The organism is Gemmatimonadaceae bacterium (genome assembly GCA_020852815.1).
Taxonomy (GTDB): Bacteria; Gemmatimonadota; Gemmatimonadetes; order Gemmatimonadales; family Gemmatimonadaceae; genus SCN-70-22.
This window is the reverse complement of sequence record JADZAN010000036.1, coordinates 57,672-140,133: the sequence shown is the minus strand read 5'-3', so window position 1 is coordinate 140,133 and position 82,462 is coordinate 57,672. Positions and strand designations below refer to the sequence as shown.

The 82,462-nt window shown below is 69.0% G+C and carries 69 protein-coding genes and 1 riboswitch (1 of these 70 running past the window's edge); of the genes, 25 read left to right on the top strand and 44 right to left on the bottom strand.

Features of this window, described 5'->3' with window-relative positions; genetic code table 11:
• The coding region (locus IT359_18235; protein ID MCC6930936.1) for a hypothetical protein at window positions 1-228 on the top strand (228 nt) is incomplete at its 5' end.
• Between the two features lie 217 nt (window positions 229-445).
• Window positions 446-1,618 (top strand): radical SAM protein, encoded by a 1,173-nt coding sequence (locus tag IT359_18230; protein MCC6930935.1) that lies wholly within the window; start codon window positions 446-448, stop codon window positions 1,616-1,618.
• A gap of 170 nt (window positions 1,619-1,788) precedes the next feature.
• Here the strand turns inward: IT359_18230 and IT359_18225 are convergent, their stop codons facing one another.
• The gene (locus IT359_18225) at window positions 1,789-2,616 is read right to left on the bottom strand and encodes a sugar transferase (protein MCC6930934.1); all 828 of its coding nucleotides are present in this window, start codon (window positions 2,614-2,616) and stop codon (window positions 1,789-1,791) included.
• A gap of 47 nt (window positions 2,617-2,663) precedes the next feature.
• A complete protein-coding gene (locus tag IT359_18220) occupies window positions 2,664-3,464 on the bottom strand; it encodes a polysaccharide biosynthesis/export family protein (GenBank protein MCC6930933.1) in 801 nt (266 codons plus the stop codon).
• A gap of 593 nt (window positions 3,465-4,057) precedes the next feature.
• Between IT359_18220 and IT359_18215 the strand changes: the two genes are divergently transcribed.
• A complete protein-coding gene (locus IT359_18215) occupies window positions 4,058-5,008 on the top strand; it encodes a response regulator (protein MCC6930932.1) in 951 nt (316 codons plus the stop codon).
• Window positions 5,009-5,221: 213 nt separating this feature from the next.
• On the opposite strand, the gene IT359_18210 is transcribed toward IT359_18215, so the two are convergent.
• Window positions 5,222-7,663, bottom strand: coding sequence for a polysaccharide biosynthesis tyrosine autokinase (locus IT359_18210; protein ID MCC6930931.1), 2,442 nt, complete (start codon window positions 7,661-7,663; stop codon window positions 5,222-5,224).
• Between the two features lie 441 nt (window positions 7,664-8,104).
• Between IT359_18210 and IT359_18205 the strand changes: the two genes are divergently transcribed.
• The 4 genes from IT359_18205 to IT359_18190 all read left to right on the top strand — a co-directional run bounded on the left by IT359_18205 (window position 8,105) and on the right by IT359_18190 (window position 13,133).
• Window positions 8,105-9,631: a sigma-54-dependent Fis family transcriptional regulator gene (locus IT359_18205; protein ID MCC6930930.1), complete on the top strand. Its 1,527-nt coding sequence runs from the start codon at window positions 8,105-8,107 to the stop codon at window positions 9,629-9,631.
• A 14-nt stretch (window positions 9,632-9,645) separates the two neighbouring features.
• Window positions 9,646-10,818 carry a HAMP domain-containing histidine kinase gene (locus tag IT359_18200; protein ID MCC6930929.1) on the top strand — a complete coding sequence of 391 codons (1,173 nt, stop codon included), beginning with the start codon at window positions 9,646-9,648 and terminating at the stop codon, window positions 10,816-10,818.
• A 207-nt stretch (window positions 10,819-11,025) separates the two neighbouring features.
• Entirely contained in the window at window positions 11,026-12,237 is a 1,212-nt protein-coding gene (locus IT359_18195) for an aminotransferase class V-fold PLP-dependent enzyme (protein ID MCC6930928.1), read from the top strand.
• Between the two features lie 146 nt (window positions 12,238-12,383).
• Window positions 12,384-13,133, top strand: a complete 750-nt coding sequence (locus tag IT359_18190) for an EVE domain-containing protein (protein MCC6930927.1) — start codon at window positions 12,384-12,386, stop codon at window positions 13,131-13,133.
• 133 nt (window positions 13,134-13,266) lie between these two features.
• Here the strand turns inward: IT359_18190 and IT359_18185 are convergent, their stop codons facing one another.
• Both IT359_18185 and IT359_18180 read right to left on the bottom strand, forming a co-directional pair.
• Entirely contained in the window at window positions 13,267-14,505 is a 1,239-nt protein-coding gene (locus IT359_18185; protein ID MCC6930926.1) for a GGDEF domain-containing protein, read from the bottom strand.
• A 233-nt stretch (window positions 14,506-14,738) separates the two neighbouring features.
• The gene (locus tag IT359_18180) at window positions 14,739-15,557 is read right to left on the bottom strand and encodes a sulfite exporter TauE/SafE family protein (GenBank protein MCC6930925.1); all 819 of its coding nucleotides are present in this window, start codon (window positions 15,555-15,557) and stop codon (window positions 14,739-14,741) included.
• A 223-nt stretch (window positions 15,558-15,780) separates the two neighbouring features.
• Between IT359_18180 and IT359_18175 the strand changes: the two genes are divergently transcribed.
• On the top strand, window positions 15,781-17,133 hold the full coding sequence (locus IT359_18175) for a citrate synthase (protein ID MCC6930924.1): 1,353 nt from the start codon (window positions 15,781-15,783) through the stop codon (window positions 17,131-17,133).
• A 317-nt stretch (window positions 17,134-17,450) separates the two neighbouring features.
• Here the strand turns inward: IT359_18175 and IT359_18170 are convergent, their stop codons facing one another.
• The 4 genes from IT359_18170 to IT359_18155 form a co-directional block, all read right to left on the bottom strand.
• The gene (locus IT359_18170) at window positions 17,451-18,212 is read right to left on the bottom strand and encodes an A/G-specific adenine glycosylase (protein ID MCC6930923.1); all 762 of its coding nucleotides are present in this window, start codon (window positions 18,210-18,212) and stop codon (window positions 17,451-17,453) included.
• A 69-nt stretch (window positions 18,213-18,281) separates the two neighbouring features.
• On the bottom strand, window positions 18,282-19,430 hold the full coding sequence (moeB, locus tag IT359_18165) for a molybdopterin-synthase adenylyltransferase MoeB (protein ID MCC6930922.1): 1,149 nt from the start codon (window positions 19,428-19,430) through the stop codon (window positions 18,282-18,284).
• A 138-nt stretch (window positions 19,431-19,568) separates the two neighbouring features.
• Window positions 19,569-20,555: a homoserine dehydrogenase gene (locus IT359_18160; GenBank protein MCC6930921.1), complete on the bottom strand. Its 987-nt coding sequence runs from the start codon at window positions 20,553-20,555 to the stop codon at window positions 19,569-19,571.
• 66 nt (window positions 20,556-20,621) lie between these two features.
• Window positions 20,622-20,696, bottom strand: a riboswitch (SAM riboswitch).
• A gap of 110 nt (window positions 20,697-20,806) precedes the next feature.
• The gene (locus IT359_18155) at window positions 20,807-22,087 is read right to left on the bottom strand and encodes a VWA domain-containing protein (protein MCC6930920.1); all 1,281 of its coding nucleotides are present in this window, start codon (window positions 22,085-22,087) and stop codon (window positions 20,807-20,809) included.
• Window positions 22,088-22,211: 124 nt separating this feature from the next.
• Between IT359_18155 and IT359_18150 the strand changes: the two genes are divergently transcribed.
• Window positions 22,212-23,438: an MFS transporter gene (locus tag IT359_18150; protein MCC6930919.1), complete on the top strand. Its 1,227-nt coding sequence runs from the start codon at window positions 22,212-22,214 to the stop codon at window positions 23,436-23,438.
• Between the two features lie 19 nt (window positions 23,439-23,457).
• Here IT359_18150 and IT359_18145 read toward each other — a convergent pair whose 3' ends face one another.
• The 3 genes from IT359_18145 to IT359_18135 form a co-directional block, all read right to left on the bottom strand.
• Window positions 23,458-26,574, bottom strand: coding sequence for a PAS domain S-box protein (locus IT359_18145; protein MCC6930918.1), 3,117 nt, complete (start codon window positions 26,572-26,574; stop codon window positions 23,458-23,460).
• A 209-nt stretch (window positions 26,575-26,783) separates the two neighbouring features.
• Window positions 26,784-28,667, bottom strand: coding sequence for a CocE/NonD family hydrolase (locus IT359_18140; protein MCC6930917.1), 1,884 nt, complete (start codon window positions 28,665-28,667; stop codon window positions 26,784-26,786).
• A 249-nt stretch (window positions 28,668-28,916) separates the two neighbouring features.
• Window positions 28,917-29,843 (bottom strand): creatininase family protein, encoded by a 927-nt coding sequence (locus IT359_18135; GenBank protein MCC6930916.1) that lies wholly within the window; start codon window positions 29,841-29,843, stop codon window positions 28,917-28,919.
• Window positions 29,844-29,984: 141 nt separating this feature from the next.
• Here IT359_18135 and IT359_18130 point away from each other — a divergent pair, with 141 nt between their 5' ends.
• Complete coding sequence (locus tag IT359_18130; GenBank protein ID MCC6930915.1) at window positions 29,985-32,597, top strand: glycoside hydrolase family 3 C-terminal domain-containing protein; 2,613 nt, start codon at window positions 29,985-29,987, stop codon at window positions 32,595-32,597.
• Between the two features lie 59 nt (window positions 32,598-32,656).
• On the opposite strand, the gene IT359_18125 is transcribed toward IT359_18130, so the two are convergent.
• From IT359_18125 to IT359_18110, 4 genes are all read right to left on the bottom strand, one after another.
• Window positions 32,657-33,292, bottom strand: a complete 636-nt coding sequence (locus tag IT359_18125; protein MCC6930914.1) for a cytidylate kinase-like family protein — start codon at window positions 33,290-33,292, stop codon at window positions 32,657-32,659.
• Window positions 33,293-33,295: 3 nt separating this feature from the next.
• Window positions 33,296-33,841: a GNAT family N-acetyltransferase gene (locus IT359_18120; GenBank protein ID MCC6930913.1), complete on the bottom strand. Its 546-nt coding sequence runs from the start codon at window positions 33,839-33,841 to the stop codon at window positions 33,296-33,298.
• A gap of 7 nt (window positions 33,842-33,848) precedes the next feature.
• Window positions 33,849-35,327, bottom strand: coding sequence for a magnesium chelatase (locus IT359_18115; protein MCC6930912.1), 1,479 nt, complete (start codon window positions 35,325-35,327; stop codon window positions 33,849-33,851).
• A gap of 86 nt (window positions 35,328-35,413) precedes the next feature.
• Complete coding sequence (locus tag IT359_18110; GenBank protein MCC6930911.1) at window positions 35,414-37,507, bottom strand: molybdopterin oxidoreductase family protein; 2,094 nt, start codon at window positions 37,505-37,507, stop codon at window positions 35,414-35,416.
• 530 nt (window positions 37,508-38,037) lie between these two features.
• Here IT359_18110 and IT359_18105 point away from each other — a divergent pair.
• The gene (locus IT359_18105) at window positions 38,038-38,229 is read left to right on the top strand and encodes a hypothetical protein (GenBank protein ID MCC6930910.1); all 192 of its coding nucleotides are present in this window, start codon (window positions 38,038-38,040) and stop codon (window positions 38,227-38,229) included.
• A 90-nt stretch (window positions 38,230-38,319) separates the two neighbouring features.
• On the opposite strand, the gene IT359_18100 is transcribed toward IT359_18105, so the two are convergent.
• The 11 genes from IT359_18100 to IT359_18050 all read right to left on the bottom strand — a co-directional run bounded on the left by IT359_18100 (window position 38,320) and on the right by IT359_18050 (window position 48,476).
• Window positions 38,320-39,489, bottom strand: a complete 1,170-nt coding sequence (locus IT359_18100) for a folate-binding protein YgfZ (protein ID MCC6930909.1) — start codon at window positions 39,487-39,489, stop codon at window positions 38,320-38,322.
• Window positions 39,486-40,190 carry an HAD hydrolase-like protein gene (locus IT359_18095; GenBank protein MCC6930908.1) on the bottom strand — a complete coding sequence of 235 codons (705 nt, stop codon included), beginning with the start codon at window positions 40,188-40,190 and terminating at the stop codon, window positions 39,486-39,488. The genes IT359_18100 and IT359_18095 overlap by 4 nt, the downstream gene beginning before the upstream one ends.
• 12 nt (window positions 40,191-40,202) lie before the next feature.
• On the bottom strand, window positions 40,203-41,486 hold the full coding sequence (locus IT359_18090) for a 4Fe-4S dicluster domain-containing protein (GenBank protein ID MCC6930907.1): 1,284 nt from the start codon (window positions 41,484-41,486) through the stop codon (window positions 40,203-40,205).
• Window positions 41,483-42,682, bottom strand: a complete 1,200-nt coding sequence (locus tag IT359_18085; GenBank protein MCC6930906.1) for an FAD-binding oxidoreductase — start codon at window positions 42,680-42,682, stop codon at window positions 41,483-41,485. The genes IT359_18090 and IT359_18085 overlap by 4 nt, the downstream gene beginning before the upstream one ends.
• A complete protein-coding gene (locus IT359_18080) occupies window positions 42,679-44,097 on the bottom strand; it encodes an FAD-binding protein (GenBank protein MCC6930905.1) in 1,419 nt (472 codons plus the stop codon). Before IT359_18080 ends, IT359_18085 begins: the two co-directional genes overlap by 4 nt.
• Window positions 44,094-44,756: an LON peptidase substrate-binding domain-containing protein gene (locus IT359_18075; GenBank protein MCC6930904.1), complete on the bottom strand. Its 663-nt coding sequence runs from the start codon at window positions 44,754-44,756 to the stop codon at window positions 44,094-44,096. The genes IT359_18080 and IT359_18075 overlap by 4 nt, the downstream gene beginning before the upstream one ends.
• Window positions 44,757-44,794: 38 nt before the next feature.
• Window positions 44,795-45,217, bottom strand: a complete 423-nt coding sequence (locus IT359_18070; GenBank protein ID MCC6930903.1) for a response regulator — start codon at window positions 45,215-45,217, stop codon at window positions 44,795-44,797.
• 151 nt (window positions 45,218-45,368) lie between these two features.
• Window positions 45,369-46,271, bottom strand: a complete 903-nt coding sequence (locus tag IT359_18065) for an RNA polymerase sigma factor RpoD/SigA (protein MCC6930902.1) — start codon at window positions 46,269-46,271, stop codon at window positions 45,369-45,371.
• A gap of 274 nt (window positions 46,272-46,545) precedes the next feature.
• Entirely contained in the window at window positions 46,546-46,716 is a 171-nt protein-coding gene (locus IT359_18060; GenBank protein ID MCC6930901.1) for a hypothetical protein, read from the bottom strand.
• A gap of 63 nt (window positions 46,717-46,779) precedes the next feature.
• Complete coding sequence (gene aroB / locus IT359_18055; GenBank protein MCC6930900.1) at window positions 46,780-47,922, bottom strand: 3-dehydroquinate synthase; 1,143 nt, start codon at window positions 47,920-47,922, stop codon at window positions 46,780-46,782.
• Between the two features lie 2 nt (window positions 47,923-47,924).
• Complete coding sequence (locus IT359_18050) at window positions 47,925-48,476, bottom strand: cob(I)yrinic acid a,c-diamide adenosyltransferase (protein MCC6930899.1); 552 nt, start codon at window positions 48,474-48,476, stop codon at window positions 47,925-47,927.
• 97 nt (window positions 48,477-48,573) lie between these two features.
• Here IT359_18050 and IT359_18045 point away from each other — a divergent pair, with 97 nt between their 5' ends.
• On the top strand, window positions 48,574-49,596 hold the full coding sequence (locus tag IT359_18045; GenBank protein MCC6930898.1) for an NAD(P)/FAD-dependent oxidoreductase: 1,023 nt from the start codon (window positions 48,574-48,576) through the stop codon (window positions 49,594-49,596).
• Here the strand turns inward: IT359_18045 and IT359_18040 are convergent.
• The gene (locus IT359_18040; GenBank protein ID MCC6930897.1) at window positions 49,581-49,937 is read right to left on the bottom strand and encodes a nucleotide pyrophosphohydrolase; all 357 of its coding nucleotides are present in this window, start codon (window positions 49,935-49,937) and stop codon (window positions 49,581-49,583) included. The genes IT359_18045 and IT359_18040 overlap by 16 nt on opposite strands.
• Window positions 49,938-50,102: 165 nt before the next feature.
• Here IT359_18040 and IT359_18035 point away from each other — a divergent pair, with 165 nt between their 5' ends.
• The 7 genes from IT359_18035 to IT359_18005 are packed head-to-tail and all read left to right on the top strand — an operon-like array spanning window position 50,103 to window position 64,077.
• Window positions 50,103-51,029, top strand: a complete 927-nt coding sequence (locus IT359_18035; GenBank protein MCC6930896.1) for a response regulator — start codon at window positions 50,103-50,105, stop codon at window positions 51,027-51,029.
• Window position 51,030: 1 nt separating this feature from the next.
• On the top strand, window positions 51,031-53,274 hold the full coding sequence (locus tag IT359_18030) for a BamA/TamA family outer membrane protein (GenBank protein MCC6930895.1): 2,244 nt from the start codon (window positions 51,031-51,033) through the stop codon (window positions 53,272-53,274).
• Window position 53,275: 1 nt separating this feature from the next.
• Window positions 53,276-57,832 carry a translocation/assembly module TamB gene (locus IT359_18025; GenBank protein ID MCC6930894.1) on the top strand — a complete coding sequence of 1,519 codons (4,557 nt, stop codon included), beginning with the start codon at window positions 53,276-53,278 and terminating at the stop codon, window positions 57,830-57,832.
• The gene (locus IT359_18020; GenBank protein ID MCC6930893.1) at window positions 57,826-58,734 is read left to right on the top strand and encodes a diacylglycerol kinase family lipid kinase; all 909 of its coding nucleotides are present in this window, start codon (window positions 57,826-57,828) and stop codon (window positions 58,732-58,734) included. The genes IT359_18025 and IT359_18020 overlap by 7 nt, the downstream gene beginning before the upstream one ends.
• The gene (locus tag IT359_18015) at window positions 58,731-62,489 is read left to right on the top strand and encodes a PAS domain S-box protein (GenBank protein ID MCC6930892.1); all 3,759 of its coding nucleotides are present in this window, start codon (window positions 58,731-58,733) and stop codon (window positions 62,487-62,489) included. Before IT359_18020 ends, IT359_18015 begins: the two co-directional genes overlap by 4 nt.
• Window positions 62,455-63,834, top strand: coding sequence for a sigma-54-dependent Fis family transcriptional regulator (locus IT359_18010; protein MCC6930891.1), 1,380 nt, complete (start codon window positions 62,455-62,457; stop codon window positions 63,832-63,834). The genes IT359_18015 and IT359_18010 overlap by 35 nt, the downstream gene beginning before the upstream one ends.
• A gap of 27 nt (window positions 63,835-63,861) precedes the next feature.
• Window positions 63,862-64,077, top strand: a complete 216-nt coding sequence (locus IT359_18005; protein MCC6930890.1) for a hypothetical protein — start codon at window positions 63,862-63,864, stop codon at window positions 64,075-64,077.
• On the opposite strand, the gene IT359_18000 is transcribed toward IT359_18005, so the two are convergent.
• A complete protein-coding gene (locus IT359_18000) occupies window positions 64,074-64,508 on the bottom strand; it encodes a hypothetical protein (GenBank protein MCC6930889.1) in 435 nt (144 codons plus the stop codon). The genes IT359_18005 and IT359_18000 overlap by 4 nt on opposite strands.
• Before the next feature lie 33 nt (window positions 64,509-64,541).
• Here IT359_18000 and IT359_17995 point away from each other — a divergent pair, with 33 nt between their 5' ends.
• The 6 genes from IT359_17995 to IT359_17970 all read left to right on the top strand — a co-directional run bounded on the left by IT359_17995 (window position 64,542) and on the right by IT359_17970 (window position 70,391).
• Window positions 64,542-65,465, top strand: coding sequence for an EamA family transporter (locus IT359_17995; protein MCC6930888.1), 924 nt, complete (start codon window positions 64,542-64,544; stop codon window positions 65,463-65,465).
• Window positions 65,466-65,511: 46 nt separating this feature from the next.
• Window positions 65,512-66,207 carry a haloacid dehalogenase-like hydrolase gene (locus IT359_17990; GenBank protein MCC6930887.1) on the top strand — a complete coding sequence of 232 codons (696 nt, stop codon included), beginning with the start codon at window positions 65,512-65,514 and terminating at the stop codon, window positions 66,205-66,207.
• A gap of 18 nt (window positions 66,208-66,225) precedes the next feature.
• Window positions 66,226-66,819 carry a class IV adenylate cyclase gene (locus tag IT359_17985; protein ID MCC6930886.1) on the top strand — a complete coding sequence of 198 codons (594 nt, stop codon included), beginning with the start codon at window positions 66,226-66,228 and terminating at the stop codon, window positions 66,817-66,819.
• The gene (locus tag IT359_17980; protein MCC6930885.1) at window positions 66,812-67,570 is read left to right on the top strand and encodes a hypothetical protein; all 759 of its coding nucleotides are present in this window, start codon (window positions 66,812-66,814) and stop codon (window positions 67,568-67,570) included. Before IT359_17985 ends, IT359_17980 begins: the two co-directional genes overlap by 8 nt.
• Window positions 67,571-67,625: 55 nt before the next feature.
• Entirely contained in the window at window positions 67,626-68,012 is a 387-nt protein-coding gene (gene acpS / locus IT359_17975; protein MCC6930884.1) for a holo-ACP synthase, read from the top strand.
• A gap of 246 nt (window positions 68,013-68,258) precedes the next feature.
• Complete coding sequence (locus tag IT359_17970) at window positions 68,259-70,391, top strand: FTR1 family protein (GenBank protein ID MCC6930883.1); 2,133 nt, start codon at window positions 68,259-68,261, stop codon at window positions 70,389-70,391.
• A 12-nt stretch (window positions 70,392-70,403) separates the two neighbouring features.
• Here the strand turns inward: IT359_17970 and IT359_17965 are convergent, their stop codons facing one another.
• From IT359_17965 to pntB, 15 genes are all read right to left on the bottom strand, one after another.
• Window positions 70,404-71,249: a prolipoprotein diacylglyceryl transferase gene (locus tag IT359_17965; protein ID MCC6930882.1), complete on the bottom strand. Its 846-nt coding sequence runs from the start codon at window positions 71,247-71,249 to the stop codon at window positions 70,404-70,406.
• A gap of 38 nt (window positions 71,250-71,287) precedes the next feature.
• On the bottom strand, window positions 71,288-72,325 hold the full coding sequence (gene tsaD / locus IT359_17960) for a tRNA (adenosine(37)-N6)-threonylcarbamoyltransferase complex transferase subunit TsaD (GenBank protein ID MCC6930881.1): 1,038 nt from the start codon (window positions 72,323-72,325) through the stop codon (window positions 71,288-71,290).
• Between the two features lie 28 nt (window positions 72,326-72,353).
• A complete protein-coding gene (locus IT359_17955) occupies window positions 72,354-72,914 on the bottom strand; it encodes a TlpA family protein disulfide reductase (GenBank protein MCC6930880.1) in 561 nt (186 codons plus the stop codon).
• Window positions 72,911-73,579 (bottom strand): ribulose-phosphate 3-epimerase, encoded by a 669-nt coding sequence (locus IT359_17950; protein ID MCC6930879.1) that lies wholly within the window; start codon window positions 73,577-73,579, stop codon window positions 72,911-72,913. The genes IT359_17955 and IT359_17950 overlap by 4 nt, the downstream gene beginning before the upstream one ends.
• On the bottom strand, window positions 73,576-74,304 hold the full coding sequence (locus IT359_17945; protein MCC6930878.1) for a PASTA domain-containing protein: 729 nt from the start codon (window positions 74,302-74,304) through the stop codon (window positions 73,576-73,578). Before IT359_17945 ends, IT359_17950 begins: the two co-directional genes overlap by 4 nt.
• Before the next feature lie 13 nt (window positions 74,305-74,317).
• Window positions 74,318-75,706, bottom strand: a complete 1,389-nt coding sequence (gene rsmB / locus IT359_17940) for a 16S rRNA (cytosine(967)-C(5))-methyltransferase RsmB (GenBank protein MCC6930877.1) — start codon at window positions 75,704-75,706, stop codon at window positions 74,318-74,320.
• 36 nt (window positions 75,707-75,742) lie between these two features.
• Window positions 75,743-76,846, bottom strand: coding sequence for a GntR family transcriptional regulator (locus IT359_17935; protein MCC6930876.1), 1,104 nt, complete (start codon window positions 76,844-76,846; stop codon window positions 75,743-75,745).
• Between the two features lie 256 nt (window positions 76,847-77,102).
• Window positions 77,103-77,570, bottom strand: a complete 468-nt coding sequence (locus IT359_17930; protein ID MCC6930875.1) for a PaaI family thioesterase — start codon at window positions 77,568-77,570, stop codon at window positions 77,103-77,105.
• Entirely contained in the window at window positions 77,567-78,508 is a 942-nt protein-coding gene (locus IT359_17925) for a methionyl-tRNA formyltransferase (GenBank protein ID MCC6930874.1), read from the bottom strand. Before IT359_17925 ends, IT359_17930 begins: the two co-directional genes overlap by 4 nt.
• A gap of 7 nt (window positions 78,509-78,515) precedes the next feature.
• Window positions 78,516-79,085 (bottom strand): peptide deformylase, encoded by a 570-nt coding sequence (gene def, locus IT359_17920; protein MCC6930873.1) that lies wholly within the window; start codon window positions 79,083-79,085, stop codon window positions 78,516-78,518.
• A complete protein-coding gene (gene yajC / locus IT359_17915; GenBank protein ID MCC6930872.1) occupies window positions 79,082-79,453 on the bottom strand; it encodes a preprotein translocase subunit YajC in 372 nt (123 codons plus the stop codon). Before yajC ends, def begins: the two co-directional genes overlap by 4 nt.
• The gene (gene tgt / locus IT359_17910; GenBank protein MCC6930871.1) at window positions 79,450-80,583 is read right to left on the bottom strand and encodes a tRNA guanosine(34) transglycosylase Tgt; all 1,134 of its coding nucleotides are present in this window, start codon (window positions 80,581-80,583) and stop codon (window positions 79,450-79,452) included. The genes yajC and tgt overlap by 4 nt, the downstream gene beginning before the upstream one ends.
• 43 nt (window positions 80,584-80,626) lie before the next feature.
• Complete coding sequence (locus IT359_17905; protein MCC6930870.1) at window positions 80,627-81,034, bottom strand: hypothetical protein; 408 nt, start codon at window positions 81,032-81,034, stop codon at window positions 80,627-80,629.
• Window positions 81,035-81,110: 76 nt separating this feature from the next.
• Window positions 81,111-82,157, bottom strand: a complete 1,047-nt coding sequence (queA, locus tag IT359_17900; GenBank protein ID MCC6930869.1) for a tRNA preQ1(34) S-adenosylmethionine ribosyltransferase-isomerase QueA — start codon at window positions 82,155-82,157, stop codon at window positions 81,111-81,113.
• Between the two features lie 82 nt (window positions 82,158-82,239).
• A protein-coding gene (pntB, locus tag IT359_17895; protein MCC6930868.1) for a Re/Si-specific NAD(P)(+) transhydrogenase subunit beta crosses the window boundary here: on the bottom strand, window positions 82,240-82,462 show its 3' portion. The gene runs 1,172 nt beyond the window's last position; 223 of the gene's 1,395 nt are visible here — the last part of the coding sequence; the start codon falls outside the window, past its right edge — the gene reads right to left on this strand; it ends in the stop codon at window positions 82,240-82,242.

Sequence of the window (82,462 nt, the reverse complement as noted above, 5' to 3'; positions counted from 1 at the left end):
TTGACGCTCGGTCTGCTCACCGGCGTCGGTCTCTTTGCGGCGACGGCTATCCTCTTGCTTCGTGGCGGCCTCAACGTCGGGGCCCATCTTGGACTGCTTGGCGTCTACTTCCCCGGGTACACCGTCTCGTGGCCGGGGGCGGTCATCGGGTTTGTCTACGCGTTCGTGGTCGGCTACGTCGTTGGGCGGACCGTGGCGACCGTGTACAACCGGATGAGTCCGTCCTGACGGTCGCTGGCATCGCTCGACAACCGGCTGCCGATCGCGCACCACGTCGCTCGATGCGCGTCTCTGCACGCACTGCTGCTGTCGGAGCAGTCCGCGCGCGCCTGCGGCGCACTTTCGTGCACTTCTGTCGCTGCGAGCCCCGCGTGGTGGCAACGGAGCGCTCGGCCCGGCATGCTAGACTCGAAATCATGGCGTTGAAGACCGCGGAGGTGCGCGCGTGAATCCCGTTTCCCGCCTTGCGCGCCACGCCCGGTTGACGAGCTATTCCTACCGGGACATGCCGAGCCCGCCCTTCCTGGTGTTGTTCATCAACAGCATCTGCAACATGAAGTGCGAACACTGTTTCTACTGGACCGCCCTCAACAAGCGCGACGACCTCTCGGTCGAGGAGATCTTCGCCCTCTCGGACTCGCTGGGGCACATCGAGAACCTCAACCTCTCCGGCGGCGAGCCGTTCCTTCGCAAGGAGTTCGCCGACATCGTGCGGAAGTTCATCCGCACCAACGGCGTCAAGCAGGTCTACGTTCCGAGCAACGGCTTCTTCACCGAGCGCTGCATCGCGGCGATCCGTGAAGTGCTCAAGGAGCCGGCGCTCGACCTCTTTGCCGTGGAGCTCTCCCTGGACGGGATGCCCGAGTTCCACGACAAGTTCCGCGGCGCGAAGCACGCCTTCCGCAAGGCGATGGAGACGTACGACGCCCTGGTCGAGCTGCAGAAGGAGGATTCGCGTCTGCGCATCCACTCCATCTCGACGGCGACCGACGTCAACATGGATGAGATCCGTCAGTTGACGACGTATCTCTACGAGCGCTGCCCGGACATGGAGCACCACAACCTGGCCATCATTCGCGGCGACCGGAAGAATCCCACGCTGCGCGGACCGAGCCTCAAGCAGTACGAGGATCTCTACGAGTACATCCAGCGTCTCTGGGCGCCGCGCGAGGAAGGGCGCATGGGTTCGCTCGTGGAACCGATGCTCCAGTGGGCCAAGGTCGAGACGGTGAAGCAGGAGCGCCAGGTGGTGCCGTGCAAGGCGGGGCGCATCTCCGGCGTGGTCTACGCCAACGGTGACGTTGGCGTTTGCGAGATTCACAAGCCGATCGGCAACCTGCGCAACAAGACATTCCCCGAGATCTGGAACTCCCCCGAGGCGCGCCAGCTGCGCTCGCAGATCGAGCGCAAGGAGTGCTACTGCACGACCGAGGTCTTCATGTGGTCGAGCATCGTGTACCAGCCGGTGCCGCTGATGCAGGCGCTCGTGAAGGGGAAGGTCTGGCGCAAGCCGCTCCCGTTACACCCGTCGGAGCGGGCGAGTGTGTCGCTCGCCGATGGTCCACAGCCCGGCAGCGCATCGCCAGCGGGAGACGACGAGGCGGTGCCGAGCGCCTAAACGGCCGTAGCCGGTCCGCGATCGTTGGTGTGCGCACGCCCCCGCCCACGCGGGGGCGTCGTGCTTCCGTGCGCTCGAGGCCCGGGAAAAACGAAAGCGGCGCCGTTCCCGAGGGAAGGCGCCGCCTCGTTATGCTGGAGGGCAGCTCACGCCGGGCGGTGTTGGCCTGGTTACCAGCCGCGGAACCTCAGCAGGACCGACGGCACCGTCTTGAACATCACCGCGAGATCGAGCCACATGTCCTGCGTCCGGATGTACTCGAGGTCCCAACGGACCTTTCCGCGCACGTCGTCGAGGTTCTGGTCGTAGTGCTGGTTGATCTGCGCCAGCCCGGTAAGGCCGGGCTTCACGCGGTGGCGCATCTTGTACTCCGGGATCATCTCGCGAAGGCGCGCCACGATGCTCGGACGCTCGGGGCGCGGGCCCACGATGTTCATGTCGCCCCGCATGATGTTCCAGAGCTGAGGCAGCTCGTCCAGCCGGAACTGCCGGAGGAACTTCCCGAGCCGCGTGACGCGCGGATCGTTCTCCTGCGCCCATACCGCTCCCGAGAATCGCTCGGCGTCCACGCGCATCGTGCGGAACTTGAAGATCGTGAAGACCTGGCCGCCGAGGTCCTCGGCGCGTCGGTCGCGCAGCGCGAGCGTGTCGCGCCAGCGTCGATCGAGTCCCACGCGTGCCTGTGCGTAGATGATCGGGCCGCGGGAGGTGAGGCGGATCGCGATGGCGATGAGCACCATCACGGGCGACACGAGCAAGAGGGCCAGTCCCGCGATCGAGAAGTTCATGAGGCGATTGAGGCGCTCCGAACGCTCGTTCGGAATCACCTCGATCACATCGTCACGCCGTGCCTGCGCGGCCGCCGTCACCGAGCGCGGGCGCTCGACGGTCGTGGTGACGTCCCGACCTTCCTTCAATCGGCCGGCACGGCGAGGCGGTGGCGTGGTATGACGCACCGGGCGGTCACCGGCGGACTGCGGCTCTGACAACTCTATCATTTATCGACTCGAACCTGACATCCATCGAGGTGGTGGTTTGCGAACTGCTAGTTGTTTCGGGCGATGAGCCGAACGATCCAGAAGAGCGGCGCGACCACGGCCATTACCCGCACCAGGCCCTGCCCCCTGGAACCCGGCGCCGCGCTGACGGGCATGTAGATCTCGTCGCCATCGCGCAGCGCGAGATCCCCCACCGTACGACCCTGACGTACGGCGTCCTGAAATTCCTTCTTGTTGATAATGACCTTGCCGGAGCGCTTGACCTCTGTCTCGTCGAACTTGGCGCTGGGTCCGAATCCTCCCGACGTCATGATGACGTCGGTGATGGCCTGGTCGGTCGGGAACGTCTGGAACCCGTTCTGCGCGATACCACCGGTCAGCGTGAGGCGGACCATGCCCTGCGCGGTCACCTGGGGAGTCTTGAGGTACTTGCCCAACTCCGCTGTGAGGTGCGTCCCCAATTCGGAGTCCAGAACTCCGGCAAGCGAGATATCGGGGATGTTCGGCAGTGAAAGCCGGCGATCTCCCTTGACCGTAAAGGTGTCGGTGAGCGCCGAGTCTCCGACGACGATCAGGTAGATCCGATCGCCGGGGAGGAAGTCGCCATTCCGGAGGCGCTGGCGGATGCCGGCCGCCTCGGCGATGAGGCGTTCCCGGGTCTTGGAGTCTGGCGTGACGAGCGCCGCCTGCTCGGTGGCCTTGGCGGCCTGTTCGAGCTCCGTCCGCTTGGCCTGGCGCCGCCCCTCGCCCAGTGAGCTCTGCGCCGACACCCCCGCTGGGGCGCCGAGCGTCAGGACGGTCGCAACGATGGCCAAGGCCGCGACGAAGCCGGAGCGGCAGGTCATCACAGCACGATTCAAGGAAGTTGGGAATCTCATACGCAGAACACCAATCTGCACCCTTCGTGCTAACGAGGAATCAAAAGGCCCCGCGGGAGCTCAGTTCGGCCACCTTGTGTAGCGCCAACCCCGCAGCGCACCCGCTGGCAACGACTTGGGCGGGGGCCCCACGCGGAGCGACGGTGTTGCGCGGGGGAGCCAGTCGGCCGTCCCCGACGTTCGGGTACCAATTGAGCTGCCGCCCGATGGACGATCCAGCGACGGCGAGCGTTCCATTCTCACCAGAATACAGATTCTGGAAAGGCGCTGGCTGACAGAAGATACAGCGTCGAGACGCCGGCGTTGGGTCGGGAGCGACGCCCGACGGCCGCGAAATGCTGCGTACGTCTTCCGCGAACGTTGCGGGGCGCTCCGGAATGTGGCGCCACCGCATCAGTCGACACGCCCTCGGGGTTGGTCATTGCACGGTCTTACGTGGGTAATGCGCGGAATCGGCCCCCTGACGCTCCCGCACGACTCCTGCATCTATGCCCGATCCAGCCTACCGGGCCTGCGGGATGACCTCCTGTGCCCCGTTCAGGGCCCAATCTGCAGTCTCCTCAATGGCAAAGCCTCGCCCCGACGAATCTCCGCCGCCGCTCGTGCTCCTGGCCAACGACCAGGAGTGGTCTGCGCGCTCGCTGGAGACGGTGTTGGGAGCACAGGGTTTTGCCTCCGCGCGCGCCTACACCGGGCGGCAGGCGCTGGAGCTTGCGCGCCGCCTCTCTCCCGATGTGGTGATCGCCGACGTCGGCATGCCCGACATTTCCGGAATCGAGATCTGCCAGCGGCTCCGCGAGGACGCCGAGTTTCCGCGCTCCACGCCAATCATTGTCACGACCGCGGGTCCGGCGTCGCGGGCCCAGCGACTCGAGGCGTATCGCGCCGGGGCGTGGGAGTTCCTCAGCCAGCCCATCGACGCCGAGGCGCTGCTGCTCAAGCTCGAGCTGTTCGTGCGCGCGCGACGCGAAATCGACAAGTCGCGCGAAGCGTCGCTGATCGATGATGGGACCGGGCTCTACAATGTGCGCGGCCTCGCCCGGCGTGCGCGCGAGATTGGCGCGGATGCGAGCCGGCGCCACACGCCGTTGGCGTGTGTGGCGGTGGGGTCGGTGGTGGAGGAAAATGGCGAGGCGTCCAACGAGCTCGATGTGCGCCTTGCCGAGCATGTCTCGGAGGTGTTCAGGCGCACCGCCCGCTCGTCCGACGCCATTGGCCGCCTGGGGCGGGGCGAGTTTGCGGTCATCGCGCCATCGATGGACCAGGGTGGGGCGCTCAGGTTCGTTGACCGACTGAAACGCGAACTCGAGTCATCGCCGGCGACGGTGGACGGAGTTCCCCGGCGTCTCAAGGTGCGCGCGGGGTATTGCGCCGTTGCCGACTTCGCGCAGTCGTCGTTCGACGCGGTCGAGCTCCTCCTGCGCGCGGCGAGCGCGTTGCGTCAGGCGCGAGGCCCCGACGCCGTCGACGGTGCGCGCGCGCACGACCTGCTCGAGGTCCCCATCGTTCCGTAGCGGTTGCCGGACAGGCGGTCGCGGGCGGCGTGTCGAGTCCACGCCGCCCGCGCGCGTTTCGAGGGGTGGGCGCGTCATGCGCGGCGCCGGTGCCATCCACGGCGAAGCGCCGGCGACGCGAGCGTCACCGGCGCTTCCTGAAGTACACGTCGCGCGTTGGCGCGAGGGCCATGCGCCTGCATCTGCGCGCGCCAGGTGCAGCGCGCGCGCCTGCTATCCGCGCTTGGACCCGCCCGCGCCCAGGAGGGCGGTATTGGCGTGCTCGGGCCCCTCGATGCCGTGATACCCCTCGAGGTAGTAGTAGTACTTGAACTGCGGCATCACGCCGATGTCGTTCAGGATTGCGCCGATAATGCGGACGGGCATGCGATCGAGGACGGTGAGCTTGGCTTGGGCGAGCTTGCGATCGGTTTCGCCGGCCCGCAGGACCACGAGCATCGATCCGGTCGCGGCGCCCAGCGCGAAGGCATCGATGCCGGCGCCCAACGGGGCGCTGTCGACGATGATGGCGTCGAAGCGTGCGCGCAGCTCGTCCAGGAACTCGCGCATGCGTTCCGATGCCAGAAGCTCGGGGCCGTGCTTGCGGCGCTTGCCGCAGGGCACGACGAAGAGGTTGGCATGGTGCTGCGTGGGGCGCACCACCTGCTCGAGCGTTGCCTCGCCGGAGAGATAGTCGATGAGCCCCGGTGCCTGATCCATCTCGCCAAATACGGTGTGCAACTCTCCCCGACGGATGTCGCCGTCGACGATCACCGTCCGGAAGCCCGAGTCGGCGAGCGCCGACGACAGGTTGGCGCTCGTGAACGACTTGCCATCGCCCGGCCCCGGGGAGGAGATCGTCAGCTGCACCGGGCCGATGCCCTCGAAGGCGTGGCGCACGGACAGCGCGATGCTGCGGAACGCCTCGACGAGTTGCGTGGCCTCCTCGAGTCGGGCCGCCGGGCGGCGGGTGTTCCGGTACGTCGGGATCGCGCCAACGATATCGAGCCCCAACTCGTTGGTCGCCTGGTCCGGATAGCGGAAGCGACGATCCAGGCGGTCGAGCAGGAGCGCCAGCGCGAGACCGGCGCCGATGCTCGCCAGGACGGCCATGATGAAGATGCTCGTCGTGGTGTCGCTGGTCGGGAAGCGCGGCGCCACGGCCGTATCGAGGACGTTGAGATCTCGTGTCACCGAGCGCTCGGCGAGACGCGCGCCAACCGCACGCTGCGCCAGGTCGGCGTACATCGAGGCAGCAATGTCGACTTCGCGCTTGAGCTGCATCTCCTGGATCGTACGCGCGGGGATCTTCTTCATCTCCACCGATGCGCCATCGACTCGGCGTTGCATCTCGCTCTCGCGCGACGAGAGCTCGACCAGTGACGAGTTCACCAGCTGCGGAATCGTCTGCGTCTCGAGGCGCTCCACCGTGGACTGCGCATCCTTCACGAACGGGTGCGCTTCGGTGTACGTCAGCTGCAGCTTGCGAAGCGTGGCCTGCGCCAGCGCGAGGTCGTTGAGCGCGGTGCCCAGTTGCGGATTGTTGCCCATCAGCGCCGGGAAGCCGCGCAGCGTCTCGATCGAGACGCGCCCCCCGTTGTTCTTCGCGTCGGTGATGACACGCTGGAGCGCCTCGCGATCGCGGCGCGCCGATTCAAGCTGGGACTTGTCGGAAAAGTAGGACTGGAACACCGGGTTCATCGCGGAGCTGATTCCCGGCGTCGCGATGACGTTCTCGCTCGGCTGCGTGATCGTGTTGACCTTGAACGACTCGTACGCGGCCTGCGCCGCATTCAGCTGTGCTGCGGCGCCTCGCAGGTGCTCTTCCACCGTCTCCGAGGTGACTTCGAGATTGAGCCGCTTGAGCCGGTCGGCTTCCGCCGTGAAGTCACGCACGGTCTGGTTGACCGCCGCGGCGATGAACTTCGGATCCTCGCCCGTGAGCTGCACGCGCATGAGGTTCGAGTTGAGCGGCAGGATGACCGTCAGGTTCCTCGCCAGCCCGATGGCTGCCTCGCGGTACGACACCACGGAGAACTCGAGGCGCTTGGTGCCGGCGAGTTGCTCGGCCGTCGGCTGCCACACGAAGCCGGCCGTGCGCCCAATCGTATCGCCTACCGTCCCCGTCTCCATGACGTGCGCCTGCGAGGCGGGGTCGGCCGGGATGAACTTGAGTGTGTAGTTCGCTCCGTCGACGTCGAGCCGGTAGGCGCCGGCCTGGAGCGTGTCCGTCGGCACGAGGGTGCGCAGCACGGCGAGGTCCTTTTTCGCCGTCGGCTTCACCTGCATGCCGAGGTTGGCGGCGACCCGGTCGAGCACCTGGAAGGAGCGCACGAGCTCGATCCACGCCGCCTCCGACTGCGACGCTCCCGGTGCAGCCACGATCCCCTTGCCGTTGGGGCCCTGTTGCACCCAGACCTTGGCTTCGGTGAAGTACATCGGGTCGGTCACGCGGGTGAGGAAGAAGCCCGCGACGGTCCCGACGCTGATGATCACGAGGATCAGCCACTTGTATCGCTTGATCGCCGCGAGGGATCGCGCGATCTGGTCGCCGATTCCGCCCCCCGCACTGGGTGGCGCCGCCGGAGGTCCCCCCCACTGCGCGAGGGGCGGGGCGTAGCCATCCGGGCGTGTCGCCGCGGCATGAGCTGACGAGGGAACGAGGTTGCCGGACATGTCTGCGTGGTCAGCGTGTGGTAACGACAAGCAGTAGACGACTATACCGCAAAAAAGGGCGCAAGTGTGCTTCGCGCCGCGCGCTCGTGGGCGCGTCGGCGCCTTCTAACGCAAATCCGGGCCCAAAGCGGCTCGGACGTGACGGACGGGGCCGGCGGGCGTCATGAGACAGAATGTCTGTGGATGTGACCCAACACGCATGTTGTTTGTGATAAACATTGGGTGTTGCTCCTACGCCAGACTGTAGCTTGACCTCTGCACTTCTCAATCGTATTTAGCGCGGTGACACACTGCAGCGGTTGTGCTGCGGAGACGCTACTACAGTCTACGGCCTGCCGATGCTCCAGTTCCGTGAAGCTCGGCACGGCGGCGGCGATCGCCTCGCCTGGCCCCTGCCTCCCAGGCGATCCCCCTCGGTTCTGACCCCAACGGTTCCATTCGATGGCCACTGGCGCTGCAGTGCGCGATGGTGAACGAGGCCCGACGACGGAAGGTGAGTCGCGCGACCCGCTCTCCATCTCCCCGGAAGTTAAGGCCAACCTGAGCCTCCTGATTGTGGACGACGACCGGACCCTTCGTGAAGGGTGCGCGTCGGTCCTCCAGATGGATGGGTTCAACGTCACGACGCTCGGTCGGGGCGACGAAGCCATCGACCTGGTCAAGCGTCGCCGGTTCGACATCGTGCTGGTGGACCTCTACATGACCCCCGTCTCGGGGATGGAGATCCTCAAGGCGACGCTCGAGGCGTCGAAGGACACCATCGTGGTGGTGATGACGGGGAATCCCAGCGTCACCACCAGCATCGAGGCGCTTCGGGCCGGGGCTTGGGACTACCTCCCCAAGCCGTTCTCAGCCACCCACCTGCAGGTCCTGGTGGGACGGGCGTCGCACGCGGTCATGGTCGCACGGGAGACGCGCGACCTCCGGGTCCAGCTCTCGAAGCAGAGCGGGAACTCGGACAAGCTCACCCTGCTCGGCGTCTCGCCGGCCTTCCGGAAGGCGGTGGAGCTGGCCCGCAAGGTTGCCAGCACCGATGCGTCGGTGATGATCATGGGGGAGAGCGGGACGGGAAAGGAGGTCATCTCCCAGTTCATCCACGCGCACTCGCGGCGCGCCTCGCGCCAGCTGGTGCCCATCAACTGCGCCGCCCTTCCCGAGGGGCTGCTGGAGTCCGAACTGTTCGGGCACCGGAAAGGGGCCTTCACGGGCGCCGACCGCGACAAGCCCGGGCTGCTGGAGATCGCCAACGGCGGGACGCTATTCCTGGACGAGCTGACGGAGATGTCGCTCCCGCTGCAGGCCAAGCTGCTCCGCGTGATCCAGGACGGCGTGGTGCGCCGCGTGGGAAGCGAGAAGGAGGATGCGGTCGTCGACGTCCGCTTTCTCTCGGCGACCAATCGTGTCCCGCAGGAGTGTGTGGCCAAGGGAACGCTGCGCGAGGACCTGCTCTATCGGCTGCGGGTGGTCCCCATCCAGATCCCGCCGCTGCGCAAGCGCCCGGAGGACATCCCGCTGCTCGCCAACCACTTCCTGACGCACTACTGGGAGCGGCACCGCGGGGCGGGAGAGGCGCAGCCGCGCCTCTCCGAGTCGGCGATCGAGTTCCTGCGCTCGCGCCCGTGGCGCGGGAACGTCCGCGAGCTGCAAAACGTGATCGAGCAGCTGGCGGTGCTCACCGAACCCGGGCACCTGGTGCTGCCCGACGATGTCCCGATCTACGACGACGTAGGGAGCGAGCCCTCGCAGGGTGGCTTCCCGCCGAACGTGATGAACGAGCCCTTCCACGTGGCGAAGGACAAGCTCATCGCGCACTTCGAGAAGGAGTACCTGGGGCAGCTCATCGCCCGCGCCGGTTCCAACATGAGCAAGGCGGCGCGCCTGGCCAACATCGACCGGACGACGCTCTACCGATTGATGGAGAAGCACGGCTTCCGTCGCGATGACATTGGCGCCCCGCTCGACGAGTGAATGGGCTCCGCACCATGGCACGGCGCGCGGTGACGACCCCAGCGGGGAACCGCGGTAAGGGGCGCGGCAGGGGCGCCAAGCCACCGTCCGCGGAGGCACCGTCCGTCGCCGCGTCGGATGCGGAGGCCAGCGGGATTCCCGGCGCCACATGGCGCGCGCTGACCTCCGCGGCGGCTAACGTTGCGGCGACGTGGGAACCGGCCGAGCATGCGGCGGCGTCGACAGTGGATGTCCGCGCCGCGCTGGCCGTCATCCTGGAGGCGGTACGACAGCACGTCGCTCATGGTAGCGGCTCGATGGGTCGACTCCCGGCATACGTGCCGGTGCGTCGCCTGCTCGAGCTGCTGCGGCGCTCCTTCCTGGAGCAGGCCGAATCGCCCGACGTGCGCGCCGAGTCGCTGGAGGTCGTGCAGGTGTTGCGTGCGCTCGAACGCGTGCAGGAAGCGCTCGACATCGATGCGTCGCATCGCTTCCTGGCGCGCCTCACGGGCAACGACGCGCAACAGCTTGTTGTCGAGATGGCGCACGACATGCGCTCGCCACTTGGCTCGATCCTGATCCTGGCCGAGCGCCTGCGGGCGGGGGCCGGTGGCGAGTTGGCGCCAATCCAGCAGCGGCAGCTGGGGTTGATCTACAGCGCCGCGTTCGGCCTGAGTGCTCTGGCGGGCGACGTGATCGAACTGGCGCGCGGCGGCACGACGCTGATGGACCAGCAGCCCATCGCCTTCTCCGTGTCGGACGTGTTGCAGTCGATCCTCGACATCCTGCGCCCGATGGCGGAGGAGAAGCGGCTCGCCGTGCGTTGCACGGGCCCCACGGCGGATGTGCGCATCGGACATCCTGCGGCGCTCAACCGCGTCCTGCTCAACCTGGCCACCAACGCGATCAAGTTCACCAACACCGGGGCGGTGGAGGTGTCGTGCAGTGAACTGGATCGCACGCGCGTGGAGTTCTCGGTGCGCGACACCGGCCGTGGCATTCCGCAGCATGTCATGACCAACCTGTTCGAGGCGTTTCGCCAGCGGCAGGTACCGGGTGACTACGCCTTCTCGAGCGCCGGGTTGGGGCTGTCGATCTGTCAGAAGCTGGTGGGGGCGATGGGTGGCGCGCTGGGGGTGGAGACGGAGTTGGAGAAGGGGACGCGCTTTCACTTCACCCTCGAGCTGCCGCAGCCGTCGCGCATGTAGGGTCGCGCCCGCCGGGCGCGCGGTGGCCGTCCACGGGATGGTCGGTGGTGTCTGGACGGACGTGGGTGTGGCGCGCAGCTTTGGGCGTTCCGTTGTCCCTTCCATACCTGTCGAGAGGGCCGCATGACCGACCGTCGGGCTTTCATGTCGTCGATGATGCGCGCCGGGATCGCGCTGCCAACGCTTAGGGGATCGGCGTTCGCGACGATGTTCCGCGCCGAGGACCTGGTGCGAGGCAAGACGGCCGTGGCCGCGGCCGAGGACGAGGCCTACTGGTCGCAGATCCAGATGGCGTTCGACGACGACCGGACCCTGGTCAACCTGAACAACGGTGGGGTGAGCCCGGCGCCGACGCATGTCATGGACATGATGATCCGGGACCTCAAGTTCTCGAACCAGATCCCGGTCGATCACATGTGGCAGGTGCTGGAGCCGCGTGTGGAGACGGTGCGGCGCGACCTGGCCCGCATGTTCGAGTGCGATCCCGAGGAGATGGCGATCGTCCGCAACGCCTCGGAGGCGAACGAGACGATGATCTTCGGGCTCGACCTCAAGCGGGGCGACGAGGTGATTGTCTCCAACCAGAACTACGGGCGGATGATCACGTCGTGGCAGCAGCGTGAACGGCGCGAGGGGATCGTCCTCAAGCAGGTGTCGTTCAAGGTGCCGCCTCCGTCGGATGACTACATCGTCGACCAGTTCCGCGCCGCGATCACGCCGCGCACCAAGGTCATCGAGGTCACGCACATCACGAACCTCACGGGGCAGATCCTCCCGGTGCGCAAGATCGTGCAGATGGCGCGCGAGAAGGGGATCGAGGTGTTCGTGGATGGGGCGCATGCCTTTGCGCACTTCCCGTTCACGCGCGACGACCTCGACGCCGACTACTACGGCACCTCGCTGCACAAGTGGTTGCACGCCCCGATCGGGACGGGTTTCCTGTACGTCAGGCGCAACCGAATCAGGTCGCTGTGGCCGTTGATGGGTGCGGCGGCGTCGCAGGATGACAACATCCGGAAGTATGAGGAAATCGGGACGCACCCGGCGGCGAACCACAATGCGATCGCGCTGGCGGTCGCGTTCAATCGCGGGATCGGGATGGAACGGAAGGCGGCGCGCCTGCGGTACCTGCGCGATCGCTGGGCCAAGCGGCTGCTGGCGGAAAGCTCGCGCTTCAACGTCCTGACGCCGCTCGACGACCGGCAGTCGTGCGCGATCGCCCTGGCCAACATCGAAGGGATCGACACGCCCAAGCTGCAGCAGTGGTTGTGGCACAAGCACAAGGTGATGACGGTGGCGATCGTGCATCCCGAGTTCCACGGACTGCGCGTGACGCCCAGTATCTACAGCACGCTCGATGAGGTCGACCTGTTCGCGGAGTTGATGATCAAGGCCACGCGCCAGGGGATCGCGGTGTGAGCGGTGCGGGGTGAGCGGTGCGGTGACGTGAACGTGTGGTGTTCCGCGCCCTTCGGCGGCCTGCGGGGAATTGCAGCCGGCGGAGGGCGCTTGCCTCGCCGGGGCACTCGTTCCTCGGCGCCCATGTCGTGAGAGGATGCAGGACGATGTCGGCACGCAAGCGCTCGAAGACGACACAGGGTTCCGCGCGGTCGGCGGTGTCCGGAAAGGCGAGCGCGAAACGAGGCGCAAGCGGGAGCGCGAAGTTGGCAAGGAAGCCGGCCGCGAAACTGGCCGCGAAACTGGCCGCGAAACTGGCCGCGAAGCGCGCCGAGAAGCCCGCCGCCAAATCGGCCGTCAAGCCAGCCGCGAAGCGCACGGGGAGTGCGGCGCCGGTGCCGGCACCGCTGGCACCGCGCTTTCACCGGTTCGCGCTTCCGCGAAGCGACGATGGCGTTCGCTACTGGCTGTTCAAGACCGAACCCGAGGTGTTCTCGTTCGATGACCTGATGCGTGCCCCGGCGCGCACCACGGGCTGGGACGGGGTGCGCAACTTCCAGGTGCGCAACTTCATGCGCGACCACATGCGCGTGGGGGACCTGGTCTTCATCTACCACTCCAATGCCGAACCTCCCGCCGTGTCGGGGATCGCGCAGGTGGTGAGGATGGCCTATCCCGACCAGACCGCGTTCGAGCCAGACGACGCGCATTTCGATCCCAAGAGCGATCGCTCGGCGCCGACGTGGCTCATGGTCGACGTGCAGGGAGTGCGCGCGGTGGGGCCGGTCACGCTCCCCGCCATGCGAGCGACGCCAGCGCTGGCCACGATGGAGCTGTTGCAGCCGGGAAGCCGCCTGTCGGTTACTCCCCTCACCGTGGAGGAGTGGGCGGGCGTGTTGCGCCTGGCGGGCGAGTAGTCGCGCGAACGGCGGGCTGCGGCGATCCGGCGCGCTCCGCGCTCATCTCTCGCCGCCTGCCGTCAGCTGCAGCGTCCGTAGCTCGCTGCCCGCCGCCCGCTGCCCGCCGCCCGCGCCCCGTGGCGGGCCGCTCTTACCTGGCCCCGGCGAACACCGCGCCCGTTGGTGCCGCGGAGACGGTGTCGCGCCCGGCGTGCTTGGACTGGTAGAGCGCAGAATCGGCTCGCTTGATCCACGCTCCGGCGTCGTCGGAGAAGGCGAGTTCGGCAACTCCGATCGAAAGCGTGAGCTGCGGCGACGTTGCCGCGTCACTTCCTGCCGCCGCCGCACCAGCGGCAGCCGCGCCCGCCGAGCCGGCGGCGCCGTTCGGGACGTCGAGCGGCCGCAGCTCTTGCACTTGACGGCGAAGCCGTTCCGCCAGGAGCTGCGCGTTGCCAAGGGCCGTCTCCTGCAGAATGACCGCAAACTCGTCGCCGCCGTATCGGCACACGAAGTCGACGCGGCGCAGGAAGGTCTTCGACAGGACGTTGGCGACCTGCTTGAGCGCGGTGTCGCCGGCGGGGTGGCCGAACTGGTCGTTGATCCCCTTGAAGTTGTCGACGTCGATCATCATCAGCGACGCCGGCTGTCCGAGGAGCGAGTGCAGCTCGATGCTGCGCGTGATGTACTCGTCGAACGCCTTGCGGTTGGCGAGTCCGGTGAGCGGGTCGAGCGCGCTCTCGCGCCGCGCGTCCTCGAGTTCGCGCCCGAGGTTCTTGAGCTTGTCGGCGAGCACCGCGAACTGTTGCCGCTGCCGCTCCTTGCGATGTTGCAGTAGTTGCTCCATCACCGACACCACGGCCAGCGCCTCGCGCTTGATCAGGTCCGTGGAGTTGCTCTCGACGGCCACGCGCATGCGCCCCAGGTGGTCGCCGGCAATGCGCGACTCCTCGTGCTCCTCCACCACGGCCTGGTGAATGGCCGCCACGAATGCCCAAACGACGGAACGCATGTCGTCGAGCGCACGATTGACGTACTTGCTCTCGTCGCGGCGCGTCTCGCCAATGAACTGCTGCAGCCCCTTCCAGTCGCGGTAGAAGACGCCCGCCGACGGCCGGTCGTTGGTGTGGTCCGGGCGCGGCGCGCCCATGGTGGCGTGCAGCATCCAGGCATGCACCAAGCGCCGGATGTCGTCCCCGTCCTTGAAGTCGGTGTCGAAGGCATACTTGCCATACGTCTGCAGCATCGCGCCGAGCGCGTCGAGCACGATCCCGGTTTCCCTGGAGATCTGCTTGTTGTCCTCCGGCGGCTCCTCAGGTGGAGGCGGAGCGGGCGTTGCCGCGGCGTTCCCTTTGCGCGATGACTTGCCGCCGAAGAAGGACAACACGCTCATGACGAATGATGGCGATGGCGCAGCAGGTGGACGATGACGACGACTTCGATGCGACGGATCCGGCGCTTGCCGGCGGGACCCGACGTCATGAGTATCGGCTCATGTCTCCAGAATCCGCACAACCCGTCAGGTGAATGCCCTTCATTCGTCCCGCCAGCTGCGCGGCGCGCACGGCCACCACGTTCGTCAGTCGACGGGCGCGATTGGTCCGGTGTGCGCGCCGTCACCAGCACTCACGAGAGTCGGCCGTAGAGGAGCCATATCCCGCTGGCGAGGCCGATGGCAATGATGAGCTGCCGGACCCGCTCCTGCGGCACCCGTTGGGCGAGTCGCGACCCGCCGTACCCGCCGAGTGCGGCACCAAGGGCCATGGCGATGGCGACCGGCCAGTCGACCAGACCGCTGACGACAAAGGTCAGCGCCGCCATCAGGTTGATGCACAGCCCTCCCCAATTCTTGAGCCCGTTCATCCGGTGGATGTTCGTGAAGCCCATGAAGCCGAGGGCGGCGAGCATGAGGATCCCGATACCGGCGCCGAAGTAGCCACCGTACACGCCGACCGCGAACTGATAGGCGAGCGCGGAGATTGGCGGAGGGCGACGCGCGGGGTCGCCCTCCTCGCCGGCGGCGTGCGCGCGAGGCGCGTGCGCGTCCGCCGCGTGCGCGCGCAGCCACCGCATCGCGGGGCGCTGCACGAGGAAGAGCGCGGTGGCGCCGAGGACGAGCCAGGGGACGAGGGCGTCGAACCGATCGGCGGGGGTGACGAGGAGGAGTCGCGCGCCGACGAAGCCGCCGAGCAGTGACGGAACGGCGAATCGGACGGCCCAGCTTCTCGCCCCCTTGAGCTCACCCATGTAGCCCAGCATGCTGCCGACCGCCCCCGGCCAGAGCGCCACGGTGCTGGTGGCGTTGGCGGTGATGGCGGGTACGCCCAACCCGATGAGGGCAGGGAATGTGAGGAGCGTCCCGCCGCCCGCGACGGAGTTGATGGCGCCGCCGGCAGCGGCGGCGACGACGATCAGGGCGAGCCGGAGGAGGTTCGTGTCCGACACGGCGATGTGGCGCTCCTTGGGTGGGGGCTTTGGTTCACGCGCGTGGAGTTTGCGCGCGGCCGGAAGGTGTCCAGCGGTCGTCGACCGCGCGCCGCGACCTGCGATGCCGGCGGCGGGAAGAAAGCTCGGCGCGCGCCGCCCGGCAATGTTGAGCGGTGATGCACTCGACTAGCTTGGATGCACGACCACCACTTTTCGCAGCACCTCAGCGGAGAACCGGGAAATGAGCACGACGGCGACGTCACAGGCGCCACAGCCCAGCACCGATGCCCTCGAGATCCGTGACACACGGACGGGCAAGATGTATACGGTCCCCATCACCGACGGGACCATCCGCACGGCCGATCTGAAGCAGGTCAAGGTCGACGCCGATGACTTCGGCATCATGGGGTACGATCCCGCCTTCATGAACACGGCATCGTGCCGGAGCGCGATCACCTACATCGATGGCGACAAGGGGATCCTGCGCTATCGCGGCTACCCCATCGAGCAGCTGGCGGAGAAGGCGAGCTTCCTCGAGGTGGCGTACCTGCTGCGCAATGGCGAGCTGCCGAAGCAGAAGGAGTACGACCAGTGGGTGCAGGACATCACGTACCACACGTACGTGCACGAGAACATCAAGCGGTTCCTCGAGGGGTTCCGGTACGACGCGCATCCGATGTCGATGATGGTCGCGGGCGTGGCGGCGCTGTCGTCGTTCTATCCCGAGGCGAAGGACATCTTCGACAAGCACCAGCGCGACATCTCGATCATTCGCCTGCTGGCCAAGGTGCCGACCATCGCGGCGTTCGCGTACCGGCACGTGAAGGGGCTCCCCTTCATCTATCCCGACAACGACCTGTCGTACAGCGAGAACTTCCTGTCGATGATCGCGCGGATGTCGGAGCCGAAGTACGAGGCCAACCCGATCTTCGCGAAGGCGATCGAGATCCTGTTCATCCTGCACGCCGATCACGAGCAGAACTGCTCGACGAACGCGGTGCGCGCCGTGGGGTCGTCGCACGTGGATCCGTTCAGCGCGGTCGCGGCGGGCATCTCGGCGCTGTATGGCCCGCTCCACGGCGGGGCGAACGAGCAGGTGCTGCGGATGATCAACGAGATTGGCGACGTGAAGCATGTGCCGGCCTTCGTGGAGAGCGTGAAGGCGGGGAAGGGGCGGCTGATGGGCTTCGGGCACCGCGTGTACAAGAGCTATGACCCGCGTGCCCGCATCGTGAAGAAGCTGGCCGACGAGGTGTTTGCAGCTGTCGGGATGGACAAGGACCTCGAGATCGCGGTGGAGCTGGAGCGCATCGCGCTGTCGGACGAGTACTTCATCTCGCGCAAGCTGTACCCCAACGTCGACTTCTACACGGGGCTGATCTACCGCGCGATGAAGTTCCCCACCGACTACTTCACCGTCCTCTTCGCCATTCCTCGCCTCTCGGGGTGGTTGGCGCAGTGGGAGGAGATGCTGCTGGACAAGGAGCAGAAGATCGCGCGCCCGCGGCAGATCTACACCGGCTACGACGAGCGTCCGTACGCGCCGTCGCTGGACTATTCCAGGAAGCACGACAAGACGATCTCGCTGCTGTAGCAGCGGTTCGCTGCTGTAGCAGCGGTTGATCTCGAACCACGCGTGCCCCCGAGCGCCACGGCGTCCGGGGGCACGCGTCGTTAGGGCGTCCGGCGGCGTTCAGCGGCGTCCGGCGGCGTTCAGCGGCGTTCAGCGGCGCTCGGCGGCGCCAGGCCCGTCTGCGCCGCGGGAAGGCGTCGCCGTCGAGCCAGAGGCCGGTCTTCCGGTCGGTTGGGTCGGCGATGAGGATATGCGATTCGACGCAACGTCGTTGTGGGAGCTTTGGAGTCGCGGTCCCTCGACGTGACGCGCGCCTCGCCCGCGGTGGCGCGGGTGGGCTACCGGGCCGGATGTTCGTCGCGCGGGACGCGGTCGGCCGCGCGGGTGCGGCAGAGCGTCGCCACCGGGCAGCGACCGCAGGCGCGGACGCGTGCCGTGCAGATGACCGCTCCAAGCTCCATGAGCGCCTGGTTGTGCGTCCAGGCGGCGCGGCCGCGGGCGGGAAGGACCGCTTCGGCGATGCGCCATAACTGCGTGAGGTCGCGCGGGCGCTTGGGGTTGCGCCGCGGGGCAAAGACGCGGGAGAGGACGCGCGCCACGTTCGTGTCGACGAGTTCGGCGCGTTGCTCGAAGGCGAACGAGGCGACCGCTCCCGCGGTGTAGGCTCCAACGCCGGGAAGGGTACGGAGTGCCGCCGGTTCGCTGGGGAGTGTGCCGCCGCCATCGCGCGTGACGGTGCGCGCGAGCGCATGCAGGTTGCGCGCGCGCGCGTAGTACCCGAGCCCGGACCATGCGTCGAGTACGTGCTCCCGCGGCGACTCGGCGAGGTGGTGCAGCGTGGGGAAGCGCTCCAGGAAGCGGTGGTAGAAGTCGATGACGTGGGAGACCTGCGTCTGTTGCAGCATGAGCTCGGAGACGAGGATGCGATACGGGTCGCGCGTGCGGCGCCAGGGGAGGTCGCGTCCGTGACGCCTGAACCAGGCGCGCAATCGGCGCGAGAAGTCGCGCGCGACCTCTGTGGAGGGGAGGGGGGCGGCACGCGTGGCGCCTCGTGTCGCCGCTGGACGACTGGTCGTTCGCGGCTGCTTCCGAATCGTCATGGGCGCATAACGTAACCAGGCGCCCCGGCACCTTGGGAGGGGCGGGGCGCCTGGGCGCGTCGATGGTGTCTAGTACTTCGCCACCGTCGGGTCCACGTCGTCGGACCAGCGCAGGATCCCGCCCGCCACGTTCCACACGCGCGTGAATCCCGCGGCTTGCAGCTGGCGAACGGCGGCGGCGCTGCGCACGCCGCTGCGACAGTGGATCACGATGTCGGTCCCCGCGTCGAGCGTCGGGATCGCGTCGGCGAAGCCGCCGAGTGGCACCAGGCGCGCGCCAGGAATCCGGGAGATCGCGTACTCGTGCGGATCGCGCACGTCGATCAGGACGAAGTCATCGCCGCGCTCGAGCTTCGCGGCCAGCTCCCGGGGCGTGATCTCGGGGACGGGCGTCTGTGCCGGCGCCGCACCGATGCCGCAGAACGCATCGTAATCGATGAGAGATTGCAGCTCGCGGGTGCCGCACGCGGGGCACGTGGGGTCCTTGCTGATCTTCACAGTCCGCTGCCGCGCGCCGAGTGCGTCGACCATGGTGAGCCGTCCAATGAGCGGCTCGCCGATGCCGAGAATCAACTTGATCGCCTCGGTTGCCTGCAGCACGCCCACGATGCCGGGGAGGATGCCGAGCACGCCGGCTTCGGCGCAACTGGGGACCGTTCCCGCTGGCGGCGGCTCGCGATAGATGCAGCGATAGCACGGGCCGTCGCTCGTGCAGAAGACGGAGACCTGTCCGTCGAAGCGGTAGATGGAGCCGTAGACGTTGGGCTTTCCCGTGAGGACGCAGGCGTCGTTGACCAGGTAGCGCGTCGGGAAGTTGTCGGTGCCGTCGATGATGACGTCGTTCCGACGGAACAGCTCGAGTGCATTGGCCGCGGTGAGGCGCATCTCGTGCGGTTCCACCGTGACGAAGGGATTCACCTCGCGCAGCCGGTCGGTGGCCGACTGCAGCTTGCTGCGCCCCACATCGCTCGTGCCGTGGAGGATTTGGCGGTGCAGGTTGGTCACGTCGACGCGGTCGAAGTCGACGATACCCAGCGTGCCCACGCCGGCGGCGGCGAGGTAGAGGGCAACGGGAGAGCCAAGCCCTCCCGCGCCGACGATGAGGACGCGGGCCGCCTTGAGCGTCCGCTGCCCATCGAGCCCAACTCCCGGCAGCAGGAAGTGGCGCGAGTAGCGGATCAGTTCGTCGGGCGAAAGTTCAGGAAGGGAATCGCCCACGGGCGCGTGATCGGCGGCGGCGGTGAGGGGACGCGACTCGGAAGGTGACACCCATCGGAACCTATGGCGCGTTGGCGGCGGCGACGAGGGGGTGAACCTCCCGGAGCCTTGAGGCGCGGCGGGGGTGCCGTGCGGTGCTCACGCCGCAATCCTTCCGGCAGTGGCGCCGACCAGGGCGCGGGAGGCGACCAGCAGGTCTCCCAACAACGCGGAAGCGGTGCGTGCGCCGCCCGCCCCCGCACCATACCAGACCAGCGGCCCGGCAAGCGCGCTCTGGACCTCCACCACGTTCACCACGTCCTCCGAGCGCGCCAGGACGTCGCGCGGGTGCAGGATCCGCGGCTCCACACGCAGCTGCAACGCGGCGTCTTCCCACGCCTCGGCCACCAGGCGCACGCGGCTTCCGTGCTCGCGCGCGACGCGCACCACGTCGACGATATTCTCGTTGATCCCCTTGGTCGTGACGTCGTGCACGGTGACCGGGCGGCGCCAGGCGAGCGTGGCGAGGATGGCGAGCTTCGCCGCGGCATCGCGCCCGCTGAGATCCGCCTCCGCATTGGCTTCGGCGTAGCCCAACTCCTGCGCGAGGGTGAGCGCATCGCTGAAGCGCGCGCCGCGCTCGATCTGCGAGAGCATGAAGGTGGTGGTCCCGTTCAGGACGCCGCGAATGTTGTGGATCTCCTCGCCGTCGAGCGAATCGCGCAGGGCGCGCACGATGGGGAGTGCGGCGGCGACGGCGGCCTCGCAGTGCAGGAGCGGATGACGATCCGCGAGGAGCGCGAGGAGCGTTCGATCGGCGGCAATCGCCTGTTTGTTTGCCGAGACGGCCGCCGCGCCGCGCGCAATGGCGCGATGGAGCCACTGCGAGGCGTTCGGTGCGCCGCTGGCCTCGACGACCACGTCGACGCCCTGGTCGAGGGCGAGCCCCTCAGCGTCGTCGTGGACGCGGACGCCGGTAAGCGTGGAGCGGTGGCGGTCGGGGTGCTGGACGGCGACCTGCGTGAGGCGCAGGCGAGCGCCAAGGCGCTGGGTCAGGCGCTCCTGGTTGGCGTCGAGTGCGCTTGCGAAGGCGGAGCCGACGGTGCCGTTGCCAATGAGCCCGACGCGGAGGACGGGAAGTGTCATGGTGCTTCTTCTCCCCCACTCGCCGCGCCTTGACGTCGGGGGGAAAAAAAAAGCCCGACGGCAAAAGCCCCGGACTGAGTGGCTTTTTAGCGAGATGTTTTACGTGGCCGCAATATGCCGTAAATCGCCACGAGCTTCGGTTATGGAGCGCATCCTAGCGCGCCCTCCTCGGGTGCGCAAGTGGGAGTGTCGGCAGGCGCCGGACGCGCTTGAGCGCGACGGTCGCGACGAGCGCGACGGTCGCGACGGCTTCAGGAGACCTTGCGCGTCTTCTTCCGCAGGAAGTCCATGAGGATGTACTGACCCAGCGTCATGGTGTTGGTGAAGTACGCCTTGCCGCGGCAGATCGACGAGACGTGCTTCACGAACTCGACCAGGGCGCGGTCGCGGGCGAGCATGAAGGTGTTGATGACGATCCCCGCGCGGCGGCAGTTGGCGACTTCGCGAATCGTCTCCTGCAGGACGAAGGCGTCGAGGCCCATGGAGTTCTTGTACACCTGGCCGTTCGGCATCGTCAGCGCACTCGGCTTGCCGTCGGTGATCATGACGATTTGTCGCATGTCCTTCTTCTGCGCCATCAGGATGCGGCGCGCGAGCTTGAGACCTTCGGCGGTGTTCGTGTGATAGGGGCCCACCTGCGCGTGGGCGAGCGTGGCGATGGGGATCTCCTCCGCCGAGTCGTGGAAGAGCACCACGCGAATCGTGTCGCCGGGGAACTGCGTGCGGATGAGGTGCGTGAGCGCGAGGGCGACCTTCTTGGCGGGGGTGAAGCGGTCCTCGCCGTACAGGATCATCGAGTGCGAACAGTCGAGCATGAGGACCGTGGCGCACGACGAACGGTACTCCGCCTGCCGCACCATGAGGTCGGGATAGTCGATGTCGAGCGGGGCCTCCAACGATCCCGTGCGGGTGAGCGTGTTCTTGAGCGTCTCGTTGACGTCGAGGTTGAGCGTGTCGCCGAACTCGTACGGCTTGCTCGACGCGTCGGCCTCGATGCCGGTGGCGAGGAAGGGGGTGTCGTGGCTCCCCACGGACGACTTGCCTAACGACCCGAGGATGTGGCGGAGCGCCTTGTAGCCCAGGAAGTCGATCCCCTTGTCGCTCAGGCGGAAGTTGACGTCGCGCGAGGCGGCGCGGGCGAGCCCGCCGGGCCCCTCGATCGCCTCATGCGAGTCGGGGATCTCCGGCGGCGCCTCGAGGTTCAGGAAGCCTTGCTCGATGAGGCGCTTCACGAGGTCGTCGAGCAGCCCGGCGAGCGAGTCCTGCGCGTCCTCGTCGTCGTCGCCGCGGAGCGCCTTGAGCATCTCGGGGGTGAACTGCCCGCTGTCGATCAGCGCCTGCAGGATGGCCTGCTTGAGGGCGTCGAGCGACCGGTCGCCGTCCTCTCCCGTCTCACCCCAGAACGGATGGTACTGCGCGCCCCCCGCAAAGCCCGACTGCAGGAGGAAGTCGGAGAGCTGTTCCAGCAGCGCGTCGAGGTCGATGGCGTCCGCGGCCTCGGGGGAGAACTTGCTGTACGTATGCGAACGCATGACGACCTCGGGAGCAGCGGATCGACCGATGGAGCCGGACGTGCACTCCGTCCCACCAGCATACAACACGAACGGCGGTATCGGCGATCCCTCATCAGGGGTCGGTCGAGTAACTTCTCCTTCTGTGACGCCCCCTCGCCGCTCACTGAACCCGTTCCGGGTCCTGCTCACCCACGCGAACTTCCGTCGCTTCTGGGTGGGGCAGACGCTCTCCCTCATCGGGACCTGGATGCAGTCGATGGCGCAGGGGTGGCTCGCCCTCGAGCTGTCCAACAGCGCGTTCATCGTCGGGCTCGTCGCGTTCAGCGGGTCGCTCCCCATCCTCCTCTTCTCGCTGCACGCGGGCGTCACCGTCGATCGCAGCGACAAGCTGAAGCTGGTGAAGATCGCGCAAAGCCTCCTGCTGGTGGAGGCGGTGCTGCTCTGGTACTTCACCTGGTCCGGGCGGATCAACATCCCGGGGCTGATAGCGCTGGCGCTGCTGGGCGGGGCGATCGGGAGCGTGGAGATTCCGGCGCGTCAGTCGCTGATGATCGACCTCGTGGGGCGCGACGACCTGCGCGACGCGATCGCGCTCAACTCGTCGGGGTTCAACCTGGCCCGCATCTTCGGCCCCGCGGTGGCGGCGGTGATCATCGCCAAGTTCGGGCTCGCCTGGTGCTTCGGCGTCAATGCGCTCAGCTACCTCACCGTCCTCATCGGGCTCTCGCGCATCGCGCTCCCGCCGCACACGCCGGTCGTCCACACGACGTCGCCCATGGAGGGGATCCGGGAAGGGCTCGCCTTCGTGCGGAACGACCATCGCGTGCGCGGCCTCATCGAGGTCATCACCGTCTTCTCGATCCTCGGCAATCCCTACCTCTCGCTCATGCCGGTCATGGCGCGCGACATGTTGGGGCTGGAGGCCGACGGCTACGGCGTGATTCTCTCCGCCGTGGGGATCGGGGGGTTGGCGGGGGCGTTGGTGCTGGCGGCGTCGGCGCCGCGCTCACGCGGTCGGCTGCTCACGCGGACGTCGTTCGCCTTTGGGGCGCTGCTCTTCGCGCTGTCGTTCGTCCGTTCGCCGCACCTGGCGTACGTCGTCCTCCTGGTGACCGGCTTCGTGATGATCATCAACAACGCGCTCGCCAACACGCTCATGCAGTCGATCGTGCCTGACGCGTTCCGCGGCCGGTTGATGGCGATCTACTCCATCATCGTGGTCGGGTTGCCGCAGGTGGTGGGGGCGTTCGGCGGCGGTGTGGTGGCGCGCGTCTTCGGGATCGATGCCGCGATTGGCGGTGCGGCGCTCCTGATGCTGGTCTACGGCTGGTGGGCGTTTCGGCGCTATCCGGAGGTGCGCGAGTTGTAGCGCGGCCGGCCGCGCCTGCTCAGCCGCCATCGAGCAGGCGCCGGGTGGCCTCGAGGAGGTCGTCGACGGCGTAGGGCTTTTGCAGGAAGGCGACGCTCTCCTCGGTGATCCCGCTGCGCGACAGGGCGTCGTTGGTGTAGCCGCTGGTGAACAGGATGCGCGCCTGCGGGCAGATGGCACGCACGCCGTCGGCGAGTTCGGCGCCCCCCATGCGCGGCATCACGACGTCGGTGATGAGGGCGTCGATGGGCGCGGCCAACCCGGCCAGCAGCTGCAACGCCTCCACGCCGTCGTTGGCCACCAGTACGTGGTAGTTGGCCGACCGCAGCGCGCGCGCGGCGATGCGGCGCACCGAATCGTCGTCCTCGACCAGGAGGAGGCGCTCGGTCCCCACGGCGCGCATGTTGGCCGGGCCGCGTGTGCGCTCCAGCGTCCCTTCGTACACCGCCGGGAAGGCGACGCGGAACGTCGTCCCCACGCCGGGGGTGCTCTCGACGTCGATCGTGCCGTCGTTCTGCGTCACGATCCCGTGCACGACCGACAGCCCCAGCCCCGTTCCGCGCCCCACCGCCTTGGTGGTGAAGAACGGCTCGAAGATCTTCGACACGATCTCCGGCGACATCCCCGTGCCGACGTCGGAGACGCGCAGCTCGACGTAGTCTCCCTCGAGGCGCCCCGGGTGGTGCCGCACGTGCTCGGCGTCATGCCGTACCAGCGCCGTCGCAATCTCCAGCGTGCCGCCATGCGGCATGGCATCGCGGGCGTTCACCGCCAGGTTCATCAGGAGCTGGACCACGTGCCCGGGGTCGACCTTGACGTTAGGCACCGACGGGTCCAGCCACGTCATGATCATCACGTCCTCGCCCAGCAACCGCTCGAGCATCCTGTGCGTGTCGCCGATGGCCACGTTCAGGTCGAGCACACGCGGCGCCAGCACTTCCTGGCGGCTGAAGGCGAGCAGCTGGCGGGTGAGCGACGCGGCGCGCTCGGCCGCGTGCTGGATCTCGGTCAGGAGTGCGCCCGAGTCGGACGACATGGTGCGCTCCGATTCCAGCAGCCGCGCGCACCCCATGATGACCGTCAGCGAGTTGTTGAAGTCGTGCGCCACGCCACCGGCCAGTTGCCCGATCGACTCCATCTTCTGCGTCTGGCGCAGCGACTCCTCGAGCGTTCGCCGCTCGGTGATGTCCTCGGCCACGCCGGCAATGCGCGTGACGACGCCCGACTCGTCGCGCACCGGGTAGGCATGGTCGTGGATCCAGCGAATCTCGCCGTCCGGGCGGACGATGCGGTACTCCTCGTCGTACGTCCCTTGCGCCTGCTGCTCGCGCGCCGCGCGCTCGATGCGCTCGCGATCGTCCGGGTGAATGGCCTCCATCCAGAGCGTCGCCGAGTCGCGCAGCGCGTCGAGCGACCGCCCCCAGATCGTCTCGAAGGCAGGGCTGATGTAGAGGACCTCGTTCTTCTCCACATTGGAGAGCCAGAAGACCTCCCGCACGGATTCCGCCAACTGTCGAAAGCGCAGCTCGCTCTGGCGCAGGGCGACCTCGCTCTTGAGCCGTTCCGTCACGTCGCGCACGATGCCGAGGACGCCGGGGCGCCCAAGGTACATCACGGCGCGCGCCCGCAACTCGATGGCCACGCGTCGCGGTTCCCCACGGGTGTGCAGCTCCATCGCGAGCGTGACCGTGCGGTCGTTTCGACCCGCGGTCTGCGCGAGGACGTCCTGCCACGCGCCGCGGTGCTCGGCGGGAATGAGGTCGCTGATCGCCAGCCGCGCCATGTCGGGGACGGTATACCCCAGCATCGAGGCGAACGCCGGATTCACGAAGACGATGGCGCCCTCGTGCACGACGAAAACGCCATCCGAGAGCGAGTCGAGGATGGTGCGGTTCGCCAGCTCGCTGGAGCGCAGCGCCAGCTCGGCACGCTTGCGCGCCGTGCTGTCGCTCGCCTGGATGATGTAGTATTGCAGCTCGCCGTGCGCATCGCGTACGGCGGTGGTGGCGGCGTCGGCGTAGCCGATGGAGCCGTCGGGGAGGTTGAACTCGTCCTCGGTCAACACCGGGCCGTCCTGCGCCGCGGCCTGGCGAAGGCGATCCTGCCAGATGGCGTGCCACTCCGGTCGGTCGCGCCACCCTGGCGCCATCCAGAAGTACTGCCCGACGTAGTCCTCGCGACGCGCGTGTGCGACCTTGAGCGGGAGATCGCTGATCTCGCGCACCCGTCCGTCAGGGTCCAGTACCGACATGTACTGGAACTGCGCGTTGAAGACGTTGTGGAAGAGGAGCTCGCGCTCCGCAAGTTCAAGCGCGTTTCGTCGCTGCTCGGTGATGTCCAGCGAGATGGAGCAGATGTATCCGACGCGTCCGTTCTCGTCGAGCAGCGGGAACTTGTGGGCGTTGTAGAAGCGCTCCACGCCGTCCACGACCACGCGCTCCTCGGCGCGCACCTTCTCGCCAGTAGCAACGACCTGCTGGTCGATCGCGACGATATTACGCGCCGACTCGTCGTCGAAGAGGTCGAACGCCGTCCGGCCGACGATCTCCGCCTCGCTGCGCCCAACGAGCCGCTGCATGTTGGGATTGCCCAGGACGTAGCGCCCCGCGAGGTCCTTCACCGTCAACACCGACGGGCTGAAATCGATAATGGCCGACAGCATCGCCTGGCGACGATTCATCTCGCGGTCCGATGCGACCGCATCGGTGATGTCGGTCGCGACGCCGTACCACGTGACGTTTCCGTCGGCGTCCTTTTCCGGGTGCGAGCTTGCGACGATCCACCGCTCACCCAGCTCCGGGTGCATGAAGCGGAAGCGGTGCGTCCACGTCGTCAGCTCGGCGGCCGACTGCTCGATCGACGCCGAGAAGGCGGCGAGATCATCTGCGTGGACGCGAGCGAAGAACTGTTCGACGGCGCCGTGCAGCGCCCCGGGGACCAGGCCGAAGAAGAAATCCCGGCGCTGCGTGACGAAGGGGAACGAGTAGGCCCCATCACGGGAGCGCCGGAACGCGTAGACCGACCCCGGCAGCAGGTCCGAGACACGCTCGAGAACATCGCCGACGCCGCCCCTCGAATCGGGAGACACTGCCTGCGTCGTCACGCTCGCGTCGTCAGGCGTGGGGACATCGCTCATGTGTTCGGAAGCTTGGCCATACGGTATGGTCAATCGACGCGACGCGTACGAGCCGTGGCGTCGACAGTGATCCGGGCGTTGCGGTTGGGGCGTGACGTCCTGCGCGAGGGCAGATGCCTCGACGAGGACTCAGTGGGAGTATCGGCAGGCCACGGTCGGCAAACGAGTAGCGCGCCGGTCGTGCTGACCGGGCGCCACTCGCGCGGCCGTCAGGACGCGGTCTTTCGCTTGACGACGGTGACGGTCAGCGACGCCGGATATTTGGTGCTGTGGTGGACCTTGTTGTGGGCCACGACACCGGTTGTCTCGTCGTAGTTCTTGCCGCCGGTGTTCATGTTCCGGTCGAAGCGGGGGAAGTTCGACCCCGAGACCTCGATGCGCAGGCGGTGTCCGGGTTCGAAGTAGTTCGACGTCGTGAGCGGGCCGACCTTCACCTTGTAGACCTTCTCCTTCTCCATCCACACCACCTTGTCGTAGCCCTCCCGGTAGCGCGCCCGCTGGATCGATTCATCCAGATTGTAGGCCCGACCGTCCGGGTAGACATCGATCAGCTTCACCGTGAAGTCGGTGTCCTTGACGTCGGTGGAGACGTAGAGTGTGAGCTCGACCGGGCCGCTGACCTCCATTCCTTCCTTCATCGGTTCGCTGGTGTAGACGAGGATGTCGTCGCGTTCCTCCATCTTCTGCTGGTCCAGTGCGCCGCCGATCACCGCGTTCCCCGTGCAGCACACGTTGCCGCCGTACGACGGGACCGGGTTCATCGGGTCGTATGAGAAGGCGTCGGGTGTGTCGACCTTGGGCGGCTTCGTGGTGAGGACGCCGTCGCCCTTGGCCGAGTTGGCCTTGCCCCCGCTGGCGAGGAAATACGTCAGCGTTTCGGCACCCTTGGGCGGCCAGCTCTCGGCGGACTGCCACTTGTTCATTCCCATCGTGTAGTAGCGCACCTTGGGGAGGGTGTCGAGCAGGCGGCTCTGTTCGCCCTTGAGGAAGATGTCGAACCAGCCGAAGGTGAGCGCGTCGTAGTCCAGGCGTGCATCGCCCACGCTGCGTTCGCCGACGATCGTGTTTTCCGTTGCCCGCTTGTAGGCGCAGTGGAGCGTGGGGGCGATGACGGCGTACTGCTGGTTGGCGATCTCGGGGCGTGCGGTCTTTCGCACGTGGTTGTATGTCGCGAGGTTGGGCCCCACCGACACGTCGTACCAGGACATGAACCAGAGTCCGGGGACGTTGATGGTCATGTTGTCGTGGAACAGGCCGCCGCGGTACCACGCCGAGTCGTTAGGCGCGCGCTTCACCATCGCGCCGCCCGTGGCAATGCCCGGCATCGAGTCGGCAAAGATCCCGCGCGGGCCGTCGACCGCCTTGAGGATGTCCATCTCCGGGAGGTGGCGCAGCGCGCGGGCCCAGTCCACCGGCGGCAGCTGCTGCCCGAGATCGAACGACTTGGAGAAGCGAATGCGCTCCTCCTGTGTCAGGTTGGCCGGGAGCATGGGGCGCACCTGGTTCTGTTCGCCGTACAGCCAGGCGATGAAGAGCATCTGCACCGCGCCGCCGCGATACCAGTTGCCCTGCTCGTAGTACGGCCCCACACGTCCCACCCCCGCCCCGAATCCCTGCGGGATGATCGTGCCCAGCCCGGGCGGCGCCTGCGCGGCGACGGCCATCTGCCACTCGGCCGTCGACGAGCACCCGATCAATCCGACCTTGCCATTGGCCCACGACTGCGTCGAGATCCACTGGATCGCGTCGTAGCCATCGGTCGTTGGCGGTCCAAGGATGTCGTAGTTCCCCTCGGAGAAGAAGTGGCCGCGCTCGTTCATCACCACGTAGGCGTAGCCGCGCTTCACCGCCTCCAGCTGTTGCGACATGTCGGCGGGGGCGCCCAGGCGCACGTCCCACCAGTTGAAGTTGTACGGCGTGCGGACAAAGATCGCCGGGACCTTCTGGCTCGCCTGCCGTGGGCGATAGATGTCGGCCTGCATCCGCAGCCCGTCGCGCATGACCACCATGACCTTCCGGTCGACGATGGCGATGCGCTGCAGTTCGGACTCGAGCGAGTCGCGGCGCGCGCGCAGTTGCACGGTGTTGCCCATCTGCGGCGGTTGGGCACCGGCCACGGCCGCTGCAACGAGCGGGAGGGCGGTGAGGAGCCGGAGGGCGGCGAGGAGCCGGAGGAAGGAGCGCATACGGAACCCTTGCATGGAGTGGGGCGGCGGCATGTGCCACTGCCGCCGCGGGTGCCGACAACGCTGGATGGACTTCGCGTGCCGGCAAGAAGGGAAACGCCCACCGGCGGCGTAAAGTTGAGACGGGACGCCTTCCAGGCTCCCCTCCGGGACACCCTACGGGATCGTCGCGCGACGCAATGCCTCGATCTCGGCCAGCATCCCGGCGACCTGCGCCTCGGTCACGATTCGCCCCTTCTCGCGGGTGGCGAGCGTGGCGTTGCCGAACGTCCCCGAGCGCGACCAGACCTTCTGCTCGCGAACCGCGCGCACCGAGTCACGGGTCAGCCCGCCGCTTCCCGGATGGTAGTCGTCCAGCGCTCTCCTCATGTCGACCACCTCGGGATGCATGTACAGCATCATCGACGTCTCGATCTCGTCGGCGTGCGTCCCGCCGCGCTGTTGGCGCACGCGTTCCTCCGCCTCGCGCCCCACGTTCAAGATGTCGGTGTAGCGCACCACGAGGCCATCGGCGACGAGTGTGTCGCGCGCCGGTGCAAGGGCGCGCAGCGTCGAGACGCCGGTGTTGAGGATGTAGAAGCGGCGCGGCCCGTGCCGGGCGATCGTGCGCACGATGTCGATCACCACGTCGCGCGCCGTCTCCAGCTGCAACGTGGTCGACCCGGGATACTCGACGAACGACGGATAGAAGTGGTAGTTGATCGTGGGATAGAGCACGACCGGTGTCTTCGACGCGACGCGCTGCGCGAAGTACTCCGCCAGCAACCAATCGTTGTTCAGCGGCAGGTGCGGCCCATGCTCCTTGGCCTCGGCACCGATCGGGATCACCACCACGGTCGAGCTGTCGAGGCGAGCGATCGCCTCCGTCCACGGGAGTTCGGCGATGCGCACACTCCCGGCGGCGGCCAGGGCGCGTTGCTCCGCGGCGCTGTGTGCACTGATGCTGGCGCGTCGCGGCACTCCTTGCGCCCGCGCCTCAGGTGACGCAACTGCGGTCGCGACGAGCAACGTGGAGGCGCTCGAGACGAGCCGCCACAGACGGGGAGAACGGGCGACAACGGTGCGCCATGACCAGCGTGACATGCAACGTCCAGGAGTGAGGGTGAGGGAAGTTGCGGCGCACGATTGCCGGCCGCGAGGGCGCCGGGCATCTTCGTCGCGTTCCCGACGTACGGCGTTGCCCGCGTGCGCGCTCCCGCCCGACCAACCCGCTGCCTGCGCTCGATGCATCGTCGACGTGCCTCGCTCATCGCCTGCGCCGCGGGTCTTCTCGCACTCGGTGGGTGTGCGCCGCGCGACGCGAGCTATCGGAACGCATCGCTCTCGCCGGACGTGCGCGCCGCCGATCTCCTCGCGCGCATGACGTCGGAGGAGAAGTTCTGGCAGCTCTTCGCCATCCCCGACGACACCACGCTCGACCTGGCGGTGCTGCAACACGGCGTGTACGGCCTGCAGGTGCGGCCGGGGCCAGGTGGCGGTGCGCGCGAGGTCGCCGAGCGCATCAATGCCCTGCAGCGCTACTTCGTCACGCGCACGCGCCTCGGCATCCCGATGATTCCATGGGAGGAGGGGCTGCACGGGTTGGCGCAGGGTGGGGCGACGGTCTTTCCCCAGGCCATCGCCCTCGCCGCCACGTGGGATTCAGCGCTCGTGGCGCGCGTGGCCGCTGCCACCGCGCGCGAGGCGCGCGAGCGCGGCATCCGTCAGCTGCTATCGCCGGTGCTCAACGTGGCCACCGACGTTCGCTGGGGACGCACCGAGGAGACGTTCGGCGAGGACCCGCAGCTCGCCTCGCAGCTGGGGGTGGCCTTCGTGCACGCCGTCGAGCAAGCCGGCGTCGTCACCACGCCCAAGCACTTCGTCGCCAATGTGGGCGAGGGCGGGCGTGACAGCTACCCGATCGACCTCGATGGACAGTGGCTCGACGCGCTGCACTTTCCCCCCTTTCGCTCGGCGATTGCGGCTGGCGGCGCACGCTCGGTCATGGCGTCGTACAACTCCGTCAACGGCGCCCCGGCGTCGGCGAGCCGCTTCCTGCTCACGGAGACGTTGCGCACGAACTGGGGCTTCACCGGTGTCGTGATGTCCGACGCCGGCGGGGTGGGAGGGGCCAACGTCCTCCACATGACCGCGGGCGACTACCCGGCGTCGGCGCAGCGCGCGCTCGAGGTCGGGCTGGACGTCATCCTGCAGACGTCGGCCAGCCACGCCGCGCTCTTCCGCCCCGCCTTCGAGCCCGGCCGCATCCCACGCGACGTCATCGATCGCGCCGTCCTGCGCGTCCTCCGTCTCAAGTTCGAGCTTGGCCTCTTCGAACAGCCGTATGTGCGCTTCGACAGCGCATCCGACAGCGCGATGCGCGCCGAGCATCGAGCGCTGGCCGCCGAGGCCGCGCGCGCCTCGTTCGTCCTGCTGCATAACGACGGTCAGGCGCTCCCCCTGCGCTCACCGCGACGCATCGCCCTCATCGGCGTGGATGCCGACGAGGCCCGGCTGGGTGGCTATGCGGGGCCGGGAGAACGCGTGGTGTCGATTCGCGCCGGACTCGAGTCGCGGCTCCGCGGGCGCGGCGAGGTGCGCTATGCCCCGGGGCCGGGACGCGGGAGCCCCGCACTCGTCCCCGTCCCGGCATCAGCGTTAGGCGGCGGGCTGCGGGGCACCTACTTCCCCAACATCACCCTTGCCGGTGCGCCATCGCTCACGCGCACCGATGCCACCATCGACTTCACCTGGCCATTCGGCGGCCCCGATAGCACCCTCGCCTACGGTTGGTACTCCGCGCGCTGGGAAGGGACGCTCACCCCCCCGGCCTCCGGACCCCTCACGCTCGCCGTGGAGGGAAACGACGGCGTTCGCCTCTACGTCGACGGCCGCCTGGTCATCGACCGCTGGCACAAGCGGAGCTACTCCACCGCGAGCATCACCGTCCCCGTCACCGTTGGGCGGGACATCGCCATCCGCCTCGAGTACTTCGAGAGCACGGGCGCCGGGCGCATCCGCCTGTTGTGGGACCATGCGACGGCGCGAGACTGGCGCGGCGACATTGCGCGTGCGGCAGCGCTGGCGCGGGAAAGCGACGTGGCCGTGGTGGTCGCCGGCATCGAGGAGGGGGAGTTTCGTGACCGCGCATCGTTGCGCCTGCCGGGGCACCAGGAGGCGCTCATCGACGCCGTCATCGCCACTGGGCGCCCGGTCGTCGTCGTCCTGATCGCCGGCAGCGCGGTGATCACCGAGTCCTGGCGCGACCGGGTCGGGGCACTCGTGCAGGCGTGGTACCCGGGTGAGGCTGGCGGCGAGGCGCTGGCCGCACTCCTGCTCGGCGACTCGCCGCCGTCGGGGCATCTCCCGATCACCGTTCCGCGCGCCGAGGGGCAGCTCCCGCTCTCGTACTTTCACCGCCCCACCGGGCGTGGCGATGATTATCTCGACCTCACCGGTCGCCCCGCCTTCGCTTTTGGCCACGGCCTTGGCTACAGCGCGATTGCCTACGACTCGATGATCGTGGCGCCGACGTCGCCGCGAGCGGGGCAGGCGGTGGTTGCTCGCATCTTCCTGCGCAACACGGGTGAGCGCCCGGCGCACGAGGTGGTGCAGCTCTACCTGCGCGACGAGGTGGCAAGCGTGGCGCGTCCGGTCTTGGCGCTGGCCGGGAGCGCGCGCGTCTCGCTCGCCGCTGGTGCGTCGCGCACCGCCGACGTCGTGCTCCCCGCCGAGCGGTTCGCCCTGATCAACGCGGCGCTGGCGCGCGTGGTGGAGCCGGGGCGCTTCATCCTGCTGGCGGGCCCCTCCTCGGCCGATGCGCGCCTGCGCGCCGTCATCGACGTGCGCGCGCCCTGACAGCGAACAGCGCCGTCACGCGTCGCGTGCGCCAGGGCGTCCGACGCGGCGCGGCCGGGTCAGCGCGGCATGATTCCCAGCCGCTCGCGCACGAACGATTCCACCACGTTCACGGCGCCGTCGATCCCCAGCAACCCCGTGTTGACGCACAGGTGGTAGTTGGCGGGGTCACGCCACTCGCGTTGCCAGTTGCGCCGCACATAGGCCTCGCGATTGCGATTGGTGTCCTCGATCAGCTTCGCCGCGTCGGCCGGCGTCACGCGCTCGCGCTCCACGACTCGCGACACGCAGGCGTCGTGCGGCGCGACGCAGAGGAAGTGCACCGCATCGACGCGGTTGGCCAGCCATGCCTGCGCGCCGCGCCCCACCAGCACCACCGGTCCGCGCGCCACGGCCTCGTCGATCACCCGGTGCGTCACTTCGAGTATCCGCTCCTCCGTGGGGGGGAGCGGGGCGCCCAGCGGCGCCGACAGCATCTCCTGCGAACTGTAGGCGAAGGCGTCGGCAATGCGCTCGGCCAGCGACGGGCGTCGCTCCTCGATGGCCTGCACGTGCGCCGGCGTCGTGTGCAGCCCGATGGCGACGCGTTCCACGAAGGCGTTGTCGAGCAGCGCCCATTGCAGCCGGCGGGACAGCTCCGCGGCCACCAGGCTGCCGCCCGAGCCAAACGTCCGGGAGACGGTGACGACGGGCATGTCCTACTCCGACCGCCGCGGTCGCGGCGGGAGGACGCGGCGCCGCACCACTTCGGCGGGGGCGTAGCCGAGGGCGTCCCACGCCTGGTTCCCCTCGACGTTCTCCAGCGCGCAGTGCAATCGCACTTCGGTGAGTCCCTGGTCGCGGCACCAGGCCTCGGCGCCCTCGAGCAGGCGCCGCAGCACGCCGGCGCGCCGGTGCGCGGGGCGCACGTAGGCTGAGGTGAGGAAGCCATAACGCAACGGGTGGACGAGGCGGGTGCCGCGCGAGCTGGTGGCGCGCAGGATCCCGATGGCGTCGGCTCCGTGCAGCGCCAGCAGCGTCACCTCGCCGGTCGCCGACAGCTGCAACGCCGTGAGGTCGGCCACGCGCGACGGCAGGTCACGACGCGCGCGGGCAAACAGCGGATTGCGCGCTTCCTCGCGCAGCAAGGCCAGCCGCAGCGACACCACCGCATCGAGGTCGGCGGGAGTGGCCGCGCGGATCACGACGCGCGACGGCCGCCGGGCGGCGACGCCGGCACGAGCGGGGCGGCGCGTCGTCGGCATGCGATCGTCAGGCCGACAGGCCGCCGCCGAGGTCCTGCTGGCCGCCGCGCCCCCGGCGCTCCTGCGGAGAGCGCACGTACTGTCCCGTGTCCGAGCGCGACACCTTTCGGCGCGCCACCAGCGACTCCAGCACGAGTTCGCACGCCGCCGACGTCGTCGCGTCGTCCGTCGGCATGGCCAGCCCCACGCGATGCACCAGCGCCACCAGCCCGGGCACGACCGCGAAGGCACGGGCCAGCACGGATGCCTCCACGTCGTCCGTCACCTGCAACGCCGCACCGTCCTCGAACCAGAGGATGATGTCGTCGAGGTTGACGCCCCCCGCCCGGTCGCGGAAGACGCCGTCGGCCGCACGCCGGATCAGTTCCCGCGCGATGTGCGCCGAGCCGACCAGCTCGCCCTCGTACTCCAACTCGATCTTGCCGGTGATGGCGGGAAGCGCTGCGTACAGGTCCGAGAGGCGCGGCACGATCTCCGGCGTCCCGTGCCGCAGGGCGCGACGCTCCGCGTTCGACACCACGCTCTCCAGCACCGAGATCGGCATGCGCTGCGAGACGCCCGAACGACGGTCGATGCGCTTGTCGGTGCGCGCCTCGAACGCGATCCGCTCGATCACCTCCGACACGAAGTCGGGAATCCGCACCGGAAGCGTCCCGCGATTGGTCCACGCCTCCTGCGCCGTGATCTGCATCCCCAGCTCCACCGTTTCGGGATAGTGCGTGAGCACCTCGCTCCCGATGCGGTCCTTGAGCGGCGTGATGATCTTGCCGCGCGCCGTGTAGTCCTCGGGATTCGCGGTGAAGCAGAGCAGCACGTCGAGGGCGAGGCGGACCGGATATCCCTTGATCTGGACGTCGCCCTCCTGCATGATGTTGAACAACCCTACCTGCACCTTGCCGGCGAGGTCGGGGAGTTCATTCAGGGCGAAGATCCCGCGGTTCGCGCGCGGCAGCATCCCGTAGTGGATCGTCAGCTCGTCGGACAGGATGTGTCCCCCGCGCGCCGCCTTGATCGGGTCCACGTCGCCGATGATGTCGGCGATCGTCACGTCCGGCGTGGCCAGCTTCTCCACGTAGCGGTGACTGCGCTCCACCCACGCGATCGGCGTCTCGTCGCCCATCTCCTCCTGTCGCTGGCGCGCGAACTTCGAGATTGGCGCATACGGGTTGTCGTTGATCTCGCTCCCCGCCACCGTCGGTATCACCTCGTCCAGCAGCGTGACCAGCGCGCGCAGGATTCGCGACTTGGCCTGCCCGCGAAGCCCCAGCAGGATGAAGTTGTGCCGCGCCAGGATCGCGTTCACGATCTGCGGCATCACGGTGTCCTCGTAACCGATCACGCCGTCGAACAGCGCCCCACCGTCGCGCAACTTCGCCATCAGGTTCTCGCGAAGCTCATCCTTCACGGAACGCAAGACGCGTCGACGGTCGCCAAGCGGGTGCGCCTTGAGGGCGCCGAGTGTCGAGGGGAGGGACGCGGACGGCACGTGATCTCCGGGAATCGAAGGGTCGAAGCTACAACGCCGCACGCCGTCAAGTCGTTCGGCCGGCCGGTGCACCGCACCCGGTGCCGTCAGTCGGCGGCGCTTACCTCGACCAGGTTGTCGTAGAACACGGGGCCGTGCCCGAGGTCGGTCTCGCGCTGCGACGTCGTCGCATTCGCATTCTGCCCGTCCGGCGACAGCTTCCCCCACCACACCGACGGCGTCCACGCCACCCCCTCGCGCACCCCGGGCTCCACGCGAAGGCGCGCCACGAAATGACCGCGATCGTTATGCACCACCACCCGCGATCCCGCCACGAGCCCGCGCCGTTCCGCATCCACCGGGTGCAACATGCACTCCGGCTCCGCCCCCTTCCGCAGCGACTCGATGTTCACGAAGGTCGAGTTGAGGAAGAAGTGACGCGGCGAGGAGATCAGCGAGAGGGGATAGCGCGCCGCGAGTTCGGGCGCCGTCTCGGGCAGCTCGTATGGCGCGATGTACGTCGGGAGCGGATCGAACCCCATCGCTTCCAGTCGCGCTGAACGGAACTCGCACTTCCCGCTCGGCGTCGGGAAGCCGCCGTTGACGTAGGGCGCGTATGGCGACGGGACGTTGAGCCGCACCCACCCCTTCTCCAGCAGCTGCTCGAACGTCACGCCCCGCATCCGCTCGTGCGTCGACTCCAGCGCGAGGCGCACGAGCTGCTGGTCGTCGTCGGCGAACAGCGCGGGGTCGAGCCCCATGCGCCGCCCCAGCAGCCGGAAGATCTCCGTGTTGGGCTTCGCCTCGCCTAACGGCGCAATCGACGGGCGGTTGAGCCCGGCGTACAGGTGACCGTACGCCGTGTGGACGTCCCAGTGCTCCAGCTGCGTCGTGGCCGGCAGCAGGTAGTCCGCCCAGTCGGCCGTGTTGGTCTGGAAATGCTCGAGCACCACGGTGAACAGGTCTTCGCGCGCCAGTCCGCGCAGCACCGTGTTCCGTTCCGGCGCCACATCGGCCGGGTTCGAGTTGTAGACCACGAGCGCCTTCACCGGCGGCCCACCCACACCAGCGTCCGGGCGCGTGAGCGCATCCCCCAGGCGGATCATGTTGATCGTCCGCACATCGGGGTTGAGGTCGGGGCGCTCCAGCGCGGCGGTATTCATCCGGAAGGTGGCGCTGGTCGACAGCTGCACGCCGCCGCCGGAGCGCCGCCAGTGGCCGGTGATGGCCGGGAGGCAGGCGATGGTGCGCACGGCCATGCCGCCGCCGGCGTGGCGCTGCAATCCGTAGTTGATCCGGACGAACGCCGAACGCGCCCTGCCATACCGTCGCGCCAGCGAACGGATCGTGTCGGCGTCCAGCCCCGTGATCGGCGCCGCGCGTTCCGGGCTCCATTCCTTTGCCCGCTCGCGCAGTTCGTCCGCTCCCAGCGTGTAGCGCGCGAGGTAGTCGTCGTCCTGCATCCCCTCGTCGAACAGCACGTGCATCATGGCCAGGGCGAGCGCCGCGTCGGTCCCCGGGCGGATCCCCAGCCATTCGTCGCATTGCTCAGCCGTGCGCGTCCTGACCGGGTCGATGGCAATCACCCGGGCCCCGCCTTCGCGCGCCCGGAGGACAAAGGGCCAGAGGTGCGGGTTGGAGGTGAGGGTGTTCGTCCCCCACAGCAGCACCAGGTCGCAGCCGGGGACCCCCTCGCTATCAGCCCCGATGCTGGCGCCAATCGTCATCATCATCCCGACCTTCCCCGCCGTGGCGCAGATGGTCCGGTCCAGGCGCGACGCGCCTAACGCGTGAAAGAATCGCCGGTCGACGCTCGAACCCTGGAGCAGCCCCATCGTTCCGGCGTACGAGTAGGGGAGGATCGACTGCGGCCCGTCGCTCGACTGGGCGATCGCGGTGAGCCGTTGCGCGATGTCGTCGATGGCCTCATCCCACGAAACCGGGACGAACCGCCCCTCTCCTTTCTTCCCCACGCGGCGCAGCGGCGTCGTGAGGCGATCGCGATGGTACGTCCGCTCGAGGTACCGGTTCACCTTGGCGCAGAGGAATCCCGCGGTGACCGGGTGCTCGGGGTCGCCCTGCACGCGCACCGCCCGCCCGTCGCGCACCGTGACGAGCATGGCGCACGTGTCGGGGCAGTCGTGCGGGCAGACTCCGCGAACGACAGTTTCGGGGGCCGTGCTCGTATCGGCGCTGATCACGGGAGTGGCGAGGGTGCGAGAGTGAGGGGGGCGCGCCCGGTCAAGCAGTCTAGCGAACGCACCCGAACCGCCAAGGGCGCGGGCGTCGATTTTTCGTTCCGCTCATCCTGAGCACGACGGCCGTGCCGCGCTCCCAGCCGGTTGACCCACGCGCCGCCCAACGCACAATGGGCAGCATCCCCGAAAAACGGTCGAGGGACCGGGCCGGGTTGGCGCGTCTGTGACATGCACAACAGACCGGGCATGCAGGGTTGAAGGGGAAACACGTTGCCACGTCGACACTTGGATCGTCCGTTGCTCTTGACTCCAGCATCATGGGACGTAAATTCACTGCGCTGTTGGGAGGCGGGCGGAAATCCGGGAGGTTTTTCCATCCTTTGGCTGCTTCTAGGCGCACGACGCAGCCGAAACCCTGCCAACTGCTCTGAGTCGAGAGCGCGGCGTGCTGCGGCCGGATTGGCCAAAGACGCACTGGTCTTGTAGTCCGGCTGTACAACTTTCTTTCTTCCCCGTCCCCTGGAGATCCTGCAATGAAGCGTTTCGCTCTCGCCGCCGCCGTGCTGTTCGTCGCCGCCTGCGGCGCCAAGGAAGAGGCCACCCCGGCCGCTGATAGCGCTGCCGCCCCGGCCATGGCGCCGGCCCCGGCTCCCGCTACCGACAGCGCCGCCACGGTCGACACCGCCAAGCACGACTCGGCCGCCGCTGACACGACGAAGCACTAAGCTTCGCCGAACGGCAACCACGAGCGGGCGCGACCATCTGGTCGCGCCCGCTCGCGCATTCTCCCCTCCCACTTCCCGCGCACGTACCCGCTATCCCTCGGGAAAGGGGAGCGACACCACGCGCGCTCGAATCGTCGCGCTCCCGTACGACACGTCCACTTCGCGTCCCGGCTCCACCTCGCGCCGCAGCATCGCGATGGCGACGCCCCCCAGGCGCGGCGACACCAGCGCGCTTCGCACATCGCCAACCGCCTTTCCTGACGAGTCGCGCACCTCGGCGCCGCGCGACGGCACCTGCGACTCATCGTAACGAAGGCCGCGCAACTGGCGATTGACGTGCCCGCGGAAGTGCACGCGTGCCACCGTCTCCTGGCCCGTGTAGCACCCCTTGGTGAACGAGATCGCGTGCAACGCCTCCATGTTGGCTTCCTGCGCCAGCGTCGTTTCGTCCATCTCGATCCCCCACTCCGGGCGCCCCGCCTCGATGCGGGCCACTTCCACCGCATGGAGCCCTGCCGGGCGCGCGCCGTGGGCAATGAGCGATGCCCACAGCGCGTCGCGCCGCTCGCGCGCGACGAGAAGCGAGAACCCCTCGAGCCCCAGATCGGGAACTCTCGCCAGCTGCAACGTGAGCCCGGACGCGTCGACCGCGCGATGGGAAAAGAGCGGCATGCGATGGAGCTCCTCCCACGACAGCCCCAGCGCCGCCGCCGCCACGGCATGCGCACGCGTCCCGAACACGCCGATCTCCGCCGTCTGCGCCGTGACGTCCGCGTAGCGGGCCAGCCGTGGATTGACGTACTTGCGGATCATCGCCCACCACCCGGCAGCCGCACGCGGCGGCACGTCGACCAGCACGTCGTCGGCGCGCGCCAGGACGCGAACGTCCGCCAGGATCTTCCCCTTGGGGGTCAGCGCCACGGCGTAGCACCCCTCACCCGCGGTGAGGGCAAGGACATCGTTGGTGATGAGTCCCGTCAGCACCTCGCGCGCCTTGGCGCCGGCAAAGGTCCCGCGCGACCGATACGACCGGTCCACGACGATCGCACCACCGGCGAGCCGGGTGTGCGATAGTGGCGCCACCTCGTGCCGCAGCGCGGCGTACTCGGCGGCCCAGTCGCCGAAGTCGGCCGGAGTGTCGATCGGTGCATGCATCGGCGTGGGGAGTTGCTTCGCGCTGTCGATCGTTTGTTCCGTGGCGTGCAACGGCGCGTCGTGCGAACCGGGTGCGCGGCCACCTGGCGGCGAGTCGTGACTCATGCGAACCGTTCTCCCTCGTGCGCCACCAGCTGCTCGACCTGGCGCACGTCGAGCCCGGCGATGGCGGGAATGAGCGCATCCGCTTCCAGGGCGATGTGCGCCGGGATGCGTCCCACCCCAATGCAGCGGAGTCCCGCGGCGCTCGCCGAGCGTATGCCGCTCTGTGAGTCCTCGAGCGCCACGACGATTCCGTCGGCATGCATTGGGCGCCTGTGCTCCAGGCGCCGCAGCGCCGCCTGGTACGGGGCGGGGGATGGCTTGGGAGGATATACGTCTTCCGCCCCGATGACCACCGCGACGTGCGACTCGATCCGCGCCAGCGTGAGCGCGAACTCGATGTCGCGCCGGTTGGCCCGGCTCACGATGCCAACTCGCGCTTGCGCCGCGAGGCGCTCCACGACCTCACGCGCCCCCTCGGCCAGCGTGAGGCCCTTGCCGAGGTGCGCGCTGAAGGCGCGATCGACGCGCAGCGCCAGCAACTCGATCCCCGTCTCGTCGTATTCGACCCGCAGGAGATCCAGCGCCTGCTGCACGGCGTCTGCAGTGGGGAGTCCCGCGCAATGAACGTGATAGTCGTCGGGCTGGAGCGAGATCGAGTCCTCGAGCAGGACAGAGAGCATAGCGTGTCGTCGCGCCTCTGCCGTATCGGCGAGGACGCCATCGAACTCCATGAGGATCGTATCGATGACGCGGCGTGACATCGGCGTCATCCCTCAGCCGCCGCGCTCGCCGTATGATGCGTCGAGCAGGTCCACCGGGTGCACCGCGCGCGCCGTGCGTCCGCTCCGCGAGAGGCCAGCGCCGATCTGCATCAGGCACCCGGGATTCCCGGTGGCCACGAAGGCGGCGCCACTCTCCTCGATGCGGGCAAGCTTGGGGGCGAGCACGGCATCGGACACCTCGGGTTCCACGAGGTTGTAGATCCCGGCGCTTCCGCAGCACTGGTCGGCGTCGACGAGCGGCACCAGCTGCAACTCGGGGATGGCAGCCAGCACGGCCAGCGGCGGCGCGGTCACGCGCTGCGCGTGCACCAGGTGGCAGGGGGCATCGTACGTGACGCGCAGCGGGAGCGGACCACCAGGGCGCGGCCCGGCCGCGGCGAGCAGCTCGCTCACGTCGCGCACCCGCGACGCCAATCGCTCGGCTCGGTCACGCCAGTCGGCGTCGTCGTGCAGCAGGTGCCCGTACTCCTTCATCATCGCCCCGCACCCCGACGCGTTGACCGCCACCAGGTCGGCACCGGTGCCCTCGAAGGCGGCGATGTTGCGCCTGGCGAGTGCGCGCGCCGCCTCCACGTCGCCGGCATGGGCGTGCAGCGCGCCACAGCACCCTTCGCCCGGTGCGGCAACGACGCGGTAGTCATTCACCAGCAGCACGCGCTCGGTGGCGCGGTTCGTGTGCCCGAACAGCCCCTCCATGACGCATCCGTGCAGCACCGCGATGCTCCCGCGCGACCCGTCGCCCGCGGCCACGTACTCGCGTGGGCGCAGCACGGGCTCGCTGGCCTGCAGCATCGCGAACGGGAAGCCGAGCCTCCCCTGGAGCTTTGCCAGCAGCCGCGACGCGCCTAACGCCCTCGTCAGGCGCCCCATGGCCAGCGCCGGGCGCAATACCCAGCCGCGCGCGAAGACGCCAAGGATGACGCGCGCGACCCATGGCAGCGGCCGGCGCGCGGCCATCGTGGCGCGCGTCGCCTCCAGGAGCTGCCCGTAGGGAACACCACTCGGGCACGCGCTCTCGCACCCCCGGCAGCCGAGGCATCGGTCGATGTGCGTGCGCACCGCGGCGTCGTCCAGCGCGAGGTCGCCTTCCACGAGGGCGCGCATGAGGACGATGCGTCCGCGCGGCGAGTCGTTCTCGTCGTTCAGCGCGAGATAGGTCGGGCACGACTGCAGGCAGAAGCCGCAGTGAACGCAGGTGTCGAGTCCCGGCATCGCGCGCGCGAGCGGCGTCCCGGGGATGGCGCATGGGCGGGCGGTGGGAAGCGTGCTGGTCATGTGTGCAGGGACCACGGGTGCGCCGGCGCCGACGCCGCAACGGGGTGACCGAGCACGCCCGGGTTGAGCAGCTGCAACGGATCGAAGGCGCGCCGGATCGTCGCCGACAGGCGGTCGCTCGCCGGGACGGGGAGCGCACGCCATGCCTCGAGTGGGAGGCGTTCGCCGATCACCTGCCAGCGATCGGCGAGCGTCGCCAGCCGCAACGCGAGCGCGGCGCCCTCGCGCGCCGGCACGACCAGTCGCACGACTCCACGCTCGATCGATCCCTGGCGCCAGGCGCCGTCGAGGTCCAGCGCCCGCGCCGTGGTCTCGTGCCAGAGCGCGGCCAGGCGTGCGGGGCGTTGCGACAGGCGAACCGTCCAGGCGTCGGCCGGGAGGGCCGTCGCCAGTGCGCGCCAGCACGCGTTCCCCACCTCGCGCACCGCGCCCAGAGCGGCCAGGACGCGACGTTGCGCGGCGAGAGCGGCGGCGTTTCCCGCCAGCCGCACGACGATGGCGTCCGCGTCGCCGACTCCGGTGGCGCGCGCCAGCGGCGCGTCGACGAGCTCCATCGCCAGCGGCGTGAGCGGGGCGGTGCGCAGCGCACGGAGGAATGGCGCCAGGGCCTCGGGGCGGGGGGGAAGGTCGAGCGCCAAGCTGCATTCCGACGTTGGCCTCGCGCGCAGGCGAACGCTCGCCTCGGTGATGACGCCCAGCGTCCCCCATGCACCAATCGTCAGGCGCACCAGGTCGAAGCCAGCGACGTTCTTCACCACGCGCCCCCCACCGCGCACCACCATCCCGCGACCGTCGACGAACTCGACGCCGATGGTCAGGTCGCGCGGGAGCCCGTTGGACGCCGCCAGCGTCCCCCACGAGGCGGTGGCGAGCGTCGCCCCCAGCGTCGCGCCAGGGGCGGCGTACGGGTCCAGGGGGAGCCACAGTCCGTGTGGCCTCGTGGCCTCCTCGATCTCGGCGAGCGTCGTTCCGGCCCGTGCCGTGAGCGTGAGGTCGCCCGGGACGTACTCCACGATCCCCGTGACGGCGCGCACGTCGAGGCGGCGCACCGGGCGGTCACCGCCATCGATGGGGCGCGCGGCGTCGAGCCAACTCCCGCCAGCCACAATGCGCAGCGCGGCGCCGTCCGCCTCGGCGGCGCGCACCGCGTCGACCACATCGGCCGTGCTGCGCGGGATGGCGACGATCTCGCTCATCGCAGCACCGGCGCCTGCATCCACTCGCGACACGAGCGGATCGGGACGACCTTTCCCGGGTTGGCGCGCCGAGCCGGGTCGAAGGCGTCGCGCAGCCGGCACATCGCGTCGAGCGACGCCTCGGAGAAGATGAGCGGCATGTAGTCCAGCTTGTCGATGCCGATCCCGTGCTCCCCCGTCACGCTCCCACCCGCCTCCACGCAGGTGCGCATGATTGCCGTCATCGCGCGGTGCACGCGCGCGCTCTCCTCCGGATCGTTGGCGTTGTACGGAATGTTGGGGTGCAGGTTGCCGTCGCCGGCGTGGAAGACATTGCAGACGGTGAGTCCTTCCCGCTCGCCGATCAGTGCAATGGCGCGCAGGACGTCGGGAAGGCGCGTGCGCGGGATGACGGCGTCCTGCACCACCAGGTGCGACGAGACGCGCCCCATGGCGCCAAACGCCTTCTTGCGTCCCTGCCACAGGCGCGTGCGCTCCCCCTCGTCGCGCGCTACGCGCACCGACCGCGCCCCGCTCCCCAGACAAATCGTTCGCAGCCGGTCGGCGTCCTCGTCGATCCCGTCGGCCAGGCCGTCGAGTTCGAGCAGGAGCACCGCGGCCGCGTCCACCGGGTACCCGGCGGCGTAGATCGACGCTTCCACCGCCAGGATCGTCGCCTGGTCCATCATCTCCAGCGCCGCGGGTACGATCCCGGCGGCGATGATGGACGATGTGGCGCGCGCGGCTGCATCGAGGCTCGTGAAGTCGGCCAGCAGCGTCCGCACCGCCTGCGGGTTGGGCGACAGCCGCACCGTGACGTCCAGCGCGACGCCAAAGCACCCCTCGCTTCCCACGAACGTCCCCAGCAGGTCGTAGCCCTCGTCCTCTCCGTCGGCGTTCCCTAACGAGACGATGTCGCCGTCGGGAAGGATGACCGTGAGCGCGACGACGTGGTTGAGCGTGACACCATACTTGAGGCAGTGCGGCCCACCGGCGTTCTCCGCCACGTTGCCGCCAATCGTGCACGCCGCCTGGCTCGAGGGATCGGGCGCATAGTGCAGCCCGTGCGGCGCGACCGCCCTCGTCAGGTGCACGTTCACCACGCCGGGTTCCACCACGGCCAGCCGGTTCTCCGCGTCGACCGACAAGACGCGCGTCAGGCGGTTGAGCCCCAGCAGGACGCTCCCGTCGGCGAGGGCGCCGCCGGAGAGGCCGGTCCCCGCGCCGCGCGGCACGAATGGGACGCGCTCACGGGCCAGGAGCCGCACCACCGCAACCAACTCCTCCCGCGTGCGGGGAAAGACCGCGAGCGCTGGTTCGCGGCGATAGCCGGGAAGGCCGTCGGAGGCGTACACCAGCAGCTCGCTCGGTCGGTGAAGGACCTGCCGCTCTCCGACGATGGCCGACAGCGACCGTGCCAGCGCGTCGCGATTCATGGGAGCGTTCCGTGGCCGTTGTGCCTGGCCCGCGTGTGGACGAGCGCACGCTGCTCCACCGAGTCGACGATCGGTGTCAACACACGATCGAGCTGTCGAAGACGCTCGAAAGGCGACGTCGTGGCCAGCAACTGCTGCTTGGTCTCGAGATCGAGGTCGATGTACTGCCCGATGGCGAACGACAAGGCCGCCGGCGAGGGGGGGAGTTCGGGGAGGGGCGTGCTGTCGTCCTGAATGGCGCGCGCTGAGCGCCCCACGCGCGTGAACAGCGATCGCAGGCGGTCGGCGAGCGGGAACATCTCATCCTCGGCTTCGTCCATGTCGTCGAGCGGCGAGACGAGGGCCACGTGATAAGGGGCGGGGTCGTCCACGAAGTGCTCGAGCGTGAAGCGAGACCGCCCCGACACCGTGATATTCGATCGCCCGTCCGGCAGCGCCTGCGACGTGTCGACGTGCGCTACACATCCCGCTGTCCCCGCGGGGATCTCCCGCTCCGCCACTTCAGCCGTGCGACAGACGAGGCCGAACGTGCGGTTCCCATCGAGGCAGTCGCCGAGCAGCTGACGGTACCTGGGCTCGAAGATGTGCAGCGGCTGTATCTCGCCCGGCAGGAGGACGAGCGGCAACGGAAAGATCGGAAGGCGCGCGGGAGCCGGCATGTCCGATCATGTTACCACGGCGGACACCCGCTCGGGAATCAGTGTCCCGTGTCGGCCACGACCCGATCGACGATTTCGCGAAGTGCCGCCAGCTCGAACGGTTTTTGGAGGACGACGCAGTCGGTGCTGCGAACGAAGGAGGCCGCCTCCTCGCTGACAAGGTCGCCGGTCGAGAAGATGAGGCGCCGCACGACGTCGGGATTCCGCACCTTGAGTTGGTCATACAGCTCGATGCCGCTCACCCCGGGCATGCGAAGGTCGGAGACGACAACGTCGAACCGTCTGGGCGATCCACGGCCCTCGCCCTCGAGGAGATCGAGGGCCGTCTCGCCGTCGCAGGCCTCTTCCACCGCCCAGCCCAGGCGCGTGAAGAACCGGCGGAGCGCGATACGAATGGTGACCTCGTCATCGACGATGAGGACGCGTCGCGCGCCGTTTGATGCAGCTGCCTGTGTGTCCATGCAGTTCCCGGGCATCCTTGCCAGTGGAGCGCCGCGTACAGCCGCAGCGCTCCGTGGGGGCACAGTCTATCCACATTCACTTTGGGGTCAGAGTCATCGAGAATCTGGTTCGATGACTCTGACCCCAATTTAGCGTGCGGGAGGGCTCGACCTACGCGGCGGACCAGAATCCGGCGAGCGCGCGGCCGTCTGGAGACTCTCGCAACTTCTCGAACGCCCGTTCACGGATCTGCCGAATGCGCTCACGGGTCACTCCCATCAGCGCGCCAATCCGTTCGAGCGTCATGGCCTCCGACCCTTCCTCCAGCCCGTAGTACAGGTAGAGGATCTTGCGCTCGCGTGGCGTGAGGTACTTGCGGAAGACGCGCTCGATGAACTCGCGCATCAGCTTGTAGTCGGTAACCTCCTCGATCTCCGCGCCGTCGACGCCGGCGAAGCGCTCGCCCAACGTGGACGCCTCGCGGTCGGAACGATCGATGGGAGCATCGAGCGAGACCTCGGTCGCCGACATCTGGCGCGCGGAGCGGACGTTCTCGGGCGTTTCGCCAATGAGGCGGGCGACTTCGTCGTCGGTGGGGTCGCGCCGGAGCACCTGACCGAGGATCGTCTCGGCGCGCGACAGACGAATGAGCTGCGAATTCTGGTTGAGCGGGATGCGGACGGAGCGCGTCTGCTCGGCGAGTGCCTTGAGGACCGCCTGACGAACCCACCACACGGCGTACGAGATGAACTTGACGCCCTGGTCCGGGTCGAACTTCCGCACCGCCTTCAGGAGCCCCTCGTTGCCGATCGCGACCAGTTCGCTGAGGTCGAGGCCGTGTCCCTGGTACTTCTTCACGTAGGAAATCACGAACCGGAGATTGGCCGTGACGAGCCGCTCGGCGGCGCGTTCATCGCCCTTCTGCGCGAGTCGGGCGAGGCGCCGTTCCTCCGCCGGGTCCGTGATCAGCGGGAGCTTCTGTATGTCCTGGAGATACTGATCAAACGCGGTGGAAGGTGAGGAACGGACGAAAGACTTGGTTCCCTTGGGCCGGCTCTCCGTCACTTGCTGCATACACGCCCCTAACCGTCTATGTGGCGAATCGAGCGACACCACTGGTCGGCTGACCAGCTGAACGGGCGGCCACGATAAGAAAGGGTTTCGCAACCGTCAACAGCCAATTTTGGTGCCAGAAAGCCCCTACGAACGCGTCAGTCGGTATCTGACAGCAGGGCAACGGTTTGCAAGATTGTATGCAAAAAATCCGGAGAGAAACATTCGTCTTCGAACGGGTACGTCGCTGCGCGCGAAACCGAAAAGACGCCGGGGGCCAGACAGCGTGCAACCGCTAGCGCTGCTCCGGCGGCCGTGTTCGCGACGCCAACCAGAGTATCACGCTGATGGCGAAAACGGTCGCGATGAGCACCACCGCCATCGGGACGTCCAGCAGCCACGACCCGAAGGCCAGCAGCAAGATGAAGGCGATCATTCCCAGGAGTCCCGCGCCTCGTGCCGTCATGCGCCCTGTCCGTGATGTATGTCGAGGAGATCGATCGGCGCGCTTCGCGCCGGCCGCTTCGGTTCAGCGCAATACGCCGAGGATGGTCGCGTCGTCTACGGCGGTCCCGGAGCGCCCATCGCCCCGCGACATCTCCCCGATGGCCGAGGGGAGCGCGAAGACGATGCGTCCCTGTCGCGCCTTCTTGTCTACGCGCATCAGGTCGAGAAGTGTCATCGCACTGTGCTGCGCCGGGCGAACGGTGGGGAGCCCCACCGCCTGCATCGCGGCGCGTATCCTTGCCGCGGTCCCCGGCCCGGCGATCCCGAGGTTCTCGGCGAGCTCGCCCTCCAGCACCATCCCGATGGCGATCGCTTCGCCGTGCAGGAGAGAGAAGTCGCTCGCGGCCTCGATGGCGTGGCCAATCGTATGCCCGAAGTTGAGGATCTGGCGCAGGGCGCCCTCGCGCTCGTCCTCGCGCACCACGGCCGCCTTGATCTCGATGCTGCGGGCGATGAGTGCGGCGAGATGGTCGCCCTGCCAGTCCACGGTGTCCCCGTCCACGAGCGCCGCGCCTAACGATACCGCCAGGTCGAGGTAGGCGAGATCGGCGATGATCCCGTGCTTGAGCACCTCGGCCAGCCCGGCGCGGCGATGCGCGCGGTCGAGCGTCTTAAGCACGGTGGGGTCGACGAGGACGGCGCGGGGGTGGTGAAACGCCCCCACGAGGTTCTTGCCGGCGGGGGTGTCGACCCCGACCTTCCCGCCCACCGACGCGTCGACCATGGCCAGGAGCGAGGTCGGCAGCTGCACGAACGGGATGCCGCGCATGAACGTCGCCGCGACGAAGCCCGCCAGGTCACCGACGACCCCGCCGCCTAACGCGACAAGGGTGGTATCGCGTCCGCAGCGCTCGCCGAGCATCCAGTCGGTGAGCGCGCTCCACGAGTCGCGCGTCTTGTGCGACTCGCCGGGGGCGATGGCGCGGGAGATGGTGCGGCTGCCGGGAAGGGCCTGGCGCAGCGAGTCGACGACCGCTGCGAGGTGCAACGCCCCCACCTGCGTGTCGGTGATGACGGCGACCGTGGGCGCCGCGGCGACCGCGGCGACGTGGCGCCCCACCTCGTGCAGGATCCCGGCGCGGACGCGGACCTGGCAGCCGACGATGTCGACGATGCGCTCCGTCGGGGGGCGGGATCCCTGACGGGCGTCATCGGCGCCCCGCATCCTTACCACGTCACCTCACCGGCACCGGCCCGCTTGTTGGCCACGCGCGCCAGCATGAAGAGAAGGTCCGAGAGGCGATTGAGGTAAATCACCACGAGATCTGGGAGGTCGTTGTCGCGCTGCAGCGCCACCACCCGGCGCTCGGCGCGACGGCACACCGTCCTCGCCACGTGCAACGCCGCGGACTTGGGTGTCCCCCCGGGGAGGATGAAGGCCTTGAGCGGTTCCAGCTCCCGCTCGCAGTCGTCGATGGCGCGCTCCAGTTCCCCGATGCGCTCGTCGTCGATGCGCGCCTTCTGCAGCTGCTCGCGCATCTTGTCGCGGTCCGGCGTGGCCAGCAGCGCGCCGATCGAGAAGAGGTCGCGCTGGATGGGGACGAGCACCTCGTCGATGCGCGGCATCATCTCGGCGGCTCGCGCCATTCCCAGGCAGGCATTGAGCTCGTCGACGTCGCCGTAGGCTTCCACCCGGGGGTGGTCCTTGTCCACGCGGCCGCCGCCAAAGAGGGCGGTTTGTCCGTCGTCGCCGGTCTTGGTGTAGATCTTGAGAGTCATGACATCAATCTAGAGGACGAGCGGTGGAGAAGCCTGCCCCGCGCAGGCACCGGACGCGGAGGCGCCGGGGCTTTCGCCGGGGGTTACATTCGGCGGCATGACAACCACTCACGACCTCGTCGACATCACGATCATCGGCGGCGGCCCGGCCGGGCTGTTCGCCCGCTTCTACGCCGGCATGCGCGGTGCCAGCGCGCAGATCATCGATGCGCTCCCGCAGCTGGGCGGTCAGCTCACGGCGCTCTATCCCGAGAAGTACATCTTCGATGTCGCGGGGTATCCCAAGATCCTGGCCAAGGACCTGGTGCACGCCCTCGTGGAGCAGTCGAGGCAATTCGGCGGGGGGGAGCACCTCAACCAGGAAGTGATCGGGCTCGAGGAGTGCGACGGGCACTTCGTGCTGAAGACGTCGACGGGCGACTACCCCACGCGTTCCATCGTGATTGCGGCGGGGATCGGGGCGTTCTCGCCGCGGCGGCTGCCGCAGCCGTCGGCGGCGCCGTGGTACGGCAAGGGGATCCAGGATGTAGTGCTCGACCCGGAGTCGATGCGGGGAAAGCGGGTCGTCATCATTGGCGGTGGCGATTCGGCCTTCGATTGGGCTCATCAGCTCACCGGCCGGGCGACGCACGTGACGCTCGCCCACCGATCGGACCGCTTCCGCGCCCACGACGCCACGGTCGTCGAGGTGCGCAAGGCGGCGGAGGAGGGTCGGGTCGAGATTCTCACCTTCCACGAGTTGCACGATGTGGTTGGTGGCGCCGACGCGCTGACGGCGATCGTCCTGCGTGACACCAAGACCAAGGTGACGCGCGAAGTCCCCTGCGACGTGGTCCTGCCGATGCTTGGCTACGTCAGCGACCTGGGCGAGCTGACCAAGTGGGGGCTCACCTTCGAGAAGGATGAGATCGTCGTCAACTCACAGATGGAGACGGGGCGCCCCGGGATCTATGCCGCGGGAGATGTGACGACGTATCCCGGAAAGCTGAAGCTGATTGCGGCTGGATTCGGCGAGGCGGCGACGGCGGTGAATCAGGCGGTTCACTGGATCTACCCCGAGAAGAAGGTCGCACCGGGGCACTCGTCCAACATGGCGATCTTCGGTCAGTCGCCCGAGTGAGAGGCATGCGGGCCTTCGTCGTCCCGGCGCATGGCCGCGTCGGCGGAGAATCCGTCGGGGTACCGGAGTCGCAGCTTGGCGAGGTTGTTGTGCGCCACGTCACCTAACGAAAGCCCGAGGGCGCCGGCGGCGGCCGCGAGGCACCACAGCGCATCGCCTAACTCGCTGGTGAGGGCGTCGCGATCGAGGGGGCGCTGCTGGAACTGGTGCTTGCGCACGGCGCCCAGGAGTTCGCCGGCCTCTTCGGCCAGCCCGGCGACGGCGTCGAGGAGGCGCGCATCCCGGTCGAGCGCGGGGTTGAGCGTGCGGCTGGCGTGCGCCTGGTAGGCGTCGAGGTCCACGAGCGGGAGCGTGGTGGTGAGGGAAGGAGGTGGCGCGCGTGTCACACGCGAGGCGTCGGCGCGCGATATTGCGGCGGTGCCGCGATTGACAGGCCGGGTGAAGGCACGAGAACTTACGACCGCCGAACGCGACCCGTCAAACACGAGGCAAGTGCAAATCTCTCTGTGAGTTACCTGCTGCTGGCCGACGACAACGAAGATATGCGCCTGATGCTGCGCGAGCTGTTTCGCGCCTCGGGGCATGAGGTGTCGATGGCGGCCGATGGCGTGGAGGCGCTGGCGTCGATCGCGGCGCGTGAGCCGGACCTCGTGATCCTCGATCATTCGATGCCGAACATGAGCGGGCTCGAGGTATGCCGACGCCTCAAGCAGAACCCGTTCACCGCGCGCGTTCCGGTGATGATGTTGACGGCGCAGAGCGGCGTGGAAAGCAAGGTCGAGGGTTTTGCCGCCGGCGCCGACGATTACATCGCCAAGCCATTCGATCCGCGCGAGCTGCGGGCGCGGGTGCAGGCCATGCTCCGGCTGGTGCAGCGCGAGGGGGACCGCAACCCTACCAGCGGATTGCCGGGCGGGCGCGCCATCGAGTCGGAGATCCTGGGGCGCGTGGAGTCGGGGGAGGTCTTCGCGGTCTGCTATCTCGACCTCGACAACTTCAAGCCGTTCGCCGACACCTTCGGCTTCGCCATCGCCGACGAGGTGATTCGTGGGCTGGGGGCGGCGATCCGCGATTCGTCGACGGCGGTGCCGGGCGATCCCGCGATCGATTTCGTGGGGCACATCGGCGGCGACGACTTCATCGCCATCACGTCGCCGGAGCGGGCCGGGCAGTTGATGGACGAGTGCGCAGCACGATGCCGGCAGGTGATCGAGACCGCGGTGGGGCCGCAGGCGGCGGCGCTGGGGTGCTACACGGGCGTCGACCGTGAGGGGCGCGTGCGCGAGTTCCCGCTGGCTGGGGTTTCCGCGGCGGTGCTGATCGTGACGCCATCGACATGGGTCAATCTCGCGCACCTCGGGATGCGCGCCGCCGAGGTCAAGCGGCGCGCCAAGATGAAGGGGACCGGCGCCGTCCTCGTCGAGTCGGTCTGAGATGCGCTGGCGCACGGCGCTGGCGTTCGCGTGCCTTGGCATCGCGCGCGGGCTCGGCGCGCAGGTGCTCGAGTGCGACGAGACGTCGATCGAGGTGCACAAACTCTCCTTTGCCGGCAACCACGCCTTCCGCAGCTCGGTGCTGGCCAATGGCGTCGCCACCACGCAGTCGTCGTTCGCCCGCCGCTGGTTTCGCCTGTTCGGCAAGCGCTACTGCCTGGATGCGGCGACCGTCACGCAGGATTCGCTGCGCCTCATCCTGTTCTACCGCAACGCCGGCTTCTCGCAGGTGAAGGTTGCCAAGGAGCTGTCGATGCGCTCGCGTCGTGCGGCGGAGCTGCGCTTCGTCATCGACGAGGGGCAACCGGTTCTCATCGACAGCGTGTCGTACGTGGGCTTCGATTCGGTGCCGCAGTTCGATCGCCTGCGGCGCGGGATCGAGGTCAAGCCTGGGATGCGATTCGACAAGTCGGCGGTGCTGGCGAGCCGCGACTCGCTGGCGCGGCGGCTCCGCGACCGCGGCTACCCGATGGCCGAGGTGCTGCGCTCCTTTGATACCGACACCGCGCGACGAACCGCCGTGGTGGAGTTCAGCGCTTCCACCGGGCCGCGGGCGTGGCTGGGCGCCATCCACGTGACCGTGGATGTGCCGCCGGGGGAGGAGCGGCGCGTGGCGCCGGAGCGCGTGAAGGGGGTGCTGGGAATCCGCGAGGGGCAACTCTATCGCGAGCGCTCGCTCGAAGGGGTCAAGCGCGGGCTCTACCTCTCCGAGGCGTTCCGTCACGTGGACGTGCAGGTCGACTCGGCGTCGCTGGCCGATGACGTGGACTCGCTGGTCACCATCGACGTGCAGCTGACGGAAGGGGACCTGCGGGCGTCGCGCCTGTCGATGGGGTGGGGGAACCTGGATTGCCTGCGCACGCAGGGGAGCTACACCGACTACAACTTCCTGGGGCGGCTGCGCCGCCTGGACCTGAATGGGCGTCTGTCGAAGGTGGGGGTGGGGGCGCCGTTCGACTTCGCCAGCGGCTTCTGCCGCCAGGAAGTCAAGAAGGACATCTTCAGCGACACGCTCAACTACTACGCCGGCGTGACCATGTCGCAGGCCTCGCTGTTCGGGCTGCGCACCATTCCCACGCTCACGCTGTACAGCGAGCGGCGATCCGAATTCCAGGCGTACCTGCGCGACACGCGCTTCGGCGCGCTCGCCTCGGTACAGCGCGGGATCGACGGCACGGCACCGCAGAGCTTCTCCTACCAGCTGGAGTACGGGAGCACCTTCTCGTCGCCGGCGTTCTTCTGCGCCGTGTTCAACGTCTGCGAGCAGGATGCGCAGGACCGCCTGCTGGCGCGCAGCCGCCTTGCGGTGGCGGGGTGGAGCCTGACGCGGAACCGCGCCGACGACTTCGCGAACCCCTCGCGTGGCTCGGTGATGCGCGTCGAACTGCGACATGCCTCGCGCGTGATCGGGTCGAGCACCGACCAGCAGTTCAATCGCGCCGTCTTCGACGCGTCGGTGTATCGCCCGGTCTTCGATGGCGGCGTCTTCGTGCTGCGGTTGCGCGGCGGAACCGTGCTCGGGCGCCGCCTCGGCTTCGACGGCAGCCGCACGTTTGTCCCACCGCAGGAGCGACTCTACGCGGGCGGCCCCAACACGGTACGCGGTTTTCGACAGAACGAGCTGGGGCCGGCCATCTACGTCGTCGACACCTTCACCGTGGAGACGGGCGCGGCCGATACGTCGTTCTTCCGTTCGGAGAGCGGGCGCGTGGGGTACCGCGTGGTCCCCTCGGGCGGTGACAACGTGGTGATAGCCAACGCCGAATTGCGCCTGCGTTCGGTCTTTCTCCCGGAGCTGATCCAGTACTCGCTCTTCGTCGATGCCGGTGAGGTGTGGAACCGCAGCGCCGCCTCCTCCGTTCGCCCGCCCGTGCAGTTCAAGGTGACGCCGGGTTTGGGCGTGCGCGTCTTCACGCCCATCGGGCCGGTGCGCATGGATATCGGGTACAACCCGTACCAGGCGCCGCAGGGGCCGGCGTTCTTCAGCGCGCAGCAGCGGCTGGAGGGGGGCTCGGTGGAGCGCGCGCTCTACTGCACGAGCCCGGGCAACGAGCTTGCGGTCACGCCGGGGACGGCGCTTCCGGTGCAGGTGGCGGGGGCGTGTCCGTCGACGTTCCAGCCTGCGCGCCGGACGACGTTCCTCAGCCGCCTGACGTTCAACTTCTCGATCGGGCAGGCGTTCTAGCATGACCCGCCGCCGCGCCGTCGTCCTGGCCAGTGCCGCCACGCTGTTCGCGTTAGGCGGCGTGCTGGTGGGCGGCATCGCGGCGGTGACGCAGACGCGGTGGGGGCGCGAGATGATTCGCACGCAGGCCATCGCGTTCATCAACGGGAAGATCAAGGGGAAGATGTACATCGGGCACCTCGAGGGCTCGCTCTTCTCCAACCTCGTGGTCGACTCGTTCTCGATCCGGGACCTGAACGACTCCGTCTTCGTCGCCACGGGGCCGGTGCGCCTGCGGTTCGATCCGCGCGATTTCCTCGACCGGCGGATCGTCGCGTCCGACGTCCGGATCGAGCGCGCCTTCGTGCACGTGCACCAGGATTCGCTCAAGGCGTGGAACTTCCGGAAGATCTTCCCGTCCGGGCCCAAGGGGCCGCCCAAGCCGCGCACGACGCGCAGCTTTGGCGACTACATCCTCGTGAATGCGGCCCGGGCGACGAACCTCACGTTCTATCTCACGATGCCGTGGCAGCCCGACGATTCGCTCAAGGGCGCACGGGCCGACAGCGCGGCGCGCGTGCAGATGGCGCGCCGCGACAAGATCATCCGACGCACAGGGAGCGGTTACGAAATCCAGCGGCGGTGGACCAACGGTTCGCTGCAGCTGGGCCCGTCGCGCATCGACGATCGCGATGCCCTTGGGCGACAGTTCGACGTGGTGCGCTTCGACGCCGACGAGTTCGACCCGCCGTTCAAGTTCCGCGAGGCTCGCGGGATCGTGCGCAACAAGGGCGATTCGCTGTGGGCCGACATCAACCACTTCCGCTTGCCGGGTTCGCGCGGGACGGCCAAGGGGAAGGTGTGGTGGGGGAGCGACCTCCCCACGCGCTACGACCTCACGTTCGTGGCCGATACGCTCTCGCTGGCCGACGTGGCATGGGTCTATCCCACGCTCCCGACCACGGGGGGCGGGCGCATGTCGCTCCACATCGGGAATGGTCGTGACCTGCACCAGCTCGAGTACGCGCTGCACGACATGGACGTGCGCACGATGAACTCGCGGCTGCGCGGCGACATGACGTTCGGCACCGGCGCGCCGGTCCTCATCGTGAAGGACATCGACCTGCGCGCCGATCCCATCGACTGGGTCCTCATCGAGCAGTTCACCGGCGAGCCTCTCCCGTTCCCGTTCAAGGGAGAGATCACGGCGACCGTGAAGGCCAGCGGTGGCCCGGTGACGCATTTCCAGCTGGAGCGCGGCGACTTCAGCTGGCGCGACGGCAACGTCGCGGGCGTGGTGAACAAGGGGACGGTGAAGGGCGAGCTGGACATCCTCTTCCCCGCGTTCACGAAGTTCCACGCCTTCGATGTCGCGCTCTCGAGCTTTGACCTGAGAACGATCATGGCCGTGAACCCCGCCTTCCCGAAGTTCTTCGGGACGGTGTCGGGGACGGCGCGCCTCGATTCGGTCTGGACCGACTTCCGCTTCCGCAACGCCGACATCACGCATCACCTGGAGAACGCCGAGTCGTCGCGCTTCACGGGGAACGGGCGCGTGACGATCGGGGAGAAGGCGCTCACGTACGACCTCGCGCTCGATGCGAGGCCGCTCAGCCTGACGACGGTGGCCAAGGCGTACCCCGAGGCGGAGCTGATGTACAAAGGGACGTACACGGGGCCGCTGCGCGTGCAGGGGCAGGCCGACGACCTCGCAATCTCGACGGAGCTGACGGGGACGCCGGGGACGCTGGCCTTCGACGGTCGCGTCGATGCGGACTCGATTGGCGGCTACGGCTACGACGGCCTGCTCCGCTTCAACAACCTCGACCTTCGCCTCCTGCTCGATACGGCGTCGGTGCTGCACACGCAGCTCAACGGGACGGTGGAGCTGGACGTGAGGGGCGATTCGCTTGCCGCGTGGGAGGGGCCGCTCGACCTCTCGCTCGATCGCTCGCTGGTCGACTCGGTGCGCGTGTACTCCGGGGCGCGCGCGCGGATGCGTTTCGGCGGCGGGCGCCTGCGCATCGACACGTTGCACGTGGAGACGGCGCTTCTCTCTGCCGCCGGTCGCGGCGGGATCGGGCTCATGCCGGCGGTGCGCGACTCGCTGTCATTCCTGGTGAGTGCCGACTCGCTGGGCGCGCTGCGGCAGTACCTGGTGAAGGCGGCCGCGGGCGACAGCGCGGCGATCGCGGCGGCGCTCCGCGACTCGCTGGGTGCCGAGGTGAGTGGGCGCGGGGTGCTGGCCGGCTCGCTCGACACGCTCGACGTGCGCGCGGCGCTCGACATCCGGCACCTGACGTACGGCGACTATGGGGCGCGGGTGGCGCGCGTGGCCGCCGACCTGCAGCACGTGGCGCTCCCCGACATGCGCGGGACGCTGCGCGTCAACGCCGACACGATTGCGGCTGGCGGCGTGGCGATCGCCAACGCGGGGCTGGACCTCGACATCGCCGGGACGTCGCGCGTGGGGTTCGCCCTCCTCGCCACGCTCTCCAACGGTCCGGTGCTGGAGACGCGCGGCGCCTACGGCACGGCGCAGGACACGACGCGCATCGCCTTCGACGCCTTCCGCCTCGGGTTGGACGGACGCGAGTGGACGCTGGCGCGCAAGGCGTCGCTGTGGGCGTCGCGCGGGGCGTTCAGCGCCGACACGGTCCGCCTCACGGGAAGCAGCGGCGGCGAGATCCTGCTGGCGGGGGCGGCGACGGAAGACAGCACGGTGCGGCTGCGGTTGCAGCTGGATAGCGTCTCGATGGCCGACATGGCCAACCTGGCGCAGGCGAGCGTCCCGCTGAGCGGGTGGCTCTCGACGCGCGTCGACGTGGCGGGGACGCGCAGCGCGCCAACCATGACGCTGACCGGGGCGGTGACCGGGGCCAAGGTGGGGCAACTGAACGTGGCGCGCGCGGCGCTGCGCGGCGAATACGCCGAGCGGCGCGTGCACGTCGGCGCCGACTTGCTGCGCAACGACTCGACGGTGGTCAGCATTCGCGGCAATGCCCCGATTGACCTGGCGCTCGTCCCGCGCGACACGCGCCTGCTGCGCGACACGCTCCGCGTGTCGGTGGTCTCGAACAACCTCGACATGTCGGTGGTGGAGAGCTTCCTCCCCACCATCAACAGCGCGCGCGGGCGCCTCTCGGCCGATTTCTCCCTCGCCGGAACCACCGAGCGTTCGGCGCTGCAGGGGTACCTGCGCATCGACTCGGCGGCGGCGACGATCCCCGACCTCGGGATCCGGCTGCGCGACCTCAACGCCGACCTGTCGGCGGCGCGCGACACCGTCCGCATCCAGCGCTTCTCCGTCGTGAGCGGCGATGAGGCGCGCGATTCGCTCTGGATGGGGGGGTGGTTCGCCCGCCTCACGGACGCCGGCGGCGAGAGCAACGTCGCCTTCGATGTCTCGTTAGGGGCCCGCGACTTCCAGGCGATCGCCAGCCGTCGCGTTGCCGAGTTGTCGCTGTCGGGCGGGCTGCGCCTGAGCGGCTCGCTCGACCGGAGCCGCCTGTCGGGGAACGTGACCGTCAACCGCGGGGTGATCGTGATTCCCCCGTTCACCGGGAAGAAGCTCATCTCGCTGGACGATCCCGAGCTGTACAACGTGGTCGACACGACCGTCTTCGCCAACCGCGCCCTCCTTCCCAAGGCGCCCCCCGCCTTCGTGAACAACCTCACCGTCGACAACGTGCGCATCACGATGGGGTCGGACGTGCGCGTGCGCTCGGAGGAAGCGGACATCAAGCTGGGCGGGGCGGTGAACGTGACGGTGGGGGCGCGCATTGGCGGCACCGCGCCGCAGTTGGCCCTGGACGGCGCGCTGCAGACCGAGCGCGGCTACTATCGCCTCGACCTGGGCGGGCTGGTGCAGCGCACCTTCACCGTGGAGGGAGGAGAGCTCCGCTTCCTCAACGAGACCGAACTCAACCCGATCCTCAACATCAGCGCCCTGCACACGGTGCGGCAAATGTCGAGCAACTACGGCGGTCGCAACGACGTGCGCATCCGGGTGCGCGTGCAGGGGACGCTCATCCGCCCCATGTTGCGCCTGGAGAGCGCCGACTCGTTGCAGCTCTCGGAGTCGGACCTCATCTCCTACCTCGTGGCCGGCGTCCCGTCGTTCGGGCTGGGGGGGCAGTTGAGCGCCAACCGGTTCAGCGCGTCGTCCATCGCGCTCAGCACCATCTCCTCGTACATCTCGGCGCGCTTCTCCGGCGGACTGTTCGACTACGTCAGCATCCAGACCACGACCGGGACCAACTCGCAGCAGCAGCAATCGCGGCAGGGGCTGCTCAACGGCGTGCAGTTCGGCATCGGCAAGCAGCTGGGCGAGCGAACGTTCCTGTCGCTCACCACCGGGCTGTGCAAGGTCGCCGCCTCGGGCGGGCAGCTCAACCCGATCGACCTCGCGCAATCGATCGGGATCAAGCTCGAGCAACGGCTGTCGGCGGGGTACGGCTTCTCGTTCTCGCTGGAGCCGCCGCTCAACGAGTTGTTCTGCACCAGCGGCACCGACCGCAGCTTCGCGACCACGCGCCGCCAGTTCGGCTTCGACCTGTTCCGCGCCTGGCGGTGGTAGCGGTTCGGCGGGCGCTCCTGATCGTCAATCCGGCAGCGCGTCGTGGGGCATCATCCCTGCGCGCGGTGACGCGCGCCTTTGCCGATGCCGGCGTCGCATGCACCGTGATTCCCACGGAGCGCAGCGGTCACGCGGAGCAGTTGGCGCGCGCGCATGCCGAGTCGCACGACGCCGTGTTCACGCTGGGGGGCGACGGGACCGTCATGGAGGTCCTGCACGCGCTGATTGCGAGCGATCGTCCGGTGGGCATCCTTCCCGGCGGGACGGGGAACCTCGTCGCCCGTGCACTGGGAATCCCGATGTCGCCACGGCGCGCGGTGGCCAGGTTGTTGGGCGGGACGGTGAAGACGATCGACCTCGGGCAGCTCGAGGACGGCCGTGTCTTCGCGTTCGCGGCGGGGGTCGGCGTCGACGCGCAGATGGTGGCGACGGCGAGCCCGCGGGCCAAGCGGCGACTGGGCGTGGGGGCGTACGTGGCGACGGGAACGCGCGCCGCGCTGGCTCTCGAACCGTTTACGTTGCGAGCGACGGTGGACGGTGTGGCGCACACGTTCGAGGCGACGAGTGCGATGGTGGCGAATTTCGGGGCCGTCCTCGGCGGGCTCATCCACTTGGGACCCGACATTCGCGAAGATGACGGATTGCTCGACTTGTGCGTCTTTTCCCCAGCGAATGTGCGCACCGCGCTTCGCCTGGGATGGCGCATGTTGCGTCACGATTTCGGGAACGATCCTGCCATGCAATTTCTTCGTGGGCGCAGTGTGCACCTCGAGACCGATCCCCCGCGAACGAGCCAGGCCGACGGTGAGCTGCTGCCGTGGCCGCGGCTGCACGTGACGGTGGTGCCGGGGGGGGCGCGGCTCCTGGTTCCGGGCGCTGCGTTAGGCGGGCGGCGCGCGTGACGCACGCGGGGCAGCGCGACCGGGCGACGCCGCAGGGTGGGTCGCCGGCAATCCAGGGCGCCGCGACCGGCCATGGTGCGGTGACGGGCACCCCGCCGGGCGGGGCGGGGCGCGTCGAGTCGCTCGATCACCTGCTCGCCGGCCTCGATCCGGCGGCGGCCAACCAGATCCGGGCGCTGGTGGAGCGCGGGCGTCGCCACGAGGCGCGATTGCAGCTGCTGCAGCAGATCGCCGTCTCGCTGGCGCGCACGCTCGACGAGGACGAGATCCTGGAGGAGCTCGCGCGCGGGGTGCGCCGCGCGGTGGACTGCGACGGTGTCGTGGTGGCGCGCGTCGACCTCGATCGTGCGCTGGTCGAGGTCGTGCACCACAGCGTGGGCGACGTGGTCCTGTCGGCGGCGCGCGTGTCGCCGCTGGGGCAGGGGGCGCTGGGTGAGGCGGCGCGCAGCGGGTCGGCGGTGCATGTCTCGCCGTACGACCCGGCGCTCTCGCCGCTGGCGGCGCACGACGACGTGGTGCGCGGGGCGTCGGCGTCGGCGTCGGTGCTGGCTGTCCCGGTGATGCACGGCCGCCGGTTGTTGGGTGTGGTGGCGTTGCACGACGCGCGCGAGGATGCCTTCGACGCCGATGCGCGCGAGGTGATCGGCATGCTGGCGCGGCACGCGGCGGCGGCGCTGAGCAACGCGCACCTCTTTGCCGACAGTGAGCACGAGCGACGGCAGAGCGAGGCGATGGCGGAGATTGCCCGCGCCGTGGGCGAGTCGCTCAAGATGGGCGAGGTGTTGCGCCTGATCCTGCGCCACGCGGTGGCCCTGCTGGAGGCGGAGGGGGCGTGCGTGGCGCTGAAGGACGACGAGTACCTGCACATCGTCTCGGCGATCGGGAGCACCGAGCTCCTGTCGGGGGTTCACATGCCGATCGACGGGAGCCTGAGCGGGCGCGTCCTCCTGTCGGGGCATGCGCTGGTCACCAACGACATCCACGCCGAGGTGGATGTGCATCGCCCGACGGCGCGACTGGTCGCCATCGAGCGCTCAGTGATCGTCCCGTTGTCGACGGCGCGCGGCACGCTGGGGGTGATTGCCGTCTACAACGGTCCGACCGACTTCACCTCCGACGATGCGCGCGTGCTGCAGCGCCTGGCCGACCAGGTGGCGGTGGCGATCGAGAACGCGAGGTTGTACGAGGAGGTGCGCGACGCGACGCGCGAGTGGCTGGCGGCGTTCGACTCCATCGGCGTCGGGATGTGCCTCGTGGACGACAAGCGCCTCATCACGCGCGCCAACGCGCGCGCCATGCAGCTGACGGCAGAGCCGACGCATGTCACCCTGATCGGGCGCCCGTTCTACGAGACCGTGCTGGGCGAGGTGCCGGAATCGGACGGCGACCCGCTGGCGCGCGCGATCGACGACGGGCAGCAGTCGCGCACCGTGTGCGAGGGCGTGAGCGGGCGATGGATGGAGATCATGGCGGTCCCGCATCCCAACGGCGGGGCCATCGTGACCTTCGACGACGTGAGCACCCAGCGCGCGGCGTGGGACCGGCATCGCCTCATCGTGGAATCGAGCGCCGACCCGCTGTGCACGCTCGACCGCGAGGGGCGCGTGATCTTCGCGAACCCCGCGGCGCGCACCCTTCTCGCGCGGGGCGACCTGACCGGGATGCACTGGGGCGACCTGGTCCTGCACGACATGTCGGACGAGGCGCGGGTGCACGTGCAGCTGGCGGCGGCCGACCAGCCGCAGCGCCACGAGTACGTCCTGGTGCGGGGGGATGGCGAGCGGCGCGTGGTGACGGCGTCGCTCGCCCCCGTGCACGAGCGCGAGGCGGTGGCGATGGTGGTGGCGTCGCTGCATGACGTGACCGACGAGCGGCGCGCCCGCGAGGCGGTGACCAGCTCCGAGGCGCGCTACCGCCAGCTGTTCGAGCACGCCTCGGACGCGGTGCTCACGCTCAACCTGGCCGGCGCCATCACCTCGGCCAACCCGGCGGCCTGCGACACCTTCGACACGCCGCTCGACCACCTGCTGGGGCGCAACATCCATCCCTTCCTCGCCCCCGGGGACCTGGACCGGGTGACGACCTTCCTGCGCGATGCCCGCCACGGCGAGCGCCTGTCGTGGGAATGCGGTGTCGTCAGGCGCAACGGAAGCGCGCGCACGCTGGCCATCACCGCCACCCCGATGCGCGAGGGGCGGACCGTCATCGGCCTCCTCCTCGTGGCCACCGACGTGAGCGACGATCGCGCGCGCGCCGACGTCCTGCACCGCAGCGAGGCGCGCTATGCGCTCCTCGTCGAGACCGCATCCGACGCGATCTTCACCGTGGACGAGGAGGGGAACTTCACGTCGGTGAACCGCGCCTTCGAGGCAGCGACCGGCTTTGGGCGCGACGCCATCAGCGGGCACCACTTCACGCAGCTCCTCGACCCGCGCGACCGCGAGTCGATCTGGGAGCTGTTCGTGGGCGTCCTGCACGGGGGGCGCGAGATGCGCGAGATCCGCTACCTCGACGCCAGCGGCCGTTCCCGCTGGGGATCGTTGGTCGCCTCGCCCATCGTCGAGCGCGGCCGCGTCACCGGCGTGATGGGCGTGGTGCGCGACGTGACCAACGAGAAGCGCCTGCTCGACGAGCTGCTGCGCCGCGAGCGGCACGCCTCGGTTGGCCAGTTGCTGGGCGGCGTGGTGCACGAGCTCAACAACCCGCTCTCCGCCGTCCTCGCCTTCAGCGAGCTGCTCCTCGAGGAATCACGCGGTGACGACGCCGCGCACGAGGGGTTGGCGACCATCCGCCGCGAGGCGCTGCGCGCCTCGCGCGTGCTGCACAACCTGCTCGACATCGCCCGCGATCGCCCGCCGCACCCCGCCGCGGTGCAGCTGGCGGACATCGTGCGGCGCGCGGTCGACGTGCGGCGCTACGCCCTCGGCGTGTCGGGCGTGCAGCTCGTCGAGGAACTCCCCGACGACCTCCCGGTCACCTGGGGCGATCCCGCCCGGTTGCAGCAGGCGGTGCTCCACCTCGTCACGCGCGCCGAGCAGGCCATGCGCGACTGGGGCGGAACGCGACGCCTCTCGTTGCGCCTGTCGCGCGTTGCCGGCGCCATCGTCCTCGTGGTCGAGGACACCGGCCCGGGCATCGCCGCCGCCGACCTCGAACGCCTCTTCAGCTCGCGCGTTACCATGCGGGAGGGGCGCGACGGATCGGAGCTGGCCGGACTGGGGCTCGCCGTGGCCGAGGGGATCATCCGCGAGCACGGCGGGCGCATCCACGTCGACTCCACCCCGGGCAACGGCGCCACCTTCATCGTGGAGCTCCCCATCACCGCGGTGCCCGAACCCGAGGCGGTCGCTCCCGCACACCACGACACCGCCCCCGAGGGCGCGCAGCTGCACGTCCTCGTCGTCGACGACGAACCGTCCGTGCGCGCCGCGCTCGAGCGCATGCTGGGGTTCCTGGGGCACCGCGTGACGCTGGCCGCAGATGGTGAGGACGCACGCCGCGCCATGGAGGGGGGATCGTTCGACCGCATCATCCTCGACTTGCGCATGCCGCGGTTAGGGGGCGAGGCCTTCTTCGGCGAGCTGCAGGCGCAGTGCCCGGCCATGGTCCCGCGCACGATCGTGCTCACCGGCGACCTGGAGAGCGAGGCCGCCGACCGCATGGCGCGCGAGTCGGGCGGCGTGACGCTTCTCAAGCCGTTCACCCTCGACGACGTGCGGCGTGCACTCGCCGCTCGGCAGGCAGTGGAGCGTTAGGGGAGTGGGCGACCTGCTGATCGTCGACGACGAGCCGCTGCTCGCCGACAGCTTCGAGCGCTTCCTGTCCCGGGCGGGACACACCGTGCGCGTGGCGCGCAGCGGCGAGGAGGCGCTCGTCGCCTGGCGCGAGCGACGCCCCGACGTGACGCTGCTCGACCTGCGCCTCCCCGACATGACCGGCTTCGACGTCTACGCGCGCCTGCGCGACCAGGACCCAGTGGTGGTCATGGTGTCGGGGCATGCCGACGTCCCGCTGGCCGTGCGCGCGGTGCAGGAAGGGGTCGAGAACTTCCTCACCAAGCCGGTGGAGCTTCCCCACCTGCTCGTCGCCGTGGAACGCGCGCTGGAGAAGGTGCGACTGCGACAGCTGTCACGGTACCTCACCGAGCGTCGCACCACCGGTGGGAGCGTCGCGATCGGGAGTTCGACGCACATGCACGACCTTGCGGCGCAGGTGGAGTTGCTCGCCGCCTCCGAGCGCACCACCGTCCTCCTGCTGGGCGAGAGCGGGACGGGGAAGGGGCGCGTGGCGGAGATGATCCACGCCCACTCGGCGCGGGCCCACGCTCCGCTGGTGGAAGTCAACTGCGCCGCGCACGCGGGAGATGCGCTGGATGCGGAACTCTTCGGCATCGACGACGCGGCGGGCGACCGCGCGCGAGCGGGGCTGCTGGAGGTGGCGGCCGGGGGCTCGCTCTTCGTGGACGAGATCGGGGCGCTTCCGGCGCCGCTCCAGTCCAAGCTGCTGCGCGTCCTCGAAGGAAAGGGCTTCCGGCGCGTCGGTGGCACGCGCGAACTCACCGTGGATGTGCGCATCATCGCAGCGACCAACAAGGACCTCGTGCACGAGGTCAACGCGGGCAACTTCCGCGAAGATCTCTACTACAAGTTGAGCGTCATGCCGCTCACGCTCCCGCCGCTGCGTGCGCGTTCGCGCGAGGACCTCGTCGAGCTGATCGGACGCCTGATGGATGAGCTGGCGCCGCACCTTCCCGCGGCGCCGCGCGAGGTGAGCGAGGGCGCGCTCGATGCGCTCCTGCGCCATGCGTGGCCGGGAAACATCCGTGAGTTGCGCAACGTGCTGGAGCGCGGCATGATCGTCGGTCGCGGCGAGAAGACGCTGGAACTGTCATCGCTCCCTCCCGAGGTGCGCGGGGCATTTCCCGGCGCCACGGCCGCCGATCGCCTCGAGGGCAAGACGCTGGCCGATGTCGAGCGCGAGCATGTCGTCCGCACGTTGCGCCTGCGCGAGGGAAATCGCACGCACGCGGCTCGCGAACTCGGAATCTCGCGCGCCACGCTGATCAAGAAGATCAAGGAATACGGACTCCCCGACGCCTAACGCATCGCGCCCAAAACGGGAACAGCCATGACCACGCAGCAGCACGAACGCGACGCGATGCTCTGTCGCGCCTGCGGCAACGAGGAGCGCGCATCGGAAGGGTATCCCTGCGCCGACTGCGGAACCTTCATCTGCGTCATCTGCAACATGAAGGGGATCACGCGGTGCCGGGCGTGCGAGGCCAAGGCGTCATCGCCGCCGCCACCGCCGCCACCACCGCCGCCACCACCGCCGGGCGCCTAGGAAACGAGCGCGCCCGATGCCGCCGGGGCCACGAACTGCGGCGGCGCCGCGCGCACCATCAGTCCCACCGACGTGTGGGCCTGGTCGTCCAGGTCGATGCGCATCGTGTAGCTCCCCGCCTCGTCCAGCGGGAGGTCGATCGACGCGATGATGGGCAGGTCCATCTCGTGCGCCGCGGGCGGCACCCCTTCCACGTCGATCTGACCGTCCGACGACCAGAGCTCGGTGCCGTGCGGGTTGAGCCACCGAAGCCCCACGCGGTGCTTCCCCACGTCCTGCGTCCCACCCTTCAGGCGCACGACGAGGTGCGCCCGCGGGTGCACGGCAGGGAGTCCACCGACTTGGACGGCATCGAAGACGCCGAGGATGTTGAGCTTCCCTTCCTGGGAGATGTTCGCCGCGTCGGCGAAAAGTGCGAAGGAGACATGCATCCCCAATCTTACGCGCGCCGTCTACCTTTGGGCATGGCTGTCAGCGCTTCTGGAATCGTCGCCGCGCGCGATGTCGTGCCGCAGGAAGGTGAGTCGCGCTGGGTGACCGACATGCTCCTCCTCCTGATGGCCACGATCTGGGGGATCAACTTCTCGGTCCTCAAGTACGGGACGCAGTTCATGGCGCCCCTCGCCTTCAACGGCACGCGCATCCCGATTGCGGCCGTCACGCAGCTCGGAATCGCCGGCGCCATGCGGCTGGAGCGCGTCCCGCGTCCGCTGGTGGCCAAGCTCATCGCGCTCGGGATGCTGGGGAACGGCGTCTACCAGACGCTGTTCATCCTGGGTGTGGTGCGCGCGCGCGTGGCCACTGCCGCGCTCATCGTCGCCTCCACGCCGGCGTTCGTCGCCGTGCTCGGGCGCCTGCTCGGTGCCGAGACGCTCTCGCGCCGCCAATGGAGCGGGATCGCCCTGCAGATCGTCGGATGCTCGAGCGTGGTGCTGGGGTCTGCGCGTGGCGGAGCGGGGAACGACACTCCGCTCGGCGCCGCCCTGCTCGTTGCCGCATCGCTCAGTTGGGCGGCGTATTCCGTCGCCCTTCGCCGCATCGCCACACAGGTGCACACGCTGCAGATTGGCGGCTACACCATGGTTGGCGGGGCACTCATCGCCAGCGTCGTGGCGATTCCCGCGATCATGGGGACGCAGTGGAGCGCGCTCCCCCCGGGGGTCTATCTCGCGCTTCTCTATTCCGCCATGCTCGCGATGGTGCTCGCGTACCTGTTCTGGTATCGTGGCCTGCGCGTCCTCGGTCCCACGCGGACGGCGGTGTACTCGAACCTGCAACCGATCATCGCCGCGATCGTCGCCTTCCTCGCCTTCCGCGAGGTGCCAACCGCACCGCAACTCGTCGGCGCCCTCTGCGTCATCTCCGGCCTATTGCTCACACGCCGCTAGCATCTCGTCTTCTCGTCCTCTCGTCCTCTCGTCTTCTCATAGAATAGTGAGGCTCGTCCTCTTCGATATCGACGGTACGATTCTCTCCACCGAAGGAGCCGGACGCCGCGCCATGGAAGGGGCGCTCCTCTCGGCCTTCGGAACGCCGGGCGCGTCCACGTACCGCTATGATGGAAAGACCGACATGCAGATCGTGCGCGAGCTGATGCGCGAGGCGGGGATGGACGATGCAGCGATCGACGAGCGGCTCCCGACCATCCTCGACGAGTACCTCGCGCGGCTCGATCGCGAGCTGGCAAGCGGTGAGCTGCGCATGGTGCTGTATGAAGGCGTGCTGGAGCTGCTCGACGCCCTCGAGCGGCGCGCCGATCGCGTGCTCGGGCTGCTGACCGGGAACCTGCTGGGCGGCGCGGAGCGCAAGCTGCGCGCGGTGGGGATCGACCCGCAGCGCTTCCGCATCGGAGCGTTTGGCTCCGATCACGAGCATCGGCCGGCGCTCCCCGCCATCGCGCTGGAGCGGTGGCGCGCCATGGCGAACGGCGCGGCGCACGGCGGCGATCGCCTCGTCATCATCGGCGACACGCCGGCCGACATCGACTGCGGGCGCGGCGTGGGTGCCCGCGCGATCGCCGTGGCCACTGGGCACTACTCCGTCGACACGCTGGCGGCGCACGCCCCCGCCGCGGTCTTTGCCGACCTGCGCGACACCGAGGCGGTGATGCGCGCCATCGACGCCGACTGACCCCCAGGCCCTGACACGATGCGCGAAGTCGAGCTCAAGGCGGTGGTGCCTGACGAGGATGAGGCCCGCCGACGGCTGCAAGCCGCCGGCGCCATGGCCGTCTTCAGCGGCACGCTCATCGACCGGCGCTACGACACCGCCGGGCGGTCGCTCACGCAGCGCGACCTGGTGCTCCGGCTGCGGGTGCAGCGCACCGCGGTGGCGGAGCGCGGCCTGCTGGAGTTCAAGGGGGCGGCCTCCATCGTCGATGGCTACAAGGTGCGTGAGGAGGTGGGAACGCCGGTCGACGACCCGGCGGTGCTGGCCTCCATCCTCGAGTCGTTAGGCTACGGCGTCACGCGCGAAGTGGACCGCGAGGTGGAAGTCTACGCGGTGGCGGGCGCCACGGTGCGGCTGGAACGCTATCCGCGCATGGACCTCCTCGTGGAAGTGGAGGGCTCGCCGGAGGCCATCGAGGCCGCGATCACGATCCTTGGCGTCCCGCGCGAGGCGTTCACGGCGGAACCGCTGGTGGCCTTCGTGATGCGATACGAGGCGCGCACCGGGCAGCGTGCCGCCATCTGCACCCGCGAACTCGACGACGACTTCCCGTTTCGGGTGGACGATGCCTGACACGCTGGCGCGGCTGGCCTTTCGCGCCACCTCGTCGGGGCGCTGGCGCGGGCGCGACATCGCCGGCGTCGTGACGCTCTTCCTCGAGCGCGACGAAGTCGCCGTGCGCCACGAGTCGAGCGGCGAGGAATGGGCCGTCCCGATGCGCGCCCTCTCCGGGGCGAGCTGGCGCGCCGGCGCGCTCGACTTGCATCTGACGGATGACGTCTTGCACCTCTCGGCGGGCGAGGGGCTCGACCGCGCGTGGCACGCCCTCTCGGTCCGCGCCTGCACCCTCCCCGAGGTCGCACGCACGTTGCGGTCGTTCGCGCGCGGCGGCGCCGCAGCCAACGGACACCTGATCGTGCGCGAACGCTTCTTTGCCCCTCTCCTGCAGGCCCGCCGGCGGCTGGAGGGGGAGGAGCCGGTAGAATGGCGGGTGGCCGGCTTCGACGCCGAGGCGCTCGCTGAGCGCATCCGCGCCACGATCGCCGCGATCGCCCTCGAGCGGCACGAGGAGCGCCCCCCCCACCGGCGCGCGCTCGAGGCGGCGCTCCTCGACGCCTGCGACCCCCTGTTCGCGCAGCTGGCACAGGTGCACACCGCCGCGCGAACCGTCCATGAGGCCGAGGACGCCGTGCGCTTCGTGGCGTGGCGCGCATGGGCCGGTGAGGTCCGTGAAGTCTTCGTGCGCGCCGATCGCGCGTGGAGGGGAGTCGCCGATGCGCTGGCTGCGATCGATCGCCGTATCCCCCCGACAGCATTCCGATGAGCGGTCGGGGAATCCCTCTCGGTAAAGGCCCGCCGCGTTTGCAGTATTTCGGTCCATGGTAGTGGGACTCGGAATGGACCTCATCGACGTCCAGCGTGTGGCGGGGATGATCGAGCGGGACGGACAGCGCGTCACCACTCGCCTCCTCACCGAAGGGGAATGGGCGTACTGCTCGCGGATGTCGACCGTGGCCGAACACGTCGCGGCGCGCCTGGCGGCCAAGGAGGCGGCCTTCAAGGCGCTGTCGGGGAGCGAGGACGCTCGCGGAATCGGCTGGCGCGAACTTGAGGTGGTCCACGACCTTCATCGGCGTCCGTCGCTGGTCTTCCATGGACGGGCCGCCGAGCGCGCCGCGGTGCTGGGCGTCTCCCGCACCCACCTCACGCTCACGCATTCCCGCCAGACGGCGGGCGCGGTCGTCATTCTGGAGCGCGACGGCTAGCCGATGCGGTGTTGTGCCGATAAGTTTACTCGGAATACCATTGAGAATCATTCTCAATTGACTGAGACGCAACCGGGCCTGGGGCGAACGCATGGATCCGCGGCCCGAGTCCCCTTCATCTCCCTTCTCCGGCAATCGACGGACTCGCGTCAGCAGCGAGCCGCCACGAGCCGCCGAATCTGCGACCGCGTGCCGAATCGTTTTCGTATCCCGGATTTCCGTCGTTTGGCGGCGTCAGCCGCTGCCGTGTTCGGATTGCTGGTCGCGACCCAGTCGCCCGCCGATGCGCAGGAGCGCCCGGCCAAGCGGCTCGCCAGCATCGTCGGTGTCGCGGTCGAGGAATACGCCAAGGCGATCGACGCCAACGGGCGCCTGATCTCCGACCTCGAGTATGACGAAGCGGTGTCGTTCCTGGCCGATGCGCGCGAGGTGGCACAGCGGCTCAGCGGCGACAAGGTGGCGCTCACGCAGGCGCTGCTCGACTCGCTCGCTGCCGTCGTCAAGGCCAGGCGGCCGCCGGCGGACCTGGGGCCGCTGCACGAGCGCTTCAACGGATCGTTAGGGTCGGATGGGGCGCTCGATCTCCCGACCGGTGTGCTGGACCTGGCCGCCGGGCGCGCCATCTACGAGGCGCATTGCGCCGAGTGCCATGGCATCTCGGGGAAGGGCGATGGGCCGAGTGCGCCGGGCATGATGCCGCCGCCGCCCGCGCTGAGCGATGCGAAGGTGATGTACGACGTCTCGCCCGCGCTGATGTACCGCATTTCGTCGGTTGGCATTGCCGGGACGGCCATGAAGGGGTGGGCCTCGGAGCTCTCCGCCGACCAGCGCTGGAACGTCATCGCCTACATCAACGCGATGCGCGCGCCGAATGCGAGCGCGCCGGGCGAGGGGATCTACGCGCAGCGGTGCGCCGGCTGTCACGGCGTCTCGGGGAGTGGTGATGGCCCGCTGGTGGCTGCGCTGAGCAAGATCCCGGTCGACCTGAACTCGTTTGCCTGGCAGGCGGAGCGGAGCGACGCGCAGATCGTGGAGGCCGTGCGCGCCGGCGTGCGGGGGACCGCGATGCCACCCACGCGCGACCTGGACGACGCGGAGTACGCGCAGCTGGTGGCGCACCTGCGCTCGCTGTCGCTGCGCAACCCGCCGACGGAGCTGGCGCAGGGCGGCGACTCGCTCGACGGCGCGGCCGCGGCGCGCAAGGTGATGGCGATCCTCGACGAGGCGCTGACGGCGGCGCGCGGGGGGCGGCGTTCCGAGGCAGGCGACCTGGCCTTCGACGCCTACATCGCCTTCGAGCCGCTGGAGACGCCGGCCCGCGCCCGCAATCCCGGGTTGGTGGCCACCATGGAGCGGCACTTCGCCGACTTCAAGGGCGCGGTGAAGGCCAGCGACGCGCGCTCCGCCGAACGCGCCCGCGATGCGATCGCCGCGGGGATGCCGCAGATCGTGGAGATGACCAAGCCCGCGGAAGGGTTCTGGGGGGCCTTCCTGCAGTCGTTCCTGATCATCCTGCGCGAGGGGTTCGAGGCAATCCTCGTGATCGGGGCGGTGGTGGCGTTCCTCATCAAGACGGGGAATCGCCAGCGGCTGCGCGACATCTGGGTGGGGGTCGGCGTGGCGCTGGTGGCGAGTGCGGTGACTGCGGTGGTCCTGGCCACGGTGCTCAAGGCGCTCCCCGCGACGCGCGAGATCATCGAGGGCGCGACGATGCTGATCGCCGTTGGCGTCCTCTTCTCGGTGTCGTACTGGCTCGTGTCGAAGGTCGAGGCGGCGAGGTGGAACGCCTTCATCCGCGACAAGGTGAACAGCGCGCTGAGCCACGGTGGTTCGTCCGCGCTGACGGCGGTCGCCTTCCTTGCCGTGTATCGCGAGGGGGCAGAGACGGCGCTCTTCCTCCAGGCGCTGTACAGCGACGGCGCGGCGCTCCCGCTCTCGCTGGGAATCGCCGTCGGCTTTGCGGTGCTGGCGGTGGTCTTCACGCTCTTCCATCGCTACGGAGTAAAGATCCCGCTGCGCCCGTTCTTCGCCGTCACGAGCGCCCTCCTCTACTACATGGCGTTTGTCTTCATGGGGAAGGGGATCCGCGAGCTGCAAGAAGGGAACCTGATCCCGATCACGATCCTCCCCGGCTGGCCGTCGGTGGAGTCGATGGGAATCTTCCCGAGCGTGCAGACCTTGCTGGGGCAGCTGCTACTGGTCGCGCTCTTCACCTTCGCGCTGGCGAGGACGTTCTGGCCGCGCCGCTCGGTGGCGCTCCCCACCATTCGGCCGTCGATTCGCCCCGTCGCCGAGCCGATCGAAGACCGGGTGAGCGCGCTCGAACGCAAGGTGGAGTCGATCGAGCACGCCGTGTCGCAGGAGGGGGCGAAGCGGTGATCCGTTGATGGGTCAGGTCGCCACGGCGTGGATGCCGGGGCGGCCGGGGCCGGTCTTCGACCGCAGCACCATGACCACGACGCCGATCGCGCAGATGGCAAGTCCGATGAGCTGCGCCACGGTGATCGGGCCGAAGAGGCGGTCGTCCTTGGCGCGGAAGAACTCCACGATGAAGCGCTCCAGCCCCGCGAGGACGCAGTAGAGGCCAAAGAGCCACCCCTCGGCGTGCCGGTGGTTCCGGAAGCGCCAGATCACGAGGAACATCACCAGCGCCATCGAGACTTCGTAGAGCTGCGTGGGATGCACGGTGAGCACCGTGTCCGGCGTTGCGCCTGGCGGAATCGGCGTCCCGAACATCCGGTTCATGATTCCCGCGGTGCTCGGCGGGGCACCCTCGGGAAAGGCCACCGCGAAACGCGAGTCCCACGGGCGCCCGTAGTCATCGCCTACCGCCCAGCAGCCGGTGCGTCCCACCGCATATGCCCCGGCGATGGCGGGGCCGGCTACATCGGCAAAGCGGGCAAAGGAGAGCCTCTTGCGCGTGATGTATCCCCAGCAGAGGATCACGCCACCAATGAGCCCACCCCAGAAGACGAAGCCCGCGCGCGTGAAGAAGTCGCGCCAGTCATGCGTGATGAGGAGGATGTAGTAGAGCTTCCCTCCCAGGAGCATCCCCATCACCGAGGCAAAGACCAGGTCGGGCATGGCTGCGGCTTCGGCATCGTGCCCGCGGCGCGTGAGTTCGCGTTGCGTGATGATCTGGGCAATGACGAATGCCATGAGCACGGCGATGCCGAAGCCGGTGAGGTTCAGCGCTCCGAGCTTGATCTCCCAGGGGTGGTGAATGATGTGGTCCATGTCGCGTGCTGAGGGGCGGGCGTGAAGCGCGAGCCAGGTCAGCCGACGAGCCCTGGGATGGGCATCGAGGCGTGGGCGTTGAGCGTCCAGTCACTGCTGCTACCCCGTTCCGCATGGAAGAGCGCGGCGCGGGCGATCATTGCGGCGTTGTCGGTGGCGAGACGCGTGGATGGGGCAAAGACGCTTGCCCCCGCGTCGCCCAGGCGTCGCCGCATTGCCTCGACGAGTGCGCGGTTGCACGCCACGCCGCCACCGAGCACGACGCGCGTGCGACCATGCGCGCGCGCCGCACGATACGTCTTCTCCACGAGCGTGTCCACCAACGCTTCCTGGAAGGCGCGGGCAATGTGCGGCGCGTCGGCCGCAAGGTCAGTCGATGCGCGCACCGCGTGCAGCACCGCGGTCTTGAGTCCGCTGAAGGAGACATCGTAGTAGTCGGCGTCGCCGGGATGCTGGTCGCGCCGAAGCATGGGGCGCGAGAAGCGGAGGCGCGACGGGTCGCCCGTGGCGGCGAGCGCCTCGACGTGCCGGCCACCGGGATACGGGAGGCCGAGGAGCTTGGCCACCTTGTCGAAGGCCTCGCCGGCGGCGTCGTCGCGGGTCGCGCCAAGGATGCGATACTCACCCCACGCCGCCACGTCGAGCAGCAACGTGTGGCCTCCCGAGACGAGGAGCGCCGTGAACGGCGGCACGGCATCGGGCGCTTCGAGCGAGGTGGCGAAGAGGTGCCCCTCCATATGGTGCACCCCTAACAATCGCTTGCTGGCACCGAGGGCGAGCCCCTTGGCGTAGCTCACGCCCACGAGGAGGGCCCCCACCAGCCCGGGGGCGTGGGTGACCGCGATGGCGTCGACGTCGGCCAGCGTGCACGAGGCCTCGCGCAGCGCCTGCTGCACCACCGGGACCACGGCGGTGAGGTGCGCGCGCGACGCAATCTCGGGGACCACGCCGCCAAAGACGCGATGCACATCCTGCGAGAGGATGACGAGCGATTGCAGCTGCACCCGCGCGCCGTTTCCCTCCACCACGCTGGCCGAGGTCTCGTCGCAGGACGTCTCGAGCGCGAGGATGCGCATCAGCGGCGCCCTTGCGCCGGCGTCTCGCTCACGGGGCGCCGGTCTCCTCGACGCCGAGCAGCTGCGCGACGACGGCGCGGTTGGCGGGCGAGTCCCAGTCGTCGGCGCCGAGGCTCAGCTTGCGAATGCGCCCATCGCGCCCGATGAGGAAGGTGGCCGGAATGCCCTGCGTCTGGAACAGCGCCTCGATCTTCCCCGTCCCCTCGTGCAGGATCTCGAACGTGAGCTTGCGCTCGGCGACGAAGTCGAGCACCCGCTGTTCGTAGCCCGGGTCGTCCACGGCGACGGCGACCACCTTGAGCCCCTTGTCGCGATAGCGGTCGTAGAGGCGCTGGATGCTCGGCATCTCGACGACGCAGGGGCCGCACCACGTGGCCCACAGGTTCACCAGGAGCACTTCGCCCTTGTAGTCGGCGAGCGTCCTGGTTTGGGCGGTGCCATCGAGTGTGGCGGCGTGGAAGTTCGGCGCCTTCGCCCCCACGCGGACGGCCTCGACGTTCCCTACACCTGCCGTGCCGGCGTACATGAGCCCCGCGCCGAGGAACGCGACGATGAGGCCCACGAGCTGCCACTGACGCGTGGTGCTCACACCGTCTCCGAGCAGAGGGCGCGCAACGCGGCGATCTCGGCACGCGGATTCTTCGCGGCAAAGATCGCGTTGCCGGCGACGAAGGTGTCGGCGCCGGCGCGCCAGCACGCGGCGATCGTTTCGCGCGCCACGCCGCCGTCCACCTCGACCATCGCGTCGCGATTGCCGGCGCCGTCGAGCAGCGCGCGCGCCTGGCGGATCTTGTCGAGCGAGCGCGGGATGAATGTCTGCCCGCCGTATCCCGGGTTCACCGACATGATGAGGATCATGTCGACGTCGGTGGCGACGTCGGCCAGCGAGGCCACCGGCGTGGACGGGTTGATCGTCACGCCGGCGCGGCACCCCAACTCGCGAATGCGCGCGAGCTGGCGGTGCAGGTGCGGCGCGGTTTCCTGGTGGATGGTAATGACGTCGGCGCCGGCCTTGGCGAAGCTGTCGAAGTACTTCTCGGGCTCGACGACCATCAGGTGCACGTCGAGCGTCAGCGTGGTCAGGCGGCGGCAGGTCTCGATGACCTTGGCGCCGTAGGTGAGGTTGGGGACGAAGCAGCCGTCCATCACGTCGATGTGGATCCAGTCGGCGCCGCCGGCTTCGCACATGGCGATCTCGTCGCCCAGCCTGGCGAAGTCGGCGCTGAGGATGGACGGGGCAATGCGGACGCTCATGGAGAGCCTGCGACGCGAAGCGTGACGTTGGTGCCGGCGGCAATGGCCGAGCCCGCGGCCGGCGACTGGCCCACGACCGTCCCGCGCGGGAGCGTCGACGTGGGATCGTACTCGGCCGGCGCGGCGATGAGGCCGAGTTGGGCAATGAAGGCGGTGGCGGACTCGACGTCGCGCCCCACCACGTCGGGCATGGTGAGTTGCGCCGGGCCGGCGCTGACGACGAGGTCGACGCGCGTGGCCGTGGGGACCACCTGGCCCTCGGCGGGCTTGGAGTCGACGACCAGGCCGCGCGCCGAGTCAGAGCTCTGCTCTTGCACCTGCCCCAGCTGCAACCCGGCCTTGCGCAGCGCGGCCTCGGCGTCGGCGCGCGAGAGGCCAACGAGCGCGGGAATGGTCGAGCGCTGCTGGCCGGCGCTCACGTCGAGCGTGACCGAGGTGCCGGGGGCAACGGTGGTTCCGGCCGTGGGGTTCTGCGACAGGACGGTGGACTTGGGGGCGTCGGCGGAGAAGCGTTCCTCGCCAAACGCCACCTTGAGCCCCAGCCCGGTGAGGCGGCGCTGCGCGTCGGCTTGCGTCAGCCCCACCACGCCGGGGATGGTGATGTCGCCGGCCATGACGTCGTCGGGGAGGATGACGAAGGCAACGAGGAGGTAGGCGCCGAGAAAGCCGGCGAGGGCGACGGCCACGTGGAGGAGGATGGCGCGCAGGCGCTGTGGTGAGGGCACGCGTGGGTCCTCGTCAGGCACGCCGGCGCAGCCGCGCGGCGAAGGCACCGTCGACACCGTGCCGCTGCGGCAGGACGCGCAGCATCCCGGCGTCGAGCGTCGATGGCGGAACGGTGCCGGCGGGGGGCGGTTCGAGCGAGAAGTCCGCGTGCTCGGCGAGGAACTGCGTCACCTGCGCCTCGTTCTCCTCCGGTTCGAGCGAGCAGGTGCTGTAGACCAGCACGCCGCCGGGCCTAACGAGTTCCGCGGCGGCGCGCAGGATCGCGCGCTGCGAGGCGGCGCTCACCGCGAGGTCGGAGACCTTGAGGCGCCAGCGCGCGTCCGGGTGTCGGCGAAAGGTCCCCGTCCCGGTGCAGGGCGCGTCGACGAGCACGGTTTCGGCCGGCGCGAGCGCACGGTCGCGCGCGTCGGTGGCCACGAGCGTGACGTGGTGAACGTCGAGGCGCTCGAGGTTACGCCGCATGCGCTCCAGCCGCGCCGGCGAACGATCGCAGGCGACGACGTGCGCCGCGGTGCGGGCGAGCTCGAGCGACTTGCCCCCCGGCGCCGCGCAGAGGTCGATGACCGTTGCGCCTGGCGGAAAGGCCGCGTAGCGCGTGACCAGCGTTGCGGCCGGGTCCTGGATGAAGAAGAGCCCCTGGCGAAACGCCCCCACTTCGGCCAGCGCCACGTGCCCGGTCACGGCGAGCCCGTCGTCGACCAGCGGTGCATCCTCCACCGCTACCCCCGACGACTCCAGCATCGCCTCCAACTGCTCGCGCACGATTCCCCACGGGCGCAGCACCATCGGGGCCTCGACGTTGTTCAGCGCGAGCAACCGGCGCACCTCGTCCATCCCGAAGCGCTGTACCCAGCGCGCCACGAGCCAGCGCGGGTGCGACCCCTCGAGCGCCAGCTGATCGATGGCGTCGTCGCCGTCGCCCGTCGCGCCGCCGTCGGCGGCAATGCTTGCGGCTGGCGGCGACGTGTCGCGTTCGCGATCGGTGCGGCGCAGCACGGCGTTGGCGAGCTTGCTGGCCCCGATGCCGTGGCGTCGCTTGGCCAGCTCCACGCTCTGGGCAATGGCCGCGTACGGCGGAACGGAGCCCATGTGCAGGAGCTGATAGGTGCCCAGGCGCAGGATGTCGGTCAGGTCGGCGTCGAGACGGGCCAGCCCCCCGCGCACGCGCGCGGCGAGCGCCGCGTCCAGGTGCGCGCGACGGCGCAGCGTCCCGTACACCAGTTCCTGCACCCACCGGCGATCGCGCGCGTCGAGCTCCCCGGCGCGTCGCTCGAAGGCGACGTCCAGCAGGTCGCCTCCGCGCAAGTCGGCCATGATCTCGGCGGCGGCGGTGCGTGCATCGGTGACCCCGCCCCGAACCAAGGTCGAGCCGGGGGCACGCGATCCATCGGTGGGAGTCATGACCACAAGATAGCGGCGAGGGCGGTAGCCCGGGGGTCAGCGGTCGCCCTTGGCGCCGCACGACTCCCGCACCACCAGCTCGCACGGTATGCGCACGTCGCGCGGCGGAAGGTCGCGCTGCGCAATGCGCGACAGCATTACACCCAGCGCCACTTCGCCTAGTTGCCGCGTGGGCTGGCGCAGCGTGGTGAGGGGAATCGGCAGCAGCGAGGCGTACTCCACGTCGTCGATGCCAACCAGCCGCACATCGCGCGGCACGGCGTGCCCCAATCGGCGCAGCGCGTGCATCAGTCGCCCCGCGGTCCGGTCGTTGGCGCAGACGATCCCGTCCGGCCGCTGTCGCATCAGGTCGCCCACGGCCGACTCGTCGTCGGGGTCGAGTCGACGTACCAGCTCTCGATCCACCAGGGCGTGGCGACTGTACAGCGCCTCGCGGTAGCCGGCTTCGCGCGCGTCTACGGTCGCCGCGGCGTTGGGGATGGCCACGAAGGCGAGGCGGCGGCAGCCCAGCTTGAGCAGGTGGTCGGCGACGACAAATCCCGCGGTTCGGTTGTCGATGCCGACCACGTCGTGCCGCCCCGGGTTGGGGAAGGGGGTGAGCGGACGGTCCAGGAGGACGATGGGGATCCGCGCGTCGTCGAACGCCTTCGCGATGCGCAGGTTGACGGCGTCCTTGTCGGTCACATGCTCGAGCGGGGCAAAGAAGAGCCCCGAGATCCCGCGCTCCAGATAGTGCTGCGCCAGCTCCCACGCCCGCTCCGACTTGGAGAGAGGGCGCGCGTCGTCGTCACCGGCGCCGCTCCCCCACACGAGCGCGTGCTGCCGCGCCAGGCGCGAGTCCATCATCCCCTGGCACATCGGCTCGAAGATGTCAGTGACGCCCAGGTCGGGAATCAGGAGGCCGAAGGAGAGCGAGCTGTTGGTGCTGGGGCCTCGCACATAGGTCCCCGAGCCGGCGCGGCGCTCGATGACCCCTTCGGCCTGCAGGTCGCGCAGCGCCCTCCCGATGGTGATGCGCGAGTGACCGAATCGCTGGACGAGCTCGGCCTCCGACGGCAGGCGATCGCCGATCCGCCAGCGACCAGACTGGATCTCGCGCCTCAGAATCGAAAAGACCTGTTCGTGCTTATGTCCGGCCATGGTCACACGTGCATCACGTGAAGGCGGATGTGACATGTCATTTCGGGGCGCCGAGTGGACGTGGGGACAAAGAGAACCACGCCTGGCCCCGTGACGCGGTCGGCGGAGATCGGGGGACCTCACGATACCCTCGGCGACTTGTCATGGCAATGCGCCAAAGCTGCTACATCAATAGCGTGCTCAGCAGTTGATCAGGTCACGCCGAAATGATGCGGCTGATGCAGGGAGAGGTTCTTCATGAGGACGGCAGCGCCGCTCAGTCGCGGACGCTGGCCTTGCCGCGCACCGCCATCATCGACGCCTGCATCGCCGCGACCAGGCGCGGCTCCTCGCCGTCCATCGCGTAGGCATCGCCGCGACAGACCACAACGGTCTTGCCCGCCTTGAGCACCTCACCCCTGACCAGGAAGCGGTCGCCGGCTGCAGGGGCGAGCAGATTGACCTTGAACTCGATGCTCATCACGCCGCTATCGCCGTCCATCACGGTGAGCGCCGAGTAGCCGCACGCCGAGTCGAGGAGCGAGGTGAGGACTCCCGCGTGCAGAAAGCCGTGCTGCTGGAGCAGGTCGTCTCGCCGGGCGATCGCGATCTCGACCACGCCCCGCTCCACGCGCGAGAGCTCGGCGCCGAGGAGCGTCATGAACGACTGGCGGGCAAAAGAGGCGCGGATGCGTTCCGCTGCGTCGGCGTTGGCGCCGGCGGCGCCCTGGCCAGCCGAAGTCACACGCTCGCCCCGAGCACGTCGCCGACGGCGATGCCGCGCCCTTGCGCCCAGTCCAGGGCCGCCAGTCGGCGCTTTCCGGCGGGGTGCACATAGCCAATGCGCACGCCGCCACCGCTGCCGCAGGCCACGAGCATCCCGCTCTCGTCGATGGCGAGGAGGGCGCCCGGGTCGCCGTGGGCGTCGGGGGCGACGCGCACGCCGAAGAGCTTCACGTCGAGTCCGCGCTGGAGGGTGAAGGCTCCGGGGCGGGGGTCATAGGCGCGCACGGCGCGCGCCACGTCACGCGCGTCGCGCGCCCAGTCCACCTGTGCCTGTTCGCGCTCGACCTTCGGTGCGTAGGTCGCCAGCGACTCGTCCTGCACGACCTCGTTGGTGGAGCCGAGCGACATGAGGGTGAGCGCCTCGACGATGGCCAGCGCGCCCAGCTCCGAGAGCCGCAGCTGCAACTCGCCGTAGGTCTCGTCGTCGAGGATGGGCGTCGGGGCCTGCCGGATGACGGGGCCGGCATCCATGCGCCGCACCATTCGCATGATCGAGACCCCCGACTCGGCGTCGCCGGCGAGGATGGCGGCCTGGATGGGGGCGGCGCCGCGCCAGCGCGGGAGGAGCGAGGCGTGGATGTTGAGCGTGCCTAACGGGGGAAGGTCGATCACCGACTGCGGCAGGATATGTCCGTAGGCGACGACCACCGAGAGGTCGGGGGCGAGCGAGCGCAGCGCGGCCTCGAACTCCTCCCCGCGCGGCTTCTCCGGTTGCAGGAGCGGGAGTCCTTCCTCCTCGGCGATGACCTTTACCGGGGAGGGGACGAGGATGGAGCGGGAGCGTCCCTGCGGCTTGTCGGGCTGCGTCACGACCCCGACCACGTCGTAGCCCTCGCCCAGCAGGGCGCGCAGCGGCGGACAGGCAAAGTCCGGGGTGCCCCAGAACAGGACGCGCATCGCGGGCCTAGAGCCGTTCGTCGTCGTGCGCGTGATCCTCCCGCAACTGCTTCACCACTTCCGGCGTGAGGATGCGGAGTGAATCGGGATACTTCGACTTCTGCAGCTCCCACTTGGCCAGCGCGGCGCGGCGCTTGAGGAACGACAGGTAGTCGATGAAGAGCTTGCCGTGCAGGTGGTCGATCTCGTGCTGCAGGCAGCGCGCGAGGAGGCCGTCAGCCGCAATCTCGAAGTGCTTTCCCTCGCGGTCCATCGCGTGCACCACGACCGTCGACGAGCGCTCCACGTCGCCATAGATCTCGGGAATCGAGAGGCACCCTTCCTCCGCCTTGTCGTTCCCGCCTTCCTCGACGATCTCGGGGTTGATGAGGACGAACCGCTCCCCCTCGATCTCGATCACCGCCAACCGCTCGCTGCGCCCCACCTGCGGCGCGGCGAGCCCGATGCCCTGCGCGGCGTGCATGGTCTCGAACATGTCGTCGATGAGCAGCTGCAGCTCATCGGTGATCTCGGCCACCGGAGTCGTCTCGACGCGCAGGATCGAGGCGCCGAGGACCTGGATCGGGAGCAGGCTCACGCGCTGGGCGAAGCGGACGGTTCGCCGGTGAGGACACGCGCCACCTTGCCGCGCTCGACCACCACGCGCGACTCCCCGCTCTTGATCGTGAGGTGATCGTCCATCGACTTCACGGCGGCGCCATCCTTCGACGATTCCTTGATGTGCATCACTTCGCCCACCAGGCCACCGGTGGTGACGATGGTGTCGCCACGCTTGAGGGCGCGCAGGCGAGCCTCGTGTTCCTTCCGCTGCTTCTGCTGCGGGCGGATCATCAGGAAGTAGAAGATCCCGAAGATCGCCGCGATCTGGAACATGAACGGAAGCAACTGCGTCATGCCGCCGCTTGCCTGGAGCAGGAACGGCACTGGGAGGAAGAGCGCGGTCATTCTGGAAGGGAGGCGCGAGCCGTCAGGCGTTGGAGCCAGTCGCCGGCCCACGACTCGAAACGGTGCTCGAGTATCGCGCGGCGTGCCTGGCGCATGAGGGTGAGCAGGAAATGTACATTGTGCAGCGAAAGGAGGCGCAGTCCCAGGATCTCGTCGCTCACGTACAGGTGGCGCAGGTAGGCGCGCGAGAAGCGGCGGCAGGTGGCGCAATCGCAGGACGGATCGAGCGCTCGCGCGTCGGCCCGCAGGTCGTTGCGCTTGACGTTGAGGCGCCCCTCGCTGGTGAAGGCGGTCCCGTTGCGCCCCATGCGCGTGGGGGCCACGCAGTCGAACAGGTCGACGCCGCGCCGCACTCCCTCGATGAGATCCTCGGGGAAGCCCACGCCCATCAGGTAGCGTGGGCGGTCGGCCGGGAGTTCGGGTTCGAGCACGTCGAGCATGGCGTACATGTCGGGCTTGGCTTCGCCCACGGAGAGTCCACCGATGCCAAAGCCCACCCAGTCGCCGGCCGAGCGGATGGCGCGCGCCGCCTCGCGCCGCAGCTCGGCGTGGATCCCGCCCTGCACGATGGGGAAGAGCGCCTGCGGGTGTCCGTGGCTGTCGCCATGCTCGGCGCGCAGGTGCTCGAACTCCGTGCGGCATCGCTCCAGCCAGCGCAGCGATCGCTCGCTGGCGTCGCGCGCGGCGGCCGCGTCCGACTGTCCGGGAATGACGTGGTCGAACTGCATGATCACGTCGGCGCCCAGGTTGCGCTCGATCTGCATCACGCGCTCGGGGGAGAAGAAGCGCCTGGAGCCGTCGATGTGCGATCGGAACTCGGCGCCCTCCTCGGTGATGGTGCGCAGCGTCTCGAGCGAGAAGACCTGGAAGCCGCCCGAGTCGGTGAGGATGGGGCCACTCCACTGCATGAAGCGATGGAGGCCGCCCATGTCGCGCACCAGTTCGTCGCCGGGGCGGAGGTGCAGGTGATAGGCGTTGGCGAGGATCATCTGCGCGCCGGCGGTGTGCAGGTCCTCGGGGTCGAGCGCCTTGACCGTGGCCAGCGTCCCCACCGGCATGAAGCTCGGCGTCTCGATCACGCCGTGCGGGGTGGAGAAGTGCGCGGCGCGGGCCTGGCCGTCGGTGGCCAGGCGCTCGAAGACGAAGCCGGGAGCGATCACGAGGGGGCGGCCGCTAGTGATTGGATGCCGCCGCCGCCGCGGCGGTCGCGGCGGTCACGGTGACGTGCGCCTGGTCGCCGTCGCAGCGGTAGGCGATGTCGACCGGTTCGCGACGCGCCCGGGGGGCGGCTGGAAAGCGCAGCTGGGCCGCCACGGTGCCGAAGACGCCGTCGAGCAGCTCGTCGGGGGTGGCGCGCACGACCTGGGCGCGGGTGGCCCGCCCCGCGGTGTCGACGTCGACGACAAAGCGTGCGCTGCCGGTGTCCGGGTGCTGCGCCTTGCGCAACGCGGCGCATTGCAGCCGCACGTACTCCGCCAGCACCGGCTGCGACGAGGCGGCGGTGTAGGTCGGGTTGGCGGGGGAGGGGAGCCACTCGCGCGTGGTGGTGGTCACGCAGGCGCCGGCGAGCACGACGAGCACCGCGAGCGCGACCAGCGCCTGTGCGCGAACGCGCCGGGCCGGGCGGGACCCTGTGCCATGCGGCCGCGGCCAACCCTCAGAGGATGAGCATTGCATCGCCGTAGGAGTAGAAGCGGTATCCGTCGCGCACCGCGACGCGGTACGCCTCCATGACCAGGTCGTAGCCGGCAAAGGCGGCCACGAGCATGAGGAGCGTGGAGCGCGGCAGGTGAAAGTTGGTGACGAGGTGGTCGACCGCGCGAATGCGATACGGGGGATAGATGAAGATCGTCGTTTCGCCCTGGCCCGGATGGAAGCGTCCCCGGGCGTCGAGGTTGGATTCCAGCGTGCGCACCGTCGTCGTCCCCACGCCGCACAGCGCGGCACCGGCGTCGCGCGCGGCGTTGAGTTGCGCCGCCGAGCGCGCGCTCACGGCGTACCACTCCTCGTGCATCACGTGTGCGGCGACGTCGTCGTGCTCGACCGGCTTGAACGTCCCCGCGCCGACATGCAGCACCACATCCGCCAGCTGCACACCGCGCGTCACCAGCGTGTCGAGGAGCGATGGGGTGAAGTGCAGCCCTGCCGTCGGCGCGGCGACCGACCCGGCTTCGCGGGCATACACCGTCTGGTAGCGCTCCGCGTCGGCGGTGGCATCACCGCGGTGGATGTACGGCGGGAGCGGGATGTGTCCGTGTGCCTCGATGGCGTCGGCATCGTCCATCGACGACTGCAGTGTCACTACGCGGGTGCGGCGCTCGGTCACCTCGTCGATGCGCACGTCGACGCCCGGCGCCACGTGCACCACGCGCCCGGGCCTCAGCTTCCCGCCGGGGTGCACTAGTGCCTCCCACCGGTGGTTGCCTAACGACTTGAGCAGCATCACCTCTGCCGGGGCGCCGGAGTCGCGCCGGCCCAGCAGGCGGGCGCGGATCACCTTCGTCGTGTTGCGGACGAGCACGTCACCCGACGGGACATAGTCGGCCAGGTCGGCGAAGGTGCGGTGCGCAATCGTCCCGCTGGCGCGATCGACCACCATCAGCCGCGACGCATCGCGCCGGTCGCTGGGCGACTGGGCGATGGACGACTCCGGGAGGTCGAAGTCGAAGGCGGAGGTGAGGTAGGTCGGCGTGAGCATCGGCATGCGCGGTGATGCAAAATCGCCGGGTGCGGCGGCTCGTCCAAGCCCGTGCACCCGGCGATCGTGTTCCCTGCGCCGATTCGCGTCAGCCCTGCAGCAGCTTGAGCAGCGAGTCGACCGTCGCCTTGGCGTCGCCGTACAGCATGCGCGTCCTGGGCTTGAAGAAGAGCGGATTCTCCACGCCGGCGTAACCCGCCCCCTTGCCACGCTTGAAGACGATGCAGCTCTCGGCGTCCCACGCGCGCAGCACCGGCATCCCGGCAATCGGCGAGTTGGGATCGTCCAGTGCGCTCGGATTCACGATGTCG

Bases quoted from the DNA above. Each gene is read 5' to 3' on its own strand.
- IT359_18225 (MCC6930934.1), bottom strand. From the start codon at position 2,616: ATGATAGAGTTGTCAGAGCCGCAGTCCGCCGGTGACCGCCCGGTGCGT.
- IT359_18215 (MCC6930932.1), top strand. From the start codon at position 4,058: ATGGCAAAGCCTCGCCCCGACGAATCTCCGCCGCCGCTCGTGCTCCTG.
- IT359_18210 (MCC6930931.1), bottom strand. From the start codon at position 7,663: ATGTCCGGCAACCTCGTTCCCTCGTCAGCTCATGCCGCGGCGACACGC.
- IT359_18205 (MCC6930930.1), top strand. From the start codon at position 8,105: ATGGCCACTGGCGCTGCAGTGCGCGATGGTGAACGAGGCCCGACGACG.
- IT359_18200 (MCC6930929.1), top strand. From the start codon at position 9,646: ATGGCACGGCGCGCGGTGACGACCCCAGCGGGGAACCGCGGTAAGGGG.
- IT359_18195 (MCC6930928.1), top strand. From the start codon at position 11,026: ATGTTCCGCGCCGAGGACCTGGTGCGAGGCAAGACGGCCGTGGCCGCG.
- IT359_18190 (MCC6930927.1), top strand. From the start codon at position 12,384: ATGTCGGCACGCAAGCGCTCGAAGACGACACAGGGTTCCGCGCGGTCG.
- IT359_18185 (MCC6930926.1), bottom strand. From the start codon at position 14,505: ATGAGCGTGTTGTCCTTCTTCGGCGGCAAGTCATCGCGCAAAGGGAAC.
- IT359_18175 (MCC6930924.1), top strand. From the start codon at position 15,781: ATGAGCACGACGGCGACGTCACAGGCGCCACAGCCCAGCACCGATGCC.
- IT359_18170 (MCC6930923.1), bottom strand. From the start codon at position 18,212: ATGACGATTCGGAAGCAGCCGCGAACGACCAGTCGTCCAGCGGCGACA.
- IT359_18160 (MCC6930921.1), bottom strand. From the start codon at position 20,555: ATGACACTTCCCGTCCTCCGCGTCGGGCTCATTGGCAACGGCACCGTC.
- IT359_18155 (MCC6930920.1), bottom strand. From the start codon at position 22,087: ATGCGTTCGCATACGTACAGCAAGTTCTCCCCCGAGGCCGCGGACGCC.
- IT359_18145 (MCC6930918.1), bottom strand. From the start codon at position 26,574: ATGAGCGATGTCCCCACGCCTGACGACGCGAGCGTGACGACGCAGGCA.
- IT359_18140 (MCC6930917.1), bottom strand. From the start codon at position 28,667: ATGGGCAACACCGTGCAACTGCGCGCGCGCCGCGACTCGCTCGAGTCC.
- IT359_18135 (MCC6930916.1), bottom strand. From the start codon at position 29,843: ATGTCACGCTGGTCATGGCGCACCGTTGTCGCCCGTTCTCCCCGTCTG.
- IT359_18130 (MCC6930915.1), top strand. From the start codon at position 29,985: ATGCATCGTCGACGTGCCTCGCTCATCGCCTGCGCCGCGGGTCTTCTC.
- IT359_18125 (MCC6930914.1), bottom strand. From the start codon at position 33,292: ATGCCCGTCGTCACCGTCTCCCGGACGTTTGGCTCGGGCGGCAGCCTG.
- IT359_18120 (MCC6930913.1), bottom strand. From the start codon at position 33,841: ATGCCGACGACGCGCCGCCCCGCTCGTGCCGGCGTCGCCGCCCGGCGG.
- IT359_18105 (MCC6930910.1), top strand. From the start codon at position 38,038: ATGAAGCGTTTCGCTCTCGCCGCCGCCGTGCTGTTCGTCGCCGCCTGC.
- IT359_18100 (MCC6930909.1), bottom strand. From the start codon at position 39,489: ATGAGTCACGACTCGCCGCCAGGTGGCCGCGCACCCGGTTCGCACGAC.
- IT359_18095 (MCC6930908.1), bottom strand. From the start codon at position 40,190: ATGTCACGCCGCGTCATCGATACGATCCTCATGGAGTTCGATGGCGTC.
- IT359_18090 (MCC6930907.1), bottom strand. From the start codon at position 41,486: ATGACCAGCACGCTTCCCACCGCCCGCCCATGCGCCATCCCCGGGACG.
- IT359_18085 (MCC6930906.1), bottom strand. From the start codon at position 42,682: ATGAGCGAGATCGTCGCCATCCCGCGCAGCACGGCCGATGTGGTCGAC.
- IT359_18080 (MCC6930905.1), bottom strand. From the start codon at position 44,097: ATGAATCGCGACGCGCTGGCACGGTCGCTGTCGGCCATCGTCGGAGAG.
- IT359_18075 (MCC6930904.1), bottom strand. From the start codon at position 44,756: ATGCCGGCTCCCGCGCGCCTTCCGATCTTTCCGTTGCCGCTCGTCCTC.
- IT359_18070 (MCC6930903.1), bottom strand. From the start codon at position 45,217: ATGGACACACAGGCAGCTGCATCAAACGGCGCGCGACGCGTCCTCATC.
- IT359_18065 (MCC6930902.1), bottom strand. From the start codon at position 46,271: ATGCAGCAAGTGACGGAGAGCCGGCCCAAGGGAACCAAGTCTTTCGTC.
- IT359_18060 (MCC6930901.1), bottom strand. From the start codon at position 46,716: ATGACGGCACGAGGCGCGGGACTCCTGGGAATGATCGCCTTCATCTTG.
- aroB (MCC6930900.1), bottom strand. From the start codon at position 47,922: ATGCGGGGCGCCGATGACGCCCGTCAGGGATCCCGCCCCCCGACGGAG.
- IT359_18050 (MCC6930899.1), bottom strand. From the start codon at position 48,476: ATGACTCTCAAGATCTACACCAAGACCGGCGACGACGGACAAACCGCC.
- IT359_18045 (MCC6930898.1), top strand. From the start codon at position 48,574: ATGACAACCACTCACGACCTCGTCGACATCACGATCATCGGCGGCGGC.
- IT359_18030 (MCC6930895.1), top strand. From the start codon at position 51,031: ATGCGCTGGCGCACGGCGCTGGCGTTCGCGTGCCTTGGCATCGCGCGC.
- IT359_18025 (MCC6930894.1), top strand. From the start codon at position 53,276: ATGACCCGCCGCCGCGCCGTCGTCCTGGCCAGTGCCGCCACGCTGTTC.
- IT359_18005 (MCC6930890.1), top strand. From the start codon at position 63,862: ATGACCACGCAGCAGCACGAACGCGACGCGATGCTCTGTCGCGCCTGC.
- IT359_18000 (MCC6930889.1), bottom strand. From the start codon at position 64,508: ATGCATGTCTCCTTCGCACTTTTCGCCGACGCGGCGAACATCTCCCAG.
- IT359_17995 (MCC6930888.1), top strand. From the start codon at position 64,542: ATGGCTGTCAGCGCTTCTGGAATCGTCGCCGCGCGCGATGTCGTGCCG.
- IT359_17985 (MCC6930886.1), top strand. From the start codon at position 66,226: ATGCGCGAAGTCGAGCTCAAGGCGGTGGTGCCTGACGAGGATGAGGCC.
- IT359_17980 (MCC6930885.1), top strand. From the start codon at position 66,812: ATGCCTGACACGCTGGCGCGGCTGGCCTTTCGCGCCACCTCGTCGGGG.
- acpS (MCC6930884.1), top strand. From the start codon at position 67,626: ATGGTAGTGGGACTCGGAATGGACCTCATCGACGTCCAGCGTGTGGCG.
- IT359_17965 (MCC6930882.1), bottom strand. From the start codon at position 71,249: ATGGACCACATCATTCACCACCCCTGGGAGATCAAGCTCGGAGCGCTG.
- tsaD (MCC6930881.1), bottom strand. From the start codon at position 72,325: ATGCGCATCCTCGCGCTCGAGACGTCCTGCGACGAGACCTCGGCCAGC.
- IT359_17950 (MCC6930879.1), bottom strand. From the start codon at position 73,579: ATGAGCGTCCGCATTGCCCCGTCCATCCTCAGCGCCGACTTCGCCAGG.
- rsmB (MCC6930877.1), bottom strand. From the start codon at position 75,706: ATGACTCCCACCGATGGATCGCGTGCCCCCGGCTCGACCTTGGTTCGG.
- IT359_17935 (MCC6930876.1), bottom strand. From the start codon at position 76,846: ATGGCCGGACATAAGCACGAACAGGTCTTTTCGATTCTGAGGCGCGAG.
- IT359_17925 (MCC6930874.1), bottom strand. From the start codon at position 78,508: ATGCGCGTCCTGTTCTGGGGCACCCCGGACTTTGCCTGTCCGCCGCTG.
- yajC (MCC6930872.1), bottom strand. From the start codon at position 79,453: ATGACCGCGCTCTTCCTCCCAGTGCCGTTCCTGCTCCAGGCAAGCGGC.
- queA (MCC6930869.1), bottom strand. From the start codon at position 82,157: ATGCCGATGCTCACGCCGACCTACCTCACCTCCGCCTTCGACTTCGAC.